This is a genomic window from Pseudomonas sp. AL10 (genome assembly GCF_029960685.1).
Lineage (GTDB): Bacteria > Pseudomonadota > Gammaproteobacteria > Pseudomonadales > Pseudomonadaceae > Aquipseudomonas > Aquipseudomonas lactis.
Window position 1 is genome coordinate 1 of sequence record NZ_JASBQZ010000007.1, and the last position, 114,933, is coordinate 114,933.

Annotated in this window: 105 protein-coding genes, 1 tRNA gene and 1 pseudogene; 59 read left to right on the forward strand and 48 right to left on the reverse strand. The window is 60.2% G+C overall.

What is annotated here, in order from left to right:
* Positions 1 to 155: 155 nt before the first annotated feature.
* A complete protein-coding gene (gene tyrS / locus QK296_RS09815; protein WP_003194666.1) occupies positions 156 to 1,355 on the reverse strand; it encodes a tyrosine--tRNA ligase in 1,200 nt (399 codons plus the stop codon).
* A 209-nt stretch (positions 1,356 to 1,564) separates the two neighbouring features.
* Between tyrS and QK296_RS09820 the strand changes: the two genes are divergently transcribed.
* Together QK296_RS09820 and QK296_RS09825 are read left to right on the forward strand one after the other, a co-directional pair.
* On the forward strand, positions 1,565 to 2,971 hold the full coding sequence (locus QK296_RS09820; protein ID WP_034133885.1) for a peptidoglycan DD-metalloendopeptidase family protein: 1,407 nt from the start codon (positions 1,565 to 1,567) through the stop codon (positions 2,969 to 2,971).
* Positions 2,972 to 2,974: 3 nt separating this feature from the next.
* Positions 2,975 to 4,066: an anhydro-N-acetylmuramic acid kinase gene (locus QK296_RS09825; RefSeq protein ID WP_282390866.1), complete on the forward strand. Its 1,092-nt coding sequence runs from the start codon at positions 2,975 to 2,977 to the stop codon at positions 4,064 to 4,066.
* 65 nt (positions 4,067 to 4,131) lie between these two features.
* On the opposite strand, the gene erpA is transcribed toward QK296_RS09825, so the two are convergent.
* Together erpA and argC are read right to left on the reverse strand one after the other, a co-directional pair.
* Positions 4,132 to 4,482, reverse strand: a complete 351-nt coding sequence (gene erpA, locus QK296_RS09830) for an iron-sulfur cluster insertion protein ErpA (protein WP_003176443.1) — start codon at positions 4,480 to 4,482, stop codon at positions 4,132 to 4,134.
* 165 nt (positions 4,483 to 4,647) lie between these two features.
* Positions 4,648 to 5,682, reverse strand: a complete 1,035-nt coding sequence (gene argC, locus QK296_RS09835) for an N-acetyl-gamma-glutamyl-phosphate reductase (RefSeq protein WP_003194672.1) — start codon at positions 5,680 to 5,682, stop codon at positions 4,648 to 4,650.
* A 134-nt stretch (positions 5,683 to 5,816) separates the two neighbouring features.
* Between argC and hemJ the strand changes: the two genes are divergently transcribed.
* The 6 genes from hemJ to coq7 all read left to right on the forward strand — a co-directional run bounded on the left by hemJ (position 5,817) and on the right by coq7 (position 10,223).
* Positions 5,817 to 6,245: a protoporphyrinogen oxidase HemJ gene (hemJ, locus tag QK296_RS09840; RefSeq protein WP_003194674.1), complete on the forward strand. Its 429-nt coding sequence runs from the start codon at positions 5,817 to 5,819 to the stop codon at positions 6,243 to 6,245.
* A 24-nt stretch (positions 6,246 to 6,269) separates the two neighbouring features.
* A complete protein-coding gene (locus QK296_RS09845; RefSeq protein WP_120247562.1) occupies positions 6,270 to 7,232 on the forward strand; it encodes a nitronate monooxygenase family protein in 963 nt (320 codons plus the stop codon).
* Positions 7,233 to 7,300: 68 nt separating this feature from the next.
* Complete coding sequence (locus tag QK296_RS09850) at positions 7,301 to 8,257, forward strand: DUF805 domain-containing protein (RefSeq protein WP_034133889.1); 957 nt, start codon at positions 7,301 to 7,303, stop codon at positions 8,255 to 8,257.
* 61 nt (positions 8,258 to 8,318) lie between these two features.
* A complete protein-coding gene (locus QK296_RS09855; RefSeq protein WP_003194680.1) occupies positions 8,319 to 9,107 on the forward strand; it encodes an SDR family oxidoreductase in 789 nt (262 codons plus the stop codon).
* 44 nt (positions 9,108 to 9,151) lie between these two features.
* Positions 9,152 to 9,490, forward strand: a complete 339-nt coding sequence (locus QK296_RS09860; RefSeq protein ID WP_003194682.1) for a histidine triad nucleotide-binding protein — start codon at positions 9,152 to 9,154, stop codon at positions 9,488 to 9,490.
* An 85-nt stretch (positions 9,491 to 9,575) separates the two neighbouring features.
* Complete coding sequence (gene coq7, locus QK296_RS09865; protein WP_003194684.1) at positions 9,576 to 10,223, forward strand: 2-polyprenyl-3-methyl-6-methoxy-1,4-benzoquinone monooxygenase; 648 nt, start codon at positions 9,576 to 9,578, stop codon at positions 10,221 to 10,223.
* Positions 10,224 to 10,270: 47 nt separating this feature from the next.
* On the opposite strand, the gene QK296_RS09870 is transcribed toward coq7, so the two are convergent.
* A complete protein-coding gene (locus QK296_RS09870; RefSeq protein ID WP_003194686.1) occupies positions 10,271 to 10,693 on the reverse strand; it encodes an OsmC family protein in 423 nt (140 codons plus the stop codon).
* A gap of 246 nt (positions 10,694 to 10,939) precedes the next feature.
* Here QK296_RS09870 and crp point away from each other — a divergent pair, with 246 nt between their 5' ends.
* The gene (gene crp / locus QK296_RS09875) at positions 10,940 to 11,584 is read left to right on the forward strand and encodes a cAMP-activated global transcriptional regulator CRP (RefSeq protein ID WP_003194688.1); all 645 of its coding nucleotides are present in this window, start codon (positions 10,940 to 10,942) and stop codon (positions 11,582 to 11,584) included.
* Here crp and QK296_RS09880 read toward each other — a convergent pair.
* The 4 genes from QK296_RS09880 to QK296_RS09895 all read right to left on the reverse strand — a co-directional run bounded on the left by QK296_RS09880 (position 11,581) and on the right by QK296_RS09895 (position 14,841).
* Positions 11,581 to 12,276, reverse strand: coding sequence for a lipoate--protein ligase family protein (locus QK296_RS09880; RefSeq protein WP_003194690.1), 696 nt, complete (start codon positions 12,274 to 12,276; stop codon positions 11,581 to 11,583). The two genes, crp and QK296_RS09880, sit on opposite strands and share 4 nt — an antisense overlap.
* Positions 12,277 to 12,355: 79 nt before the next feature.
* Positions 12,356 to 13,192, reverse strand: a complete 837-nt coding sequence (gene trpC, locus QK296_RS09885; RefSeq protein WP_094773859.1) for an indole-3-glycerol phosphate synthase TrpC — start codon at positions 13,190 to 13,192, stop codon at positions 12,356 to 12,358.
* A complete protein-coding gene (trpD, locus tag QK296_RS09890; RefSeq protein WP_003194694.1) occupies positions 13,189 to 14,238 on the reverse strand; it encodes an anthranilate phosphoribosyltransferase in 1,050 nt (349 codons plus the stop codon). Before trpD ends, trpC begins: the two co-directional genes overlap by 4 nt.
* Positions 14,239 to 14,247: 9 nt before the next feature.
* Positions 14,248 to 14,841 (reverse strand): aminodeoxychorismate/anthranilate synthase component II, encoded by a 594-nt coding sequence (locus tag QK296_RS09895; protein ID WP_003194696.1) that lies wholly within the window; start codon positions 14,839 to 14,841, stop codon positions 14,248 to 14,250.
* A gap of 412 nt (positions 14,842 to 15,253) precedes the next feature.
* On the opposite strand from QK296_RS09895, the gene estP reads away from it, so the two are divergent.
* Positions 15,254 to 17,176: an esterase EstP gene (gene estP, locus QK296_RS09900; RefSeq protein ID WP_094773860.1), complete on the forward strand. Its 1,923-nt coding sequence runs from the start codon at positions 15,254 to 15,256 to the stop codon at positions 17,174 to 17,176.
* Between the two features lie 122 nt (positions 17,177 to 17,298).
* Here the strand turns inward: estP and trpE are convergent, their stop codons facing one another.
* The 4 genes from trpE to QK296_RS09920 form a co-directional block, all read right to left on the reverse strand.
* Positions 17,299 to 18,780: an anthranilate synthase component I gene (trpE, locus tag QK296_RS09905; RefSeq protein ID WP_003194700.1), complete on the reverse strand. Its 1,482-nt coding sequence runs from the start codon at positions 18,778 to 18,780 to the stop codon at positions 17,299 to 17,301.
* A 69-nt stretch (positions 18,781 to 18,849) separates the two neighbouring features.
* Entirely contained in the window at positions 18,850 to 19,668 is an 819-nt protein-coding gene (locus QK296_RS09910) for a phosphoglycolate phosphatase (RefSeq protein WP_003194702.1), read from the reverse strand.
* Positions 19,665 to 20,339, reverse strand: a complete 675-nt coding sequence (gene rpe, locus QK296_RS09915; RefSeq protein WP_003194703.1) for a ribulose-phosphate 3-epimerase — start codon at positions 20,337 to 20,339, stop codon at positions 19,665 to 19,667. Before rpe ends, QK296_RS09910 begins: the two co-directional genes overlap by 4 nt.
* A gap of 84 nt (positions 20,340 to 20,423) precedes the next feature.
* Positions 20,424 to 21,572, reverse strand: coding sequence for an iron-containing alcohol dehydrogenase (locus QK296_RS09920; RefSeq protein WP_003194705.1), 1,149 nt, complete (start codon positions 21,570 to 21,572; stop codon positions 20,424 to 20,426).
* A 213-nt stretch (positions 21,573 to 21,785) separates the two neighbouring features.
* Here QK296_RS09920 and QK296_RS09925 point away from each other — a divergent pair, with 213 nt between their 5' ends.
* On the forward strand, positions 21,786 to 22,760 hold the full coding sequence (locus tag QK296_RS09925; RefSeq protein WP_003194707.1) for an alpha/beta hydrolase family protein: 975 nt from the start codon (positions 21,786 to 21,788) through the stop codon (positions 22,758 to 22,760).
* A gap of 68 nt (positions 22,761 to 22,828) precedes the next feature.
* Here the strand turns inward: QK296_RS09925 and QK296_RS09930 are convergent, their stop codons facing one another.
* The 3 genes from QK296_RS09930 to QK296_RS09940 are packed head-to-tail and all read right to left on the reverse strand — an operon-like array spanning position 22,829 to position 25,294.
* Positions 22,829 to 23,596 carry a TerB family tellurite resistance protein gene (locus QK296_RS09930; protein ID WP_282390867.1) on the reverse strand — a complete coding sequence of 256 codons (768 nt, stop codon included), beginning with the start codon at positions 23,594 to 23,596 and terminating at the stop codon, positions 22,829 to 22,831.
* Between the two features lies 1 nt (position 23,597).
* Positions 23,598 to 24,272, reverse strand: a complete 675-nt coding sequence (gene murU / locus QK296_RS09935; protein ID WP_192002857.1) for an N-acetylmuramate alpha-1-phosphate uridylyltransferase MurU — start codon at positions 24,270 to 24,272, stop codon at positions 23,598 to 23,600.
* Positions 24,269 to 25,294: a phosphotransferase gene (locus tag QK296_RS09940; protein WP_034133896.1), complete on the reverse strand. Its 1,026-nt coding sequence runs from the start codon at positions 25,292 to 25,294 to the stop codon at positions 24,269 to 24,271. Before QK296_RS09940 ends, murU begins: the two co-directional genes overlap by 4 nt.
* A 130-nt stretch (positions 25,295 to 25,424) precedes the next feature.
* Here QK296_RS09940 and QK296_RS09945 point away from each other — a divergent pair, with 130 nt between their 5' ends.
* The 12 genes and pseudogenes from QK296_RS09945 to QK296_RS10000 all read left to right on the forward strand — a co-directional run bounded on the left by QK296_RS09945 (position 25,425) and on the right by QK296_RS10000 (position 39,546).
* Entirely contained in the window at positions 25,425 to 28,202 is a 2,778-nt protein-coding gene (locus QK296_RS09945) for an LPS-assembly protein LptD (RefSeq protein ID WP_282390868.1), read from the forward strand.
* Positions 28,183 to 29,517 (forward strand): peptidylprolyl isomerase, encoded by a 1,335-nt coding sequence (locus tag QK296_RS09950; protein WP_137204231.1) that lies wholly within the window; start codon positions 28,183 to 28,185, stop codon positions 29,515 to 29,517. Before QK296_RS09945 ends, QK296_RS09950 begins: the two co-directional genes overlap by 20 nt.
* Positions 29,514 to 30,503, forward strand: coding sequence for a 4-hydroxythreonine-4-phosphate dehydrogenase PdxA (gene pdxA, locus QK296_RS09955; RefSeq protein WP_073844597.1), 990 nt, complete (start codon positions 29,514 to 29,516; stop codon positions 30,501 to 30,503). Before QK296_RS09950 ends, pdxA begins: the two co-directional genes overlap by 4 nt.
* On the forward strand, positions 30,500 to 31,312 hold the full coding sequence (gene rsmA, locus QK296_RS09960) for a 16S rRNA (adenine(1518)-N(6)/adenine(1519)-N(6))-dimethyltransferase RsmA (protein WP_003194724.1): 813 nt from the start codon (positions 30,500 to 30,502) through the stop codon (positions 31,310 to 31,312). The genes pdxA and rsmA overlap by 4 nt, the downstream gene beginning before the upstream one ends.
* Positions 31,313 to 31,330: 18 nt before the next feature.
* Positions 31,331 to 31,423: pseudogene (locus tag QK296_RS09965) on the forward strand (metal ABC transporter ATP-binding protein); the annotation flags it as partial.
* A 101-nt stretch (positions 31,424 to 31,524) separates the two neighbouring features.
* The gene (gene apaG / locus QK296_RS09970; RefSeq protein ID WP_003194726.1) at positions 31,525 to 31,905 is read left to right on the forward strand and encodes a Co2+/Mg2+ efflux protein ApaG; all 381 of its coding nucleotides are present in this window, start codon (positions 31,525 to 31,527) and stop codon (positions 31,903 to 31,905) included.
* On the forward strand, positions 31,905 to 32,756 hold the full coding sequence (locus QK296_RS09975; protein WP_003194727.1) for a symmetrical bis(5'-nucleosyl)-tetraphosphatase: 852 nt from the start codon (positions 31,905 to 31,907) through the stop codon (positions 32,754 to 32,756). Before apaG ends, QK296_RS09975 begins: the two co-directional genes overlap by 1 nt.
* Before the next feature lie 9 nt (positions 32,757 to 32,765).
* Positions 32,766 to 33,095 (forward strand): thiosulfate sulfurtransferase GlpE, encoded by a 330-nt coding sequence (glpE, locus tag QK296_RS09980; RefSeq protein ID WP_003194730.1) that lies wholly within the window; start codon positions 32,766 to 32,768, stop codon positions 33,093 to 33,095.
* A 285-nt stretch (positions 33,096 to 33,380) separates the two neighbouring features.
* Positions 33,381 to 35,303: a PrkA family serine protein kinase gene (locus QK296_RS09985; RefSeq protein ID WP_003194732.1), complete on the forward strand. Its 1,923-nt coding sequence runs from the start codon at positions 33,381 to 33,383 to the stop codon at positions 35,301 to 35,303.
* Positions 35,304 to 35,416: 113 nt separating this feature from the next.
* Entirely contained in the window at positions 35,417 to 36,688 is a 1,272-nt protein-coding gene (locus QK296_RS09990; protein WP_003194735.1) for a YeaH/YhbH family protein, read from the forward strand.
* On the forward strand, positions 36,685 to 38,250 hold the full coding sequence (locus tag QK296_RS09995) for a SpoVR family protein (RefSeq protein WP_282390869.1): 1,566 nt from the start codon (positions 36,685 to 36,687) through the stop codon (positions 38,248 to 38,250). The genes QK296_RS09990 and QK296_RS09995 overlap by 4 nt, the downstream gene beginning before the upstream one ends.
* Positions 38,251 to 38,313: 63 nt before the next feature.
* A complete protein-coding gene (locus QK296_RS10000) occupies positions 38,314 to 39,546 on the forward strand; it encodes a multifunctional CCA addition/repair protein (RefSeq protein ID WP_282390870.1) in 1,233 nt (410 codons plus the stop codon).
* 72 nt (positions 39,547 to 39,618) lie between these two features.
* Here QK296_RS10000 and folK read toward each other — a convergent pair whose 3' ends face one another.
* Together folK and folB are read right to left on the reverse strand one after the other, a co-directional pair.
* On the reverse strand, positions 39,619 to 40,137 hold the full coding sequence (folK, locus tag QK296_RS10005) for a 2-amino-4-hydroxy-6-hydroxymethyldihydropteridine diphosphokinase (RefSeq protein WP_282390871.1): 519 nt from the start codon (positions 40,135 to 40,137) through the stop codon (positions 39,619 to 39,621).
* Positions 40,128 to 40,481 carry a dihydroneopterin aldolase gene (gene folB, locus QK296_RS10010; protein ID WP_034133904.1) on the reverse strand — a complete coding sequence of 118 codons (354 nt, stop codon included), beginning with the start codon at positions 40,479 to 40,481 and terminating at the stop codon, positions 40,128 to 40,130. The genes folK and folB overlap by 10 nt, the downstream gene beginning before the upstream one ends.
* Before the next feature lie 74 nt (positions 40,482 to 40,555).
* Between folB and plsY the strand changes: the two genes are divergently transcribed.
* Complete coding sequence (plsY, locus tag QK296_RS10015; protein WP_003194746.1) at positions 40,556 to 41,125, forward strand: glycerol-3-phosphate 1-O-acyltransferase PlsY; 570 nt, start codon at positions 40,556 to 40,558, stop codon at positions 41,123 to 41,125.
* 31 nt (positions 41,126 to 41,156) lie between these two features.
* Here the strand turns inward: plsY and tsaD are convergent, their stop codons facing one another.
* A complete protein-coding gene (gene tsaD / locus QK296_RS10020; protein WP_034133905.1) occupies positions 41,157 to 42,182 on the reverse strand; it encodes a tRNA (adenosine(37)-N6)-threonylcarbamoyltransferase complex transferase subunit TsaD in 1,026 nt (341 codons plus the stop codon).
* 203 nt (positions 42,183 to 42,385) lie between these two features.
* Here tsaD and rpsU point away from each other — a divergent pair, with 203 nt between their 5' ends.
* From rpsU to QK296_RS10045, 5 genes are all read left to right on the forward strand, one after another.
* A complete protein-coding gene (rpsU, locus tag QK296_RS10025; RefSeq protein ID WP_002551877.1) occupies positions 42,386 to 42,601 on the forward strand; it encodes a 30S ribosomal protein S21 in 216 nt (71 codons plus the stop codon).
* A 442-nt stretch (positions 42,602 to 43,043) separates the two neighbouring features.
* Positions 43,044 to 45,014, forward strand: a complete 1,971-nt coding sequence (gene dnaG, locus QK296_RS10030) for a DNA primase (RefSeq protein ID WP_003194750.1) — start codon at positions 43,044 to 43,046, stop codon at positions 45,012 to 45,014.
* 67 nt (positions 45,015 to 45,081) lie between these two features.
* Entirely contained in the window at positions 45,082 to 46,929 is a 1,848-nt protein-coding gene (gene rpoD, locus QK296_RS10035; RefSeq protein ID WP_282390872.1) for an RNA polymerase sigma factor RpoD, read from the forward strand.
* A 135-nt stretch (positions 46,930 to 47,064) separates the two neighbouring features.
* Entirely contained in the window at positions 47,065 to 50,808 is a 3,744-nt protein-coding gene (locus QK296_RS10040) for a bifunctional diguanylate cyclase/phosphodiesterase (RefSeq protein WP_282390873.1), read from the forward strand.
* 15 nt (positions 50,809 to 50,823) lie between these two features.
* A tRNA-Ile gene (locus QK296_RS10045) sits at positions 50,824 to 50,900 on the forward strand.
* Positions 50,901 to 50,948: 48 nt separating this feature from the next.
* On the opposite strand, the gene QK296_RS10050 is transcribed toward QK296_RS10045, so the two are convergent.
* Positions 50,949 to 51,350, reverse strand: coding sequence for a type II toxin-antitoxin system HicB family antitoxin (locus QK296_RS10050; protein ID WP_034133907.1), 402 nt, complete (start codon positions 51,348 to 51,350; stop codon positions 50,949 to 50,951).
* Positions 51,351 to 51,401: 51 nt separating this feature from the next.
* Entirely contained in the window at positions 51,402 to 51,587 is a 186-nt protein-coding gene (locus QK296_RS10055) for a type II toxin-antitoxin system HicA family toxin (RefSeq protein WP_080765506.1), read from the reverse strand.
* Between the two features lie 276 nt (positions 51,588 to 51,863).
* Here QK296_RS10055 and QK296_RS10060 point away from each other — a divergent pair, with 276 nt between their 5' ends.
* The 9 genes from QK296_RS10060 to pqqE all read left to right on the forward strand — a co-directional run bounded on the left by QK296_RS10060 (position 51,864) and on the right by pqqE (position 60,759).
* Positions 51,864 to 52,310 (forward strand): Lrp/AsnC family transcriptional regulator, encoded by a 447-nt coding sequence (locus tag QK296_RS10060; RefSeq protein WP_034133908.1) that lies wholly within the window; start codon positions 51,864 to 51,866, stop codon positions 52,308 to 52,310.
* 147 nt (positions 52,311 to 52,457) lie between these two features.
* Positions 52,458 to 54,161 (forward strand): NAD(P)/FAD-dependent oxidoreductase, encoded by a 1,704-nt coding sequence (locus QK296_RS10065; RefSeq protein WP_003194758.1) that lies wholly within the window; start codon positions 52,458 to 52,460, stop codon positions 54,159 to 54,161.
* A 10-nt stretch (positions 54,162 to 54,171) separates the two neighbouring features.
* On the forward strand, positions 54,172 to 54,966 hold the full coding sequence (locus QK296_RS10070) for a carbon-nitrogen hydrolase family protein (RefSeq protein WP_003194759.1): 795 nt from the start codon (positions 54,172 to 54,174) through the stop codon (positions 54,964 to 54,966).
* 48 nt (positions 54,967 to 55,014) lie between these two features.
* On the forward strand, positions 55,015 to 57,384 hold the full coding sequence (pqqF, locus tag QK296_RS10075) for a pyrroloquinoline quinone biosynthesis protein PqqF (RefSeq protein ID WP_282390874.1): 2,370 nt from the start codon (positions 55,015 to 55,017) through the stop codon (positions 57,382 to 57,384).
* A 158-nt stretch (positions 57,385 to 57,542) separates the two neighbouring features.
* Positions 57,543 to 57,617 carry a pyrroloquinoline quinone precursor peptide PqqA gene (gene pqqA, locus QK296_RS10080; protein ID WP_003194766.1) on the forward strand — a complete coding sequence of 25 codons (75 nt, stop codon included), beginning with the start codon at positions 57,543 to 57,545 and terminating at the stop codon, positions 57,615 to 57,617.
* A gap of 71 nt (positions 57,618 to 57,688) precedes the next feature.
* Entirely contained in the window at positions 57,689 to 58,600 is a 912-nt protein-coding gene (gene pqqB / locus QK296_RS10085; RefSeq protein ID WP_198719941.1) for a pyrroloquinoline quinone biosynthesis protein PqqB, read from the forward strand.
* Between the two features lie 11 nt (positions 58,601 to 58,611).
* Positions 58,612 to 59,364, forward strand: coding sequence for a pyrroloquinoline-quinone synthase PqqC (gene pqqC / locus QK296_RS10090; RefSeq protein WP_003194770.1), 753 nt, complete (start codon positions 58,612 to 58,614; stop codon positions 59,362 to 59,364).
* Positions 59,361 to 59,636, forward strand: coding sequence for a pyrroloquinoline quinone biosynthesis peptide chaperone PqqD (pqqD, locus tag QK296_RS10095; protein WP_003194772.1), 276 nt, complete (start codon positions 59,361 to 59,363; stop codon positions 59,634 to 59,636). Before pqqC ends, pqqD begins: the two co-directional genes overlap by 4 nt.
* Positions 59,608 to 60,759 (forward strand): pyrroloquinoline quinone biosynthesis protein PqqE, encoded by a 1,152-nt coding sequence (gene pqqE, locus QK296_RS10100; RefSeq protein WP_014720196.1) that lies wholly within the window; start codon positions 59,608 to 59,610, stop codon positions 60,757 to 60,759. Before pqqD ends, pqqE begins: the two co-directional genes overlap by 29 nt.
* 5 nt (positions 60,760 to 60,764) lie before the next feature.
* On the opposite strand, the gene QK296_RS10105 is transcribed toward pqqE, so the two are convergent.
* Both QK296_RS10105 and QK296_RS10110 read right to left on the reverse strand, forming a co-directional pair.
* On the reverse strand, positions 60,765 to 60,923 hold the full coding sequence (locus QK296_RS10105) for a YqaE/Pmp3 family membrane protein (RefSeq protein WP_003194776.1): 159 nt from the start codon (positions 60,921 to 60,923) through the stop codon (positions 60,765 to 60,767).
* Between the two features lie 216 nt (positions 60,924 to 61,139).
* Positions 61,140 to 62,402 (reverse strand): aminotransferase class III-fold pyridoxal phosphate-dependent enzyme, encoded by a 1,263-nt coding sequence (locus QK296_RS10110; RefSeq protein WP_282390875.1) that lies wholly within the window; start codon positions 62,400 to 62,402, stop codon positions 61,140 to 61,142.
* Between the two features lie 209 nt (positions 62,403 to 62,611).
* Here QK296_RS10110 and QK296_RS10115 point away from each other — a divergent pair, with 209 nt between their 5' ends.
* Complete coding sequence (locus tag QK296_RS10115; RefSeq protein WP_003194779.1) at positions 62,612 to 63,511, forward strand: LysR family transcriptional regulator; 900 nt, start codon at positions 62,612 to 62,614, stop codon at positions 63,509 to 63,511.
* A gap of 226 nt (positions 63,512 to 63,737) precedes the next feature.
* On the opposite strand, the gene QK296_RS10120 is transcribed toward QK296_RS10115, so the two are convergent.
* The 10 genes from QK296_RS10120 to bioB all read right to left on the reverse strand — a co-directional run bounded on the left by QK296_RS10120 (position 63,738) and on the right by bioB (position 76,343).
* The gene (locus tag QK296_RS10120; RefSeq protein WP_282390876.1) at positions 63,738 to 65,516 is read right to left on the reverse strand and encodes an acyl-CoA dehydrogenase C-terminal domain-containing protein; all 1,779 of its coding nucleotides are present in this window, start codon (positions 65,514 to 65,516) and stop codon (positions 63,738 to 63,740) included.
* Between the two features lie 249 nt (positions 65,517 to 65,765).
* Complete coding sequence (locus QK296_RS10125; RefSeq protein WP_282390877.1) at positions 65,766 to 67,535, reverse strand: acyl-CoA dehydrogenase C-terminal domain-containing protein; 1,770 nt, start codon at positions 67,533 to 67,535, stop codon at positions 65,766 to 65,768.
* A gap of 90 nt (positions 67,536 to 67,625) precedes the next feature.
* On the reverse strand, positions 67,626 to 68,915 hold the full coding sequence (locus tag QK296_RS10130) for a GGDEF domain-containing protein (RefSeq protein WP_034133917.1): 1,290 nt from the start codon (positions 68,913 to 68,915) through the stop codon (positions 67,626 to 67,628).
* A gap of 318 nt (positions 68,916 to 69,233) precedes the next feature.
* Positions 69,234 to 71,039: a phenylacyl-CoA dehydrogenase gene (locus QK296_RS10135; protein WP_003194790.1), complete on the reverse strand. Its 1,806-nt coding sequence runs from the start codon at positions 71,037 to 71,039 to the stop codon at positions 69,234 to 69,236.
* Between the two features lie 325 nt (positions 71,040 to 71,364).
* Positions 71,365 to 71,646, reverse strand: a complete 282-nt coding sequence (locus QK296_RS10140; RefSeq protein WP_020302162.1) for a hypothetical protein — start codon at positions 71,644 to 71,646, stop codon at positions 71,365 to 71,367.
* 107 nt (positions 71,647 to 71,753) lie between these two features.
* Positions 71,754 to 72,434: a dethiobiotin synthase gene (gene bioD / locus QK296_RS10145; RefSeq protein WP_034133919.1), complete on the reverse strand. Its 681-nt coding sequence runs from the start codon at positions 72,432 to 72,434 to the stop codon at positions 71,754 to 71,756.
* Positions 72,431 to 73,243: a malonyl-ACP O-methyltransferase BioC gene (gene bioC / locus QK296_RS10150; RefSeq protein ID WP_034133920.1), complete on the reverse strand. Its 813-nt coding sequence runs from the start codon at positions 73,241 to 73,243 to the stop codon at positions 72,431 to 72,433. The genes bioD and bioC overlap by 4 nt, the downstream gene beginning before the upstream one ends.
* Positions 73,236 to 73,967: an alpha/beta fold hydrolase gene (locus QK296_RS10155; RefSeq protein WP_003194797.1), complete on the reverse strand. Its 732-nt coding sequence runs from the start codon at positions 73,965 to 73,967 to the stop codon at positions 73,236 to 73,238. The genes bioC and QK296_RS10155 overlap by 8 nt, the downstream gene beginning before the upstream one ends.
* Positions 73,960 to 75,141: an 8-amino-7-oxononanoate synthase gene (bioF, locus tag QK296_RS10160; RefSeq protein WP_120247547.1), complete on the reverse strand. Its 1,182-nt coding sequence runs from the start codon at positions 75,139 to 75,141 to the stop codon at positions 73,960 to 73,962. Before bioF ends, QK296_RS10155 begins: the two co-directional genes overlap by 8 nt.
* Before the next feature lie 146 nt (positions 75,142 to 75,287).
* The gene (gene bioB, locus QK296_RS10165) at positions 75,288 to 76,343 is read right to left on the reverse strand and encodes a biotin synthase BioB (RefSeq protein WP_014720209.1); all 1,056 of its coding nucleotides are present in this window, start codon (positions 76,341 to 76,343) and stop codon (positions 75,288 to 75,290) included.
* A 92-nt stretch (positions 76,344 to 76,435) separates the two neighbouring features.
* Between bioB and QK296_RS10170 the strand changes: the two genes are divergently transcribed.
* The 5 genes from QK296_RS10170 to rarD all read left to right on the forward strand — a co-directional run bounded on the left by QK296_RS10170 (position 76,436) and on the right by rarD (position 82,202).
* Entirely contained in the window at positions 76,436 to 77,173 is a 738-nt protein-coding gene (locus QK296_RS10170; protein ID WP_282390878.1) for a ComF family protein, read from the forward strand.
* A 58-nt stretch (positions 77,174 to 77,231) separates the two neighbouring features.
* Positions 77,232 to 77,996: a TOBE domain-containing protein gene (locus QK296_RS10175; protein ID WP_282390880.1), complete on the forward strand. Its 765-nt coding sequence runs from the start codon at positions 77,232 to 77,234 to the stop codon at positions 77,994 to 77,996.
* 79 nt (positions 77,997 to 78,075) lie between these two features.
* A complete protein-coding gene (locus tag QK296_RS10180; protein ID WP_057710288.1) occupies positions 78,076 to 79,974 on the forward strand; it encodes a PhoX family phosphatase in 1,899 nt (632 codons plus the stop codon).
* Between the two features lie 161 nt (positions 79,975 to 80,135).
* Positions 80,136 to 81,110, forward strand: a complete 975-nt coding sequence (locus QK296_RS10185; protein WP_282390881.1) for a serine/threonine protein kinase — start codon at positions 80,136 to 80,138, stop codon at positions 81,108 to 81,110.
* A 207-nt stretch (positions 81,111 to 81,317) separates the two neighbouring features.
* Entirely contained in the window at positions 81,318 to 82,202 is an 885-nt protein-coding gene (gene rarD / locus QK296_RS10190; RefSeq protein WP_282390882.1) for an EamA family transporter RarD, read from the forward strand.
* Between the two features lie 222 nt (positions 82,203 to 82,424).
* Here the strand turns inward: rarD and QK296_RS10195 are convergent, their stop codons facing one another.
* Positions 82,425 to 82,937 carry an ACT domain-containing protein gene (locus QK296_RS10195; protein ID WP_044271762.1) on the reverse strand — a complete coding sequence of 171 codons (513 nt, stop codon included), beginning with the start codon at positions 82,935 to 82,937 and terminating at the stop codon, positions 82,425 to 82,427.
* 320 nt (positions 82,938 to 83,257) lie between these two features.
* On the opposite strand from QK296_RS10195, the gene QK296_RS10200 reads away from it, so the two are divergent.
* Positions 83,258 to 85,435 (forward strand): malate synthase G, encoded by a 2,178-nt coding sequence (locus tag QK296_RS10200; protein ID WP_034133926.1) that lies wholly within the window; start codon positions 83,258 to 83,260, stop codon positions 85,433 to 85,435.
* Between the two features lie 157 nt (positions 85,436 to 85,592).
* On the opposite strand, the gene QK296_RS10205 is transcribed toward QK296_RS10200, so the two are convergent.
* Positions 85,593 to 86,039 carry a response regulator gene (locus tag QK296_RS10205; protein ID WP_019817416.1) on the reverse strand — a complete coding sequence of 149 codons (447 nt, stop codon included), beginning with the start codon at positions 86,037 to 86,039 and terminating at the stop codon, positions 85,593 to 85,595.
* A gap of 246 nt (positions 86,040 to 86,285) precedes the next feature.
* Here QK296_RS10205 and QK296_RS10210 point away from each other — a divergent pair, with 246 nt between their 5' ends.
* From QK296_RS10210 to QK296_RS10245, 8 genes are all read left to right on the forward strand, one after another.
* Complete coding sequence (locus QK296_RS10210) at positions 86,286 to 88,208, forward strand: putative nucleotidyltransferase substrate binding domain-containing protein (protein WP_169855754.1); 1,923 nt, start codon at positions 86,286 to 86,288, stop codon at positions 88,206 to 88,208.
* Positions 88,205 to 88,912: a 3'-5' exonuclease gene (locus tag QK296_RS10215; RefSeq protein ID WP_034133927.1), complete on the forward strand. Its 708-nt coding sequence runs from the start codon at positions 88,205 to 88,207 to the stop codon at positions 88,910 to 88,912. Before QK296_RS10210 ends, QK296_RS10215 begins: the two co-directional genes overlap by 4 nt.
* Before the next feature lie 154 nt (positions 88,913 to 89,066).
* Positions 89,067 to 89,585, forward strand: a complete 519-nt coding sequence (locus QK296_RS10220) for an RNA polymerase sigma factor (RefSeq protein WP_003194824.1) — start codon at positions 89,067 to 89,069, stop codon at positions 89,583 to 89,585.
* The gene (locus QK296_RS10225) at positions 89,582 to 90,550 is read left to right on the forward strand and encodes a FecR family protein (protein WP_282390883.1); all 969 of its coding nucleotides are present in this window, start codon (positions 89,582 to 89,584) and stop codon (positions 90,548 to 90,550) included. Before QK296_RS10220 ends, QK296_RS10225 begins: the two co-directional genes overlap by 4 nt.
* A 204-nt stretch (positions 90,551 to 90,754) precedes the next feature.
* Entirely contained in the window at positions 90,755 to 93,193 is a 2,439-nt protein-coding gene (locus QK296_RS10230; protein WP_282390884.1) for a TonB-dependent siderophore receptor, read from the forward strand.
* 63 nt (positions 93,194 to 93,256) lie between these two features.
* The gene (locus QK296_RS10235; protein WP_094773879.1) at positions 93,257 to 94,360 is read left to right on the forward strand and encodes a PepSY-associated TM helix domain-containing protein; all 1,104 of its coding nucleotides are present in this window, start codon (positions 93,257 to 93,259) and stop codon (positions 94,358 to 94,360) included.
* On the forward strand, positions 94,357 to 94,539 hold the full coding sequence (locus QK296_RS10240; protein WP_003194833.1) for a hypothetical protein: 183 nt from the start codon (positions 94,357 to 94,359) through the stop codon (positions 94,537 to 94,539). The genes QK296_RS10235 and QK296_RS10240 overlap by 4 nt, the downstream gene beginning before the upstream one ends.
* A 161-nt stretch (positions 94,540 to 94,700) precedes the next feature.
* Entirely contained in the window at positions 94,701 to 95,330 is a 630-nt protein-coding gene (locus tag QK296_RS10245; RefSeq protein ID WP_094773880.1) for a glutathione S-transferase family protein, read from the forward strand.
* On the opposite strand, the gene QK296_RS10250 is transcribed toward QK296_RS10245, so the two are convergent.
* From QK296_RS10250 to QK296_RS10270, 5 genes are read right to left on the reverse strand one after another with little or no spacing between them, the layout of a single operon-like run.
* Positions 95,315 to 95,497, reverse strand: coding sequence for a hypothetical protein (locus QK296_RS10250; protein WP_164692215.1), 183 nt, complete (start codon positions 95,495 to 95,497; stop codon positions 95,315 to 95,317). The genes QK296_RS10245 and QK296_RS10250 overlap by 16 nt on opposite strands.
* Positions 95,494 to 96,843, reverse strand: a complete 1,350-nt coding sequence (creD, locus tag QK296_RS10255) for a cell envelope integrity protein CreD (protein WP_094773882.1) — start codon at positions 96,841 to 96,843, stop codon at positions 95,494 to 95,496. The genes QK296_RS10250 and creD overlap by 4 nt, the downstream gene beginning before the upstream one ends.
* Before the next feature lie 51 nt (positions 96,844 to 96,894).
* Positions 96,895 to 98,334, reverse strand: coding sequence for a two-component system sensor histidine kinase CreC (gene creC / locus QK296_RS10260; protein ID WP_282390885.1), 1,440 nt, complete (start codon positions 98,332 to 98,334; stop codon positions 96,895 to 96,897).
* Positions 98,334 to 99,002 (reverse strand): two-component system response regulator CreB, encoded by a 669-nt coding sequence (creB, locus tag QK296_RS10265; protein ID WP_003194839.1) that lies wholly within the window; start codon positions 99,000 to 99,002, stop codon positions 98,334 to 98,336. Before creB ends, creC begins: the two co-directional genes overlap by 1 nt.
* A gap of 8 nt (positions 99,003 to 99,010) precedes the next feature.
* Positions 99,011 to 99,511, reverse strand: a complete 501-nt coding sequence (locus tag QK296_RS10270; protein ID WP_094773884.1) for an ATP-dependent zinc protease — start codon at positions 99,509 to 99,511, stop codon at positions 99,011 to 99,013.
* Positions 99,512 to 99,682: 171 nt separating this feature from the next.
* On the opposite strand from QK296_RS10270, the gene QK296_RS10275 reads away from it, so the two are divergent.
* Positions 99,683 to 100,567 carry an acyltransferase gene (locus QK296_RS10275; protein ID WP_282390886.1) on the forward strand — a complete coding sequence of 295 codons (885 nt, stop codon included), beginning with the start codon at positions 99,683 to 99,685 and terminating at the stop codon, positions 100,565 to 100,567.
* Here QK296_RS10275 and QK296_RS10280 read toward each other — a convergent pair.
* Positions 100,564 to 101,136 carry a DUF2780 domain-containing protein gene (locus QK296_RS10280; RefSeq protein ID WP_003194844.1) on the reverse strand — a complete coding sequence of 191 codons (573 nt, stop codon included), beginning with the start codon at positions 101,134 to 101,136 and terminating at the stop codon, positions 100,564 to 100,566. The two genes, QK296_RS10275 and QK296_RS10280, sit on opposite strands and share 4 nt — an antisense overlap.
* 135 nt (positions 101,137 to 101,271) lie before the next feature.
* Between QK296_RS10280 and QK296_RS10285 the strand changes: the two genes are divergently transcribed.
* Positions 101,272 to 101,730, forward strand: coding sequence for an anti-sigma factor (locus QK296_RS10285; RefSeq protein ID WP_003194846.1), 459 nt, complete (start codon positions 101,272 to 101,274; stop codon positions 101,728 to 101,730).
* Between the two features lie 221 nt (positions 101,731 to 101,951).
* Positions 101,952 to 102,455, forward strand: a complete 504-nt coding sequence (locus tag QK296_RS10290) for a hypothetical protein (RefSeq protein ID WP_144020179.1) — start codon at positions 101,952 to 101,954, stop codon at positions 102,453 to 102,455.
* A 137-nt stretch (positions 102,456 to 102,592) separates the two neighbouring features.
* Here QK296_RS10290 and fdhA read toward each other — a convergent pair whose 3' ends face one another.
* The 8 genes from fdhA to QK296_RS10330 all read right to left on the reverse strand — a co-directional run bounded on the left by fdhA (position 102,593) and on the right by QK296_RS10330 (position 112,549).
* Positions 102,593 to 103,792, reverse strand: a complete 1,200-nt coding sequence (gene fdhA / locus QK296_RS10295) for a formaldehyde dehydrogenase, glutathione-independent (protein WP_003194849.1) — start codon at positions 103,790 to 103,792, stop codon at positions 102,593 to 102,595.
* A 181-nt stretch (positions 103,793 to 103,973) separates the two neighbouring features.
* A complete protein-coding gene (purU, locus tag QK296_RS10300; RefSeq protein ID WP_057702207.1) occupies positions 103,974 to 104,831 on the reverse strand; it encodes a formyltetrahydrofolate deformylase in 858 nt (285 codons plus the stop codon).
* A gap of 125 nt (positions 104,832 to 104,956) precedes the next feature.
* Positions 104,957 to 105,589, reverse strand: a complete 633-nt coding sequence (gene soxG / locus QK296_RS10305) for a sarcosine oxidase subunit gamma family protein (RefSeq protein ID WP_014720232.1) — start codon at positions 105,587 to 105,589, stop codon at positions 104,957 to 104,959.
* Positions 105,590 to 105,725: 136 nt separating this feature from the next.
* Entirely contained in the window at positions 105,726 to 108,743 is a 3,018-nt protein-coding gene (locus QK296_RS10310) for a sarcosine oxidase subunit alpha (RefSeq protein WP_192002872.1), read from the reverse strand.
* On the reverse strand, positions 108,740 to 109,042 hold the full coding sequence (locus QK296_RS10315; RefSeq protein ID WP_003194855.1) for a sarcosine oxidase subunit delta: 303 nt from the start codon (positions 109,040 to 109,042) through the stop codon (positions 108,740 to 108,742). The genes QK296_RS10310 and QK296_RS10315 overlap by 4 nt, the downstream gene beginning before the upstream one ends.
* A gap of 15 nt (positions 109,043 to 109,057) precedes the next feature.
* The gene (locus QK296_RS10320) at positions 109,058 to 110,308 is read right to left on the reverse strand and encodes a sarcosine oxidase subunit beta (protein WP_282390887.1); all 1,251 of its coding nucleotides are present in this window, start codon (positions 110,306 to 110,308) and stop codon (positions 109,058 to 109,060) included.
* A gap of 22 nt (positions 110,309 to 110,330) precedes the next feature.
* Positions 110,331 to 111,584 (reverse strand): serine hydroxymethyltransferase, encoded by a 1,254-nt coding sequence (glyA, locus tag QK296_RS10325; protein ID WP_003194857.1) that lies wholly within the window; start codon positions 111,582 to 111,584, stop codon positions 110,331 to 110,333.
* A gap of 236 nt (positions 111,585 to 111,820) precedes the next feature.
* Positions 111,821 to 112,549: a TraX family protein gene (locus QK296_RS10330; protein WP_003194860.1), complete on the reverse strand. Its 729-nt coding sequence runs from the start codon at positions 112,547 to 112,549 to the stop codon at positions 111,821 to 111,823.
* A gap of 90 nt (positions 112,550 to 112,639) precedes the next feature.
* Here QK296_RS10330 and QK296_RS10335 point away from each other — a divergent pair, with 90 nt between their 5' ends.
* The 3 genes from QK296_RS10335 (at position 112,640) to QK296_RS10345 (ending at position 114,739) form a co-directional block, all read left to right on the forward strand.
* Positions 112,640 to 113,680 (forward strand): low specificity L-threonine aldolase, encoded by a 1,041-nt coding sequence (locus QK296_RS10335; RefSeq protein WP_003194862.1) that lies wholly within the window; start codon positions 112,640 to 112,642, stop codon positions 113,678 to 113,680.
* 193 nt (positions 113,681 to 113,873) lie between these two features.
* Positions 113,874 to 114,074, forward strand: coding sequence for a hypothetical protein (locus QK296_RS10340; RefSeq protein ID WP_003194864.1), 201 nt, complete (start codon positions 113,874 to 113,876; stop codon positions 114,072 to 114,074).
* Positions 114,075 to 114,205: 131 nt separating this feature from the next.
* A complete protein-coding gene (locus QK296_RS10345; RefSeq protein WP_003194866.1) occupies positions 114,206 to 114,739 on the forward strand; it encodes a hypothetical protein in 534 nt (177 codons plus the stop codon).
* The last annotated feature ends 194 nt before the right edge of the window (positions 114,740 to 114,933 follow it).

Sequence of the window (114,933 nt, forward strand, 5' to 3'; positions counted from 1 at the left end):
CTTTTTCAACTTCCTTTTGGCTTCGATGAACTGAAGCAACTTGCTGTCGAGAACTTCGTAACTCATTGTTTATCAAGGAGTTTTCCGTTTCGACTGCGCCGGAAGTGGGGCGAATTATAGACAGATATAATTCGCCGTCAACATCTATTTCAGACTTATTCGGATTTGAGCGTAATTCGCGCAAATGCCTTCTTGCCCGCCTGGCAAACGTGAGTGGCGCCCAGCTCGTATATAAAGGTGCGATCAACCACCTCACCATCTATACGCACACCGCCGGACCCCAAAAGATCACGCGCGACCGCTGAATTCTTCACCAGGCCAGCTTTATTAAGCACAGCGGCAATCGGCATCGCCTCGGCAGCAGTCAGCTCAATCTCGGGCAGATCGTCAGGCAGCTCGCCATCTTTCATGCGATTACCTGCCGCACGGTGAGCGCTGGCCGCAGCCTCCTCACCATGGAAGCGCGCAACGATTTCTTCAGCCAGCTTAATCTTCACATCCCGAGGATTAGCGCCCGCCTCGACATCCGCACGCAGCGCATTGATTTCGTCCATCGAGCGGAAGCTCAACAACTCGAAGTAGCGCCACATCAGTGCATCCGGAATAGACACCAGCTTGCCGTACATCACACCCGGCGCTTCCTGGATACCGACATAGTTACCCAGGGACTTGGACATCTTCTTGACGCCATCCAAGCCCTCCAGCAATGGCATGGTCAGAATGCACTGAGCCTCCTGACCATAGGCGCGCTGCAATTCACGCCCCATCAGCAGGTTGAACTTCTGATCGGTGCCACCCAGCTCGACATCCGCACGCAGCGCCACCGAGTCGTACCCCTGAACCAGCGGATAAAGGAACTCATGGATGGCGATTGGCTGATTGGTCGAGTAGCGCTTGTCGAAGTCGTCGCGCTCAAGCATGCGCGCCACGGTGTACTGGGAAGTCAGGCGAATGAAATCTGCCGGCCCCATTTTGTCCATCCAGGTGGAGTTGAACGCCACCTCGGTCTTGGCTGGATCAAGGATCTTGAATACCTGGGTCTTATAGGTCTCGGCATTATCGAGCACCTGTTCGCGAGTCAGCGGCGGGCGCGTAGCGCTCTTGCCGCTCGGATCACCGATCATCCCAGTGAAGTCACCTATAAGGAAGATGACCTGATGGCCCAGCTCCTGGAACTGACGCAGCTTATTAATAAGCACGGTATGACCCAGGTGCAGATCCGGCGCAGTCGGATCAAAGCCAGCCTTGATACGCAGGGGTTGGCCACGCTTGAGTTTTTCGATCAGCTCGGACTCGACCAACAGTTCTTCCGCACCACGTTTTATCAGCGCTAGCTGCTCTTCAACCGACTTCATAACAGACCCGCAAGGCTCAGATTCAAAAGGGAACCAACCATACAAGATCAGGGACTAATTACAAGTTTTGCCCTGCGCACGGACACCGTTCAGCAAGCCCAGCGTTCGCGAGCTTGCGCCACAGATGATTTGGTTATATTTTATACAGTTATTTCATCTTCATCATGTCATTCATCTTTTCCATTTCATCTTCAAAGTCAAAATTACTTATGACCACTGAACCGTCTAAAGCGCCGCCGCTTTACCCGAAGACCCACCTGCTCGCCGCAAGTGGTATCGCCGCCCTTCTCAGCCTGGCACTGCTGGTATTCCCTTCCAGTGACGTTGAAGCCAAACGAACATCCCTGAGCCTTGATCTGGAAAGCCCAGTTGAACAACTGACACAAGATCAAGACGCTTCCGACGCTCAACAAGCCACAAACACTGCAACTGAATCACCTTTCGCCCAGATCGAAAGCACACCCGAAGACACCCAGCAAGCCGCCCAGGAAGCACCTGCAGCAGCCAAGAGTCCCCAGCATCGCGAAGTCATCGTGGGCAAAGGCGACACACTCTCGACCCTGTTCGAAAAAGTTGGGTTGCCTGCCGCCGCTGTAAATGACGTGCTCGCCAGCGATAAGCAAGCCAAGCAATTCACTCAGCTCAAACGTGGTCAAAAGCTTGAATTTGAGCTGACGCCAGACGGCCAGTTGAACAACCTGCACACCAGCATCAGTGACCTGGAAAGCATCAGCCTGAGCAAAGGCGCCAAAGGCTTCGCATTCAACAGAATCACCACCAAACCCGTCATGCGTTCCGCCTACGTACATGGCGTGATCAACAGCTCCCTGTCGCAGTCGGCCGCGCGTGCGGGCCTGTCGCATAGCATGACCATGGACATGGCCAGCGTATTTGGCTACGACATCGACTTCGCCCAGGACATCCGTCAAGGCGACGAATTCGACGTGATCTACGAACAGAAAGTAGCCAACGGAAAAGTGGTCGGCACTGGCAACATTCTTTCTGCACGCTTCACAAACCGTGGCAAAACCTACACCGCCGTGCGCTACACCAACAAACAAGGCAACAGCAGCTACTACACGGCTGATGGCAACAGCATGCGCAAGGCCTTCATCCGTACACCCGTTGACTTTGCCCGTATTAGCTCGCGTTTCTCCATGGGCCGCAAGCATCCAATTCTGAACAAAATTCGCGCACACAAGGGCGTCGACTATGCCGCGCCGCGTGGCACGCCAATCAAGGCGGCGGGCGACGGCAAGGTCTTGTTGGCGGGGCGCCGTGGTGGTTACGGCAATACGGTGATCATTCAGCACGGCAACACTTACCGTACGCTGTATGGTCACATGCAAGGGTTCGCCAAGGGCGTCAAGACAGGCGGCAACGTGAAACAGGGCCAAGTGATCGGCTACATCGGTACCACCGGCCTCTCCACCGGCCCGCACTTGCACTACGAGTTCCAGGTCAACGGCGTACACGTCGACCCATTGGGCCAGAAGCTGCCGATGGCCGACCCGATTGCCAAGGCCGAACGCGCGCGCTTCATGCAACAGAGCCAGCCGCTGATGGCACGGATGGATCAAGAGCGCTCCACCTTGCTGGCTTCGGCGAAGCGTTAAGGTATGCCGCTCTATATCGGCGTGATGTCCGGGACCAGCCTCGACGGCCTGGATATCGCCCTAATCGAACAAGGCGCGGCGATCAATCTGATCGCCACCCGCTATATCCCAATGCCTGACGCCTTGCGCACAGAACTGCTGAGCCTATGCGCCAGTGGTCCGGATGAAATCGCCCGCTCGGCAATTGCCCAGCAGCAGTGGGTAACGCTTGCGGCTCAAGGCATCCACTCCTTGCTGGATCAACAGAACCTCAAGCCTCAGGACATTCGGGCGATTGGCAGCCATGGCCAGACGATTCGCCATGAACCCGCCCGAGGTTTTACTGTTCAAGTCGGCAACCCTGCCCTCCTCACCGAACTCACAGGCATCACCGTCGTCAGCGATTTCCGCAGCCGCGATGTCGCTGCCGGCGGCCAAGGCGCTCCTTTGGTTCCTGCCTTTCATGAAGCCTTGTTCGGCGAGCAGACGGGCAATCGCGCGGTATTGAATATCGGCGGGTTCAGCAACCTCAGCCTGATCGAGACGGGCAAGCCTGTCGCCGGTTTCGACTGCGGCCCAGGGAACGTGCTGCTCGATGCCTGGATTCACCTGCAGCGCGGCGAACACTTTGATCGGGACGGGCAATGGGCGGCCAGCGGAAAGGTACAGCCCCAGTTGCTCACCACGTTGCTCAGCGATCCGTTTTTCTTGACCAAGGGCCCGAAAAGCACGGGCCGAGAGGTGTTCAACCTGGCCTGGCTGCAGCAGCACCTTGGCCGCTTGCCCGCCTTTGAACCCCAAGACGTGCAGGCCACCCTGCTGGAGCTGACGGCCCTGACCATCGTCGAGTCCCTGCAAAGCGCCCAGACTGACACAACAACCTTGCTGATCTGTGGCGGCGGCGCCCATAACGGGGCACTGATGAGCCGGCTGACCGCGCTGCTGCCTTCCACCCATGTCAGCACTACAGCGGCCTACGGCGTAGATCCTGACTGGGTAGAGGCAATGGCCTTCGCCTGGCTGGCCCATTGCTGCCTTGAAGGCATTGCCGCCAATCGCCCCAGCGTCACTGGCGCACGTGGGCTTCGAGTGCTTGGCGCGATCTACCCCGCCTGAACCCCAGACAGCAAAACGCCGCTTGGCCCCTAAAAGCCAAGCGGCGTTTTTGTATCTGCTATCGATCAGATCGAGAACGAAGACCCGCAACCACACGTCGTGGTGGCATTAGGGTTCTTGATCACGAAGCGCGAGCCTTCCAGACCTTCCTGATAATCCACCTCGGCACCCGCCAGGTATTGGAAGCTCATCGGATCCACGACCAGGCTCACACCCTCGCGCTCAACGATAGTGTCGTCATCGGCCACATCTTCATCGAAGGTAAAACCGTACTGAAACCCTGAACAACCGCCGCCCGTAACGAATACGCGCAGCTTCAAGCGATCATTACCCTCTTCATCGACCAGGCTCTTCACCTTGTGCGCAGCACCGTGGGTGAATTGCAAAGCCGTGGGGGTGAAGGATTCAACGCTCATGCTGATAATCTCCCGGCGTAGCGCCGCCATATGCGTAATGGCCGGTATTATCCGCTTCTCCTAGAAAAGCGGTCAACTATTGTTACGGTATATCAATCTGCCCAGCGGCCATTAAAAATGCAAAAGGCCCGATCAACGGGCCTTTCGCGCAACGGTAAGCCCGCGTTAAGGCAACATCCCCGCGTGGGACAGGCCCAACTTCTCGTCCAGGCCGAACAGGATGTTCATGTTCTGCACCGCCTGGCCCGACGCGCCCTTGACCAAGTTGTCGATCACCGACAACACCACCACCAGGTCGCCATCCTGCGGACGATGCACCGCAATACGGCACACATTGGCGCCACGCACGCTGCGCGTTTCCGGATGGCTACCGGCCGGCATCACATCGACGAACGGCTCATTGGCATAACGCTTTTCAAACAGCGCCTGCAGGTCTACCGAGCGATCGGTGACGGTCGCATACAGTGTGGAGTGAATCCCGCGGATCATCGGCGTCAGGTGCGGCACGAAGGTCAGCCCCACATCCTGGCCGGCAGCGCGACGCAAGCCCTGGCGGATTTCCGGCAAGTGCCGATGACCTTTTACCGCATAGGCTTTCATGCTTTCCGACGTTTCGGAGTACAGAGAACCTACCGCCGCACCACGGCCCGCACCACTGACGCCCGACTTGCAGTCGGCGATCAGGCGCGACACATCCGCCAAGCCCGCTTCCAGCAATGGCAGGAAACCCAATTGCGTGGCTGTCGGATAGCAACCCGGCACCGCAATCAGGCGTGCTTGCTTGATTTGCTCGCGGTTGACCTCCGGCAAGCCGTAAACCGCCTCTTCCAACAGTTGCGGCGCACCATGGGGCTGGCCGTACCATTTGGCCCACTCATCGGCGTCTTGCAGACGGAAGTCTGCCGACAAGTCGATAACCTTCGTACCGGCCGCCAGCAACTCACCGGCCAGAGCATGGGCGACACCGTGAGGCGTGGCGAAGAACACCACGTCGCAGGCACCCAGGGTCTTAGTGTCCGGCACACTGAACGCCAGGCCGTCATAGTGGCCTCGCAAGTTGGGGTACATATCGGCCACGGCCAGCCCGGCTTCGGATCGGGAAGTGATAACCACCACCTCAGCTTGCGGATGCTGAGCCAACAGACGCAGCAATTCGACACCGGTGTAACCCGTGCCGCCGACGATACCGACCTTGACCATAAACCTGCCCTCAACGAACCCACTGGAAAGCCGTCGATAATAGGGGCCGTATCGTCCTGCGACAACCGTCAACGTGACGTACGGGCGCAGGAGCCACTACTATCTTCGCTACCGTGAACCTGGGAATAACTAAAATGCTCTATCTATGGGTCAAAGCCTTCCACATCGTCAGCATCGTTTGCTGGTTTGCCGGGCTGTTCTACCTGCCGCGCCTGTTCGTCTACCACGCCCAAAGCGAAGACACCGTCAGCAAGGAACGTTTCAGCATCATGGAGCGCAAGTTGTACCGGGGCATCATGGGCCCGGCGATGGTTGCCACACTGGTCTTCGGCATCTGGATGCTGGCCCTCAACCCCGGCATTTTCCAGTCGGGCGCCTGGATCCACGCCAAGCTGACCCTGGTCGTCCTGCTGATTGGCTACCATCACATGTGCGGCGCACAGGTAAAGCGCTTCGCCCGTGGCGAAAACACCCGCAGCCATGTCTTTTATCGCTGGTTCAATGAAGTCCCGGTTCTGATATTGCTGGCTATCGTAATTTTGGTCGTGGTCAAACCGTTCTAACTTCAATTACTCGGGGAACCTCCAATGTCGCTGCCCGCTCTGCTGGAACAACGTCTGCGCCTGCCCGTGGTGGCCGCGCCGATGTTTCTGATCTCCAATCCGCAACTGGTCCTGGCCTGCTGCCGCAACGGGGTAGTTGGCAGTTTCCCGGCGCTCAACCAACGCGAAAGCAGTGGCTTCAAGGCCTGGTTGGAAGAAATCGAAGCGGGCTTGGCGCAGCTGGACAACCCTGCGCCCTATGCCGTGAACCTGATCGTGCATAACAGCAATCCACGGCTGGAGGCCGACCTGGCGATTTGTGTCGAACACAAGGTGCCCATCGTCATCACCAGCCTCGGTGCGGTAAAGGAATTGGTAGATGCCGTTCACAGCTACGGCGGCCTGGTATTTCATGACGTCACCACCCGACGCCATGCCGAGAAAGCCGCTGAAGCGGGCGTCGACGGCCTCATTGCCGTAGCCGCTGGCGCAGGTGGCCACGCTGGCACCTGGAGCCCCTTTTCACTGATTGCCGAAATTCGCCAGTTCTTCGACAAAACCCTGCTGCTGGCGGGCTGCCTTAACCATGGGCACGAAATCCTCGCCGCCCAGGTGCTGGGGGCAGACCTCGCTTATTTCGGCACGCGCTTTATCGGCACCGCCGAAAGCCAGGCACCGGATGCCTATAAGGAGATGCTGCTCACATCGCGCGCCGCCGACATCGTGCACACTCCAGCAGTCTCCGGCGTACCTGCAAGCTTCATGCGCCAGAGCCTGGAAAATGCCGGTTTTGACCTTGCTGCGCTTCAAGGCAAAGGTGAAGTCAACTTCGGTTCCAAGCTCAAGCCATTGAGCGATGAAGCCAAAGCGTGGAAAACTGTATGGTCTGCTGGCCAAGGCGTCGGTGAGATCAATGATGTACCCACTGTGGATGAGCTCATAGCGCGCCTGGATGCCGAATACCGCAAAGCACGCGAGCACGCCGCGCAACTGCGCTGGCCACGCTGACACATTGCCGGGCCTGCCAACTGGACAGGCCTGCATACTCTCCCTGATTAAGTGACAAGGATGCCCGCATGAGCGACAGCCGTTTCAAGATTGTGTTTGACGGAGCCTTGCGCCCAGGTGTCGAAAGCACCACCGCTAAGCTGAACCTCGCCGAGTTATTCAAAAGCGATGTTGAAGCGATCGAAAAGCTCTTCACCGGCCGCCCCGTCGCGCTCAAGCGCGACCTGTCCCACCCCGACGCGCAAACTTACCTCACGGCACTGCACAACGCCGGGGTCGACGCTCGCATCGAGGCCGAACAACCTGTGGCATTCAGCCTGGCAGAAACCCACGAAACAAGCTCGTCAACCGCTGACCGCGCCGCCGCCTCACCTTATGCTCCCCCACGCGCTGCCGTTGGCGACGACCTGCCGGAGTTCGCAACCCTCAAGGTCTTCACCATCCACGGGCGCATCGGGCGCCTGCGCTACCTGGCCTGGACGCTGGCACTGACCGTCGCGATGTTGGTGGCAGCGGGCATCATCAGTACGGTGGGCTTCGCGGTGGCGACAGCCTCGCCAACCATCGCCATCATTATTGGCTCACTGCTGGGTTTCGCGCTGTTTGTGGCACTGGTAGTGGTGAGCGTGCAAATCGGCGTGCAGCGCCTGCATGACCTGGGCTGGTCTGGCTGGCTGTACCTGCTCAACCTGGTTCCGCTGGTGAACAGTGTGTTCCCTCTGCTGTTGCTGGTATTGCCGGGCAACACGGGCGCCAACCAATACGGCGCGCCACCACCGCGCAACTCTACTGCGGTGAAAATCCTGGCCTCGCTGTGGCTGGCGTTCATTCCTTTGATGCTCATCATCGTTGTTACCCTGGGCATGAACGGCTACCTGGACCAGCTTGAAGCCAACATGGACAGCAGCTACGAAAGCAGCTCCATCACCTCCGATGCAGACGCCGATCAAAGCGTTATCGTTGATGAAGCCGCAGCGCAAAGTGCTGACGATGCAGCCGAACCTGTAGACTCTCCAGAACAGTGAAGAAACGCCCGCCGCCTGTGACGCACTGTCATGGGCCGGCGGCGTTGCGATGGAGAAAGGCATGACCCGTTACGCTCTGATCACCGGCGCCTCCAGCGGCATCGGCCTGGCATTGGCCGAAGCCTTGGCACGGCGCGGCCGCAGCTTGATTCTGGTGGCCCGCCAGCGTGATCAGTTGGAAAGCATTGCATTGGAATTGACCCAACGCTTCGGCGTCGAGGTGCTGTTTCGTGCCTGTGACCTGGGCGAACCGCTGCGTTTGTCCGGCTTTTTGCTGGAACTCGAAGAGGGTGAGCGGCAGATCGACCTGCTGGTCAACTGCGCCGGCATCGGCACCAGCGGGCCGTTCCTGGCCCAGGACTGGATGACCGAGCAGGACCTCATCGAAGTCAACATCCTGGCCCTGACCCGCATGTGCCACGCACTCGGCAATGCCATGGCCCTGCATGGCGGTGGGCAAATCCTCAACGTTGCTTCCGTCGCCGCCTTCCAGCCCGGGCCGTGGATGAGCAGCTACTACGCCAGCAAAGCCTACGTGCTGCACTTCTCCGAAGGGTTGCGCGAAGAATTGAAGACCTGCGGCATCAAGGTGTCAGTGCTGTGCCCCGGCCCTACGCGCACCGCATTCTTCGGCACTGCACAGATGGATACGGCGAAACTCGACCGCAGCCAGCAACTGATGAGCCCGGAAGAAGTCGCGCTCTACACCGTACGCGCACTGGAAAAGAACAAAGCCATCATCATTCCCGGGCGCCGCAACCGTTGGCTGACGTTCAGCCCACGCCTGAGCCCGCGCTGGCTGACCCGCAAAATTGCCGGCGCCATCAACAAGGCCTATTGCCCACGCTGACGGCCTGGGTACACTCACCTAACTTTCACGATGGAGAAACGGCTGTGGATACTCTGTTCACCAAGATCATCAACAGAGAAATACCGGCGAAGATCATCTATGAAGATGACCAAGTCCTGGCTTTTCACGATATCGCCCCGCAGGCGCCAGTGCATTTCCTGGTTATCCCGAAAAAGCCCATTCGTACCCTCAACGACTTGACCGAAGACGATAAGGCGCTGGCCGGCCATATCCTGTTCACCGCCCAGCGCCTGGCCGTGGAACAAGGCTGCGAAAAAGGCTTTCGCGTGGTGATGAACTGCAATGAAGACGGCGGGCAAACCGTTTACCACATTCATATGCACGTGCTGGGTCAGCGCCAGATGAACTGGCCGCCGGGCTGAGTGCACAGGGGCAAATTGACTCAGCACAAACGCTGGACGCTCTCTTGCGGTAAACTGGCCGCCGAGATTCTTCCCGGAGGTCAGCATGACTACCCAACGTCACTACTCGCCGATTGACCGTCTGTTGCTGCAAGCCGACATGGCCATGCGCACCCTGCTGCCGTTCAGCGGCCAGCCCTACCGTCCATCGCCCGCCATCGTGCAGCCAGATGTACAGCTAAGCGAGACCGACACTCGACACGTCGCTGGCCTGATGCGCATCAACCATACCGGTGAAGTCTGTGCCCAGGCGTTGTACCAGGGCCAGGCGCTGACCGCCAAATTGCCGCAGGTACGCACGGCGATGGAGCATGCGGCCGAGGAAGAGATCGACCACCTGGCCTGGTGCGAACAACGCATCCGCCAGTTGGGCAGCCATCCCAGCGTGCTCAACCCACTGTTTTATGGCTTGTCGTTTGGTATCGGCGCGGCTGCCGGGCTGATCAGCGACAAAGTCAGCCTGGGGTTTGTGGCCGCGACAGAACATCAGGTGTGCAAGCACCTGGATGAACACCTGGAGCAACTACCGGCCGAAGACGAAAAGTCCCGGGCCATTCTTGAGCAGATGCGCATCGACGAAGAACACCATGCAGAAAGCGCGCTGGACGCGGGAGGCTTCCGCTTTCCAGCCCCGGTACGGTTCGGCATGAGCCTGTTGGCCAAGGTCATGACCAAAAGCACCTATCGAATCTGAACCGAAAAAAAGGGCGCCCAAAGCGCCCTTTCTTTTGCCTGCTGCAATCAACCCAGCTCGATGATTTCGTAGTCGTGGGTAATGACCACGCCCGCCGCCCCCAGCATGATCGATGCTGAGCAGTACTTCTCGGCCGACAGCTCGATGGCACGCTTGACCTGGGCTTCTTTCAGCGCCCGGCCCTTGACCACGAAATGCATATGGATCTTGGTAAAAACCTTGGGGTCTTCAGTGGCGCGTTCGGCTTCCAGGAAGGCTTCACAGCTTTCCACGGCCTGGCGCGACTTCTTCAAGATGCTGACCACGTCAAAATTGCTGCAACCGCCCACACCCAGCAGCAACATTTCCATCGGGCGTACACCCAGGTTACGCCCGCCGGCTTCCGGCGGACCGTCCATGACCACCACGTGGCCGCTGCCCGACTCACCGAGGAACATGGCTTCGCCCGCCCATTGGATGCGTGCCTTCATCGCCCAGACTCCACTGCTAAAAAAGGGTCGCCAGCTTAGCACAGGGCTTTGAAACAGCAGCGCCCTGCATAAATTCGATAAATGACAGCGTTTGCCCGGTAAATTGGCTAATCGTGACAGAAGGTGTCTGGTAAGCTGGCGCCAAATGAATGGCGCATTGCCATGACTTGTACAGCGTCTATCAATGAGATGCCGCTGGATAAAAACAACGCCCACTACACCGCGCAGTCTTTTCGGGATACAACCATGGTTGCTCTTACTCCCACACCCAAGATCAAGAACCTCGACAAGCTGCTGTTGCATTGCCAGCGCCGGCGTCATCCGGCCAAGCACAACATCATCTGCGCCGGCGAGCGTTCAGAAACCCTGTTCTTCATTATCAAGGGCTCGGTCACCATCCTGATCGAGGATGAAGATGGCCGTGAGATGATCATTGCCTACCTCAACACCGGGGATTTCTTCGGGGAGCTGGGCCTGTTTGAACAAGCAGGCAAAGAGCAGGAACGCAGCGCTTGGGTAAGGACCAAAGTTGAATGCGAAGTGGCCGAGATCAGCTATTCGAAATTTCGCGAACTGGCCCAGCATGATCCGGATATCTTGTATGCCCTGAGCGGACAGATCGCCCAGCGCCTGCGTGACACCACGCGCAAAGTCGGCGATCTGGCGTTCTTTGATGTCACCGGTCGCGTCGCTCGCTGCCTGCTGGAGCTATGCAAGCAACCCGATGCCATGACCCATCCCGACGGCATGCAGATCAAAGTCACGCGCCAAGAGATCGGACGTATTGTCGGGTGTTCGCGGGAAATGGTCGGCCGCGTGCTCAAGGACTTGGAAGAACGCAACCTGGTGCACGTCAAAGGCAAGACGATGGTGGTGTTCGGTACCCGTTAAACCGGCAGGAAGCCAGCCAGCATCTGCCGGTACAAGATGTCGAGCCGACTGATCGCATCCGGTGCGGGAAACGCTTCGTGCAGTGCGATATGGCTATCGGCGCGAACCCGCTGCTCCAAGCCGCAGGCTTGATTGAAGCGGTTGACCGCCGCAATCAATTCCTCACGATCATTTTCCAGCAACATCGCCCCATGCACCAACCCGACCGGGCGGCCACCGCTTTGCCGCCAACGCTGGGCAGTGCCCACCATTTTGCGGCCATTGAGGTTGACGTTGTAACGGCCGTCGCAAAAGGCACCGTCAATTTCGCCGACGGACGCATCGCCGCCCAACTCGATCAACAGATCACAGATCGGTTGGCACAAGCGCCGATAGCCGGTTTCGATACGCCCCTGGTCGCCTTCACTGCGCGGCGGGGCATAGACCAGGGCGATATTGACCGTGGCGCCGGACTGCGGCACCGGCTCACCGCCGGTTTCACGCAGCAATACCGGCCAACCCGCATCGGCCGAGACCTGGCTCGCCGCCTCGAATGCCGGCAACCGGCTCAAACGGCGCGGCATGACCAGCGCTTGGTCACTGGGCTGCCAGAACAGCAATCCGAACTCTTGCTCCCCCGCGCAAACGGCTGCCAATAGGTCTTGCTCGGCGGCAAGGCCTGCTTCGACAGTCATGATCACGGGCTGGAGCATCGAACACCTACCTGAATAAACACAAAACCTAATGTGGGAGCTGGCTTGCCTGCTCCCACAGTTTCGAGCGTATTTCAAATCAATCCAACGTCGAACCGCTGATCGTCGTACCGCGCTCCGGGAAGAACAAACGCTGCAACTCCGCCCCCGGGTTCTCGGCGCGCATAAAGGTCTCGCCTACCAGGAACGAGTACACGCCGCTGATTTCCATCAACTCCACATCGGCGCGGTTGACGATGCCACTTTCGGTAATCACCAGACGATCGCGAGGGATACGCGGCAGCAGGTCGAGGGTGGTTTCCAGACTGACGTCGAAGGTATGCAGGTTACGGTTGTTGACGCCCACCAGCGGAGTATCGAGGGTCTTCAATGCGCGCTCCAGCTCGTCGCCGTCGTGCACTTCAACCAACACATCCAGGCCGACGCTTTTGGCCACGGCCGCCAGCTCGGCCATCTTCACGTCATCCAGCGCGGAAACGATCAGCAGCACACAGTCAGCGCCCAGGGCACGCGCTTCAACGATCTGGTAAGGGTCAACCATGAAATCCTTGCGAATCACCGGCAACTTGCACGCAGCGCGCGCCTGTTGCAGGAACAGGTCGGAACCCTGGAAGTAGTCGATATCGGTCAGCACAGACAGGCAGGTCGCCCCACCCTTCTCATAACTGGCGGCGATTTCAGCAGGTACAAAGTGTTCGCGAATCACCCCTTTGCTCGGCGAAGCCTTTTTGACCTCGGCGATCACGGCCGGCTGCTTGAGCTTGGCCTGAGCGATCAAGGCATTGGCAAAGCCGCGTGGCGCCTCGGCGCTTTTAGCCTGCGCTTCCAACTCGGCCAGGCTCACACGGGCGCGGCGCTCGGCCACTTCTTCAGCCTTGCGGGCCAGGATCTTTTCCAGAACGGTTGGCACACTCATCCTTCATTCTCCATCTTGAATACGGCGGTGAATGCTCCCAGCTCTTCGAGCTTCTCACGAGCCAGGCCGGTGTGCAGCGCATCGTGGGCCAAGGCGACACCTTCCTTGAGACTATAGGCGTGGTCGGCGGCGTAAAGGGCTGCGCCAGCATTGAGCACAATCATTTCCGCAGCTTTCTGACCGTTTTCGGTCTTGCGACGCCCCAGGGCATCACGAATCAGCTCCAACGAAGCCGCCGGGCTTTCCACCGCCAGGCCGTGCAGGCTCTGGCTTTTCATACCCAGGTCTTCGGGCTCGACCCAATATTCGGTGACCTCGTCGTTCTTGAGCTCCGCCACAAAGGTCGGCGCCGCCAGGCTGAATTCGTCGAGGCCATCCTTGGAATGCACCACCAGCACATGCTTGCTGCCCAAGCGCTGCAAGACTTCGGCCAACGGCCGGCACAGCGCCTGGCTGAACACACCCACCACTTGGTGCTTCACACCGGCCGGATTCGTAAGCGGGCCGAGCATGTTGAACAGGGTACGCAGGCCAAGGTCCTTGCGCGGGCCGGCAGCGTGCTTCATCGCGCCGTGATGGGACTGGGCAAACATGAAGCCAATGCCAACGCTGTCAATGCAGCGCGCTACTTGCACCGGCGTGAGGTTCAGGTAAATACCGGCCGCTTCCAGCAAGTCGGCACTGCCGCTCTTGCCAGACACTGCCCGGTTACCGTGCTTGGCGACGGTGCAACCAGCGGCGGCCACCACGAAGGATGAGGCGGTCGACACGTTGAAAATATTCGCACCGTCACCACCAGTACCCACCACATCGACCACGCCGTCGAGGGTCTTGAGTTCGACCTTGTCCGCCAGCTCACGCATCACCGACACCGCACCGACGATTTCGTCGATGCTTTCGCTCTTCATGCGCATCGCCATCATAAAAGCGCCGATCTGAGCATCGGTGCATTGACCGGTCATGATCTCGCGCATCACATCGCTCATTTCCGCGGTGCTCAGGTCCAGATGGCCGACGATACGGCTCAGGGCAGTCTTGATATCCATGAAAAGTCCTTAGCGCGTGCCGCCGCTCTGCTTGAGAAAGTTGGCGAACAGCTCGTAGCCCTGCTCGGTCAGGATTGATTCAGGGTGAAATTGCACCCCTTCGATGTTCAGTGTCTTGTGGCGCAGGCCCATGATCTCGTCGACCGAGCCGTCTTCCAATTGGGTCCAGGCGGTCAGCTCCAGGCATTCGGGCAAGGTTTCACGCTTGACCACCAGTGAGTGGTAACGGGTCACGGTCACCGGCAGGTTCAGGCCATGGAACACACCCAGGTCGCGATGGAACACCGGGCTGGTCTTGCCGTGCATAACCTCGCGCGCGCGCACCACATCACCGCCAAACGCCTGGCCGATCGACTGGTGCCCCAGGCAGACGCCCAGGATCGGCAGTTTGCCGGCGAAGTACTGGATAGCTTCCAGAGAGATGCCCGCCTCGGTGGGCGTGCACGGGCCAGGTGAGACGACGATGCGCTCGGGGTTCAACGCGGCGATTTCGGCAACGCTGAGTTCATCGTTGCGCACCACCTTGACCTCGGCACCCAGCTCGCCCAGGTACTGCACAACGTTGTAGGTAAAGGAGTCGTAGTTATCAATCATCAGCAACATGTGGGTTCAAACCTCTTGAATTCACTGATTTCAAATGACCGCCTTCCAAGCGTGTGACCCGCTGCCAGACGCACGTTCCGGTTGCCAGGGTGAGTTGGCAAGGGGCGTCAGACAACGGGTGAAGAAGGCAAATCGGTACAGGTCCGGCCAGGCCGGCAGAGAAAAATGTCAGGCGCGCCAACGCCAACGGGCGTGTGCCTTGACTACTCGCATCAAGAGTTTGCTGATGATCAACACGGGGAGGGTCTCATTCATACGTTCAGGCACAGTAACGTAGGCTCGCCAGCGGTGCAATATGGAGCCGCAAATACGGGGATGCAACGTAGGCAGATTCCGGATTTCCCTACAGAAAATGCCAGAAATTTTGCTAGTGTTTCACTTCCGACATAAAAACAACCCAATGGAATCTTGCATGCTCAGACCAGCGTTTTTCGCGCCCCTTGCCGGCTGCCTCCTGTCATTGGCCTGCGCCCAGGCGTTCGCAGCCCCGTCACCTTATTCAACCATGGTGGTTTTCGGCGACAGCCTGGCGGATGCAGGCCAGTTCCCCGACGGTTCGGCCGGCGCCACATTGCGCTTTACCAACCGCACCGGGCCGACCTTCCAGGGTGAGTACGGCCTAGTCTCATCGACCCTGCTGGGCGCGAAACTGGGCGTCGCCCCCAACGACCTGAATGCCTCCACCTCACCGGTCCGCGCAGCCCAGGGTTTGCCAGACGGAAACAACTGGGCAGTGGGTGGCTACCGTACCGACAATATCCTCGACTCTATTACCTCAGTCTCTGATGCTGCGATTCCCCCAGGCAACCCCGGGGCCGGCACTGTGTTGCGCAGCCGGCAGGGCTATCTGCCGGCCAATGGTGGGAGAGCCGACCCGAACGCGCTCTACTTCCTTTCCGGTGGTGGCAATGACTTCCTGCAAGGCCGGGTCCTCAGCCCCGCTCAAGCGGTCGCCGCCGGTGGCAGGCTGGCGGACAGCGCCCAGGCTCTGCAACAAGCCGGCGCTCGTTACATCATGGTATGGATGCTACCCGACCTGGGGCTGACGCCGGCCATCAACGGCACCCCACAGCAAGCAGCGACCTCGGCCCTGAGCAGTATTTTCAACCAGTCCCTGGTACAGCGCCTGTCACAAGTGGATGCGCAGGTTATCCCGCTGAACATCCCGCTGTTGTTGAACGAGGCTTTCGTCGATCCGGCCCGCTTCGGCCTCGCCACCGGGCAGAACCTGACCGGCACCTGCTTCAGCGGTAACAGTTGCACCGCCAACCCAACCTATGGCATCGGCGGCACCAACCCGGACCCAACCAAGCTGATCTACAACGACTCGGTCCACCCTACCGTGGCCGGGCAACGCTTGATTGCCGACTACGCCTATTCGCTACTCGCCGCGCCGTGGGAACTGACCTTGCTGCCGGAAATGGCCCAAGGCACATTGCGGGCGCATCAAGACGAGTTGCGCAACCAATGGCAAGCAGACAACGGCAGTTGGCAAGCCGTCGGCCAATGGCGCGCCATAGTGGCCGGTGGCGGCCAACGCCTGGATTTCGATGATCAGAGCAGCTCGGCCAGTGGCGACGGCAGCGGCTACAACCTGAATATCGGTGGCAGCTACCGGCTCGATGAGAGCTGGCGCGTGGGTGTTGCCGCCGGCCTGTATCGGCAGACACTCGAAGCCGGTGCCAATGATTCGGACTACAAGCTCAACAGCTATATGGGCACGGCATTCGCTCAGTATCAGCAGAACCACTGGTGGGCCGATGCCGCATTGACCGGCGGCAAGCTGGACTTTGACAGCCTCAAACGCAAGTTTGCCCTGGGTGTCAGCGAAGGCTCGGAGAAAGGTGACACCGATGGCTGGCTCTGGGCCCTGAGCGGCCGCGTGGGGTATGACATCGCCGCACCGGGCAGCGACTGGCACCTGTCGCCATTCATCAGCGCCGATTACGCGCGGGTTGAAGTCAATGGCTACTCGGAAAAAAGCAGCCGCTCCACCGCTCTGACCTTTGATGATCAACAACGCGACTCCAAGCGCCTGGGCGTCGGCCTGCAAGGCAGTTACCGCATCACGCCGCAAACCCAGGTCTTTGGCGAAGTGGCCCACGAGCATGAGTTTGAAAATGACACCCAGAAGGTGAACATTTCGCTCAACAGCGTGCAGGGGATCGACTTCAAACTGGACGGGTATACGCCTCGCAGTAACTCTGACCGCTTGAGCCTGGGTGTCAGCCACAAGCTGACTCAGGACCTGGCGTTGCGGGCGGCGTATAACGTGAGGAGGGATGACAACTTGACCCAGCAAGGCATCAATGTCGGAGTCAGTCTGGATTTCTAAATACTGCGCAAAATAAATGTGGGAGCTGGCTTGCCTGCGATAGCGGTGGATCAGTCACTGAATAGCTCAAGTGACACACCGCCATCGCGGGCAAGCCCGCTCCCACATTTTTTATTCCAGCTTTAGTCTTGTGGGGTTTGCTCTGCCAACGCCACGGCACGGAACATCGCCCGGCGCTTGTTCAGGGTTTCTTCCCATTCAAGGGCCGGCACCGAGTCCGCCACAATCCCGCCACCGGCCTGCACATGCAGTTCGCCATCCTTGATCACCGCCGTGCGGATCGCAATGGCGGTGTCCATATTGCCGTTCCAGGCGAAATACCCGACGGCGCCACCATAGACACCACGCTTGACCGGCTCCAGCTCGTCGATGATTTCCATCGCACGGATCTTCGGCGCCCCCGACAAGGTGCCCGCCGGCAAAATCGCCCGCAGGGCGTCCATCGCCGTCAGCCCGGCTTTCAGTTCGCCGGTGACGTTGGACACGATATGCATCACATTGGAATACCGCTCGATGACCATCTTCTCAGTCAGTTTCACCGAGCCGATTTCCGAGACACGCCCGGTGTCGTTGCGCCCCAGGTCGATCAACATCAGGTGTTCGGCGATTTCCTTTTCGTCGCTGAGCAGGTCTTCTTCCAGCGCCACGTCGGCCTCTTCAGTCGCGCCACGGGGGCGCGTGCCGGCAATCGGGCGCACGGTGATCAGGTTGTCTTCAACCCGCACCAGCACTTCCGGCGAACTGCCCACGACGTGGAAGTCGCCAAAATTGAAGAAGTACATATACGGCGTCGGGTTGAAGCAACGCAGTGCGCGGTACAGGTCAATCGGCGCCGCCTTGAAGTCGATGGACATGCGTTGCGACGGCACCACTTGCATGCAGTCACCGGCGAGGATGTATTCCTTGATGGTATCGACGGCGCGCTCGTAGTCATCCTGGGTAAAGCTTGAGCGGAACACCGGGTCGGCCGCCGGGGGGCGGCTGAGGTCCAGGCCGCGACGCGGGGTGATCGGCTGGCGGAGTTTTTCCAGCAGCGCTTCCAGGTTGGCCTGGCCTTGTTCGAAGGCATCAGCCTGGGCAGGATCGGCGAGGACAATCGCATGCATCTTGCCGGCGAGGTTGTCGAACACCACTACCGCGTCGGACACCATCAGCAAAATATCCGGCACGCCCAGCGGGTCCGGGTTCGGGCATTTGCCCAGGCGCTTCTCTACATAGCGCACGCAGTCATAGCCGAAGTATCCCACCAGCCCGCCATTGAAACGCGGCAGGCCAGCAATGGTCGGCACGTTGTAGCGCGCCTTGAAGGCTTCGACAAACGCCAGCGGGTCTTCTACGTCATGGCTTTCGATCTCTACGCCGTCATGAGTGATGCTCACATGATGGTCGTGTACCCGCAGCACCGTGCGGCATGGCAGGCCAATGATCGAGTAACGGCCCCACTTCTCCCCGCCCTGTACCGACTCGAGCAGGTAAGAGTTGGGCTCGTCGGCCAGCTTCAGGTAGATCGACAGCGGCGTATCGAAGTCGGCCAGGGTTTCGCAAGCCATGGGGATACGGTTATAGCCGGCAGCGGCTAAACGCAGGAATTCTTCGCGGGTCATGAGGTGCCTCGTGGTGTGAGGGTCAAACAGTCAGGTAGGCAAACGTGCCGCACACGCGGCCAGGATCAGTCAGGCGCGCCAACGCCAGCGGGCCAGGGCCTTGATGACTTTCATCCAGAGTTTGCGAGTGACCACCACGATGGAATTTCCAGAAGGGGACGAATCAATATCGGGCAACGTTATCTCAGCGCCAGCGCCCAAGCAACCGGGGATTAGCAGTCGCAGGTCATCAATCACCAGCGCAGGGGACTCCTCCGCAATCGGCCGGCCATGGTTGTAACCATAACTCAAGGCCACGCACTGCACGCCCGCCGCTTTCGCCGCCAGCACATCACTGCGCGAATCGCCGACAAACAGCGATTGAGACGCCGGGATATTGGCCATTTTCATCACGAAAAACAGGGCCGCCGGGTCGGGCTTTTTCTGCGGCAAGGTATCGCCGCCGATGATCCAGCGGAAGTAGCGACCGATTTTCATCTGGTCCAACAACGGCGCAACGAAGCGCTCCGGCTTGTTGGTGATCAGGGCCATTTCCACGCCCTGCTTGCTCAACCACTTGAGGGTGTCGCGCACGCCGGGGTAAACCACGGTCAGCTCGTGGCTGCTTTCATAAGCGGCATTGAACAGTTCCAAGGCATGTTCTGCCTCGACCTCATCCACACCCGTGGCATCGATGTTGTTGGCCAAGGCCCGGCGCACCAACATCGGGGCGCCATTGCCAACCCATTCGCGCACCGACTCGATCCCCGCCGGCTTGCGCCCCAGCTTGAGCAGCATCTGGTCCACCGCGGCTGCCAGGTCGGGCACCGAGTCGATCAAGGTACCGTCCAGATCGAACATCACCAGCCGTGGCAATTTGCCGGGGAACAACTGCTCAAAACCGCTCATGGACGCGCCAGCGCCAGTTCGGCACGCATCTTGTCGATGACAGCCTGGTAGTCCGGGGCGTTGAAGATCGCCGAGCCGGCCACGAAAGTATCGGCACCCGCTGCGGCGATCTCACGGATATTGTTGACGTTGACCCCGCCGTCGATCTCCAGGCGGATGTCACGCCCCGACGCGTCGATCAGCGCACGTGCCTCACGCAGCTTGTTCAAGGTGCCAGGGATGAACTTCTGCCCGCCGAAACCTGGGTTGACGCTCATCAGCAAGACCATGTCGACCTTGTCCATCACGTACTCAAGCACGCTCAGCGGAGTAGCCGGGTTGAATACCAGGCCCGCCTTGCAGCCGCCTTCGCGGATCAGTTGCAAGGTACGGTCAACGTGCAACGTGGCTTCCGGGTGGAAGGTGATGTAAGTCGCACCCGCCTCGATGAAGTCACCGACGATACGGTCCACGGGGCTGACCATCAGGTGCGCATCAATCGGCGCGGTGATGCCGTACTTGCGCAATGCGGCGCACACCATCGGGCCGATGGTCAGGTTGGGTACGTAGTGGTTGTCCATGACATCGAAGTGCACGAAGTCGGCACCAGCGGCCAACACCTTGTCCACTTCCTCACCCAGGCGGGCGAAGTCGGCAGAGAGAATCGATGGAGCAATGACGAAGGGCTGCATGACGCACCTTTTTTGAGCTAAATCACGATGGCGCGCATTGTATACCTCATGCTTTGCTGCGCGCACCGTGACCTATCTCAACGGTTAGTAAGCTGCCCGGTAGATTTTTTCGATATCGGCGGCACTGAGCTTGCGCGGGTTGTTGCGCATCAAGCGCTCAATACCTGCGGCTTCACTGGCCATGGCCGGGATGGCGTCCTCGGGCACGCCGAAACTGCGCAGGCCGGACGGGATCTCCACCGCCGCACACAGCCGCGTCATCGCCGCTACAGCCTGGTCGGCAGCGTCATTCACACTCAGCCCGGCGATATTGACGCCCATGGCCTGGGCAATGTCCTGCATGCGCTCGACGCAGGCCAATTTGTTCCAGTGCATCACATACGGCAACAACAGCGCGTTGCTTACGCCATGGGCAATGTTGAAGCGCCCACCCAACGGGTACGCCAGAGCATGCACGGCACCGACGCCCGCGTTGCCAAAGGCCATGCCGGCCATCAGGCTGGCGGTGGCCATGTCGTCACGGGCCTGCAGGTTCGCCGGGTTGGCGTAAGCCTTGGGCAACGCGCTGGCAATCAATTTGATCGCACCGATAGCCAAGGCGTCGGTAATCGGCGAAGCATTCAGCGACAGGTAGGATTCGATGGCGTGCACCAAGGCGTCCACGCCACTGGCGGCCGTGACACCGCGTGGGCAGGTCAAGGTCATTTGCGGGCTGATCAGCGCGACATCCGGCAGCAGGTAATCGCTGACAATGCCTTTTTTCAGCTGTGCCGCCTTGTCGGACAGTATCGCCACATTGGTCACCTCCGAGCCGGTGCCCGCCGTGGTGGGGATGGCGATCAACGGCGGGCCTTTGCGCGGCACCTGATCAACGCCGAACAGGTCCGCCAGCGCGCCGTGATAACCGGCATAGGCCGCCACGCTCTTGGCGATGTCGATAGCACTGCCGCCGCCCACACCGATCAGGCCGTCATGCCCGCCTTCGCGGTACGCACGCATGCAGTCTTCGACGATGGCAATTTCCGGATCGGGCAGCACGCGGTCGAAAATTTCGTAGGCTCGATCACCCAGATGCTCCAAGGCCAGCGCTACGGTGCCGGACTGGACCAGCGCGGCGTCGGTGACGATCAGCGGGTTATCCACATCCAGGCGCGTGAGCTCGGCAGCCAGTTGTTCGATGGCACCTGCGCCGGTCAGCAGTTTGTGGGCGATCTTAAATGAGGATGTACTCATGTGCGCGGCCTCTTATGAAGGGTGGGCTGGCACAAGAATAGCTGCCCCTGGCGTGTTGTCTGCCATTCATTGGTTGAATGGTCGCGCCGCGCCCATCAAGGCAGCTAACAAACCGCCGATAGCCTGTTGGTAACGAGAACCGCCCCTCATCCCCCTGACAAATACCGACCAACCCATTAGGCTGCTGGAATCACTTCTGGCCGGGAATCAACGATGCTTTTTATTCACCGTTCGGCACTGCCAGCACTGTGCCTGTCACTCCTGTTTACCAGCGTCTTGCCTGTTCAGGCCGAGGATGCACCCTCGCCTGCCGTCGAAAAACCGGCTGAACGCCAGCCCTTGCCCGAGCGTAGCCAGCAAGAAGCCAGTGCGCTCGAACGGCAGGTGCCGCAGCAGGAGCAACAGCAATTGCAGGCGGGTAGCGATTCGTTCCTGGCGCTGTGGAAACCTGCCAACAGCGCCGAAGCCGAGGGTGTGGTGATCCTCATACCAGGTGCTGGGGAGAACGCGGACTGGCCGCAGGCCATCGCGCCTCTGCGGCGCAAGTTGCCTGACGCCGCCTGGGGCACCCTCAGCCTGTCATTGCCTGACGTCAATGTAGACACCCTGCCGCCACGGGTCATCGAACCGCCGACAGCGGCGGTCGATACCAGCAGCAAGGAAGGCAGCACCGCTGCCAAGCCGGTCGAACAGGCCGCCAGCGCCGAGGCCGAAGGCACTGACCCGGCGGTGGTGCCGGGGGCGGATGAGCAGGACAAGACCGACGCCAAGCGCATCTTCGACCGTATCGACGCCGCCGTCGCCTTCGCCCAGACCCAAAGCGCCCGCAGCGTGGTGTTGCTCGGCCATGGCACCGGCGCCTGGTGGGCAGCCCGCTACCTGAGCGAGAAACAACCTTCTCAAGTGCAGAGGTTGGTGATGGTAGCCGGCAAGACGCCTGCGGCTCGCCAACCGGACCTGCAACAACTGGCGCCGGCCTTGAAGGTGCCCACAGCGGATGTGTTCTATCAAGAGGGCGCTCAGGATCGCAAAAACGCTCAGGAACGACTTCAGACGGCCAAGCGCTCGAAGAATGACGGCTATAAGCAGGTGTCGCTCACAGCGTTGCCCGGTAATAGCGCCGCGCAGCAAGAGCAGTTGTACCGCAGGGTTCGCGGGTGGTTGAGCCCGCAGGGCGGCGCAGACTGACAGGGCAACATCGCTCCTACAGGGTATTAGGGCTTGCCCCTTCCACAGGGAGTTGAATGGCGATGGCCTCAGCGAAAATCCCGCCGCTCGCGAATCAACGCATAGGCGTTATGCAATTCACGGGTTCGTTCGGTCGCCTCCCGCACTTGCGCGGGGCTGGCACCCGTGCCGGCGATCTTGTCCGGATGGTGGCGGCTGAGCAGTCGACGGTAGGCGCGCTTGATCACCGAAGGCTCAGTGGTTGCCGTCACCCCCAGGATACGCAACGCCTCCTGATAGGCACCGCCACGATTGGCCAATGGCTTGCGCTCCGGCGCGTAATCGCTCGCCAATGCCTGTAGCTGTTGCGGCGTCCAGCCCAACCACTTGCCCCACTGGTCGATCAGGTCGCGCTCGGCAGCATCCGCTCGACCGTCCGCCCACGCCATGCGCCAACAGGCGCGCAGCACGCCTTCCGCCGCATGGGGCTGCGCCTTGAGCACCCGCAGGTAACTGCGTACCCGGTCGCTGCCGGACTTGCCACGGTTGAAGGCGCTGATCGCCCGGCGCTGGGCCGGCTCAGTCATGTCCAGTGCACGCATTTCCTGGCGCGCTTGCTGGATATGCCCATCGACTACCCGGCCGTTACTCTTGGCCAAGCGCCCCAGCAGCACAAACAACAGTTCATCGTTGCGCAAGGCCGGGCGCCCACCCAGGCGCTCACGCAACTGCGCCCAACTGTGCAGTTGCAGGCGCCGATCCAGCGCCTGCCCCAGCAATGCCCCCAACAAAGCCCCCGGAATACTGGCAATGGCAAAGCCAACCCCGGCGCCGATCAGCGTCCCTGGCCACAACATCCTACTGCCCCGCTGTCAGCAAGGTTTCGACCTGCGCCAGTCGCTCCAGCGTCCCCACATCCACCCAGCGTCCTGCCATGTGCTCCCCCGTTACCAAACCTTTGGCCATGGCCGCGCGCAACAGCGGGGCCAACTTGAAGGCACCGGCGCTGCAACCCGCGAACAATTTAGGGTCGAGCACTGAAATGCCACTGAAGGTCAGGTTATCGGCACCGGGCGCGGCATCATGAAGCACACCGTGATCCAGGTAGAAATCCCCGCCCGACGGGTGGTGTGCAGGGTTGTCGACCATCACCAAGTGCGCCAGGCCCCGGATCGGCTGCTTGAGCTGGGTGAACTCGTAGTCTGTCCAGATATCGCCATTGACCACCAGAAATGGTTCGTCGCCCAACAGCGGCAACGCCTGGAATATCCCACCCCCCGTTTCCAGCGGTTCACCCTCTGGGGAGTAGCGGATGCGCAGACCAAACTGGGCGCCGTCGCCCAAGTAGTTTTCAATCTGCTGGCCTAGCCATGCATGGTTGATCACGATCTCGGTAAAGCCGGCCTTAGCCAAGGCTTCAAGGTGATACTCGATCAGCCGCTTGCCGCCGGCTTGCACCAGCGGCTTGGGCGTATGCAGGGTGAGCGGACGCATGCGTTCGCCCTTCCCCGCCGCCAGGATCATCGCCTTCATACGCTGGCCTCGGCAGGTTCGCGCAGACTGGCGAGTAACTCGCCCAGGTCACTCAACTCAGGTCGGTCGGCCAGCACCGCTTCTATATAAGCAAAGAAACGCGGCACGTCGGCCAGGTAGCGTGGCTTGCCGTCGCGGTGGCAGATACGCGAAAAGATGCCGATGACTTTGAGGTGACGCTGCACGCCCATCAGGTCGCTGGCACGCAGGAACTCTTCAAAGTCGTCCTGCACGGGAATCCCCAACTGCCCGGCACGCTGCCAATAGCCACGCTGCCATTCGCGCACGCGGGCCTGGGGCCAGCTGAGGAAGGCGTCCTTGAACAGGCAGGTAATGTCGTAGGTCACCGGGCCGTAGACCGCGTCCTGGAAATCCAGCACGCCAGGGCTCGGCTCACTGATCATCAGGTTGCGCGGCATGTAGTCGCGGTGCACCAGCACCTTGGGCTGGGCCAGGGCGCTGTCGATCAACTGCTGGCTGGAGCGTTGCCAGAGGGCCTGTTGCTCAGCATCGAGGTCGATGCCCAGGTGACGGCGCACGTACCATTCCGGGAACAATTCCAGCTCGCGACGCAATAACGCCACGTCGTAGCTGGGCAATGGGGCATCCATCGGCAATTGCTGAAAAGCCAACAACGCGTCGATGGCATCGGCAAATAATTGGTCGGCGTTTTCACCGTCAATCACGTCCAGATAGGTTTTTGTGCCCAGGTCATTGAGCAAAAGAAAGCCTCGGGGCAAATCTTCTGCATAAATTTTTGGCACATTTATTCCCGATTTCGCGAGCAAATGCGCGATATCGACGAAAGGTTTGCAGTTTTCCTGGGGGGGTGGCGCGTCCATGACGACGAACGTATGGGCACCGCCCTCCCATCGGAAGTAACGCCTGAAACTCGCGTCGCTGCTGGCCGCGGTCAATGTGGCCGGGGGCACGGGGCCCCAGTCCTGAGCGTTGAAGAGGATCGGCAACTGCTCATCCAGCCAGACTTCCAGCTGTTGTAAACGTAGATCGTGCTCGGGCATTACAAGGGTCTCCGACGGCGCTAGCCGTCAAGCGGGGCATGCTTTATTATCACGCATCTTTTTCAGACCATCGAGAGGCGTGCGGCCCAAACCGCGGGCAGATGGCACGCAGGAAGCCCGGACTAATAAGATGGCATTGAAATCCCCCGCGTTTCGTAGAAAATTTCCGTTGCTGGTAACCGGCAGTCTGCTGGCCTTGCAACCTTTCGCCACCTCATTCGTGGTCGCCGCGGAACAGTATGACTGCTCAGTCTCTGCTTCGGGTGCCTGGGATTGCGCGCCGAAGACGGCCGCCGCCCCATTGCCACCGCGCCCGGTGCATGACGGCGCTGCCGTCAGCTCGGCCAACAGCACGCCGCAAGGCAAAGCTGGCGGCAGCGTCGACGCCGAGCCCAAGACCATGCTGGTCACCGAGTCCAAGGGCCGTGGCCTGCGTTCGCGCAGTGCCGACTACAGCCACCTGGACTGGGTACCTCGCGACAAGCTGACCGCAGCACAGTTGGCCGAAACCGGCCCTTACTGCGGCGGCGCCTACATCGAGCCGATTCGTCCTGGCATGAACGACAAGACGAACAAGAGCGATGCACCGACCTTCATCGGCGCCAAGGCTTCTCGGTACGAGCAGGAGCAGCAGGTCGCTACCCTGGCCGGTGACGTGGTCATGCGCCAAGGCAGCATGCAACTGGAAGCAGACGAAGCCAGCCTGTACCAGGCTGAGAACCGTGGCGAACTAAATGGCAAGGTGCGCCTGCGCGACAACGGCGCCCTGATCGTGGGCGACCATGCCCAGGTCCAGCTCGACACCGGCGCCGCCCAGATCGACAACGCCGAATACGTGATGCACAAGTCACGCATCCGCGGTAACGCGCTGTACGCCAAGCGTGCAGAGAACGCGATCATCCGTCTCAAGGACGGTACGTACACCACCTGCGAGCCGGACAGCAACGCCTGGCAGCTCAAGGGCAACAACATCACGTTGAACCCGGCCACTGGTTTCGGTACGGCGACCAACGCGACGTTGCGGGTCAAGAACATCCCGATCCTGTACACCCCGTATATCTACTTCCCGATCGACGACCGTCGCCAATCCGGCTTCCTGCCGCCGAGCTTCAGCACGGGTAGCGAGACTGGCTTTACGCTGGTAACGCCGTACTACTTCAACCTGGCACCGAACTACGATGCCACGTTGTACCCGCAATACATGACCAAGCGTGGCTTGTTGATGGAGGGCGAGTTCCGCTATCTGACCAAGTCGAGTGAAGGGCAGTTTGGTGGGGCTTACCTCAACGACGATAACGACGAGCGGAAGAACCAGACCGACTACGAAAAGACCCGCTATATGCTCAATTGGCAGCATAAGGGTGGGTTGGATTCGCGTCTGACGTCGCAGGTGGATTACACCCGGATCAGCGATCCTTATTACTTCCAGGATTTGAAGTCGTTTGAGGAAGGGGTTGAGAGCCAGGATGCTCTGAACCAGCAGGGATCTTTGACGTATCGGGGCGACTCTTATCAAGCCCGCTTGAATGTCCAGGCTTATCAGCTGGCGACAATCACTCAAATCACACCGTATGACCGGTTGCCGCAGCTCACGTTGAATGGCCAACTGCCATTTCATCCGGGCGGCCTGGACTTCAGTTATGAAACCGAAGCCGTACGCTTTGATCGAGACCTGGAGAACGGTAACTTTACCGACGAAAACGGCTTGGTTTCGCGTCGCCTCGATACCAACGTTACTGGCTTGACCCGTGCAAACGGCACTCGTCTGAACCTTGCGCCAGCTGTTTCTTATCCGATGAACTGGTCCTACGGCTTCTTGACGCCGAAGTTGAAGTACGTTTATACCAAGTACGATCTTGACCTTGATGGTACGGGCAAGAGCCAAATGGCTGCCGGAGGTCAAACCTTCGAAAGCTCACAGGACCGTGCAGTACCTATCGCCAGCATCGACAGCGGCCTGTACTTCGACCGTAAAACCAATTGGTTCGGTAAAGACTACAACCAGACCCTCGAACCTCGTGCGTTCTACCTCTACGTACCGAATAAAGACCAGACCGAGATTCCTGTCTTCGACACCAGCGAGAACTCGTTCAGCTACTCCTCGCTGTTCCGGGATAACCGCTTCAGCGGCTCCGACCGTATCGGCGACGAGAACAAGCTGTCCTTTGGTCTCACCAGCCGCTGGATTGAAGAGAACGGTTTCGAACGTCAACGCGCTTCCATCGGCCAAGCGGTGTACTTCAAGGATCGTGAAGTTCAATTGCCTGGCATCGACGCCAAGACACGTGATGACGCTCACTCGAACGTATCTCCTGTCGCACTGGAGTACGAGTTCCGCTTCAACCGCGACTGGCGCGCCACGGCCGACTACAACTGGGATACCGAAAGCCATAGCCCTCGCTCCGGCAGCGCAATGTTCCACTATCAGCCGGAAGACAACCCGAACAAGGTCGTCAACCTGGGCTACCGCTATCGCAACGACCAGGTTGTCTACAACCAGCTGACCGGCAAATGGCAGTTCGGCGGTGACTTTGGCAGCCCGGGCCAAGAGAACTACGTGAAGGATTACTACAAAATCCAACAACACGACTTCTCGATGATGTGGCCGATCATTCCCCAGTGGAACCTGATCACCCGCTGGCAGTATGACTATGCCCGCAACCGCACCCTGGAAGCCTTCGGCGGTTTCGAGTACGACAACTGCTGCTGGAAACTGCGCGTCATCAACCGTTACTGGGTTTCTAACGACGAATATACGCAGATCGCCCCTCAGAACGAAAAGGGTGACCACGGGCTCTTCTTCCAGATCGTCCTTAAAGGACTCGGCGGCCTGACCGGCGCCAAGGTAGAGAGCTTCCTCGACAAAGGCATTGAAGGTTATCGTGAACGTGAAGACAAAGCTTTCTGAGTGTTTGCGCCCGCTAGTGCTGGGCGCGCTGTTCCTAGGTACTGTGTCGGCACACGCCGCAGTTCAACAGTTGGATAAAGTAGCGGCCATCGTCGACAACGACGTGATCATGCAGAGCCAGCTGGACCAACGGGTCAAGGAAGTTCAGCAAACCATCGCCAAGCGTGGCGGTGGTGTACCACCGAGCAGCGTTCTGGAACCCCAGGTACTGGAGCGTCTGATCGTCGAAAACCTGCAATTGCAGATTGGCGACCGTTCCGGCATCCGTATTTCGGACGAAGAACTGAACCAGGCCGTTGGCACCATTGCTCAGCGTAACAACATGAGCATTGATCAGTTCCGCGCCGCCCTGGCTCGCGATGGTTTGTCCTATGAGGACGCCCGTGACCAGATCAAGCGCGAAATGATCATCAGCCGTGTGCGCCAGCGCCGTGTGGCCGAACGGGTTCAGGTGTCCGAGCAGGAAGTGAAGAACTTCCTGGCTTCGGACTTGGGCAAGATGCAGCTCTCCGAAGAGTTGCACTTGGCCAATATCCTGATCCCAACCCCGGACGGAGCCAACTCCGAGCAGCTCAATGCCGCCGCCGCTAAAACCCAGGCGATCTACGAGCGCCTGAAAGCGGGTGCAGACTTTGCCCAGATGGCTATTGCTCAGTCCGGCAGCGACAACGCCCTTGAAGGCGGTGACATGGGCTGGCGTAAAGCCGCTCAATTGCCACCTCCGTTTGATCGCGAATTGAGCGCCATGGAAGTCGGCGGCATTACCCAGCCAGCACGCACTCCGGGTGGTTTCATCATCCTGAAGTTGCTGGAACGCCGCGGCGGCGAAACCTCGTTGAAAGACGAAGTCCATGTTCGTCACATCCTGGTCAAACCGAGCGAAATCCGCACCGAGGCCCAAACCAAGGAACTGGCACAGAAGATCTATGACCGCATTGAAAGCGGTGAAGACTTCGCCACCCTGGCCAAAAGCTTCTCGGAAGACCCAGGTTCTGCCCTTAACGGCGGCGACCTGAACTGGATCGACCCGAAAGCCCTGGTGCCTGAGTTCCAGCAGGTTATGGCCGAGACGCCACAAGGCGTATTGTCCAAGCCCTTCAAGACTCAGTACGGCTGGCATGTGCTGGAAGTGCTTGGCCGTCGCGCCACGGACAACACCACCCAGGCCCGCGAGCAACAAGCCCTGACCGTGTTGCGTAACCGCAAATACGACGAAGAGCTGCAAACCTGGCTGCGTCAGATCCGTGACGAAGCGTATGTAGAGAACAAGCTGCCAGGCGCCGAGCAAACAGGCACCGACCAGGCACCCCAGTGAAACCCCAGCGTTTCGCGGTGACACCCGGCGAGCCGGCCGGCATTGGTCCAGACCTGTGCCTGCTGCTGGCCTCGCAACCCCAGCCACACCCCCTGATTGCCATTACCAGCCGCGACCTGCTCCTTGAGCGGGCCGCGCAACTGGGTGTGGCCGTCAACCTGCTGGACGTGGCGCCGGGCAAATGGCCCGACCTTCCCGCCCCCGCCGGCAGCCTGTATGTGTGGGACACCCCGCTGCAAGCCAAAGTGGTTGCCGGGCAGTTGAACACGGCCAACGCGGCATTTGTGCTGGAGACGTTGACCCGTGCGGGCCAGGGCTGTATCGACGGCGACTTTGCCGGCATGATCACCGCACCGGTGCACAAGGGCGTGATCAACGAATCCGGCATCGCCTTTTCCGGCCATACCGAATTCCTCGCCGAACTGACCCATACCGCTCAAGTGGTGATGATGCTCGCCACCCGTGGCCTGCGCGTGGCCCTGGTGACCACCCACTTGCCGCTGCGTGAAATTGCCGACGCCATCACTGCCGAACGTGTGGAGCGTGTCACGCGCATCCTGCACAGCGACCTGCAACACAAATTCGGCATTGCCCAACCGCGCATCCTGGTCTGTGGGCTCAACCCCCACGCCGGTGAAGGCGGCCACTTGGGCCATGAAGAAATCGACATCATTGAACCGACATTAGAGCGCCTGCGCCAAGAAGGCATGGACCTACGTGGCCCATTGCCTGCAGACACTCTGTTTACCCCCAAATATCTGGAGCACTGCGACGCAGTGCTGGCGATGTACCACGACCAGGGGCTGCCCGTGCTGAAATACAAAGGCTTCGGCGCCGCAGTCAACGTGACACTGGGCCTGCCGATCATCCGCACCTCCGTCGACCATGGCACCGCCCTGGACCTCGCAGGCAGCGGCAAGATCGATACCGGCAGCCTGCACGTGGCCCTGGAAACCGCCTATCAGATGGCCGAGACCCGTATATGACTGAGCATTACCAACACCGGGCGCGCAAGCGCTTCGGGCAAAACTTCCTGCACGACGCTGGCGTGATCGATCGCATCCTGCGCTCCATTCATGCCAAGCCTGAAGACCGCCTGCTGGAAATCGGTCCGGGCCAGGGCGCGCTGACCCAAGGCTTGCTGGCCAGCGGTGGGCAACTGGACGTGGTGGAACTGGACAAGGACTTGATCCCGATCCTCAACCAGCAGTTCGCTGGCAAAGCCAACTTCAACCTGCACCAGGGCGACGCGCTGAAGTTCGACTTCAATAGCCTTAACGCCGCGCCTAACAGCCTGCGGGTAGTCGGCAACCTGCCCTACAACATTTCCACGCCGCTGATTTTCCACCTGCTGAATAACGCAGGGATCATTCGCGACATGCACTTCATGCTGCAAAAGGAAGTGGTGGAGCGCCTGGCCGCGGGCCCTGGCGGTGGTGACTGGGGCCGCTTGTCGATCATGGTCCAGTATCACTGCCGCGTAGAGCACCTGTTCAACGTCGGCCCGGGCGCGTTCAACCCGCCGCCGAAGGTTGATTCGGCCATCGTGCGCCTGGTGCCGCATGCCGTGCTGCCGCACCCGGCCAAGGATCACAAACTGCTGGAGCGCGTTGTGCGTGAAGCCTTCAACCAGCGCCGCAAGACCTTGCGTAACACCCTCAAGGCCCTGCTGAGCAATGCCGAGATCGAAGCCGCCGGCGTCGACGGCGGCCTGCGCCCCGAGCAACTGGACCTGGCCGCGTTCGTGCGCCTGGCTGACCAGCTTGCCATCCAGCCAGCGCCAACAGCGGAATAAGGTTCAACACCCTCCAATGTGGGAGCGGGCTTGCTCGCGAATGCGGTGTGTCAGTCAACATTTTCGTCAACTGATACACCGCATTCGCGAGCAAGCCCGCTCCCACAGGTTTAACCGCGTTTCAAGAGCCCAGACAGCATGTCTGGCCTAGTGCCCTCCTCTTGGCCTAGACTGACCCGCATCTGCTGTCCTTCGCTTTTAAGGCCTCTTGCATGTCCGATCCTCGTTATCAGATCGACGTCAGCGTCGTCACCCGCTTCCTGGCGGACCAATCGCAACCCGAACATAACCGCTTCGCCTTTGCCTACACCATTACAGTGAAGAACAACGGGCTGGTGCCGGCCAAGCTGCTGTCGCGCCACTGGGTCATCACCGATGGCGACGGCCAGGTCGAGGAAGTGCGCGGGGCAGGCGTTGTCGGCCAGCAGCCGTTGATCGACAGCGGCGCCAGCCACACTTATAGCAGCGGCACGGTGATGACCTCCAAGGTCGGCACCATGCAAGGCTCGTATCAGATGAAGGCCACCGACGGCCAACTGTTCGATGCAATCATCAAGCCCTTCCGCCTGGCCGTGCCCGGAGCCCTGCACTGATGGCGACGTACGCGGTCGGCGATCTGCAAGGCTGCCTGGACCCTCTCAAGCGCCTTCTGGAGCGCGCAGCCTTCGACCCGGCAAATGATCGCTTGTGGTTGGTGGGCGACCTGGTCAACCGCGGCCCACAGTCCCTGGAAACCCTGCGCTACCTCTATAGCCTGCGTGATTCTTTGGTATGCGTGCTGGGCAACCATGACCTGCACTTGCTTGCGGCCGGCAACAACATCGAGCGCCTCAAAAAAGGCGACACCCTGCGGGAAATCCTCGACGCCCCGGACCGCGCTCAACTGCTCGACTGGCTGCGCCGGCAAAAACTCATGCACTATGACGAGGACCGCAACATGGCCTTGGTGCATGCCGGTATCCCGCCGCAGTGGACGCTGAAAAAAGCCCTCAAGTGCGCCGCCGAAGTTGAAAGTGCGTTGGCCGATGACAACCTGTACACCGCTTACCTCGACGGCATGTACGGCAACGATCCGGTGAAGTGGGACAACGACCTCACGGGCGTGGCCCGCCTGCGAGTCATCACCAACTACTTCACGCGGATGCGCTTCTGTACGGCCGAAGGCAAACTGGACCTCAAGAGCAAGGAAGGCGCCGACACCGCCCTCCCCGGCTACAAGCCCTGGTTCGCCCACAAGGAACGCAAGACCCGTGACACAAAGATCATCTTTGGCCACTGGGCCGCGCTGGAAGGCAAGTGCGATGAACCCGGCGTGTTCGCCCTCGACACCGGTTGCGTGTGGGGTGGCGCCATGACCCTGATGAACATCGACACGGGCGAGCGCCTCGACTGCCAGTGCCAATCCCCCCTTTCCATTACCCAGCCGGCCGCCACCAAGCCATAGGAGCCCGCCATGACCGAATTCAAACGTATCCCCCCCGAACAAGCCCAGGCCCTGCGCGAGCAAGGTGCTGTAGTCGTCGACATCCGCGACCAGCCTACTTATGCCGCCGCTCACATCACCGGCGCCCAGCACTTGGACAACGTCAACATCGCCGACTTCATCCGCGCAGCCGACCTCGATGCCCCGCTGATCGTGGCCTGCTACCACGGTAATTCCAGCCAGAGCGCAGCCGCGTATCTGGTCAGCCAGGGTTTCTGCGACGTCTACAGCCTGGACGGCGGGTTTGAGCTGTGGCGTACGACCTATCCCGCGGAAATTTCTTCAGGCGATTCGCAATAATTTTTTTCACACCCCGCTACCCCGCGTGACGCTTGGGCTTGCGCCGTTTCTGACGAACGGCGCAGCCAAACTAATTACGCATCGCGCCTTGACCTCCCGGATTCCGAACTATCCTTAAGCGCAGGCCATCCGAATCAGGGGAGAGCCGGTACACCGGCGTACGGGTCATCGGTAGCGTTTCAGGGTGTTCTGGGGGGAAAACAGCCATTGGCGTGCGTCAATGGCTGCCAGCATCGACTGATTGATCCGGCGTCGGCTCCACGTATCGAGCGAGGTGACGACGTCATGAGTATTTTTAGCCACTTCCAACAACGCTTCGCGTCCACACAGCAGGAAGAACTCACGCTTCAGGAGTATCTCGAGCTGTGCAAACAGGACCGCAGCACCTACGCTTCTGCCGCCGAACGCCTGCTACTGGCGATTGGCGAGCCAGAACTGGTGGAAACCGCCAATAATTCGCGCCTGTCGCGGATATTTTCCAACAAGGTGATCCGCCGCTATCCGGCCTTTGAAGACTTCCATGGGATGGAAGAATGCATCGACCAGATCGTGTCCTACTTCCGCCATGCCGCCCAAGGCCTGGAAGAGAAGAAGCAGATCCTCTATCTGCTCGGCCCGGTCGGCGGCGGCAAGTCGTCCCTGGCGGAAAAGCTCAAGCAATTGATCGAGAAGGTGCCCTTCTATGCGATCAAGGGCTCGCCCGTCTTCGAGTCGCCCCTGGGCCTGTTCAACGCCACGGAAGATGGCGCGATCCTGGAGGAAGACTTTGGCATACCGCGGCGCTACCTCAACACCATCATGTCGCCCTGGGCCACCAAGCGCCTGGCCGAGTTCGGTGGTGATATCAGCCAGTTCCGCGTGGTGAAACTCTACCCGTCGATCCTCAACCAGATCGGCGTAGCCAAGACCGAACCGGGCGATGAAAACAACCAGGACATTTCAGCGCTGGTGGGCAAGGTCGATATCCGCAAACTGGAAGAATTCCCACAAAACGATGCCGATGCCTACAGCTACTCGGGCGCATTGTGCCGGGCCAACCAGGGCTTGATGGAGTTCGTGGAGATGTTCAAGGCGCCGATCAAGGTGCTGCACCCACTGCTTACCGCCACCCAGGAAGGCAACTACAACAGTACCGAAGGCCTGGGAGCGATTCCGTTTACCGGGATCCTGCTGGCCCACTCCAACGAATCGGAATGGCATACCTTCCGTAACAACAAGAACAACGAAGCCTTCATCGACCGTATCTATATCGTCAAGGTGCCGTACTGCTTGCGGGTCAGCGACGAAATCAAGATTTACGACAAACTGCTGTTCAACAGCTCCCTGGCCAAGGCCCATTGCGCGCCCGACACCCTGAAGATGCTTGCCCAGTTCACCGTGCTGTCGCGCCTCAAGGAGCCGGAAAACTCGAACATCTATTCGAAGATGCGCGTCTACGACGGCGAAAACCTCAAGGACACCGACCCCAAGGCCAAGTCGATCCAGGAGTACCGTGACACAGCCGGTGTGGACGAGGGCATGAACGGCCTGTCGACCCGCTTTGCGTTCAAGATCCTGTCCAAGGTCTTCAACTTCGACCCCCACGAAATTGCCGCCAACCCGGTGCACTTGCTCTATGTGCTGGAGCAGCAGATTGAACAGGAGCAGTTCCAGGCCGAAACCCGTGAGCGCTACCTGCGCTTCCTCAAGGAATACCTGGCGCCGCGCTACATCGAGTTTATCGGCAAGGAAATCCAGACCGCTTACCTGGAGTCTTACAGCGAGTACGGCCAGAACATCTTCGACCGCTACGTGCTGTACGCCGATTTCTGGATTCAGGACCAGGAATACCGCGACCCGGAAACCGGCGAAATCCTCAACCGAGTTGCCCTCAACGAAGAATTGGAAAAGATCGAGAAACCCGCTGGCATCAGCAATCCGAAGGATTTCCGCAACGAAATCGTCAACTTCGTACTGCGGGCCCGTGCCAACAACAACGGCAAGAACCCCACCTGGCTCAGCTACGAGAAGCTGCGGGTGGTCATCGAGAAGAAAATGTTCTCCAACACCGAGGACCTGCTGCCCGTCATCAGCTTCAACGCCAAGGCCAGCAAGGAGGATCAACAAAAACACAACGACTTCGTCACACGCATGGTCGAGCGAGGCTACACCGACAAACAGGTACGGCTGCTCTCCGAGTGGTACCTGCGGGTTCGCAAATCACAGTAAGGCAGCGGCAAGCGCACACTGCCAGGCATCCGGCCTGGCAGTTGACCGCTTGTCTCTAAGCTTCCAGCTCGCGGCTTGAAGCTTGTAACGTGAAGCTGCCCGGAGGGCTCCCCATGAGCTATGTGATCGACCGACGCCTCAATGGCAAGAACAAAAGCACGGTAAACCGCCAGCGTTTCCTGCGGCGTTACCGTGACCACATCAAAAAGGCGGTAGAAGAGGCCGTCAGCCGCCGTTCCATCACCGACATGGAGCATGGCGAACAAATCAGTATTCCCGGCCGGGACATCGACGAACCGGTGCTTCACCATGGTCGCGGCGGCAAACAGACCGTCGTGCACCCCGGAAACAAGGAATTTACCACCGGCGAACATATCCAGCGCCCACAAGGCGGTGGCGGTGGCAAAGGCCCGGGCAAAGCCGGCAACTCTGGCGAAGGCATGGACGAATTCGTCTTCCAGATCACCCAGGAAGAATTCCTCGAATTCATGTTCGAAGACCTGGAACTGCCCAACCTGGTCAAGCGCAACCTCACCGGCACCGACACCTTCAAGACCGTACGCGCAGGGATCAGCAACGAGGGCAACCCTTCGCGCATCAACATCATCCGTACCCTGCGCTCAGCCCATGCACGGCGCATCGCCCTGTCGGGCAGCAGCCGCGCCAAACTCAAGCAGGCCAAGGAAGAGTTGGCACGTTTGAAGCGTGAAGAACCGGACAACTTCGGCGATATCCAGGAAATCGAGGCAGAAATCGAAAAACTCAGCGCGCGCATTCACCGCGTGCCGTTCCTCGATACCTTTGACTTGAAGTACAACCTGCTGGTCAAGCAACCCAACCCCAGCTCCAAGGCGGTGATGTTCTGCCTGATGGACGTTTCCGGCTCCATGACACAGGCCACCAAGGACATCGCCAAGCGTTTCTTTATCCTGCTGTACCTGTTCCTGAAACGGAACTACGACAAGATCGACGTAGTATTCATCCGCCATCACACCAGCGCCCGAGAAGTGGACGAAGAGGAGTTTTTCTACTCGCGGGAAACCGGCGGCACCATCGTTTCCAGTGCACTGAAGCTGATGCAGGAGATCATGGCTGAGCGCTACCCCGCCAACGAGTGGAACATCTACGCCGCCCAAGCTTCCGACGGCGATAACTGGAACGACGACTCGCCGATCTGCCGGGACATTTTGATCAACCAGATCATGCCGTTCGTGCAGTACTACACTTACGTCGAAATCACCCCCCGTGAGCACCAGGCCCTGTGGTTCGAATACGAGCGCATCGGCGAAGCCTTTGCCGACACGTTCGCCCAGCAGCAACTGGTCTCGGCCGGCGATATCTACCCGGTCTTCCGTGAACTCTTCCAGCGCAGGTTAGTGACATGACCGCCAAAAAAGAGAACAAGCGCCAACCCATTTCCACTGGCTCCGAGTGGACCTTCGAACTGATCCAGGCCTATGACCGGGAAATCAGCCGTATCGCGGCGGGTTATGCCCTGGACACCTACCCCAACCAGATAGAAGTCATCACCGCTGAACAGATGATGGATGCCTATGCCTCGGTGGGCATGCCGCTGGGCTATCACCATTGGTCCTACGGGAAACACTTCCTCAGTACCGAGAAGTCCTACACACGCGGCCAGATGGGCCTGGCCTACGAGATCGTGATCAACTCCGACCCGTGCATCGCGTACCTGATGGAAGAAAACACCATCTGCATGCAGGCGCTGGTAGTGGCCCATGCCTGCTATGGGCATAACAGTTTCTTCAAGGGCAACTACTTGTTTCGCACCTGGACCGATGCCAGTTCGATCATTGATTACCTGGTGTTCGCCAAGCAATACATCATGCAGTGCGAGGAGCGCCACGGTATCGATGCGGTGGAAGACCTGTTGGACTCCTGCCATACGCTGATGAATTACGGGGTCGATCGCTATAAGCGCCCCTATCCTATTTCCGCCGAAGAGGAGCGCCTGCGCCAGAAGGAACGCGAGGAGCACTTGCAGAAACAGATCAACGACCTGTGGCGCACCATCCCCAAGCGCGCCGACAAGAACAGCGACAAAGACAATGCACGCTTCCCCGCCGAACCGCAGGAAAACATCCTGTATTTCCTGGAAAAGCATGCCCCGCTGCTGGAACCCTGGCAGCGCGAAATCGTGCGCATCGTACGCAAGATCGCGCAATACTTTTATCCACAGCGCCAAACCCAGGTGATGAACGAAGGCTGGGCTACCTTCTGGCATTACACCCTGATGAACGACCTGTACGACGAAGGCCTGGTCACGGACGGCTTTATGATGGAGTTCCTCACGTCCCACACCAGCGTGGTCTTCCAACCAGGCTTCGACAGCCCGTATTACAACGGCATCAACCCCTATGCGCTGGGTTTTGCCATGTACCGCGATATTCGCCGTATGTGCGAGCACCCCACAGAGGAAGACCGCCGCTGGTTCCCGGAAATCGCCGGCAGCGACTGGCTATCGACCATCAAGTTCGCCATGAGCAGCTTCAAGGATGAGAGTTTTATCCTGCAGTACCTGTCGCCCCAGGTGATTCGCGACCTCAAGCTGTTCAGCATCCTGGACGACGACCTCAAGGATGACCTGGTGGTGCCTGCCATCCACGACGAACCCGGCTACCGCATCATTCGCGAAACCCTGGCCGCGCAATACAACCTGGGTAACCGCGAGCCTAACGTGCAGATCTACAGCATCGACGTGCGTGGAGACCGTTCGCTGACCTTGCGTCACCAGCAGCACGACCGCAAACCCTTGGGCGAATCCACTGAGGAAGTGCTCAAGCACCTGCATCGGCTCTGGGGTTTTGATATTCATCTGGAAACCCTGCAGGGCGACCAGGTGATGAAAACCCACCATGTGCCACCGCGCAGCGATCATAACGACAACGACTACGGCCGCCTGGACATGGCCGTCGTTCATCTCTGAAACAGCAAAGCCTCCATTGGCCAGGCTCAGGCGTTATCCTGTGCCGCTAATGGAGGCTTTTTCATGAAAATCTACAAAGTCGGCGGCGCCGTGCGTGATCGCCTTCTGGGCATCGAGGTCACTGATATAGACCGTGTCGTCGTTGGCGCGACGGCCGAAGAGATGCTCGCCAAGGGTTATAAACCGGTGGGCGCCGATTTCCCGGTATTTCTCGACCCGAAGAACGGTGACGAATACGCCCTCGCTCGCACCGAACGCAAGAATGGCCGGGGTTACGGTGGCTTCATATTCCATGCGAGCCCCGACGTTACACTGGAAGAAGACCTTATACGGCGTGACCTGACCATCAATGCCATGGCAGAGGACGACGAAGGTAATCTGACTGACCCTTACTATGGCCAACGCGACCTTGAAGCGCGTATTTTGCGGCATGTTTCTCCTGCGTTCGCCGAAGATCCACTCCGAGTGCTGCGTGTTGCACGCTTCGCCGCGCGCTATGCGCCTCTTGGCTTCACAGTCGCCCCCGAGACCTTGGAGTTAATGCGCCAACTCAGTGAGTCAGGCGAGTTGGAGGCCCTTACCCCCGAGCGCAGCTGGAAGGAAATCTCACGGGCGCTGATGGAAGCTCAACCCCAGGTATTTATCCAAGTACTGCGTGACTGCGACGCACTGAAAACCTTGATGCCGGAGGTGGACGTGCTGTTCGGCGTGCCGCAGCCCGCAGCTCACCACCCGGAAATAGACACCGGCTTGCATACCTTGAGCGTGCTGCAGCAAGCAGCCCTGCACAAGCAACCGCTGAGCGTGCGCTGGGCCTGCCTGCTGCACGACCTGGGCAAAGGCCTGACGCCTGTGGATAAGTTGCCGCAGCACATTGCCCACGAACATCGCGGCTTGAAGCTGATCAAAGCGGTGAACGAGCGTTTCAAGGTGCCGAGGGATTGCCAGGAGTTGGCCTTGCTGGTGGGGCAATATCATACTCACGGGCATCGCGCGCTTGAACTCAAGGCCTCGACATTGCTGGAGTTGCTGCAAAGCTTCGACGTGTACCGTCGGCCGCAACGCTTTGAAGAGTTCGTGGTGGCCTGCGAAATGGACGCTCGGGGCCGCAAGGGTTTTGAGCAACGCAGTTATCCACAGGCCGATTACTTGCGCGCAGCGGCAAAGGCTGCACGCGAAGTGCCGGTAGCGCCGTTGTTGGAGAAAGGTTTCAAAGGCCCCGAACTGGGCGAGGCGCTCAAGCGTGAACGACTCAAAGCGCTTAAAGCCTACAAGGAACAGCAAAAGCCCCTGTAGGAGCGAGCTTGCTCGCGAAGAACCTCAACGATGACGCAGCGCCCTCAGGTTCTTCGCGAGCAAGCTCGGCGCCTACAAAAGAGCTTGTGGCGTGAGTGGCCGCCCCTGCCACTCGAACGCCACAGGTGCCAGCACCTGATCAATCTGCGCGTCTCGCCACAACTGGGCCATCGTCTTGCCGGCCTCAGGGTGCATACGCTGCGGCGCCATCATCGACAGCGGCCACAACACAAAGGCGTTTTTCAGAATTTCGGCTCGCGGTAGGACCAAGCCATCAAAATCGCCCACCAGATCGCCATACAACAACACATCGATATCCAGCGGCAGGCCTTTGCGGTCTGGCGCGTAGCGGCCATTGTCAGCCTCGATGGATTTCAAACGACGATCCAACTCCATCAACGGCAGGTCGGTATAAGCCGACACCACCAGATTGAAAAACGGCCCACTTTTGATCCCCACCGGCTGGCTTTCGAACACCGCCGAACAGCGCATATCCGTCAAGAAACCCGCCAACGCATCCAAGCCGGCACATAGACGAGCCTCGCGGTCGATATTGCTGCCAAGCCCGAGGTAAACATGAGTCAACGACATCCGCGCTCGATCTCCACGCCCACGCCCTTGGCAGCCGGTACCGCGCCGGGCTTGGTCAACTTGAGGTGCAACCAGGGAATCTGGAATTCACTCATCAGCATTTCGGCCAGACGTTCGGCGAAGGTTTCCACCAATTGGTACTGGGACTGCTCGGCAAAAGCCTGGATACGCGCAGACACCCTGGCGTAATCCAGTGCCAGGGTCAGGTCGTCACCGGCCGCGGCTGGGCGATTATCCCAGGCGAAGCTCAGGTCCAGGCGCAGGCATTGCCGGATGCCGCGCTCCCAGTCGTAAGCCCCGATTACGGTGTCGACTTCCAGGCCTTCGATAAACACTCTGTCCAAGCACTTTTCTCCGCAGCACGACAAGGGCGCGATGCCCCGTTAGAATCAGGGCGTCCTCGCCCGGAATAGTTAGCATGTTTTGGTCACTGGCGATTCTCGCCTACCTGCTCGGCTCGCTGTCCTTCGCCATTTTGCTCAGCCGCTTGACGGGAAATCCCGATCCGCGAATGAGTGGCTCAGGCAATGCCGGGGCCACCAATATGTTGCGCCTGGCCGGCAAGAAACTTGCCGTCCTGACCTTGCTGGGCGACGTCTGCAAGGGCCTGCTGCCCGTGCTGATCGCCAGCCTCGTCGGCCTTAGCTTGCAACAGCAAGCCTGGGTGGGCCTGTGTGCCGTCCTGGGTCACCTGTTCCCGTTGTACTTCCGCTTTCGCGGCGGCAAGGGCGTCGCCACGGCTGCCGGCATGCTGCTGGGCATTTACCCCCCTGCGGCGTTACTGGCCATGCTCGCCTGGCTGCTGACGTTCTACCTCACCCGCACCAGCTCGCTGGCCGCGCTGATTGCCACGCCGCTGACCCTGCCGCTGCTGGCCTGGCAGGAACCAGAAGCGCTGCTACCGATGAGCGTGCTGACACTGCTGATCGTCTGGCGCCACCGCGGCAATCTACGCGACCTGTTTGCCGGGCGCGAACGGCATTTTTAAATACCCCGCCTGGGCCCGGCGCCCTTGAACCTTACAACGGCGGCAATTGCTCCATCGGCCAGCGCGCCTGCACGCTGATCGCCAGGCTTTCGTGCTGTCCGGCCTGCAGGCGCTGGCAACCGGCGTAGGCGATCATCGCGCCGTTGTCAGTGCAGAACTCAGGGCGTGCGTAGAACACATTGCCATTCATGTCGCCGAGCATTTTTTCCAGGGAGCTGCGCAACGCCTTGTTGGCGCTGACGCCGCCTGCGATCACCAGCCGCTTCATGCCCGCCTGTTTCAGGGCGCGCTTGCACTTGATGGTCAAAGTCTCCACCACAGCCTGCTGGAACGCCAGCGCGATGTCGCAACGGGCTTGTTGGCCGTCGTCCCCGGCGCTGACGCTGTGCTGCCAGGTGTTCAAGGCAGAGGTTTTCAAGCCGCTGAAACTGAACATCAAGCCGGGACGATCACACATCGGCCGCGGGAAGGTATAGCGACCGGCAACGCCGTTCTCGGCCAGGCGGGCGATTTCCGGACCGCCAGGATAATTAAGCCCCATCATCTTCGCGGTTTTGTCGAACGCTTCGCCGGCAGCATCGTCCAGCGACTCGCCCAACAGCGTGTATTGGCCGATCCCATCCACCTGAACCAGCTGCGTATGCCCCCCCGAAACCAACAAAGCGACGAACGGGAACTCTGGCGGTGTTTTTTCCAGCATGGGTGCCAATAAATGGCCTTCCATATGGTGCACGCCAAGGGCAGGAATACCCCAGGCAAAGGCCAGCGCCTGGGCGCAAGAGGCCCCAACCAGCAGGGCTCCGACCAATCCGGGCCCTGCCGTGTAGGCGATGGCATCGATCTCGGTTGCCACACAGCCGGCCTCATCCAGCACCTGGCGGATCAGCGGCAGCATGCGCTTGACGTGATCGCGGCTGGCAAGCTCCGGCACCACGCCGCCATAGGCGCGATGCAGGTCGATCTGACTGAACAGTGCATCGGCCAAAAGCCCGCGTTCACTGTCGTATAGTGCGACTCCGGTTTCGTCGCAGGAGGTTTCAAGTCCCAGTACTAGCATGGGTTTGCGCCTTGTAGAGGCTGAATTCGAAGGCGCGCATAATAGTCGCCACTCCCCCTCCCGACTAGCGGTTTTCGATCAGAGGCTTTGCATTCCGGGCAATGAGGGGTTAACATCCGCAACCCTTAAAAACCGACGACCTCAGCCGCGAATTTTTTGCGACGAGAACGTTGATTCCCGGTAATGAAAGAAGGTAGCTCTGGATGCCAGCCGTCAAAGTAAAAGAGAACGAACCCTTCGACGTAGCTCTGCGTCGTTTCAAGCGCTCCTGCGAAAAAGCCGGTGTTCTGGCTGAAGTTCGTAGCCGCGAATTTTATGAGAAGCCAACTTCTGAGCGTAAGCGCAAAGCAGCAGCCGCTGTTAAGCGTCACGCTAAGAAAGTTCAGCGCGAACAGCGCCGCGCCGTTCGTCTGTACTAATACACAGACGTTCGTAGCAAGCTTCTGCCAAGCCCGGCCCTCAGCCGGGCTGTTGGCATTTGCGGATATCGCTTGATGCTTCACCGTCGACGCCGCACACGCGACCGAGACACTGCTTCACACGTCAGGGCTGGCTCTTTTGCCAGCGGTGCACGTCTCTTCTGACGAGCCTAACAAGGCTACTGACGAGCACACCTATTCTTCAAACAGACGATCAACCGTGTCGGCTGTGCCCATCGATGCGTTTCCGAGGCCGCCATTGGCCAAGACCGGACGCCCGGGCAACATTTCCATGCCGAAGACTGATCAGAAACTACCCTCAGTGAATATTCGGCAGATACACTTCCTGATGACCCATGCAGACGATGATGATCGAGCACTCCATACGTGCGCTTGAACACGTCACGGGCCCTCATTTACACGCAGTGATGACGAGAACGCCATGGCCGGGCTGATTCCCCAGAGCTTTATTGACGACCTTCTGAACCGCACCGACATCGTCGATGTTGTCAGCTCACGCGTACAGCTGAAAAAAGCCGGCAAAAACTACACCGCCTGCTGCCCGTTCCATAAAGAAAAAACCCCATCGTTCAGCGTCAGCCCCGACAAACAGTTTTATTACTGCTTCGGTTGCGGCGCGGGCGGGAATGCCCTGGGCTTCCTGATGGACCACGACAACCTGGATTTCCCCCAAGCTGTCGAGGACCTGGCGAAAGCCGCCGGCATGGAAGTGCCCCGCGAAGAAAGTGGTCGCCCGCACAAACCCCGGCAACCCACCGATTCGCCGCTGTATCCGCTACTGACCGCCGCTGCCGACTTTTACCGCCAGGCACTCAAGAGCCATCCGCAGCGCAAGGCCGCTGTCGACTATCTCAAAGGGCGCGGCCTCACCGGCGAAATCGCTCGGGACTTCGGTCTCGGCTTCGCCCCGCCGGGCTGGGACAACCTGTATAAGCACCTGAGCAGCGACACCCTCCAGCAAAAGGCCATGATCGATGCCGGCCTGCTGGTGGAAAACGCCGAGACCGGCAAGCGCTATGACCGCTTCCGCGACCGCGTGATGTTCCCGATCCGCGACAGCCGTGGCCGTATCATCGCCTTTGGTGGCCGCGTGCTTGGAGACGACAAGCCCAAGTACCTGAACTCCCCGGAAACCCCGGTATTCCACAAGGGCCAGGAACTCTACGGCCTGTTCGAAGCGCGCAAGAACAACCGCAACCTCGACGAGATCATCGTGGTTGAAGGCTATATGGACGTGATCGCCCTGGCCCAACAAGGCCTGCGCAACGCGGTCGCCACCCTCGGCACCGCCACCAGCGAAGAACATTTGAAGCGCCTGTTTCGCGTCGTGCCCAGCGTGCTGTTTTGCTTCGACGGCGACCAGGCTGGCCGCAACGCCGCCTGGCGCGCGCTCGAAGCCACGCTGTCGAGCCTGCAGGATGGGCGCCGCGCTCGCTTCCTGTTCCTGCCCGAAGGCGAAGACCCAGACACCCTGGTGCGTTCGGAAGGTACCGACGCGTTCCGTGCACGCATCAATCAACATGCGCAGCCGCTTGCGGATTATTTTTTTCAGCAACTGACCGAAGAGGCCGACCCGCGCTCCCTCGAAGGCAAGGCCCACATGGCCACCCTCGCGGCGCCGCTGATCGACAAGGTCCCGGGCGCCAACTTGCGCACACTGATGCGTCAGCGTCTGCTGGAGATCACTGGCTTGAGCGGCGAAGCCGTGAGCCAGCTGGTGCACAGCGCACCACAGGATGCACCGCCAACCTACGACCCCGGCATGGATTACGACGCCATGCCGGACTACGCTGACTTTCACCAACCTCAGGAGGCCTTCGCGCCCCAGCAGGAATGGACGCCGAAGAAGCCCGGCGCCGGCGGCAAGAAGTGGGACAAAAAGCCCTGGAGCAAAAACGGCAAACGCGGTGATCGCGATGAAGCCTACGCGCCACGCACACCCGTAGCGGTGGAAGCCCCCACACTGATTGCACTGCGCACACTGATTCACCACCCGCAATTGGCCGGCAAGGTTGAAAGTGCCGACCACTTTGCCAACGAGAGCAACACCTACGCTCAGGTGCTTATCGCACTGATCGAAGCCGTGCAGAAAAACCCTAAGCTAAACTCAATTCAGTTGATGGCTCGCTGGCATGGCACGGAACAGGGCCGTTTATTGCGGGCACTGGCGGAAAAGGAGTGGCTAATTGACGGCGACAACCTTGAACAACAGTTTTTAGACACCATTAATAGGTTATCCGCGGGTCAACACACTCAGACCCTCGACGAACTTATCAAGAGAGCGAGGCAGCCGGGATTATCGGCTGAAGAGCAAATTCAGATAGCAAAACAGATGCGCGACCTCTTAAAACAGAATGTTTACGCATCAAACCCGACCTCAGCTGGCGTGTGAGGTCATAGCTCGGGTATAATCCTCGGCTTGTTTTTTGCCCGCCAAGACCTTCAGTGGATAGGGTGTTATGTCCGGAAAAGCGCAACAGCAGTCTCGTATCAAAGAGTTGATACTTCTTGGTCGTGAGCAGGGTTACCTGACTTACGCGGAGGTCAACGACCACCTGCCTGAGGATATTTCAGATCCTGAGCAGGTGGAAGACATCATCCGCATGATTAACGACATGGGGATCAACGTATTCGAAGTCGCGCCAGATAAGGATTCCCTTATGCTGGCCGACGCTGATACCGACGAGGCCGCCGCTGAGGAAGCTGCTGCCGCGCTGGCTGCAGTAGAGACCGATATCGGCCGCACGACAGACCCGGTGCGCATGTATATGCGCGAAATGGGTACCGTCGAGCTGCTGACACGCGAAGGCGAAATCGAAATCGCCAAGCGTATCGAAGAGGGCATCCGCGAAGTGATGGGCGCTATTGCGCACTTCCCTGGCACGGTTGACCACATTCTCTCCGAGTACACCCGCGTCACCACCGAAGGTGGCCGCCTGTCCGACGTCCTGAGCGGTTATATCGACCCGGACGACGGCATTGCGCCGCCTGCCGCCGAAGTACCGCCGCCTGTTGATACGAAAGCCGCAAAAGCGGACGACGACACCGACGACGACGAAGCTGAAAGCAGCGACGACGAAGAAGAAGCCGAAAGCGGTCCAGACCCGGTCATCGCTGCCCAGCGCTTCGGTGCGGTTTCCGATCAAATGGAAATCACCCGCAAGGCCCTGAAAAAGCACGGTCGTGGCAACAAGCAGGCGATTGCCGAGCTGGTGGCCCTGGCTGAGCTGTTCATGCCGATCAAGCTGGTGCCCAAGCAATTCGAAGGCCTGGTTGAGCGGGTTCGCAGTGCCCTTGAGCGTCTGCGTGCCCAAGAGCGTGCGATCATGCAGCTCTGTGTGCGTGATGCGCGCATGCCGCGTACCGATTTCCTGCGCCAGTTCCCGGGCAACGAAGTTGACGAAAGCTGGAGCGACGCACTGGCCAAGGGCAAGGCGAAATACGCCGAAGCCATCGGCCGCCTGCAGCCCGATATCATCCGTTGCCAGCAGAAGCTGACCGCGCTTGAAACCGAAACCGGCCTGACGATTGCAGAAATCAAAGACATCAACCGTCGCATGTCGATCGGCGAGGCCAAGGCCCGCCGCGCGAAGAAAGAGATGGTTGAAGCGAACTTGCGTCTGGTGATCTCCATCGCCAAGAAGTACACCAACCGTGGCCTGCAATTCCTTGATCTGATCCAGGAAGGCAACATCGGCTTGATGAAGGCGGTGGACAAGTTCGAATACCGTCGCGGCTACAAGTTCTCGACTTATGCCACCTGGTGGATCCGTCAGGCGATCACTCGCTCGATCGCCGACCAGGCCCGCACCATCCGTATTCCGGTGCACATGATCGAGACCATCAACAAGCTCAACCGTATTTCCCGGCAGATGTTGCAGGAAATGGGTCGCGAACCGACCCCGGAAGAGCTGGGCGAACGCATGGAAATGCCTGAGGATAAAATCCGCAAGGTATTGAAGATCGCTAAAGAGCCGATCTCCATGGAAACGCCGATTGGTGATGACGAAGACTCCCATCTGGGTGACTTCATCGAAGACTCGACCATGCAGTCGCCAATCGATGTCGCCACTGTTGAGAGCTTGAAAGAAGCGACTCGCGACGTACTGTCCGGCCTCACTGCCCGTGAAGCCAAGGTACTGCGCATGCGTTTCGGCATCGACATGAATACCGACCACACCCTTGAGGAAGTCGGTAAGCAGTTTGACGTGACCCGTGAGCGGATCCGTCAGATCGAAGCCAAGGCGCTGCGCAAGTTGCGCCACCCGACGCGAAGCGAGCATCTGCGCTCCTTCCTCGACGAGTGATACCAGAACCCCCGGCCCAGGCCGGGGGTTTTGCTTTCTACCGACCGCTTTCCACAGATTAACTGCCCCGCACCACCCCGCCCTCGCAATGCCCGTCTACACTCGAGACATTCCCCGTGCCATAACGAGACCGTTATGCCCAGATTGCCGACCGTGATACTGCTGTCGCTGCTGACCTGGACCGCAACGGCTGGCGCGTTGACTCTTACGGATGATGAGCGTAGCTGGTTGGCGGACCATCAGGAGCTGCGCCTCGGCGTGGACGCGTCCTGGCCACCGTTTGAATATCGCGATGAAAATGGCCGATATCAGGGCCTGGCTGCCGATTACGTACGCCTACTCCAGGACCGTCTGGGCGTTCGAATCAAACTGATCGAACCCGTTAACTGGACCGCGGTGCTTGAACAAGCCCGCAATAATCAGCTCGACCTGCTGCCTGGCATCATGTCCACCCCCGAACGCCAAAACTTCCTGGCCTTCACACGCCCCTATCTCGACTTTCCCATCGTCATCCTGGCCCATGAAGGCGGCGCGAAACCACGCAGCCTCAAGGATTTGTACGGCCTGAAAATTGCCGTGGTGGAAAACTACGCGCCCCATGAACTGCTGCGTACCCACCATCCGGACCTGAATTTGGTGGCGATGCCCAACGTCAGTTCGACGCTGCAAGCCCTGGCCACCGATGAAGTGGATGCCGTGGTCGGCGACCTCGCCTCCAGCGTCTGGAGCCTGCGCCAACTCAAGCTCGACGGCCTGTACGTCAGCGGCGAAACACCCTATCGCTACCAACTGGCGATGGGCGTACCGCGGGATGAGAAAATCCTGGTGGGCATCCTGGACAAAGTCCTCGCCGACCTCAGCTCAGCCGAAACGGATGCGATCCAGCAACACTGGGTCGGTAGTTTCACCGATCACCGCACCTTCTGGGCTGACCTGCTCACGTACGGCCTGCCAGCGGTGCTGCTATTGAGTACGGTGCTGGCAATCGTGATTCGGATCAATCGCCGGCTCAGCTCGGAAATTTCCCGCCGGGTCGCCCTTGAGCAAGAACTGCGAAGCAGCGAGTACCACTATCGCGGCTTGGTGGAGAGCTTGTCCGCCATCGCCTGGGAAGCAAGCATCAGCGATTTCACCTACAGCTACGTGTCGCCCCATGCCGAAGACCTGCTCGGCTATCCCCGCGCCCATTGGCTGATTCCAGGCTTCTGGCGCAACATCATCCACCCCGCCGACCTGACCCGCGCCGAGGCCTATTGCTATCGGGAAACTCGCGCTAACCGTGATCACAGCATTGATTACCGGGTCATCACCGCTGATGGCCGCTGTCTGTGGGTACGTGACATTGTCAGCCTGATCGAACACGGCCACGAGCCAGTGCTGCGCGGCCTGATGATCGACATCAGCGAAGCCAAGCGCACCGAGGAAGCCCTGCAACTGTCCGAGCAGAAATTTGCCTCGGTGTTTCAGCAGTGCCCAGACATCCTGGTGATTGCCCAGTTGTCTGATGGCTGCCTGCTGGAGGTCAACAAGGCATTCGAGGACCAGATTGGGCTGCGCGCCGACGAGGTGGTAGGCAAAACCGCCTCAGATCTGAATATATGGGGCATTCAGGGCGTCGGTCCGGATTTGCTGCAGCGGGTACAGACCACCAGTATCCGTAACCTGGAAATGTCCTTTCTGCGCAGCAATGGTCAGGCATTTACCGGGCTGATCTCAGCTGAGCCGTTCCAACTCGATACCACTGAAGCCCTGGTGGTGGTGGTGCGCGATATCACCGAGCTCAAGGAAACCCAACAGCAGCTGCAAACCTCCGAAGAGAAATTCGCCAAGGCATTCCATGCTTCCCCCGACGGTTTACTACTGAGTCGCCAAAGAGATGGCCTGCTGATTGAAGTGAACGAAGGTTTCAGCCACCTGACCGGTTTCACCAGCGCCTCCTCACTTGACCAATCAACCCTGGACCTAGGCATCTGGGTCGACCTCAACGAACGCAAACACATGCTGGAGTTGATGCAGCGCGACGGTTTTGTGCGCGATTTCATCTGTCATATCCGTCGTGCCGACGGCCAGATTCGCCTGTGCGAAGTGTCCAGCCGCCCACTGCCGATTGGCGACGAAGATTGCATGCTGACCATCGCCCGGGACATCACCGAACGCCAGTTGATGCAGGAAAAACTGCAGCAGGCCGCCACGGTGTTCGAAAGCACCGCCGAAGGCGTCTTGATCACCGACACACGGCAGAACATCAGCGCCGTCAACCGCGCCTTCACTGAGATAACCGGCTACAGCGAGGTTGAAGCCCTTGGTCATACCCCGCGCCTGCTCGCCTCCGGCCTGCATGACAGCGCGTTCTATGCGGCGATGTGGCACCAGTTGACGGCCCACGGTCATTGGCAAGGAGAGATCTCCAACCGCCGCAAGAACGGCGAGGTGTATCCGAGCTGGCTGACCATCAGCGCCGTGCGTAACCGCGAGCAATTGGTCACGCACTTCGTTGCCGTGTTCGCCGACATCTCCAGCCTCAAGCTGGCCCAGGCACGCCTGGATTATCAGGCCCACCACGACCCATTGACCGGCCTGCCCAACCGCACCCTGTTTGAAAACCGGTTGCAGGCCGCCCTCAACGGCCAGCAGGAAAGTGGTAAACAGGGCGCGGTGTTGTTTCTCGACCTTGATCGCTTCAAACACATCAACGACAGCCTCGGCCACCCGGTCGGCGACCTGCTGCTCAAAGACATCGCCGTACGCCTCAAGGAGCAGTTGCGGGACGTGGACACCGTTGCTCGCTTGGGCGGCGACGAATTCATTATCCTGTTGCCCGGCTTGCAACAGGCCAGCGACGCCCAGCACTTGGCGAACAAACTGCTCGACTGTTTTACCCCGCCATTCCAAGCCGGCGAGCATGAGTTTTTTATCAGCGCCAGTATCGGCACCAGCCTGTATCCGCAAGACGGTACCGACGTCGCCACCCTGGTCAAAAATGCCGACGCCGCAATGTATCGCTCCAAGGCCAAGGGGCGTAACCGGGTCGAGCGCTATACCCGCGACCTGACTGCCCAAGCCAATGAACGCGTAGCGCTGGAGCACGAACTGCGCCGCGCCATCGAGCGTGAAGAATTGAGCCTGTATTACCAACCCAAACGCAGCCTGGTCACCCAGCAACTGATCGGCGCCGAAGCCTTGATCCGCTGGCATCACCCGACTCTGGGCGAGGTCCCGCCCGAGCACTTTATTGCCCTGGCCGAAGAGAACGGCATGATCCTGCAAATCGGCGACTGGGTACTGGAACAGGCCTGCCGGCAACTGCACGCCTGGCAAGCGGCTTTCGAGGATTTCGGCCCCCTGTCGGTCAACCTCGCAGGCGCGCAACTGCGTCACCCCAACCTGCTGTCACGCATCGAACAACTGCTGCACGATTACCGCCTCGAACCCGGCTGCCTGCAACTGGAAATCACCGAAAACTTCATCATGAGCCAAGCCGAAGAAGCACTGGCGGTGTTGCACCAACTCAAGCGCCTGGGCGTCCAATTGGCGATCGATGATTTCGGCACCGGTTATTCATCCCTCAGCTACCTCAAACGCCTGCCTCTGGACTTCCTCAAGATCGACCAATCCTTCGTCCGCGGCTTGCCCGACGACCCTCACGATGCAGCCATCGTGCGCGCCATCATCGCCCTTGGCCACAGCATGCAATTCACCATCATCGCCGAAGGCGTGGAGACCCCGGCACAACAAGCATTCCTCGCAAGCGAGGGGTGTGAACAGATGCAAGGCTACATCGTCAGCCTGCCCCTGCCGCCGGAGCTTTTTGCCGCCAGCTTCCTTCGTACACGGCACAAGGATTTTTCGGATGGCACAGTGAACAAACCATCGCTATAATCCGCGACCTACTGAGGGCCTATAGCTCAGTTGGTTAGAGCAGGGGACTCATAATCCCTTGGTCGTAGGTTCGAGTCCTACTGGGCCCACCACACAAGAAAGCCGCGCACTGCGCGGCTTTTGCGTATCTGACGTTTGACTCAAACAGACAATTCGCGCAGCGCTGCCGTCGCCAAAAAACCTGAACGAGAGGCGTAGCGGTGATCTTTTTGCACACGCTCGTCAATTCGGTGCAAAAGCTGCTCAGGTAAAGAAGCATTGAACCGTACCGATTTTCCCAAATACGGCGTGAGATCGAAGTCGACGATCGCCCAAACACCACCGGTGAAGTCGGGATTATCGAGATGAGCATCAACCTCTTGGGCCTGGGGAAGTTTTTCCTCGTCGGCAACCAATCCTTCAAGATGCAGCGCCAGCGCCTCCCGAACATTATCTAACGCTTCGGAAAACGAAGAGCCCGCCGAGAAGCAGCCTGGTACATCAGGGACCGTTACGCTGTAGTCCGAATCAGCGTCTTTATGCACTACCACTGGAAATTTCATCGATCCTCCTCTGAACAAGCTCACAGAGCTCATTCAAACCATCAGTCAGGCTTAATATTTAAGCCCTGCCGATTTAAAAATACTGTGCAAGGTGCCCTTAGCAATCTCTGACTTGGGGTGAGGGACTGTTACTCGTCCTCGCTTCACTGGGTGTTTGAACTGGTGATGACTACCCTTTACCGCCACCTCAACCCATCCATCCGCAACCAGCAGTTCAATGACCTCTCTACTTCTCATCGCTTCACCTTGCAGTGTGTATACTACACACCGCCCACCGATAGCGCGCTTTTTTTGCACACACAAAACATACCAATGAAAAAACCGCTCAACCGCTCAGCGGCCCCCTGAGAAAACATGATGAAGATGAGGCCCACCGTATCGCCAGCAAACTTCTGTCAGTTTTTATGCACTCTCAGCATTTAGCTCCCCTGCGAACTAAGATTCACGTCTGCATCTCGCCCACGCTAGCCTGTAATATCCCTCGCGAATTACACCCAGCACTGGAGCTCCCCCTTGCCCGCCCTAGACGAAATCGACCGCCAACTGATCGCCGCCCTGCAGCTCAATGCCCGTGAAAGCGTGGCCATGCTCGCCCGGCAGTTGGGCATCGCGCGTACCACCGTCACGTCGCGTCTGGCCCGCCTGGAAAAAACCCAGGTCATCACGGGTTACGGCGTGCGCCTGAGCCAGCGCGTTGCGGATGGTGGGTTGCAGGCTTATGTGGGCATTACCGTGCAACCCCGTTCGGGCAAAGAGGTGTTGCGCAGGCTAAGCGCCATGGCCCAGGTGCAGCAGTTGTGCGCGGTAAGTGGGGAGTTTGATTACGTGGCTTGGCTGCGCACCGATTCGCCGGAGCAACTGGACCAATTGCTGGACCAGATCGGCAGTGTCGATGGCGTCGAGAAAACCACCACCTCGATCATCCTCAGTAACAAATTGGATCGCGGACAACCAATCTGATCACTATATTCGTCGTATTGACTAAAACCAGCGCAATACGACGACACATTGCGTCTTATTAACGAGCGCAACGCTCCCTAAACTGGCTGCCATCTTTTCCTATACTCAACGGGCCCTCCTCCCGCCGAGCCGTCAGTAAGGTCAGCCATGAGCATTCCGTCCAGCACCCTCAGCAAGCCTAATCGCCACCCGGGCGACGGCAAGAAACCCATCACTATCTTCGGCCCGGATTTCCCGTTTGCCTTTGATGACTGGATCGAACACCCCGCCGGGCTGGGCAGTATTCCTGCGGTTAATCATGGCGCCGAAGTGGCAATTGTGGGAGCCGGGATCGCGGGCCTGGTTGCGGCCTACGAGCTGATGAAGCTCGGGCTCAAGCCCGTTGTGTATGAAGCCTCGAAGATGGGTGGCCGCTTGCGCTCGCAGGCCTTTGAAGGCGCCGAAGGCATCATCGCCGAGCTGGGCGGCATGCGGTTCCCGGTGTCGTCCACCGCGTTCTACCATTACGTGGACAAACTTGGACTGGAGACCAAGCCCTTTCCCAACCCGCTGACACCGGCGTCCGGCAGCACCGTGATCGATCTGGAAGGCCAGACCCACTACGCGCAAAAACTCGCCGATTTACCTGCACTGTTCCAGGAAGTGGCCGATGCCTGGGCCGACGCCCTGGAAGCCGGTTCACAGTTCGGCGATATCCAGCAGGCAATCCGCGACCGCGACGTGCCACGGCTCAAGGAACTGTGGAACAAGCTCGTGCCGCTGTGGGATGACCGTACCTTCTACGACTTCGTCGCCACCTCCAAGGCCTTCGCCAAGTTGTCGTTCCACCACCGTGAGGTGTTTGGCCAGGTCGGTTTCGGCACCGGCGGCTGGGACTCGGACTTCCCCAACTCGATGCTGGAAATCTTCCGCGTGGTGATGACCAACTGCGATGATCATCAACACCTGATCGTCGGTGGCGTGGCCCAAGTGCCCATGGGCATCTGGCGCCATGTGCCGGAACGCTGCGCCCACTGGCCGGCCGGTACCAGCCTGAGCTCGCTGCATAGAGGTGCGCCACGGGCCGGCGTGAAGCGCATTGCCCACGCCGCCGATGGCCGTTTCGCCGTTACCGACAACTACGGCGACACCCGTGAATACGCGGCGGTGCTGACCACCTGCCAAAGCTGGTTGCTGACCACCCAGATCGAATGCGACGAAACCCTGTTCTCACAAAAAATGTGGATGGCCCTGGATCGCACTCGCTACATGCAGTCCTCGAAAACCTTCGTGATGGTTGACCGCCCATTCTGGAAAGACAAAGACCCGCAAACCGGTCGCGACCTGATGAGCATGACCCTCACCGACCGCCTGACCCGTGGCACCTACCTATTCGATAACGGCGACGACAAGCCGGGGGTGATCTGCCTGTCCTACTCGTGGATGAGCGATGCGCTGAAGATGCTGCCCCAGCCCATCGACAAGCGGGTGAAACTGGCCCTCGATGCACTGAAGAAGATCTACCCCAAGGTCGACATCAAGGCGCGCATCATCGGCGACCCGATCACCGTGTCCTGGGAAGCCGACCCGCATTTCCTCGGGGCTTTCAAAGGTGCCTTGCCCGGTCACTATCGCTATAACCAGCGGATGTATGCGCACTTCATGCAAAAGGATATGCCCGCCGAACAACGCGGGATCTTCATCGCGGGTGATGATGTATCGTGGACGCCCGCCTGGGTCGAAGGCGCGGTACAAACCTCGCTCAACGCGGTGTGGGGCATCATGAACCACTTCGGTGGCAGCACCCACCCGCAGAACCCAGGCCCGGGCGACGTGTTCGATGAAATTGGGCCCATCGCCCTGGCAGAATAAGGAGTTGAGCATGCGTGTCGCCTTGTACCAATGCCCGCCACTGCCGCTGGATGTGGCCGCTAACCTGCAGCGCCTGCACCGGTTGGCCCATGAGGCACACGGCGCCGATGTGCTGGTGCTGCCAGAGATGTTCCTCAGCGGCTATAACATTGGCGCCGAAGCCGTTGGCGCACTGGCCGAGGCACAGGACGGGCCTTCGGCGCAGGCGATTGCCGAACTGGCGCAAGGCGCCGGGCTGGCGATCCTGTATGGCTACCCGGAGCGGGCCGACGACGGCCAGATCTACAACGCCGTGCAGTTGATTGACGCCCACGGCAAGCGCCTGTGCAACTACCGTAAGACCCACCTGTTTGGCGACCTTGACCACTCGATGTTCAGCGCCGGCCCCGATGATTTCCCGGTGGTGGAGTTGAACGGGTGGAAGGTGGGCATGCTGATTTGCTACGACCTGGAATTTCCGGAAAACACCCGGCGCCTGGCCCTGGCCGGTGCCGAACTGATCCTGGTGCCCACCGCCAATATGGTGCCGTTCGACTTTGTTGCCGACGTCACCGTGCGGGCGCGAGCCTTTGAAAACCAGTGTTTTGTGGCCTATGCCAACTACTGCGGCCACGAAGACGAGATTCACTACTGCGGGCAAAGCAGCATTGCCGCGCCGGACGGCCAGCGAATTGCCCAGGCCGGCCTGGATGAAGCCTTGATCGTCGGCACCCTGGAGCGCCAATCGATCTTCGATGCCCGCGCCGCCAACCACTACCTACAAGACCGTCGCGCCGAACTCTACGGCGCGCTGCACAAGCCCTGACCCATTGGGTTTGCTAGCATAGGCACTTCCCACGCCTCGGAAGTGCCCATGCCTGCGCCGGTTCACCCTCATCCCGCTCACCTGACCCTCGCCAATGGCCTGCGGGTCTGCCTGCGCCATGCGCCACGCTTGAAGCGCTGCGCCGCCGTTTTACAGGTGGCTGCCGGCAGCCATGACGTGCCATTGGCTTGGCCTGGGCTGGCGCATTTTCTTGAGCACTTGCTGTTTCTCGGTACCGAGCGCTTTCCAGCCGGCGAAGGGCTGATGGCCTACGTGCAACGACACGGTGGGCAGGTCAATGCCAGCACCCGTGAGCGCACCACCGAGTTTTTCTTTGAACTGCCGGTGCCGGTTTTTACAGACGGGCTGATGCGGTTGGCGGATATGCTGACTCACCCACGCCTGGCCCTCGACGATCAACAGCGTGAGCGCGAAGTGCTCGACGCGGAGTTCATCGCCTGGTCCCAGGATGCCAAGGCCCAACAACAAGTGGCGCTGCTGCAAGGCTTGGCAGCAGATCATCCGTTGCGCGGTTTTCATGCCGGCAACCGCGACAGCCTGCCGGTGGAAAGCGAGGCCTTTCAGCAAGCCTTGCGCGGGTTCCACGCACACTTTTATCAAAGCGGGCAGATGACTTTGAGCCTTGCCGGCCCACAATCGCTGACCGACCTGCAGGCCATGGCCCAGCAGTTCAGTGACCAACTGACACCCGGGCCATTGCACCCGCAGGCCGCTCCACCGGCCTTGATGCAAGGCTCCGCACGCTGCTATCAACACGCCGCCGATCGCCACCTGCATCAGGTCATTACCTGTGACGCACCACGGGAAGCGTTGGCGTTTCTCTGCACCTGGCTCAACGCCTCGGCCCCCGGCGGGTTGCTCGCCGAACTGCAAGCTCGACGACTGGCCACCGCGCTGCAGGCGTCCGTGCTGTACCAGTTTGCGGATCAAGCCGTGCTGGATATCCACTTCACTCTCGGCAGCGAGCGCGAACCGGCCACGCAGATCGAAGAGTTACTGCACGACTGGCTGAGCTTCTTCGCACACAGCGACTGGACAGCGTTACGCGAAGAATTCGCCTTGCTCAATGCTCGCCAGCAACAGGTCCAAGGCGCCCTGGCCTTGGCGCGCAACGACGCCCACGATCTGTCGGAACAAGGCGCCGCTGCCCTCAAGGCCATGCTCGATTCACTGCACCTGCCCGCCTCCCGGCACCCTTGGCAACTGCCGCCTAACAATCCTTTGCTTCGTGCGCCCGCCAAGGAAGAACGCGCCGGCCTGATTCGCGGCCAAACCAGCGCCCATCGTGGCTTGCGTACCTTTGCCCAGGATCGCTCACGGGGCCGACGGGAGCTGTCGGCGCTGACCTTCAGCCAGGCGTTGGCGGATGACACGGGCGAAGGTGCGCTGTACCTGCACTGGCGGTTTGACTCGGCGGTACCCACCGGGCTGGAAAGCCTGTTGCGGCCGTTGTGCGAACAGGCACGGCAGGCGGGCGTCGAGTTGTCTTGCGAAACGATCGCCACTGACTGGCAGGTGAAGATGCACGGCCTCCACGAGCCCATGCCGGCGGTGCTCGAAGCGTTGGCGCGGTGCCTGAGTGGCTCGGATGAACCGTCGCCCGCTCCCGCGCCGATGATCGCCATCCGGGAACTGCTCAAGGCGTTGCCTACTTGCTGTGCTGGTGTTCAACCCGAGCCTCAGGGGACGACAGCGTCCTGGGCCACAGCACGCTGGCAGGGGCTGGTCACAGGCTTGCCCGCCAGCTGTGAAGCGGCGATCAAAGCCGCAGCGGCCCGGTTGCCTGGGCAACCGGCAACTCTGCCTTTCACACCTCAGGCCCTTGACGGACAAAAGCGCTGGCACGCAGTCAACACCGAATCCAGCGAGGCGGCGCTACTGCTATTTTGCCCAACGCCTGTGCAAACCCTCGCCGATGAAGCCAACTGGCGGTTACTCGGGCACGTGCTGCAAGGGCCGTTCTACCAGCGCTTGAGAGTCGAACTGCAAATCGGCTACGCCGTGTTCAGTGGCATCCGACAAATCAACGGCCAAACCGGCCTGCTGTTTGGGGTGCAATCGCCCAGCACTTCCCTGGACGGCATCGTCGAACAGTTGCAGGCCTTCCTCGAACAACTGCCGTCGTTGATCGAGCGCTGCCCCGACTTGGGTAACCAGGCCCTCGCGCAGCAGTTCGCGGCCCAGGCGCTACCCGTCAACCAGGCTGCCGAGTTGCTCTGGCATGCGCACTTGGCAGGTCATTCGTCGGGTTATCTGGATCAGCTTCAACAGTTGATTCAACAGCGCACACGCGAGGATGTGCAGCACGCCGCGCAGCAACTCAATGACGCCGCAGGCGGCTGGCAATGCGTGGCCAACGGGCGGTGTATCAACGACGACTGGCAAGCGGCGTCGTGATCATTGCCAACCCTGCAATAGGCTTTCTCCACCGAGACAGCGCTAACTTGAATAAAATTGCGTAACATTGCGCAGCAATATCTGAACATCTCCAATGGGAGGTGGACTATATGTATTACTTGGTAGTGAACGTCCCATCCCTTGATAGGAGTAAGAATATGACCTGGTCCAAACCTGCTTACACTGATCTGCGTATCGGTTTCGAAGTCACCATGTACTTCGCCAGCCGTTGATTGGCTGAGTAATACAACGCCTCGGTTCGCCCGGGGCGTTTTTGTTTTGAGCTGTGCTTGAGGGAGCGATCATGTTTGTCCAGATTCTAGGTTCCGCCGCCGGCGGTGGCTTCCCGCAGTGGAACTGCAACTGCGTGAACTGCGCAGGTTTTCGTAATGGCAGCCTGCGGGCCCACGCGCGTACCCAGTCGTCCATCGCGATCTCCGACGATGGCGTGAACTGGGTGCTCTGCAATGCATCGCCGGATATCCGCGCGCAGCTCCAGGGCTTTGCGCCCATGCAACCGGGCCGCGCCCTGCGCGATACCGGCATCAGCGCAATCATCCTGATGGACAGCCAGATCGACCACACCACTGGCCTGCTGAGCCTGCGCGAAGGCTGCCCACACCAGGTGTGGTGCACCGACATGGTCCATGAAGACCTGAGCACCGGCTTCCCATTGTTCACCATGCTGACCCACTGGAACGGTGGCCTGGCCTGGAACCGCATCGAGCTGGACGCCAGCTTCACCATCCCGGCCTGCCCCAACCTGCGCTTCACCCCGCTGCCGTTGCGTAGCGCCGCACCGCCCTATTCGCCACATCGTTTCGACCCGCACCCCGGTGACAACATTGGCCTGATCGTCGAAGACCTGCGCACCGGCGGCAAATTGTTCTACGCCCCGGGCCTGGGCAAGGTCGACGCACCGTTGCTGGAGATCATGGCCGGCAGCGACTGCCTGCTGGTCGACGGCACGATGTGGGACGACGATGAAATGCAGCGCCGTGGCGTCGGCACCCGCACCGGGCGTGAGATGGGCCACCTGGCACAGAACGGCCCCGGCGGCATGCTTGAAGTGCTGGAACAACTGCCCAAGCAGCGCAAAGTGCTTATCCACATCAACAACACCAACCCGATCCTCGATGAAGACTCCCCCGAGCGAGCGGAGCTGGTGCGTCGCAATGTCGAAGTGGCTTACGACGGCATGAGCATTGAATTGTAGGAGCATTCGAAATGACCGACACACCGTTGAGCAAGGCTGAGTTCGAAGCGGCCCTGCGCGCCAAGGGCGCCTTCTACCATATCCATCACCCCTACCATGTGGCGATGTACGAAGGCCGCGCCAGCCGTGAGCAGATCCAGGGCTGGGTCGCCAATCGCTTCTACTATCAGGTGAATATCCCGCTGAAAGACGCGGCGATCCTGGCCAACTGCCCTGACCGTGAAATCCGTCGCGAATGGATCCAGCGCCTGCTCGACCATGACGGCGCGCCCGGTGAAGACGGCGGTATCGAAGCCTGGCTGCGCCTGGGCCAGGCTGTGGGTCTGGACCCCGACCAATTGCGCTCCCAGGAGTTGGTGCTGCCCGGTGTACGCTTCGCCGTGGACGCCTATGTCAACTTCGCCCGCCGCGCCAGCTGGCAAGAAGCCGCCAGCAGCTCGTTGACCGAGCTGTTCGCGCCGCAAATCCACCAGTCGCGCCTCGACAGTTGGCCCCAGCATTACCCGTGGATCGACCCGGCCGGTTACGAGTACTTCCGCACACGCCTGGGCCAGGCCCGTCGCGATGTGGAACACGGCTTGGCGATCACCCTGCAGCACTACACCACCCGCGAGGGGCAGGAGCGCATGCTGGAAATTCTCCAGTTCAAACTGGACATCCTGTGGAGCATGCTGGACGCCATGAGCATGGCCTACGAACTCAAACGCCCGCCGTATCACAGCGTCACCGAACAGCGGGTATGGCATAAAGGGATCACCCTATGAGCTTTGATCGCAGTAAAAAACCGACCTGGCGCCAGGGCTATCGCTACCAGTACGAGCCTGCACAAAAAGGCCATGTTCTGCTCTACCCCGAAGGCATGATCAAGCTCAACGATAGCGCCGCATTGATCGGCGGCCTGATCGACGGCGAGCGCGACGTGGCGGCCATCATTGCCGAGCTGGACAAGCAGTTCCCCGGCGTACCGGAGCTGGGTGACGACATCGAGCAATTCATGGAGGTCGCCCGTGCTGAGCACTGGATCACCCTTGCCTGAGAAACCCGCCATCGGCCTGCCGCTGTGGCTGCTGGCCGAGCTGACCTATCGCTGCCCGCTGCAGTGCCCGTATTGTTCCAACCCGCTGGATTTCGCCGAGCAGGGCAAGGAGCTGAGCACCGAACAATGGATCAAGGTATTTCGCGAAGCCCGTGAAATGGGCGCGGCGCAGTTGGGGTTTTCCGGCGGTGAGCCGCTGGTGCGCCAGGACTTGGCCGAACTGATCGGCGAGGCGCGCAAGCTGGGTTTCTACACCAACCTGATCACCTCGGGCATCGGCCTCACCGAGCAAAAAATCAGCGACTTCAAGAAGGCCGGCCTGGACCATATCCAGATCAGCTTCCAGGCCAGTGACGAACAGGTGAACAACCTGCTGGCCGGCTCGAAAAAAGCCTTCGCGCAAAAACTGGAAATGGCCCGAGCGGTGAAAGCCCACGGCTACCCGATGGTGCTGAACTTCGTCACCCATCGGCACAATATCGACAAGATCGACCGCATCATCGAGCTGTGCATTGCGCTGGAAGCAGATTTCGTCGAGCTCGCCACCTGCCAGTTCTACGGTTGGGCGCAGCTCAATCGCGTGGGCTTGCTGCCCACCCGCGAGCAGTTGGTGCGCGCCGAACGCATCACCAATGAATACCGCGCCAAGCTGGAAGCCGAAGGCCACCCCTGCAAGCTGATCTTCGTGACACCGGATTATTACGAGGAGCGCCCCAAAGCCTGCATGAACGGCTGGGGCAGCATCTTCCTGACCGTCACGCCTGACGGCACCGCCCTGCCTTGTCACGGCGCAAGGCAGATGCCCGTGCAGTTTCCCAATGTGCGCGACCACAGCATGCAGCACATCTGGTACGACTCGTTTGGCTTCAATCGCTTTCGTGGCTACGACTGGATGCCCGAGCCGTGCCGTTCATGCGACGAAAAAGAAAAGGACTTTGGCGGCTGCCGTTGCCAGGCCTTCATGCTCACCGGTGACGCCAGCAATGCCGACCCGGTCTGCAGCAAATCCGAGCAGCACGGCATCATCCTTCAGGCGCGGGAAGAAGCCGAACAGGCCACCCAGACCATCGAGCAACTGGCCTTTCGCAATGAGCGCAACTCAAGGCTCATTGCAAAAGGCTGAGGGTCTCAACGCTTGGCGATGATGTACACCGCGTGGATGATGCCAGGGAAGTAACCGCACAGGGTCAGCAGGATATTCAGCCAGAAGGCACCGCCGAAACCTACTTGCAGGAACACACCCAATGGCGGCAGCAGAATGGCGATGATGATACGAATGATGTCCATGGGTCAGCTCCAGAAAATCGGCTCGTGTGAGCCGTGTAGCTAATCGACCTTGGCGGTTCGTGAGGGTTCAGTGGATTCTGGCATTGGGCCATCTCAGGCCAGAATCTCCAGCCATCCTTTTCACACCAGAAATTACCCAGACAAAAAAACGCCCCCAGCCAAAAGAATCAGGCTGGAGGCGTCGCGTATGCCGCGAGACGGTTCAGGAAACTGGGGTCAAACGGCGATGCCCTTGCGGCATTGCACTTGAGCGGTGCGCACCCGAGAAAAGGCGCGGGCAAGCCGCAGCAGCATTTCGTCGATGTGGGTTTTGCTGATGTTCAGCGCAGGGGTAAAGCGCAGGCAGTCAGGTTGTGAGGCGGTGAGAATCAGGCCTTCGTGCAGCGCGGCCTTGACCACTGCTGCGGCGCAATCGTCCGACAGTGTCAGGCCCCAAAGCAGCCCGTTGCCGCGCAAGGGCCCATGGCCGTAACGATAGGCCAGGCGGGCAAGGCCTTCTGCCAGGTACAAGCCGGATTCGCGCAGATGCTCGAGAAAGCCGTTCGCCAATACAGCGTCGAGTACCGCGATACCCGCAGATGCCATCAGCGCATTGCCATGATGCGTACCGTCCAACTCGCCCGGTTCGAAGCAACAGGCAGTACCACGCGCCAGCAGCGCCGCCAGGGGCACGCCACCGCCGAGGCCTTTGCCCAGGGCAATGATGTCGGCGCGCACGCCGTATTGTTGTTCGGCCAGCAAGCTGCCACAGCGGCCCACACCGGTTTGCACTTCGTCGAAGATCAGCAGAATCCCCAGCTCACGACACAGGCGTTCGACGCCCTTGAGGTAATGTTCGGTCGCGGGGATGACACCGCCGCCGCTTTGGATCGGCTCCAGCATGATAGCGACGGTTTGCGCATCCACCGCTGCATGCAGGGCCGGTAGATCGTTGAACGGCACCTGGCTGAAACCTGGCAACTGCGGTTCGAAACGGTTTTCGCAGGCCACATCCGACGCCGACATCGCCCCCAAGCTACGGCCATGACAGCCGTTGCTTAAGGTGATGATGTGGTAAGCGCCACCGCGATGCAGTTGGCCCCACTTGCGTGCCAACTTGATGGCCGCTTCACAGGCTTCGGCACCGCTGTTGAGCAAATAGGCCTGGTCGCTGCAGGTGTGATGGCAAAGACGATCGACGAGGTCCAGTTGCGCGCGGTTGTGCAAACCCAGGCCAGGGTTGATCACGCTGTGCATCTGTTCGGCAATGGCGTCGCGCACGGCCTGGGGACTGTGGCCCAGGCTATTGGCGCCGCCACCCTGACTGAAATCCAGATAGGCGCGGTCGTCTGCGTCCAAAAGCCAGGAACCCTGCCCCTGCACAAACACCTGGGGCGGGCGCGCCACAGTGGGCATCAGGCACTGGCTGGAAACCTCTGCACGCGGGGCATGCACAACCAGGTCATCCAGACTCGGCGCAGAGCGACGGAACAAGTTCACACTTCACCCCCGCTGGCAACCTGACCTTGGTCGATGCCACCTGCCAGTGAGGCGTTCAGATTTTTTGCCTTGCCTATGTAAACGCTATCAACAAAAACGCTGTTCATTGTCCGATCCGGCCCTGTAAGCCCTGCGAATAGGCGCTAGACTAGGCGTCTCGGGGGCCAGCGGCCATTTCGATTTTCCAGCTTTTTCGATAAGCAAACCTTATGGATTTCAAGCAACTGCGTTATTTCGTCGCGGTGTATGAGGAAGGCCACGTAGGCCGTGCCGCGGAGCGTCTGTCCATCTCCCAGCCAGCGCTGTCGCAACAGATTCGCCAACTGGAACAGAACCTCGACGTCAGCCTGTTCGAACGCAGCAGCAAGCGCCTGTTGCCGACCCTGGCGGCCCACACCTTATACAACCACGCATTGCCGCTGATTGATGGCATGCAGCAAGCCGTGGAGGCGCTGCGCAATTTCAAGGGCCAAGCCATGCGCACCCTGGCCATCGGCGTGCTGCAAACCGTGCACACCAGCCTGGTGCCACAGATGCTTGAGCGCGTGCGCAAAGCCCAGCCCCATCTAGTGGTGCAGATCTACGAGCTGACCGGGCTTGAGATTGAACGGCGGTTGCTCAATGGCTCCCTCGATATCGGCATCAGCTACCTGCCACCCCGTCAACCGGGCCTGCATGGCGTGCTGCTGTATGAAGACGAGTTGAAAGTGGTGATTCCCGAAGACCATCCGTTGCGCGAGTTCAAGAAAGTCTCGCTCAAACAAGCCGCCGAGTTACCGATGTTGCTGTTGGGGGAAGAGTTTCAGGTTCGGCAGATCTGGCAAGGCCAACTGTCCAACCTCGGGCGGCGTCCGCAAGTGCAGGCGGAGCTCAATACCATGGTGGGCATTCTCGACAGCCTGCCTCACACCCGGCTGGCGACGGTGCTGCCTGGGCGCTCCCAGGACGAGCACAACAGCAAGGCACTGCTGTGGAAACCCTTGAGCGAGCCCAGGGTACCGCTGAAAGTCGGGTTGGTATGCCGCGATGTGCAACGCCAGCAGGCGACGGTGGCGTTATTGCGCACCCTGCTGGAAGACGTAATGAATGCCCCGTCGGCAAGCGCCTGACTTTTTCGCGGGCAAAAGAAAACCCCGCCGAAGCGGGGCTTTGCAGACTGTTTCCCTGACATCCATTTCACTCCGCCATCCTGGCAGAATCCTACGTGTCCGTGTTGTTGCTTTGCGCTTCCTGCGCGACGTCCATGTGAAGTAGATTAGCCGTGGATCCAATGTGGCGATAGAGGACGATTAGCAGCACGTCATGTAAGAGAATGCTTACACGCCCTCCGCGCCCTTAAAACAGGGCTTCATCCATCAGGAACAGTGATTCGCTACCGGCTTTTACCGACGCACTCAACGAGTGGATACGCGGCAACAGACGGGCAAAGTAGAAACGCGCAGTCCCCAGTTTGCTGGCGTAGAAATCCTCTTCGCCCTCTTTACCCAACGCCGCCTTGGCCATGCGCGCCCACATATAGGCATAGGCCATGTAGCCGAACGCATGCAGATATTCCACCGAGGCCGCGCCGATTTCATTGGCGTCGCTCTTGGCGCGGTCCAGCACCCAGGCCGTCAACTCATCCAGGTTATCCACTGCCACACTTAGCGGCTTGGTGAATTCGGCCAACTCAGGGCCCGATGCGGCGATGAACTGGCGGATCTCATCGGCGAACAAGGTATAGAACGCACCGCCGCTGCCGACGATCTTGCGACCCATCAGGTCCAGGGCCTGAATGCCGTTGGTGCCTTCGTAGATCTGGGTGATGCGCACGTCACGCACCAATTGCTCCTGGCCCCACTCGCGGATGTAACCGTGGCCGCCAAACACCTGCTGGCCAAGCACGGTGGTTTCCAGGCCCAGGTCAGTAAGGAACGCCTTGGCCACCGGCGTCAGCAACGCCACCAGGTTATCGGCACGCTCGCGCGCCTGGGCATCGTCGCTGAACTTGGCGATGTCCAACTGCGTCGCCACGTAGGTGGAGAACGCCCGGCCGCCTTCGTTCGCCGCCTTCATGGTCAGCAACATGCGACGGACATCCGGATGCACGATGATCGGGTCTGCCGGCTTGTCCTTGGCCTGCGCGCCTAGCGGGGAACGGCTCTGCAGACGGTCGCGGGCATATTCAATCGCGTTCTGATAGGACCGCTCACCCGACGCCAGGCCCTGAATGCCAACACCCAGGCGCTCATAGTTCATCATGGTGAACATCGCCGCCAAGCCACGGTTGGGCTCACCGACCAGGTAACCCACGGCTTCGTCGAAGTTCATCACACAGGTAGCGGAGGCCTGGATGCCCATCTTGTGTTCAATGGAGCCGCAATTCACCGGGTTACGCACGCCCAGGCTGCCATCGGCATTTACCAGGAACTTCGGTACCAGGAACAGCGAGATGCCCTTGGGCCCGGCCGGTGCGTCCGGCAGTTTGGCCAGCACCAGGTGGATGATATTTTCGGTGAGGTCGTGCTCGCCACCGGTGATGAAGATCTTGGTGCCGCTGACCTTGTAGGAGCCGTCCGCCTGAGGCTCGGCCTTGGTGCGGATCATCCCCAGGTCGGTACCGGCATGGGCTTCCGTCAGGCACATGGAACCGGCCCACTCACCGGAATACATCTTCGGCAGGTAGGTGGCCTTGAGTTCATCACTGGCGTGAGTGTTGATGGAGACACAAGCGCCGGAGGTCAACATCGGGTACAGGCCGAAAGCCAGGCTCGATGAGTTGATCATTTCTTCAACCTGCGCCGACACGGCCTTGGGCATGCCCATGCCGCCGTAGGTCGGGTCGCCGCCCACCCCCACCCAGCCGCCTTCGGCGTAGGTGCTGTAGGCTTGAGGGAAACCGTCGGGCGTCGTGACGGCGCCGTCTGCCCACTGGCAGCCTTGCTCATCGCCGCCGCGGCTGAGTGGGGCAATGGATTTGGCGGTGACCTTGCCGGCCTCCTCCAGGATCGCCTCGACAGTTTCGGCGTCAACGCTGTCTGCCAATGCCGGTAACTGGGCCCAAGTATTAGCGACCTCAAAAACTTCGTTGAGGACGAAGCGCATATCACGCAACGGCGCTTTGTAATCAGCCATGGCAAACCTCGTGAGAACGTGAAAAATGATTCGATAGGATCGGTTTTACAGGCGTCGAGTGTACCCGAACAACTTTTAAGACACATAGGGTCCGTTCGTGACCATTAAGTATTTATAAGTCACATACAAACCATTGTGGGAGCGGGCTTGCTCGCGAATGCGGCGTGTCAGTCGCTACATCTTTGACTGTACCAGCGCATTCGCGGGCAAGCCCGCTCCCACATTTTGACCCCGAGCAATCAGTGACCTCTACAGTGCAAAGGCCTGCGCCGGTAAGCTCATCAGGCATTCGCTCCCCGCCTCCACCGCAGCACGGTGCATGGCCGTACGCGGCAACAGGCGCTTGAAATAAAAGTCGCAGGTCGCAAGCTTCGCCTGGGCAAACCCTGGGTCATCCTGGGCTTGCGCCGCGATCGCCATGCGCAACCACAAGTAGGCAAGGATGATGTAACCGCTGTACATCAGGTAATCCATGGCCGCAGCGCCCACTTCGTCAGGGTTTTTCATCGCCGCCGTGCCGACCTTCAGGGTCAGCTCGCCCCATTGCTGGTTCAGCTCATTGAGCTGCGTCACATGGGACTTGAGCTGCGCATGCTCGGCATTGGCCGCGCAGAACTTATGCACAATTTTGGTAAACCCACGCAGCAACTTGCCCTGGCTACCCAATACCTTGCGCCCGAGCAGGTCCAGAGCCTGGATGCTGTTGGTGCCTTCATAGATCGGGGCGATACGTGCGTCACGGGCCAGTTGCTCCATGCCCCACTCACGAATATAGCCATGGCCACCGAATACCTGCATGCCGTGGTTGGTCACCTCCAGGCCGGTTTCGGTCATGAAGGCTTTACAGATCGGCGTGAGGAAGGCTAACAGGTCCTCGGCTTCCTGGCGTTGGCCAGCGTCGCTGCCCAGGTGCGCGGTATCGAGCAGTTGCGCGGTGAAATAGGTCAACGCGCGGTTGCCCTCGTTGAAGGCTTTCATGGTCAGCAGCATGCGGCGTACATCGGCGTGCACGATGATCGGGTCGGCAGCTTTCTCCGGAGCCTTGGCGCCGGTGAGCGAACGCATTTGCAGGCGGTCGTTGGCATATTTGATCGCGCCCTGGAAGCTCGCCTCGCCGTTGCACAGGCCCTGCATGCCGGTGCCCAGGCGTGCGTGGTTCATCATGGTGAACATGCAGTTGAGGCCCTTGTTCGCCTCGCCAATCAAATAGCCTTTGGCGCCATCGAAATTCAACACGCAGGTGGCCGAGGCCTTGATGCCCATCTTGTGTTCGATGGAGCCGCAGTGCACCGCATTGCGCTCGCCGGAGTCGGCATGGAACTTGGGCACGATAAACAACGAAATGCCCTTGGTGCCCGCCGGCGCATCCGGCAGTTTGGCCAGCACCAGGTGGATGATATTGGCGCTCATGTCGTGCTCGCCGGCCGAGATGAAGATCTTGCTGCCGGTGACCGCGTAACTGCCGTCTGCCTGCGGTACGGCGCGGGTCTTGATCAAGCCCAGGTCGGTGCCGCAGTGGGCTTCGGTCAGGCACATGGTACCGGTCCATTCGCCGGCGGTGAGTTTGCTCAGGTAAGTGGCTTTCTGTTCGTCGGTGCCGTGGGCATGGATGGCCGACATCGCACCGTGGGTCAGGCCAGGGTACATGCCCCAGGAGGTGTTGCTGGAACCGATCATCTCGCTCAGCACCAGGCCCAGGGAATGGGGCAGGCCCTGGCCACCGTAGGCTGGGTCTGCCGCCACGCCGTGCCAGCCGCCTTCCACATACTGGGCAAAGGCTTGCTTGAAGCCTTTGGGCGTGGTCACCACGCCATTATCGAAATGGCAGCCCTCTTCATCGCCGCTGCGATTGAGCGGCGCGAGTACGTTTTCGCAGAATTTGGCGCCTTCTTCGAGGATCGCACTGACCATGTCCGGGCTGGCATCCGTGGCGCCCAGGGCCGCATAGTGGCCGTGGAAATCGAATACGGTGTCGATCAGAAAGCGCATGTCGCGCAGGGGAGCTTTGTACTCAGGCATGGCAATGTCTCCGGCAGCAGATAGGGTTAACCTACTGCCGGCCATGGCCGTGGACAATCACTGTAGCGCTGCTGAATACAGCGCCATTACTCAACTGGCAGCGCTTTGCATGCGCACCGCGCCACGGCGGGTTTGCCCGGCTGCGACTACACAATTACGCCCCGCCCCCTTGGCGGCGTACAGCGCCTGGTCGGCGGATTTGAGCACCTCGTCGGGGCTGCGCTGCTCGGCCTGGCGCTCGGCCACGCCGATGCTTACCGTCACCGACACACTGGATGCTCCGCTGCCCGCACGGCGTTGGCGGCCTTGATGGTCGTCCTGGGGGCGGTCCGGGTTGCGCAACTTGATGTCGTAGCTGGCGATGATCTCGCGGATCTCCTCCAGGTGCGGCATGCACTCATCCAAGGTCTTGCCGGCAAACACCACGGCAAACTCTTCACCGCCGTAACGGTAGGCCCGCCCACCACCGTTGACCTTGGACAGCTTGCTCGCCACCAGGCGCAGCACCTGGTCGCCGACGTCGTGGCCGTGGGTGTCATTGAAACGCTTGAAGTGATCGACGTCGCTCATCGCCAGCACATAGTTACGCCCCAGCCGCTGCATGCGCTCGTTGAGCGCACGTCGCCCCGGCAAGCCGGTGAGCTCATCACGGAACGCCATCTGATACGCCTCGTGCGCCACCCCCGCAGCGATCATCAACATCACCTGGCTGCACATGATGTTGAGGGTGAACGGCAGGATGAAGGTTTGCGGCAACATCCAGAACATGCCCAGCAACCCCACCAGTTGCGCGGCGTGCAGCGGGCGCGGCTGGTACCAGTATTGGGCGGCCAGGGTGAGAAAACCGATCAGGAACATCGGGTACGAGAGCTGGATCAGGCTCATCCACGCGCCGTGCAGCATCGGCCAGCGAATCTCCGCCAACCAGCCCAGCAAGGCCTGGGGAAAACTCTGCTCCAGGGCCAGCGCCACACTGCCCACCGCCAGCAGCACCGCGCAGCGGGCGACGAAGTCACGAAACAGATGGGTTTTTTCCTGCCACAGCGCATAAATGCTGAACAGCAAGGGCAACAGCAGGCAACACAGGTGGAACACCACCGCAGCGTCTTCACGCACGCGGCCATTGTCGCGGTAGAAGTCGGTCTGGGTGTCCAGCAGGAAATAGGCGACGTACACCGTGACCATCAGGAACAGTTCACGTTGGCGTCGATACACCGCGCAGTAAGCGCCACCGAGCAGCAGAACCAGGGTGGGCAGTACGTTGAACAGCGAGGTGAAGAAGACGCTGAGGTCCTTGACGTACGCAGCCGAGAGCCCGGCCAGCAACAGCAGCAGCGAAGGGAGAAAATGGCTGAAACGTACAGCGGACACGCGTGACAAGGGTAAAACTCCGACCCGCAAACAAATAATGGCACTGTGCCTCTAAGCGGTCAGTTAAGCACAACTGACCGGGCATGTATCACATTGCCATCACTGTAACGGCAGCTCATCGCAATCCCTGAGTGCGTTACTGCGGTTTTTTATGCGCGCCTTCTGTAGGAGCGAGCTTGCTCGCGAAGATCCCATAGGCACCGCGCTTATCCAGAATGCCCGCGTTATCGTTAACGACCTTCGCGAGCAAGCTCGCTCCTACACAAGGGCAAAAAAAACCGCCGCTTCCCGAAGGAGGCGGCGGTTTTTAGAAGAACCGGGTAAGGCTTAGTAAGCCAGGCCGAAGTCTTCTTCTTTCATGTCCATCAGGTTGTTGGCGCCCGACAGCATGGTTGCCACGTGGGTGCGGGTACGCGGCAGGATGCGTTGGAAGTAGAAGCGCGCAGTCTGCAATTTCGCGGTGTAGAACGCCTCTTCGCTGGTGCCGGCGGCCAGTTTCTCGGCAGCCAGGCGTGCCATGTCGGCCCAGAAATAAGCCAGGCACGCGTAGCCGGAGTACATCAGGTAGTCCACCGAAGCAGCACCGACTTCTTCACGGTCTTTCATCGCGGCCATACCGACCTTCATGGTCAACTCGCCCCACTCTTTGTTCAATGCCGCCAGCGGTGCCACGAACTCGTTAACCGCTTCGTTGCCTTCGTTGGCCTGGCAGAACTTGTGCACGATCTTGGTGAAGCCCTTGAGCGCTTCGCCTTGGGTCATCAGCACTTTACGGCCGAGCAGGTCCAGCGCCTGGATGCCGGTGGTGCCTTCGTACAGCATCGAAATGCGGCTGTCGCGCACGTTCTGCTCCATGCCCCACTCAGCGATAAAGCCGTGGCCACCGTAGATCTGCACGCCGTGGTTGGCCGATTCAAACCCGACTTCGGTCATGAACGCCTTGGCGATCGGGGTCATGAAGGCCAACAGGGCATCGGCCTGCTTCTTGGCTTCGTCGTCGGTGCCGTACTTGACGATGTCTACTTGCTTGGCGGTGAAGTACACCATTGCACGGTTACCTTCGGCGAAGGCTTTCATGGTCAGCAGCATGCGGCGTACGTCAGGGTGCACGATGATCGGGTCAGCGGCTTTATCCGGTGCTTTCGGGCCGGTCAGGGAGCGCATTTGCAGGCGGTCACGCGCATATTTCAAGCCGCCCTGGAAGCCGATCTCGGCGTGGGCCAGGCCTTGCAGCGCGGTGCCCAGGCGAGCGGTGTTCATAAAGGTGAACATGCAGTTCAGGCCTTTGTTCGCCGGGCCGATCAGGAAACCGGTGGCCGCGTCGAAGTTCATCACGCAGGTGGCGTTGCCGTGGATGCCCATCTTGTGTTCCAGGGAACCACAGGTGACCGCGTTGCGCTCGCCCACCGAACCATCGGCGTTGGGCAGGAACTTGGGCACGATAAACAGCGAGATACCTTTGGTGCCAGCCGGCGCGTCCGGCAGGCGGGCCAGTACGATGTGGACGATGTTGTCGGCCATGTCGTGTTCGCCGGCCGAGATGAAAATCTTGGTACCGGAGACTTTGTAGGAACCGTCAGCCTGAGGCTCGGCCTTGGTGCGCAGCATGCCCAGGTCGGTGCCGCAGTGTGGCTCGGTCAGGCACATGGTGCCGGTCCATTCGCCCGACACCAGCTTGGTCAGGTAAGCGTCTTGCTGCTCGGGGGTGCCGTGCTCGGAAATGGTGTTCATCGCGCCATGGGACAGGCCAGGGTACATGCCCCACGACCAGTTGGCTTCGCCGACCATTTCGCTCACGGCCAGGCCCAGGGATTCCGGCAGGCCTTGGCCACCGTGCTCCACGTCGTGGGCCAGGCTTGGCCAGCCGCCTTCGACGAATTGTTTGTAGGCTTCTTTGAAACCCGCAGGGGTTTTAACGCCTGACTCACTCCAGGTACACCCTTCGATGTCGCCCACGCGGTTCAACGGTGCCAGTACTTGCTCACAGAACTTGGCGCCTTCTTCGAGGATGGCGTCGACCATGTCCGGAGTAGCGTCCTGGCAAGCCGGCAGGCTCTGATAGTGCGCTTCATAACCGAGCAGTTCGTCACGAACGAAGCGAATATCACGCAAGGGGGCCTTGTAGTCAGGCATAGCGATAAACCTCTGCTGATGTATCTGGGATGAACAACCGCGTGGATTTGTTATGGCGGTCAAACAGGTGTTTGAAACATACGTTTACGACCCAGGGTTGTCAAGCGTCGGCCAGATGCCGTTTGTCTTGACGCGGGTCAGCGTCAGGCACGGCGAGGCCTGCGGCGGGATGCCTCATGGATTTAAGGACGAGCAGAATGTCGCAGAACGACTGTGGGAGCGGGCTTGCCTGCGATGCAGGCGCCAGGGTGTATCAGGCAGTAGCGTTGATGCTATCGCAGGCAAGCCAGCTCCCACAGAGAGGAGCGGGCGTGCGATAGATAAGTTAAGCGTAGGTATCGATCAAGGTACCGAGCATTTCATCCGAAGCCTTGGCGACTTTCGCCCCCAGTTCGACTTGAAACTTGCCCTGGGCCATTTCCACCATGTTGCTCGCCGAGTTGGACGCTTGGGCGCGGTCATTGGCTTGCAGACGGTCGCTTTGCGCGGCCGATGGCTGGGTGGTCGCGGCGCTGGCAATCTTGCCGGCCGCCTGGTCGACGCGGTTCTGCCCGGTCTGAATGGTGCTCAGCCCCGAATAAAACGCGCTGCTTCCGGAGATGTCCATGGCGTAAGCCTGCCTTTGAGAAAATCGTGAAGCCCGATTGAACCAGACATCCTGGCAAAAGGCCCGTCAAAAACACTAATGGCATATTGCCTTATCGATAGCCAAAATCAGTCAAGCAGGTCCAGCTCCAGGTACTCGGCCACGGCGGCGGCCCCGGCATGTTTGAGTTTCGGCACTCGCCCCAGGCAAGGCGCGGGCAGGCGCTCAGCCAGGGTGGCGAGGTTTTCTTCCAGACGAGAGGTCTTGGGGTCGATGATATTTGCCACCCAGCCCGCCAGCGGCAAGCCATCCCGTGCGATGGCTTCGGCGGTGAGCAACGCGTGGCTGATGCACCCCAGGCGCACGCCCACCACCAGGATCACCGGCAGCTTGAGCGCCATGGCCAGGTCCGACAGGTTGGCCTGGTCGGCCAAGGGCACGCGCCAACCGCCTGCCCCTTCGATCAAGGTGAAGTCCGCGCCCCGTGCCAGGACCTGCTGCATCGGTTTGAGCAGCGATTGCACCGTGAGCCCGACGCCCGCCTCGCGCGCCGCCAGATGCGGCGCGATAGCTGGCTCGAAGGCCACCGGGTTGACCTCGGCATAACTGAGCGGCACGGAACACTCGGCCAGCAACGCCAACGCATCGGCATTGCGCAGGCCCTGGGCCGTCAGTTGGCAGCCCGACGCCACCGGTTTTCCGGCAGCCGTGCTTTTGCCGGCGAGCCTGGCGGCATGCAACAGGCCAGCGGCGATGGTGGTTTTGCCAACATCGGTGTCTGTACCGGTGATGAAGTACGCGGCGCTCATAACGGTTTCTCCAGTACGGCATACACCACCTGGTACGTGGCGGGCAGGCCCTGGGCCTGGCGGAACTGCTCGTAGGCCTCTACCAACGCGACAATCCGCGCACGGCCCGTCAACCCTCCCGGGCGGCCTGGGTTGAGGTTGTGGGCGCCCAATGCCTTGAGCTCATGGGTCAGGCTACGCACATCCGGGTAATGCAACACATGGGGCTGTCGCTCCAGGCTGATCACGCGCAAACCACTGGCCGCACACAGTTGCTGATAAGCCTCGAAGGTGCGGAAGCGATTGACGTGGACCAGGCCATCCGCCGCCCGCCAACTCTCGCGCAGCTCATCCAGGGTGCCTACGCACAGGCTGGCAAAGGCCAGCACGCCACCTGGTCGCAGCACACGCCTGGCTTCACTGAGCACCGCATCAAAATGGGCACACCACTGCACCGCGAGACTGGAGAAGAACAGCTCGAAGCTGTCAGCTGCAAGCGGCAAGCGTTCTGCATCGCCGGCTATAAAGTGCGCAGCGCCACCCCGTGGACGCGCGTGGTTGAGCATGCCCTCGGCAATATCCAACGCCACACCCTGGCTACCGGGCAAACGCTCGCCCAATACGCGGCTGAAGTAACCCGTGCCACAGCCCATGTCCAGCCAACGCTGGGGCACCAGGCCGTGCGGCAAGCGGCTGAGCAGTTCATGCCCGACCGCACGCTGCAACTCGGCCACGCTGTCGTAACTGGCCGCCGCACGGGAGAACGAGGCCGCAACCTGGCGCTTGTCCGGCAAGCCCCCAGGCAAGGGCGGGTGGGATAGGTCAGTCATCAACACACTCATGCAAAAAAGCCTGGATAGCCCCGGCTACTCCGTGAGGGTCTTCCAGAAGAAACGCGTGACCGGCCTGTTCAATCAGGCCGATTTCTACATCGGGGAGCAAGGCCAGCAGGTCGCTGGCGGCTTCGGCAGGCACCAGCTCATCCAGGCCGGCAAACAGGTGCAACTGAGGGCCGCGAAAAGCCTGCAAGGCCGCCCGCGTATCCAGTTGGGCCAGCAGTTCCAGGCCGGGCATCAAGACGCTGGAGGAAGTATTCGGCGCACCGCTGACCAATAAGCGCGACAAGCCGCGTGGGTCTTCGGCCCCCTTGGCACACAACAGGCCAAAACGCTTGAGCGTGACTTGGGAATCGGCGTGGCAGCCGGCCAAAAATGCATCGAAGGTTTCGGCAGGCATCCCGTGAGGCCAGCCGTCATGGGCGACGAAACACGGGTTGCTCGCCAGGGTCAGCAAACCGCAGCACCGCTCGCCACGGCGTGCCGCCAACTCGGACGCGAGCATGCCGCCCAGCGACCAGCCCCCGAGCCAGGCATTGTCCGGCAGCGTCGCATCGAGTTCGTCGAGCCATTCACCGAGTTCGCTGGCCTCAAGCGCCGGCAAGGGTTCGATCTGTACCTGCAAGTGCTCGTTCAGGCCATGCAACGCAGCGGCCAACGGTTCCAGCGGTGACACACCCAGGCCCCAGCCCGGTAGCAGGATCAGTCGATTACGCATGGCCAGACTCCGAGTCGCCTAATAAGCGAAAACACGCTTGCAACCCTTCTAACAGTAGCTGCACCTGCGCTTCGCTGTGGGCTGCCGTCAATGTCACCCGCAGACGGGCACTGCCGGCGGGCACCGTCGGTGGGCGAATGGCGGTCACCATCAGGCCGCGCTCGCGCAGCATCTGCGACAGGCGCAGTGCCCGGGCGCTGTCACCCACCAGGATCGGCTGGATCGGCGTAAAACTGTCCATCAACGCCAGGCCTATCTGCTGCGCGCCATGACGAAACTGGCGGATCAACGCGTTGAGGTGCTCGCGTCGCCAATGTTCGCTGCGCAGCAGTTCCAGGCTTTTGAGGGTGGCGCAGGCCAGTGCCGGCGGTTGGCTGGTGGTGTAGATATACGGACGGGCGAATTGGATCAGGCTTTCGATCAAGTCTTCACTGCCGGCCACAAAAGCCCCCGCAGTGCCGAACGCTTTGCCCAAGGTGCCAACCAGCACGGGCACGTCGTCCTGGCTCAAGCCGAAATGCTCGACGATACCGCCGCCATTGGCGCCCAGCGGGCCGAAGCCATGGGCGTCATCCACCATCAGCCAGGCCCCTTTGGCCCGGGTTTCACGGGCCAGCGCGGGCAGGTCGGCAAGGTCGCCGTCCATGCTGAACACACCGTCGGTGACCACCAAGGTATTGCCGGTGGCTTTCTCCAGGCGCTTGGCCAGGCTACCCGCGTCGTTATGCAGGTAGCGGTTGAAACGCGCACCGGACAGTAAGCCGGCATCCAGCAAAGACGCGTGGTTAAGCCGGTCTTCCAGTACCGTATCGCCCTGCCCCACCAGCGCCGTGACCGCGCCGAGGTTGGCCATGTAGCCGGTGGTGAACAGCAAGGCACGCGGGCGACCGGTCAAGTCAGCCAGGGCTTCTTCCAGCTCATGGTGCGGTGTGGCGTGGCCCACCACTAAATGCGAAGCGCCACCGCCCACGCCCCAGCGGGACGCACCGGCGCGCCAGGCTTCGATCACTTGCGGGTGATTGGCAAGGCCCAGGTAATCGTTATTGCAGAACGCCAACAACGGTTGCCCGTCCACCACCACCTGCGGGCCTTGGGGGCTCTGCAGCAAGGGGCGCTGGCGGTAAAGATGGTCGGCACGGCGGGCAGCGAGGCGCGCGGCGAGATCGAATGACATGCTGGCCTCGATTCAACAGGTTCAACTGCGTCCAATGTGGGAGCTGGCTTGCCTGCGATAGCGGTCCTTCTGACACTTCTACGCTGAAAGTGCCGCCGTCATCGCAGGCAAGCCAGCTCCTACACTGGAATGCATTCCAAAGGTGGTTACACCACAGCGTTGTAGAACTGCTCGCTGCTCTTTTGCTCCACCAACGCCTGCTCGATCGCCGCCTGGTGCACTTCGTCGGCATGCTCTTCACGGGCTTCGGGCAGGATGCCCAGGCGTGCGAACAATTGCATGTCCTTGTCAGCCTGGGGGTTGGCGGTGGTCAGCAGTTTGTCGCCGTAGAAGATCGAGTTGGCGCCGGCAAAAAACGCCAGGGCCTGCATCTGCTCATTCATGGCTTCGCGGCCGGCCGACAGGCGCACGTGGGACTGCGGCATCAGGATGCGCGCCACCGCCAGCATGCGGATGAAATCGAAGGGGTCGATGTCATCGGCGTTTTCCAACGGCGTACCCGCTACCTTCACCAGCATGTTGATCGGCACCGATTCCGGATGCTCCGGCAGGTTAGCCAGTTGGATCAGCAAGTTGGCACGGTCATCGAGAGATTCGCCCATGCCGAGGATGCCGCCCGAGCAGATCTTCATCCCCGAATCACGCACGTACGCCAGGGTTTGCAGGCGCTCGCTGTAGGTGCGGGTGGTGATGATCGAGCCGTAAAACTCCGGCGACGTATCGAGGTTGTGGTTGTAGTAGTCCAGGCCGGCCTGGGCCAGGGCTTCGGTCTGGTCCTGGTCGAGGCGACCAAGGGTCATGCAGGTTTCCAGGCCCATGGCCTTCACGCCTTTGACCATTTCCAGCACATAGGGCATATCTTTGGCCGATGGATGCTTCCACGCCGCGCCCATGCAGAAACGCGTCGAACCGATGGCCTTGGCGCGCGCGGCCTCTTCGAGGACCTTCTGCACCTCCATCAACTTCTCTTTTTCCAGGCCAGTGTTGTAGTGGCCCGACTGCGGACAATATTTGCAATCTTCCGGGCAGGCGCCGGTCTTGATCGACAGCAGGGTCGAGACCTGCACGCGGTTGGCGTCGAAATGCGCGCGGTGCACGGTCTGCGCCTGGAACAACAGGTCGTTGAAGGGCTGCACGAACAAGGCTTTGACTTCAGCTAAAGACCAATCGTGACGCAGGGTGGCAGAGGTGCTGGCGCTCATGGGCGATTCCTTGATTATGCTTTGGCAAGCGCTGTGGGAAGGGCAATACCCACAGGCACGACACGGATGCTCGGCATATTTAAGGAAGATTCATGCACTGTCAACCTGAGTACAAACATCAAGTTTACATCTGGTTAAAAAGCATACAACTCTGCCTGATTTGCGATGAGAGCACTGAATCAGCCGAGGCCGTGTGCAGCGCCTGCGAAACAGAATTGCCATGGCTGATGGAACAATGCGAGCGTTGCGCACTGCCCTTGCCCATGGATGGGTTGATCTGCGGCCAGTGCCAAAAACAGCCTCCGGCCTTTCACCAAGTGATCGCGCCATGGACCTACAGCTTTCCAGTGGATACCCTGATCAGCCGCTTCAAGCATCAGGCGCGTTGGCCGCTGGGGCACCTGTTGACGCGCCTGCTGGGGCAGCACTTGCAACATCGCTTCGATAACGCCGAACTGGAGCGCCCCAACTGCCTGCTGCCGGTGCCCATGGCGCGTAAACGCCTGCGCGAACGCGGCTTTAATCAAGCGTTGATGCTGGCCCGCTGGCTCAGTCACGCCCTCGACATTCCCATTGATGAACACGCGCTGTTGCGCCCCCATGAAACCGTGGCGCAGCAAGACCTCGATGCCAAGACCCGCAAACGCAACCTGCTCAACGCCTTCGCACTGGCCCCCGGCATCCGGGTTGCCGGGCAACATGTGGCGCTGGTAGACGACGTCCTCACCACCGGCGCCACCGCCCACGGCTTGGCGCGCTTGTTGATAAATGCCGGCGCACGCCAGGTGGACGTGTATTGCCTGGCCCGTACGCCCAAGCCCGGCAGCTGACTTGACTCCCCTGCGCCAGCGCGGCAACGTCGGCGCATCTCACCCAAGCGTATCTGCCATGTCTGTGCCCAGCCCTCTCAACCAACACATCATCCGCCGCCCCCAGCGCATTGCCTTGCTGGGGCATATCGCTGAGCAAGGTTCCATCACCCGTGCGGCCAAGAGTGCCGGGTTGAGTTACAAGGCCGCCTGGGACGCCATTGATGAGCTGAACAACCTGGCGCAAAAACCGCTGGTGCAACGCAGCGTCGGTGGCAGGGGCGGTGGCGGCGCCAAACTGACTCAGGAAGGCGAACGGGTCCTGCGCCTCTATCAGCGCCTGCAACTGCTTCAGGCCGAAATCCTTGGCTCGGACGAAGCGGCCAGCGACTTCAACCTGCTGGGCCGCTTGATGCTGCGCACCAGCGCGCGCAACCAATTGCACGGCCAGGTCAGCGCCATAGAGAGCCATGGCCACAACGACATGATCCGCCTGCAACTGGCCGGAGGCCTGCACCTCGACGCGCAGATTACACACGACAGCACCCTGCGCCTGGAACTGCAGACCGGCGTGGAAGTGGTCGCGCTGATCAAGGCCGGATGGCTGGAATTACTGGCGGAGGGGCAAACCGAAACACTTGGACACAATTGCCTGGAAGGCAGTATCGAGACCATTCGCGCCGCCGAAGACGGCCCCAGCGAGGTACGTATCACCCTGCCCAACGGCCAAGTGTTGTGCGCGCTGGCGCAGCCCGTCGCACTCAAGGCCATCGACGCAGCGCAGGGCCAGCCGATCCGCGTGCAGTTTGCACCCAGCCATGTATTGCTCGGCACCCCGGTGTAACGGGCCCGCGTCTTCAAGCTGCAACAATTCGGTCACAAGCGCTGCTTAAGGTGTCTGCAAAAACCTTAAGGAGCCTGTGATGAGCCTATTAGAAGAAAACCAAGCCACCGACCTTGAACAGATGGTGGGCCTGACCCGCCGTCGCTTTATCGGCGCAGGCGCCCTCTGCGGCGCCGCGATGTTCCTTGGCGGCAACCTGTTGAGCCGTAGCGCGCTGGCGGTGAATGCCGCTTCCGCCAGCCCGCTGCTCGGGTTCACCAGCATTGCCGCTGCCACCAGCGATACCATCACCCTGCCACCGGGCTACAGCGCTTCGGTGCTGATCAGTTGGGGCCAGCCCCTGCACAAGCACGCCCCGGCTTTCGACCCGTCCGGCCATGGCACCGCCAAGGCCCAGGAACAACAGTTCGGCGACAACAACGACGGCATGAGCCTGTTTCCATTCTCCGGCGACGACAACCGCGCGCTGATGGCGATCAACAACGAATACACCAACTACCGCTACCTCTACGCCCACGGCGGCGCGCCGCAATCGGCCGAAGACGTGCGCAAAGCCCTGGCCAGCGAAGGCGTGTCGGTGATCGAAGTACGCCGCCAGGGTGACACCTGGCAGTTCGTCCAGGACTCGCGCTACAACCGGCGCATCCACGGCAATTCACCGCTCCGCTTGAGCGGCCCTGCTGCCGGCCATGATTGGCTGAAAACCAGCGCCGACAAGACCGGCAAAAAAGTCCTCGGCACGTTCCAGAACTGCGCTAACGGCAAGACGCCGTGGGGCACTTACCTGACCTGCGAAGAAAACTTCACCGATTGCTTTGGCAGCAGCAACCCGCAGCAAACCTTCGACGCCGGGCAGAAGCGCTACGGCGTGGTGGCCGCCAGCAAGGACATCAACTGGCATCAGCACGACCCGCGCTTTGACATGGCCAAGAACCCCAACGAACTCAATCGCCATGGCTGGGTGGTGGAAATCGACCCGTTCGATCCGCAATCCACCCCGGTCAAGCGCACGGCCCTGGGCCGCTTCAAGCACGAGAACGCAGCCCTCGCCGAAACCCGTGACGGCCGCGCCGTGGTGTACATGGGCGACGATGAGCGTGGTGAATTCATCTACAAGTTCGTCAGCCGCGACCAGATCAACCACAACAACCCCAAGGCCAACAAAGACCTGCTCGACCACGGCACCTTGTACGTGGCGATCTTCGACGCGGGCGACGGCAACGCCGACCACCCCAAGGGCAAAGGCCAGTGGGTTGAACTCACCCATGGCAAAAACGGCATCGACGCCAGCAGCGGGTTCGCCAACCAGGCCGAGGTGCTGATTCACGCGCGCCTGGCCGCCAGCGTGGTGAAAGCCACACGCATGGACCGCCCGGAATGGATCGTGGTCAGCCCCACCGACGGCCAGGTCTACTGCACCCTGACCAACAACGCCAAGCGCGGCGAAGAGGGCCAGCCCGTAGGCGGCCCCAACCCACGGGAGAAAAACGTCTACGGCCAGATCCTGCGCTGGAAAGCCGACGCCGATAACCACGGTGCCACGGACTTCACCTGGGACTTGTTCGTAGTGGCCGGCAACCCCGGCGTACATGCCGGCAACCCCAAGGGCGGCTCGTCCAACATCAACCCGCAAAACATGTTCAACAGCCCCGACGGCCTGGGCTTCGACAAAGCCGGGCGCCTGTGGATCCTCACCGATGGCGACTACAGCAACGCCGGCGACTTTGCGGGCATGGGCAATAACCAGATGCTGTGTGCCGACCCGAGCACCGGTGAAATCCGTCGTTTCATGGTGGGGCCGGTGGCGTGTGAAGTGACGGGGATCAGTTTTTCGCCGGACCAGAAGACGCTGTTCGTGGGCATTCAGCACCCAGGGGAAACCGGTGGTTCGACCTGGCCGGAACACCTGCCCAACGGCAAGCCGCGCTCCTCGGTGATGGCGATTCGACGGGATGACGGCGGGATCGTAGGCGCCTGATAGGCCGCTATCGCAGGCAAGCCAGCTCCCACATCTCGATGTGTAAATACATGCCAGTGTGGGAGCTGGCTTGCCTGCGAAGGCGTCCGCACAGCCACCGCCTATCTATGCTGTTACCATACCCGGCCGGACGCGGCGCCCTGCTGCGCGCAGGAGTTCGCATGGCCCACCCGTTTGAAACACTCACCCCAGACCTGGTGCTCGACGCCGTCGAAAGCATCGGTTTTCTCAGCGACGCGCGAGTTCTAGCGCTCAACAGCTACGAAAACCGTGTGTACCAAGTGGGCATCGAAGACGCCGAACCGCTGATCGCCAAGTTCTATCGCCCCCAGCGCTGGACCAACGAGGCGATCCTGGAAGAACACCGCTTCACCTTCGAACTGGCCGAGTGCGATGTACCGGTGGTCGCCCCGTTGGTCCACAACGGTCAGAGCCTGTTCGAACACGCAGGTTTCCGCTTCACCCTGTTTCCCCGCCGTGGCGGCCGCGCACCAGAGCCGGGCAACCTCGATCAGCTTTACCGACTTGGGCAACTGCTCGGGCGTTTGCACGCGGTGGGCTCCACCCGCCCGTTCGAACACCGCGAAGCCCTGGGGGTGAAGAACTTCGGTCACGACTCCCTCACCACCTTGCTTGAAGGCAACTTCATTCCCAAAAGCCTGTTGCCGGCCTACGAGTCCGTGGCCCGCGACCTGCTCAAGCGTGTGGAAGAGGTTTACAAGGCCACGCCGCACAAGAACATCCGCATGCACGGTGACTGCCACCCCGGCAACATGATGTGCCGCGACGAGATGTTCCATATCGTCGACCTGGATGACTGCCGCATGGGCCCGGCGGTGCAAGACCTGTGGATGATGCTGGCTGGCGACCGCCAGGAATGCCTCGGCCAGCTCTCGGAACTGATGGACGGCTACCAGGAATTCCACGACTTCGACCCCCGCGAACTGGCGCTGATCGAACCACTGCGCGCCCTGCGCCTGATGCACTACAGTGCCTGGCTGGCGCGACGCTGGGACGATCCCGCATTCCCCCATAGCTTTCCGTGGTTTGGCAGCGAACGGTATTGGGGCGACCAGGTGCTGGCGTTGCGCGAGCAACTGTCGGCGCTCAATGAAGAACCGCTGAAGCTCTTCTGACCTGGCCCTGCCTCCTGTGGGAGCTGGCTGTCCATGCTCGCCCCCACGCTCTGCGTGGGCGCGCATCCTGTGACGCTCCGCGTCACGATTTAAGAGCAGACGCAGAGCGTCCAAGGCGGCGTTACCACGCAGAGCGTGGGAACGAGCGTTGTCTGACAAATATCCTTACAATTGCGCTTTGTTAGCTGCCTAAGCAAGGATTCTGCAATGCAAGCCGCCAACCCTCGCAAGGGGTACATCCTGGGCCTGAGCGCCTATGTCATCTGGGGTCTGTTCCCGCTCTACTTCAAAGCCATCGCCAGCGTGCCCGCCGCCGAGATCATCGTGCACCGCGTGTTGTGGTCGGCGCTGTTCGGTGGGCTGTTGCTGATGGTGTGGAAACATCCCGGCTGGTTTCGCGAGCTGCGCGACAACCCCAAGCGTCTGGCGATCCTGGCCCTCAGTGGTTCGTTGATTGCCGCTAACTGGCTGACCTATGTGTGGTCGGTGAACACCGGGCGCATGCTTGAAGCCAGCCTGGGTTATTACATCAACCCGCTGGTGAATGTGCTGCTGGGCATGCTGATCCTCGGCGAGCGCCTGCGTCGTTTGCAGTGGGTGGCTGTCGGGTTGGCTGCGGCGGGTGTGGCGCAGCAGGTGTGGCAGGTCGGTAGCCTGCCGTGGGTGTCGTTGGCACTGGCGCTGACGTTTGGCTTCTACGGTTTGATCCGCAAGCAGGCACCGGTCAAGGCGCTGCCAGGGCTGGTGGTGGAAACCTGGATGCTGGTACCGATTGCCGTCGCCTGGTTGCTGTTCAACCGGACCGCCCACAGCGCGCAACTGGCGTTCTGGAGCACCTCCGAGGCCTGGTGGCTGGTGGCCGCAGGCCCGGTGACGCTGATTCCCCTGGTGTGCTTCAACGCCGCCGCACGGCATTTGCCCTACACCGCCCTGGGCTTTTTGCAGTATGTGGCGCCGACGCTGGTATTGCTCGAAGCCGTGCTGCTGTTCGGTGAACACTTGGCGCCGAGCACGTTGATCGCCTTCGCCTTTATCTGGGCCGGGTTGGTGGTGTACAGCCTGGATGCCTGGCTGACCGTGCGCAAACGCTGATCAAATAACGTACAACCCTCTGCAAGCCACAGCATTCGTGGCTTGCAGCGTTCCACCCCAAGGTTATCCACAACCTGATCCCCGCCATTTGTGCACAAGCCCTTGAAACTGCTCGTTTTTTGCTCAACTTGCGCAGATGCCCGGCGGGCGTGGCCTGGCATCGGGTCTCTACAGGTTATCCACAGGCCCATGCAAGATTTCGATGCATAACCCTGTGGATCGTTACTCCTCCTGACGTAACTCCACCATCAAGTCATCGGCCAAGGTTTCCAAAGCCTCTTGCAAGGTTTCCAACGACAGCGTGGCCGGCACTTGCAACAACGCCTCGGCGTTGAACAGCGGATCACCGCTCATGGGCGCCGGGCGCACATCGGTGCTCAGGCGTTCCAGGTTGACACCCTGCTGGCTCAACAGCGCGGTGATCTCGCGCACGATGCCCGAGCGATCATTGCCCACCAGGGTCATCAGGATCGGCTTGGACGCCGATGCCTGGCCGCTGCTGCCCTCACCCACCAACACGCGAATGCCGTGGGTGGATAAATCCTCCAACGATCCCACCAATGCCTGGCGCTGCTCGCTCGGCACACTGACCCGCAGAATCCCGGCAAACTGCCCGGCCATGTGCGCCATGCGGCTTTCCAGCCAGTTACCACCATGGCTGGCAATGTTCTGCGCGATGCGTTCAACCAGGCCGGGTTTGTCGGCGGCGATAATAGTGAGTACAAGATGGTCCATGGCGCAGTCCCTCGGTTGGTTGATCCTCGATTATAGACATGCCGCGTTTATCCAGAACGTATGCGTGATCGTCAACGGCCGTCGCAGGCAAGCCAGCTCCCACAGACAAATCGTGTACCATTTTTATATTTATCTGGAACAATCTCATAGTTTTTTGAGAACATCCGGTTCTCCGCTGTGACCGTACGACCAAAGTGGGTCGCTAAACGACGTATTTAGTCTAATTTTCACAACCGCAAGTCATCATGTAGTATGCCCAACCGTGCACTACATAATGAAAATCTGAAAAAGCGCATAAGCTCCGCAGAGTGAGGCAAGCAATGACTGAACACGTTCAAGTCGGTGGCCTGCAGGTCGCCAAAGTCCTGTTCGACTTCGTGAACAACGAAGCCATTCCCGGTACCGGCATCACTGCCGACCAGTTCTGGGCCGGTGCCGACAAGGTCATCCATGACCTGGCCCCGAAGAACAAAGCCCTACTCGCCAAACGCGACGACTTCCAGGCGCGGATCGATACCTGGCACCAGACCCACGCAGGCCAGGCCCATGACCCGGTGGCCTACAAAGCGTTCCTGCAAGACATCGGCTACCTGCTGCCAGAAGCCGCAGACTTCCAGGCCTCGACCCAAAACGTCGATGATGAGATCGCACGCATGGCCGGCCCACAGCTGGTCGTGCCGGTGATGAATGCCCGTTTCGCCCTGAATGCCTCGAATGCGCGCTGGGGCTCGCTGTACGACGCGCTGTATGGCACCGACGCCATCAGCGAAGCCAACGGCGCCGAGAAGGGCAAGGGCTATAACAAAGTGCGTGGCGACAAGGTGATTGCCTTCGCCCGCGCCTTCCTCGACGAAGCCGCACCGCTCAGCGCCGGCAGCCACGTCGATTCCACCGGCTACAAGATCGTCGATGGCAAGCTGATCGTCAGCCTCAAAGGCGGCAGCAACAGCGGCCTGCGTGACGATGCCCAGTTGATCGGTTTCCAGGGCCCTGCGGCCGAGCCGATTGCGATCCTGCTCAAGCACAATGGCCTGCACTTCGAGATCCAGATCGACGCCAGCACCCCAGTCGGCCAGACCGACGCTGCCGGCGTCAAAGACGTGCTGATGGAAGCCGCGCTGACCACCATCATGGACTGCGAAGACTCCGTCGCCGCCGTGGACGCCGATGACAAAGTGGTGATCTACCGCAACTGGCTCGGCCTGATGAAGGGCGACCTGGCCGAAGAAGTGGCCAAGGGCGGCCAGACCTTCACCCGCACCATGAACCCTGACCGCGTCTACACCGGCGTGGATGGCAGCGACGTGACCCTGCACGGCCGTTCGCTGTTGTTCGTGCGCAACGTTGGCCACTTGATGACCATCGACGCGATCCTGGATAAAGACGGCAACGAAGTGCCCGAAGGCATCCTCGACGGCCTGATCACCAGCCTGGCGGCGATCCACAGCCTCAACGGCAACAACACACGCAAGAACAGCCGCACCGGTTCGGTGTACATCGTGAAACCGAAGATGCACGGCCCGGAAGAAGCCGCGTTCACCAACGAACTGTTCGGTCGCATCGAAGAGGTGCTGAACCTGGCGCGCAACACCCTCAAAGTCGGGATCATGGACGAGGAGCGCCGCACCACGGTCAACCTCAAGGCCTGTATCAAGGCGGCCAGCGAGCGTGTGGTGTTTATCAACACCGGTTTCCTCGACCGCACTGGCGATGAAATCCACACCTCCATGGAAGCCGGCGCGATGGTGCGCAAGGCGGCCATGAAGGCGGAAAAATGGATCGGCGCCTATGAGAACTGGAACGTCGATATCGGCCTGAGCACCGGCCTGCAAGGTCGTGCACAGATCGGTAAAGGCATGTGGGCCATGCCCGACCTGATGGCGGCGATGCTCGAGCAGAAAATCGCTCACCCACTGGCCGGCGCCAACACCGCCTGGGTACCTTCGCCAACCGCCGCGGCCTTGCATGCTTTGCACTATCACAAGGTCGATGTGTTTGCCCGCCAGGCCGAACTGGCCAAGCGCGAGCGCGCCTCGGTGGACGATATCCTCACCATTCCTTTGGCCAGCAACACCGATTGGTCCGAAGAAGAGATCCGCAACGAACTGGACAACAACGCCCAGGGCATCCTCGGCTATGTAGTGCGCTGGATCGACCAGGGTGTGGGCTGCTCCAAGGTGCCGGACATCAATGATGTCGGGCTGATGGAAGACCGCGCCACCCTGCGTATTTCCAGCCAGCACATCGCCAACTGGCTGCGCCACGGCATCGTCAACGAAACTCAAGTGATGGAAAGCCTCAAGCGCATGGCGCCCGTGGTAGACCGCCAGAATGCCGGGGATGCGTTGTACCGCCCATTGGCTCCGGATTTCGACAGCAATATCGCGTTCCAGGCAGCGGTGGAGTTGGTGATTGAAGGGACCAAGCAGCCTAACGGCTATACCGAGCCTGTGTTGCACCGCAGGCGTCGGGAGTTCAAGGCCAAGAACGGCCTGTAAATGAAAAAAGCCCTGATCGAAAGATCAGGGCTTTTTTATCAGTGTCAGTTAGACCGCGTTGCCTGAATCGCAGTTCAAGCCAGCTCCCACAGGGGAATGCATTTCAAATGTGGGAGCCGGGCTTGCCCGCGAAGAGGCCAGGCCAGTCACCCCACACTCAGGGCACCATCCCCAACTCCCGCTTCACCAACTTCGCCAACTTCACGCTATCAATCGGCTTGAGCAAGAAATCCACCACGCTCAAATGCATCGCATCAATCACATCCGGCGCTTCCGCGTCTCCAGACATGATGATGATCGGCAACGCCGCACGGGTGGACTCACGCACCTGGCGGATCAATTCCAGGCCATTGCTGGGCGCCATGCGCAGGTCGGTGATCAGCAAACCGATGGAACTGCTCGTCTTCAACAAATCCCACGCAGCCTCGCCACTTTCGGCAGTCATGCAGCGAATACCGTCGAGCCCAAGGATTTCCGCCAACAGTTCACGCGCGTCCTTGTCGTCGTCCACGATCAATACGCGTTGGGGGGGTAAGTCGGGCTCCAGCATCACGGCGCTCAGCGCCTCGCGCTCGGCATCACTCAAAATATCGTGGTCGGACATACGTTTCTCAGCAGTTCTCATCAATCTCCCAGCACACTCGTCAGACATCTGCGGAAGGGCGAACAATGTGCACTTCGTCGGAAAGTTTGCCTAGTGGGCTTTCTACGGGTTTTGGACGATTGTCATGTAAGGTTTTTCCCTAGTTTTGCGCGGTATTCCTCGACCTAGACTTACGTCCAATGGGCACCCACCGCGCAGGAGTCGACCATGCAGCACGATAACGACAAAAACACTGCGGTCACTGTTATGAGTAAAGCTGATGCATTCGCACAGGCGGGTAAAACCGCGGTGTTGCAGAACATCCACGGCACCCTGCAATTCCTGCAACGCTTCCCGCCGTTCAATCAGATGGAGCAGGCGCACCTGGCCTTCCTGGTGGAACAGTGCCAGCTGCGTTTCTACGGCCCTGGCGACAGCATCCTCAAACCGTCGGGCGGCCCGGTCGAGCATTTTTATATCGTCAAACAGGGGCGGGTCGTGGGCGAGCGCCCAGACTCGGCGGACACCACCTTTGAAATCGCCACCGGCGAATGCTTCCCCCTCGCCGCCTTGCTGGGTGAACGCGCGACCCGCACAGAACACAAAGCCGCTGAAGACACCTTTTGCCTGCAACTGAACAAGCCGGCCTTTATCAAGCTGTTCGCGCTGTCCAGCCCGTTTCGTGATTTCGCCTTGCGCGGGGTCAGCAGCCTGCTCGACCAGGTCAACCAGCAGGTACAGCAAAAAGCCGTGGAAACCCTCGGCACCCAATACTCCTTGAATACCCGCCTGGGTGAATTGGCCATGCGCCACCCGGTCACCTGCAGCTCGCACACGCCGTTGCGCGAAGCAGTGACTTTGATGCACGAACAGCAGGTCGGCAGCATTGTGATCGTCAACGAACACAAGGCGCCCCTGGGCATCTTCACCCTGCGAGATCTGCGCCAGGTGGTCGCCGATGGCACCAGCGACTTCAGCCAGAGCATTGCCGGGCACATGACCCAGGCACCGTTTTACTTGAGCCCGGAACACAGCGCTTTCGATGCGGCCATCGCCATGACCGAGCGGCATATCGCCCACGTGTGCCTGGTGCAAGACCAGCGCCTGTGTGGCGTGGTCTCCGAGCGTGACTTGTTCTCCTTGCAGCGTGTGGACCTGGTGCACCTGGCCCGCACCATCCGCAATGCACCCCGGGTGGAAAACCTGGTGGCGATTCGCGGTGAAATCGGCCAGTTGGTGGAGCGCATGCTCGCCCATGGCGCCTCATCCACCCAGATCACCCACATCATTACGCTGCTCAACGACCACACCGTGTGCCGGGTGATCGAGCTGACCCTCGCGGAAAAAGGCGACCCCGGCGTGCCTTTCAGTTGGCTGTGTTTTGGCAGCGAAGGCCGCCGCGAACAAACGCTGTACACCGACCAGGACAACGGCATCCTGTTCGAGGCCAAGGACGCCGTCGAAGCCGCCGACTTTCGTGGCCGCTTGTTGCCCCTGGCGCAGCACATCAACCAAAGCCTGGCGCTGTGCGGCTTCAGCCTATGTAAGGGCAATATCATGGCCGGCAACCCCGAGCTGTGCTTGTCTCGCGTGGAGTGGGCGCGGCGCTTCGGCGCGTTCATTCGTGAGGCGACGCCAGAAAACCTGCTGGGCTCAAGCATCTATTTTGACTTGCGCGTGGTGTGGGGCGACGAGCGCGGTTGCGAGCAACTGCGCCAGGGCATTCTCGACCAGGTGGCGGATAACCGCTTGTTCCAGCGGATGCTGGCCGAAAATGCGCTGCTGCGACGCCCGCCGGTGGGGCGTTTCCGCGAGTTCGTGCTGACCCGCAAAAATGGCGAAAAAGCCACCCTCGACCTCAAGGTGCAGGGCCTCACGCCCTTTGTAGACGGCGCGCGCCTGTTGGCCCTGGCCAATGGCATCCACGCCAACAACACCCTGGAACGCCTGCGCCAATTGGTGGACAAGGCCGTGATCGAACCCCTGGATGGCGCCGCCTATGAAGAGGCCTACCACTTTATCCAGCAGACCCGCATGCAGCAGCATCAATTGCAGACCCGCGAGAACCTGCCCTATTCCAACCGCGTCGACCCCGACAGCCTCAACCACCTGGACAGGCGCATCCTGCGTGAGTCTCTGCGCCAGGCCCAACGCCTGCAAAGCAGCCTGAGCTTGCGGTATCAACTGTGAGTTTGTTTGGCTGGCTGCGCGCCAAAAAGCCTGGGCTCAGCACCGCGCAGCAGCAGCGCCTGGAGCAGTTACCCACGCCCGCCGAACTGGGCGATGGCCCATTGCGCAGCCAGCGCTGGGTGGTGGTCGACCTGGAAACCAGCGGCCTGAACCTGCACCGCGACCAGGTGCTGTCCATCGGCGCCGTGGTCATCGAGGACGGTGCGGTGGATTTCTCCCAACTGTTCGAACGCACCCTGCAGCGCACCGACACCAAGCTCAGCCCCAGTGTGCTGATCCATGGGCTGGGGCCCAGTGCAATCGCCGCCGGCAGCGACCCGGCCGAGGCGTTGCTGGATTTCATGGCGTTCGTGGGCGACAGTCCACTGCTGGCCTTTCATGCGCCGTTTGATCAACACATGCTGTGCCGGGCGCTCAAGGACAGCCTGGGGTATCGCCTGGCCCACCCATTCCTGGATGTGGCTGACCTGGCCCCGCTGTTGTGCCCCGAGGCGCACATTCGCGAGGCCGGGCTGGATGACTGGCTCAACCACTTCAGGCTACAGGCCGGCGAACGCCATCACGCCAGCGCCGATGCGCTGGCGACAGCGGAGCTGATGCTGATCCTGTTCAGCCGTGCGCGACAGCAACAGATCGACACGCCCCAGGCGCTGCAAGCGCGTTTGGCCCAATGGAAACGGCGCCAACAAGCGCCTTCCCTTTAACGCTTCGCGCCCGACGCGGAGCATCGCAGGATGCATTCCCACGCAGAGCGTGGGAACGATCTCCCGACAGACGCCAATTGCGCCCACTCCACGCCTCTGCGACAATCGCGAATAATTCTCGTTAGTTTAAACCTCTTGTTTATTCGGTGATGCCTTGTCGTCGGTCCAGACCCCACGCAGTGAGCTTGTTGGTGCGTTATATCGCGACCACCGTGGCTGGCTGTTGGCTTGGCTGCGACGTAACGTGGCGTGCCCGAGCCGTGCCGAAGACCTGAGCCAGGACACCTTCATGCGCCTGCTGGGCCGTGATGAGTTGCGCGAGCCCCGCGAACCGCGGGCGTTCCTGGTGGCGATCGCCAAGGGTTTGCTGTTCGACTACTTCCGTCGTGCAGCTTTGGAGCAGGCCTACCTCACCGAATTGATGCTGATCCCGGAAAGCGAACAGCCTTCGCCGGAAGCCCAGCAACTGATCCTCGAAGACCTCAAGGCCATCGACCGCCTGCTCGGCAAATTGTCTAGCAAGGCCCGCGCCGCGTTCCTCTATAACCGCCTCGACGGCCTGGGCCACGCCGAAATCGCCCAGCGCCTGGGCGTGTCAGTGCCCCGCGTGCGCCAATACCTGGCCCAGGGCATTCGCCAGTGCTACATCGCACTGTATGGCGAGCCGTCGTGACCGCCATCGGTTCCAAACCGGTGTCGTCGCGCGTGCTGGATGCCGCGATTGCCTGGCAACTGTCCCTCGACTCGGGCAACGGCAACGCGGTGGAACAGGAAGAGTTCAGCAAGTGGCTGGCCAGCGATGAGGAACATGCGCGCGCCTGGCGCCAGTTGGGCATGCTCGACCAGCGTTTCAGCGTGGCCTCGGGCCCGGCCCGGGCGGCGTTGCTGCAATCGCGCCACGGCATCCGCCAACGCGTGCGCAAACTGGGCCGGGGCCTGGCCAGTATAGTGCTGGTGTGGGGCCTGGCGCTGTTTGCCGGTGAGCGTTACGTACCTATCCACTATTGGCTGGCCGACCAACGCACCGCCACGGGTGAGCAACGCATGCTGAAACTGGAGGACGGCACGCGGGTCAACCTCAACACCCATAGCGCCATTGATGTGCGCTTCGACGAAACACGCCGCTTGATCGTGTTGCAGGCAGGCGAAATCCTCATCGAAACCGGCCACAACGATTCACGCCCGTTCTACGTGCAAACCCGCGACGGCAGCCTGCGGGCGCTGGGCACTCGGTTTATCGTCAAACGCGAAGACGACGCCACGCGCCTGAGTGTGTTGCAGTCAGCCGTGGCCGCCCAGCCCGAGGCGTTGCACCAGGAACAGGTGTTCAAGGCGGGCCAGCAGGTGCTGATGCGCAGCGACGGCCTTGGCCCGCTGCTGGCCGTCACCCCGGCCACCGATGCTTGGACCCGCGGCATGCTGGTGGTCGACAACGCCCGGCTGGGGGATGTGATCGCGGAGTTGGCGCGCTATCGCACCGGCTACCTGGGTGTGGATAAGAATGTGGCCGACCTGCGCATCACCGGCAGTTTCCCGCTGCACGACACCACCTTGGCATTGAATGCGCTGTTGCCGACTCTGCCGGTGCAGATCGAGCAGCACACGCCGTGGTGGGTGACCGTCAAGGGTAAGCCTTAGGTCCTGTGCCTGGGCGATTGCTATCGCAGGCAAGCCAGCTCCCACATTTTGAACTGCGAACACCATCAACTGTGGGAGCTGGCTTGCCTGCGATGAGGCCCTCAAGCGCACCTGCGAAAAATATTTTCACTCACCCCTATCACTTTTCGATTCTCGCTCGGCACCTAGGCAATTGAGAAATATTTCCATTCAGGAGCCGCCCTTATGTCCCGCACGCTAGACACCTTGTTGCGCCCCAGCCTGTTAGCCGTGGCGATCGCCCTCAGCGCCCCGCTCGCCAGCACCCCGCTGATCGCCGCCGAACAAGCCTCCAGCGTGCGCGCCTATAACCTGCCCGCTGCGCCCCTGGCCACCACCCTGAACCAGATCGCCAGCCAGGCCGGCCTGGCGCTGACCCTCAACCCCGCACTCGCCGCCGGCAAGACCTCGGCGCCGGTCAAAGGCCAGTTCGATGCGCAGGGCGCGTTGCGTGAGGCCTTGCGGGGGACGGGGTTGCAGTTGGAGCAAAGTACGGCGCGGACTTTTACCTTGGCCGCGATTCCGCAAGGGGTTGTGGCGTTGCCCGAGACCAACATTATTGCCCAGGGTAACTATGAAAGTGCTTGGGGGCCGGTGGATGGCTATGTCGCTACTCGCACAGCGGCGGGCACAAAGACTGATACTCCTATCGCCGAGCTGCCCCGTTCCGTCACGGTCATTACTCGCCAGCAAATGGAAGACCGCTCCGTTCTCAACCTTAATGACGCCCTGCGCTACACCGCTGGCGTGCAGAGCAGTGGCTATGGCTCCGATTCGCGCAGTGATTGGTTACTGGTTCGCGGTTTTGTCCCGACCCAATTCCTCGATGGTCTGCCTTTGCCCAAGGGTAACTACGCCACGCCGAAAATCGATACTTGGAATCTGGAACGCATCGCCGTGCTGCGAGGCCCCGCTTCGTCGGTCTACGGGCAAACGCCACCCGGCGGCTTGCTGGATATGGTTAGCCGTCGCCCCGACGCCGAAAGCTCAAACGAGATTGAAGTGCAGGCAGGCAGCAACAACCACAAGCAGATCAACTTCGATAGCACCGGCAAAATCGACGACGAAGGCCAGTTCCTCTACCGAATCAGTGGCGTCGTGCGCGACAGCAATACGGCGGTAGACCACATCCCGGACAAGCGATACAACGTTGCCCCCAGTCTCACATGGAATATTAACGACGACACCAAGCTGACCTTGCTCACCCAATTTACTCGCGACGATACCGGTATCACCGGTCAGTTCCTGCCGCTGCAAGGCACTAAATTAAGCTCGCCAGCCGGCAAGATTTCCCATCATAAGAACCTAGGCGATCCAGACTGGGAGTTCTATGACCGCACTTACTACGCACTGGGCTACGCGTTTGAAACGCGCTTGAACGACACTTGGCAGTTCCGCCAGAACCTGCGATATACCAAGAACGACTTGTCGTTCCAGGGCCTTACCGCCGGGGGTGCGTTTTTTCCGAATGGCCCGGAAGCTGCAGTTGATGCCGACGGCAACGTAAGTCGCTCCGCCGGCAAGGTCGATGAGGACATCGGACAGTTCGCAGTCGATAACAATTTTCAAGCTAACTTCCAGACCGGTCCTGTAAGTCATACCCTATTGCTTGGTCTCGACCACCAGCGCTCCGACAGCAATGCACGCTGGCTATGGGGTTCAGGCGGTGTGCCCACCATTAACTTCAATCGACCGGTGTACGGGCAGGACTTTTCCAAGGTCCAGTACTTCACCATGTACGACTACAACCAAAAAACCCAGCAGACCGGTCTATACGTTCAAGACCAAATGGCCCTCGATAACTGGCGCTTGACTCTCGGCGGACGCGAGGACTGGGTACACACAGGCACCACCTTCCACAACTTGAACGACGCCACCAATACCCAACGTGACAAGCATTTCAGCGGTAACGCCGCGCTGAGCTACGTCTTCGAAAACGGCATTACTCCATACTTGTCTTACGCCGAATCATTCCAAGCGGGTTCGGGCACTCAAGTAGCCAGCACTGGGGCTTTCAAACCAACTGAGGGCAAGCAATACGAAGTCGGTGTCAAATACCAGCCACCTGGCACCAAAGCCTTGTTTACCGCAGCGGTGTTCGACCTGACTCAGCAGAACACCTCGGTTACAGAGGGCAGCATCACGCGCCAAGTTGGCGAGGTTCGGGTTCGCGGCCTGGAACTTGAAGCAAGCGCAGACGTTACTGAAAGCCTAAAGCTGGTGGGCTCCTACACCTATAACGATAGCGAAATCACCCAAGGCGCAGCCGCTGAAAAAGGAAATCGTCTGAACCAGTTGCCTCGCAATCAAGCCACAGGATGGGCTGACTACACCTGGCGCAGCGGTCCGCTGGACGGTTTCGGTGTAGGTGCGGGCGTACGGTATGTCGGTGACACTTACGGCAACGCTGCCAACACCGAACTCGGCCACGTAGGGTCCTACACCGTCTACGACGCCTCGGTGCATTACGACCTTGGCCGTGTAAGCAATGCCATGAAGGGTGTAACGGTGGCCGTCGACGCCAAGAACATCTTCAACAAGGACTATCTGTCCACCTGCGATGGTTTCTACTGCTACTACGGCGACCAACGTAACGTAGTAGCCAGCGTGAACTACAAATTCTAAGACGGTGAAAAACCGCTGATAAAGGGCCGCCTGAACCGCGGCCCTTTTGCCTTTGGAGCCGTGATGAAAAGCAAAACCATCCGCCGCTGGTCCTTCATCCACACCTGGACCAGCCTGATCTGCACCGTATTCCTGCTGCTGCTCGCCCTCACCGGCCTGCCGTTGGTGTTTCACCACGAGATCGACCACCTGCTGGGCAATGAGCCCGAACTGGCGCAGATGCCCGCCGATACGCCCCGGCTCAACCTTGAGCAGCTTGTGGCTAAAGCCCAGGCCCATCGCCCCGGCGAGGCCATGCAGTACCTGGCCTGGGACGAAGACGACAACAACGGCGTGATCGCGATCATGGCGGCCACAGCAGGCACGGAGCCGAACTCGTCGTACACCTTCATGCTCGATGCCCGCACTGGCGAAACCGTCGAAATGCCGTCTGCCAATGGGGGCTTCACCCTGTTCCTGCTGCGCCTGCATGTGGATATGTTTGCCGGGCTGCCGGGCAAGTTATTGCTGGCGTTCATGGGCATTCTGTTTGTGCTGGCGATTATCTCGGGCACGGTGTTGTACCTGCCGTTCATGCGTCGCTTGAAGTTCGCCACGGTGCGCCAGGATAAGTCCACCCGCCTGCGCTGGCTCGACCTGCACAACCTGATCGGCGTGGTCACCCTGACCTGGGCGCTGGTGGTGGGTGTGACTGGCGTGATCAGCGCCTGCGCCGACCTGATCATCGCGGCGTGGCGCGAGGACAGCCTCAGCGCCATGATCGAACCCTACAAGAACGCCCCGCCGCTGACCCAGCGCGCACCCGCCACCGAGCTGTTGAGCATTGCCGCCAAGGCCGCACCGGGTATGGAGCCAGACTTTATCGCCTTCCCCGGCACACGCTTCTCCAGCGAACATCACTACGCTGTGTTCATGAAAGGCAGCACGCACCTGACCTCCCATTTGCTGACACCGGTCCTGATCGACGCCAGCACCCTGGCCGTCACTGCCATCGCCGAACGGCCGTGGTACATGGACGCCATGGGCATGTCCCAACCCCTGCATTTTGGTGATTACGGCGGCATGCCGATGAAAGTCCTGTGGGCGGTGCTGGATGTGTTGACCATCATCGTGCTGGTCAGCGGCATTTACTTATGGATTGTACGGCGCAAGGCGGCCAGGGTATGAAGCCGCGGCAGTCGAATTTCTGGAAGGTGTTTGCCATACCACTGGGGATTGGCCTGCTCAGTGCCGCCGGGTTATTTGCAGCGCTGCTGGGGGATGGGTGGTGGGATTCGTTGAGTTGGATCGGGCTCGGGATACCGGCAATGATGGGTGTATGGGGGTTGGTTAAGCGGCGCGGCTGAGGTCGCTATCGCAGGCAAGCCGGCTCCCACATTTTGACCTGGGAACGCCGTCCAATGTGGGAGCTGGCTTGCCTGCGATGAGGCCGCAAAAACAACGTGGCCCCCTCGCCAGGCACCGCACAACCCTCTAGGCTAGCCACAATTCACCTCGAGGAATGCCCATGTCCGCGCCCAGCATGACCTTGTTCCACAACCCAGCGTCACCCTTCGTGCGCAAAGTCCGTGTGCTGCTGATCGAGACCGGCCAACAAGACCGCGTGGCCCTGCACGCTTGCATGCCCACGCCCATCACCCCGGACGCCGATGTGGTGCAAGGCAACCCCACCGGCAAGATCCCGGCCCTGCGCCTGGCCGACGGTTCGGTATTGCACGACAGCCGGGTGATCCTCGATTACTTCGACCACCAGCATGTCGGCAACCCGCTGATCCCCCGCGACGGCTCGGCCCGCTGGCGGCGCCTGACCCTGGCCTCGATGGCTGACGGCATCATGGATGCCGCCGTGCTGGTGCGTTACGAGACCGCCATGCGCCCGCCAGAAAAACACTGGGCGCCCTGGCTGGAAGAACAGCGCAACAAGATCCGCCGCGCCCTCGCCGAGCTGGAGCGAGACGCCATTGCCGAACTGGCCAGCCACTTCGACATCGCCACCATCAGTGTGGCCTGTGCACTGGGTTATATCGACTTTCGTCATCCGGATATGCAGTGGCGCTCGGACAACCCCAAGCTTGCCGCCTGGTACGCCGAGGTCAGCCTGCGGCCTTCGATGCAGCAGACTCAGCCGCCCCTGTAGGAGCGAGCTTGCTCGCGAAAATCGTCAACGATAACGCGGGTAGTCTGGTTAAACGTGGTGTCTTGGCGTCCTTCGCGAGCAAGCTCGCTCCTACAGTGTGAGGCGGTGTGATTGAGGAAGTTGACCATCTTCGCCTTCATCTGCTGGTCTTCGCGCAGTCCGATCATTGCCCTTGCTCCACCTGGCGTTTACCCACGCCGTACCAATCCAGCTTGCGTGTCAGCACCATCACTGTGCCCAACAGGCCAAACAGCAACAGCGAGCCCATCAACAGCGCGTAATCCTCGGCACTGAGCAACCCGTACAGCAAGCCATACAACGCCGCCAGTCCGGCCGAAAACCCCAGGCCGTGGGCAACGCTGCGCAGCACATGGCACACGTAGAAGCCGATCAACACCACACAGGCGCTGGCGGATATCAGGTAGGCCAGGGCAAAGCCCAGATGCTCGGACAAGGACAACAGCAGCAGGTAGAAGAACGCCAGCGCGACGCCCACCAAAGCGTACTGGATCGGGTGCACCGCCAAACTCTTGAGCACCTCGAACAGGAAGAAGCCAGCAAAGGTCAGCGCGATAAACAACAGCGCATATTTAATCGCCCGGTCGCTCTTGAGGTACTGGTCTACCGGGTCGATGAAGTTCACGCCAAAGCTGCGGTTGCTGAAGTTTTCACAGCCTTGCCCGTCCAGGCAGTTCTGCAGGGCTTGTTCCAGATTGGTGGAGAAGAATGTCGTCTGCCAATTGGCGCTGAAACCCTGGTCGGTGACCTCACGTTGAGCCGGCAGGAAGTTGCCGATAAAGCTCGGGTGCGGCCAGTTGGACGCGAGTGACACCTGGCTGGTCTTGCCCACGGGCACCACTTGCAGTTGCTCGGTGCCTTGCAGGCGCAGGTCGAAGGCGAACTCCACCACGGCGGGTTTCTTGCTGTCTTGCTCGGGCAACGTCACATGCACACCCTCGCCCAGCCAATCGACTTGGGAACCCGGCGAGAACTCCAGCCGCTGCTCACCCAGTTCCAGCTTCAGCGCGTTTTCAATGCCGCGAATATCACTGATGCCCACCGCCAGAAACGCCGGCTCAAAACGGTAATCGGCAAAGTCTTCGGTGATCCCCAACTGCGCAGGCAGCTCGAAACGCCCGCTGATACGGTTGTCGGCATGGAACAACCGCGCCTGGTAGATCCCCCGCGAGCGCAGTTCGGTTTGCACCTTGCCGTCGAGTTCAAAACGGTCCGGCAGGAAATACAGACGTCCGCGTTCTTCACGGGTTTCTTCGTAGCGCTTGTTGAGCTTTTCATTGAGCTTCCACTCACGCACGGTCTTGCGATACGGCACCACCATCACCGGCCCGGTGAGGCGCTGGGCAAAGCTTGAGCTTCTGGCAATGTCCATCAATACGCCGTCGCGCAGTTGCTGACGGTCGCTGATGATGCCGTTGATCATCAACAATGGAATCAGCAACAGCAGGATCAGCAGCGCAATCGCGCCCAATTTGAAAAGCAGGTTGCGGTTCATGGGTCTCTCCCTGTTTTGATGGGGAGAGTCTGCCCAGCCGGTATGGGGAGTTTATGTGGGCAATGTGGAGACTGTGTGGAGATGCAGCACCGCTTGCACGCCGCCTGGCACATTGCCGATCTGCAGGGTGCCGCCGTGCAGCTTCATCACTTCTTCGACAAAGTTGAGCCCCAGGCCCGTACTTTTGCGCCCACTGGCCGGGCGCGGCAGCGAGTAGAAGCGCTCGCTCAGGCGCGGCAAGGCGTAATCGGGAATCGCCTCGGCCTGGTTGAACAGGCTGACCTGCACCTCGTGATGCCGCACCTGGGCGCTGAACCTCAGCGTGCCGCCGGGCGGGGTGAAATCCAGGGCATTGTCCAGCAGGTTACCCAAAGCCTGGCGCAGCAGGAAGGGTTCGCCAAACACCCGCAGATCGGCGGCGATGGTCTGCTCGACGTGCAAGCCGGCGCCTTCGATCCGCGCACATTGAGCCTTGAGCACATCCTCAACCAGCGCGGCCAAAGGAATGCTCGACTGCTCTTCCAGACCCTGGCGCTGCTCCACCTGGGCCAGGTTCAACAGGCGTTCGATCAGCTGCTGCAGGCGCGCGCTTTCGCTGTCGATATTGCCGACAAACCGCTGCTGCTGCTCGCGGCTCATATCGCCCTGCAACAACTCCGCCGCGCCGCGAATCGCCGCCAACGGGCTTTTCAATTCATGGGTCAGGGTATGCACGTAGCGCTCTACGTAAGCCTTGCCTTCCAGCTGCGTGCGCATGTGTTCCACGGCGGTGGATAACTGCTTGAGCTCGCCGCCGCGATAATGCGGCAACTCGGCGCGGCGGCCCTCGCTCACGGCTTCGGCATAGGCGGTAAGGCGTCTGAGGGCCACCGTCAGCCACCACGACAATAGCGCGCCCAGCAGCAGCCCCAGGGTGACCAGCCCGGCGCCGTACCACAGCAGGCGCCGCTCGGTGCGATCCACGTAGGGTTGCAACGAGCTGTTGGGCTTGGCCACGGTGACCACGCCGATGATCTGGCCGTTATCGCGAATCGGCGCCCCCACGTGCATCACTGATGAAGTCGGGTCGTCCACATCGCTGCGGGTGGAGCGCGCGCCGTATTCGCCACGCAGGGTCAGGTACACGTCGTTCCATTTCGAATAGTCCTGGCCCACCGCTTCACCGCTGGAGTCGAGCAATACCCTGCCCTTGGCGTCAGTCACGTAGATGCGATGGTTGACCTGGTTTTTCGGCAGCCCCCAGATCACCGCACCCGGTTGACGGTTGCCATAGGCCTTGAGCAGCGCTGGCCAATGACTCTGGCCAAGGGTGCCGTTCTTCACGTCCTCGCGCAGGATTTCGGCCAACAGGTTGGCGGTGTCCACCAAGGTTTCTTCGGTGGACTGGCGCACGCCGGGGCGGATTTCCTTCATCACGGTGTTGAGCACGAAGTAGCCGGTCAGGCCGATAAACAGCGCATACACCAGGAAAATCCGCAGCCCCAGGCGCATCAGCTGTGGCTCGGGCTGTAGCTATAGCCGAGGCCACGATGGGTCTGGATCGGCTCGGCGTCCGCCGCCACACTCCGAAGCTTGCTGCGCAGGCTTTTGATATGGCTGTCGATATTGCGCTCGTAACCGGCATCAAAGGGTACGCCCACCGCGTCCAGCAGTTGCTCGCGGCTGAACACACGCTCGGGTTGTTCCAGCAGGCTTTGCAGCAGGCGGAACTCATGGCGCGTGAGGCTCAAGGGTTGGCCGCGATAGAGAATCTGCATGCGCTCCAGATCCACTTGGAACAGGGTTGGCGCCACACCCGGGCCGACCCGCTTGAGAATCGCCCTGACCCGCGCCGCCACTTCCCGTGGGCTGAAAGGCTTGACCACATAATCGTCGGCGCCGATCTCCAGCCCCACCACCCGGTCTATCTCGGCATCCCGGGCACTGAGGAACATCACCGGCACTTCACTGAAGCGGCGCAATTGCTTGCAGGTTTCAAAGCCGGTGATGTCCGGCAGGCCGATGTCGAGGATGACCAGGTCGGCCGGGGTCTGGCGCTGATGTTCCAGCGCGGCCTGGCCGAGCGTCAGCCAGGTAGTGGTGAAGCCTTCGCCTTGCAGGGCAAAGATCAGCGTGTCGGCTATTGCCGCTTCGTCTTCGACAATCAGGATGTGCGGCATGGGTTCAATCAGCAGTCCGGTTTGTCGGCAGTGTAACGACGCGCCGGGTTCACCGCAGCACCAAACTCACGCAGGGCCTTGGCGCCGATCAACAGTGGGTAGTTGAAACTGCTGCGGTCAGTGAGGTTGACCTCGACGGTGCGCTTGACGTCGCCCAGGCACATTTCCAGGTCGATCACCGGGCGCTTGGCCACGCTGGCTTCGTCCTTGTCATCATCTTCGTCGGCGCGGCTCTTGATCTTGCTGATGCGCGACACCTTGTGCTCATACACCTTGTTACCGGCATCCTCACCGCCGAGGCGGAAGCGCACCCAGTCATCGCCGTCGCGCTTGAAGGTTTCGATGTCACGCGCCGACAGCGAGGCGGTCAGTGCGCCGGTGTCCATCTTGGCCTTGAACGTCTGGCCGATCTCCGGCAACTGGATGTATTCGTAGCGACCGTAAAGGGTCGGTTCGGCCGCCATGACAGGTACGGCAACCAGGGCGAACGCGGCAAGGAGTAATTTCACGGCAGGATTTCCTCGAAAGAAGTGGGCGGAGTCTAGACCGCAAACACAGCACTTAGTTGGATGACCGAGCATATCGCGCACAGTGTGAAACATTCGTCGGGCATTTTGCGATTTGGCCTCTAGACTCACCTTGCTTATCATGGCCCGCCCACAGATTTCCAAGAGTTGCTTATGCGCCGCCTGCTCACCGGCTGTCTGGTTACACTGCTGCTGTTACTCAACACGCTGATCCTGATCGGCCCCTTGATGGTCTTCGCCCTGCTCAAGCTGGTGGCGCCAGGGCGCTCGCGTGACTATGCCTCATGGGCGGTGATGTGGATCGCCGAGACCTGGGCCGAGATCGACAAGCTGATCTTCGCCGCGTGCATCCCCACCCAATGGGATATTCGCGGTGGCGAGGACCTGCGCGGCGATACCTCTTACCTGGTGATCAGCAACCACCAATCCTGGGTCGACATTCCCGCACTGATCCAGGCATTGAACCGGCGCACACCGTTCTTCAAGTTCTTCCTGAAAAAAGAACTGATCTGGGTGCCCTTCCTCGGCCTGGCCTGGTGGGCGCTGGATTACCCCTTCATGAAGCGCTACACCAAGGCGTTCCTGGCCAAGCACCCGGAGCTGGCGGGGCAGGATTTGAAGATCACCAAGCAAGCGTGCGAGCTGTTCAAACGCCAGCCGGTCACCGTGGTCAATTACCTGGAGGGCACGCGGTTCAACGAGGCCAAGCGCACGCAACAGGCTTCACCGTATAACCGGTTGCTCAAGCCCAAGGCGGGCGGTGTGGCCTTTGTGCTGGCGGCGATGGGCGAACAGTTGGACGCGATCCTCGACGTGACCGTGGTGTACCCGCAACAAAAGATTCCGGGGTTCTGGGACTTGATCAGCGGCGCGGTGCCGAAGGTGATCGTGGATATCCGCACCCGCGAACTGGACCCGGCGTTGTGGCAAGGGGATTACGAGAACGATCCGGCGTTTCGCCAGACCGTCCAGAACTGGGTCAACCAGCTCTGGATGGAAAAGGATGCGCGCATCGAACAACTGCGCGAAGAGCCTTAGCTGCCGGTGCCCCAAGCCTGAGCCAATTTACCCAGTACGGAGCTGCTGGCGCCCTCGCCGCCGAGGTATTTCAGGATCACCGGGGCAAACTGACCGACCATGCCGCTGTCCATGCCCAAGGCGCTGAAGGCGGTGTTCAAGTCATTGGTGCTTTTCACGTTGCCCAACAGGCCGTCCAGGCCGCTGGTCTTGCTGCCGCCGGTTTGGCCGAGCATCCCGCTCAAGGCACCGAGGCTGCCCAATGCGTTATTACCCGACAGCTTGTCGAGGCCCGGCACACTGTTACTCAGCTGCGAGAAGTCATTGCCGCTCAATTTGTTCTTGGCCAGGCCCAGCATAGCGCCCGTGCCGCCCACCGCTTGCTCGGGGGTGATGTTCAGTTGCGAGGTCAAGGCCGTCAGCAGGTCGGCCGTCTGCGACGTGGGCGCGGCGGCAGCGGCCTTGTTGTTGCCACCCTGCATGCCGGAAATGGCGTTGGCTGCATCGCCAAGGCTGAAACCTGCGGCGAATACCGGGCCGGCGGCCACGGTCAACAGGCAGGACAGGGCAAAACCGCGTGAAATCTTCATCGAAACAACCTCTGGATATAGGGGTAAAGCAGGCGTTGGACTGGGTATCCCGTCGGTTGTTCCAAAGCCCCTCAGGAACCCATCGAGGATAAGCGGGTCCATGAACTGACTATAGAATTTGTCGAGAAGAGACTTATGACTGCGATCCAACCCCCAGTGATTGAGCACAAGCCTGCGTTCTGGAGCCGCCCTCGCCTGTTCATCGGCGCCTGCGTGGTGGTGGTTGCCGGTATCGGCGGCGCGCTCTACACCCAGGACAGCGTCAAATCCGCGGCGACATTGGTGACCACGACCCAGCAGCCAGCCGCACAGATCATGGCCCACAAGGATTACCTGGAAGTAGAACCGATTGCCTCCACGGCGCCAGCACCGGACCAAAGCCTTGAACTCTGGGCGATCCCTAAAGATGGCGCACCGGTGTCACTTGGCCTGTTACCGGAGGATGGCAAAGGCATCATTGGCCTGAACCCCCGCCAGCAGGAGACGATCAAACAACCGGTGGAGTTGATGGTAAGTTCTGAAACCAAAGGTGGTTCAGTGAGTAAGCAGCCAACCGGGCCTACGGTGTATCAAGGGGCACTGGCCACTCGCTAATCATCGGCTGCGCAAACTCGGTTCAAACTGTCGGAGCGGGCTTGCCCGCTCCAACGTCACCTGTAAATCGCCCATTACACGATCAGACATTTTGAATACTTATTCAATTTGATTATAGACCGTATAAAAAATGAATCTAAAAACCTGTCAACATTCACAGTAGCTCATATCAAATTAAATATTGATGATGGAGACTCCTTCAAGCACTGGAGCAAACAAGGATGAACCCCTCAACATTCAAAAAACAGCCTTCTCTGAGCATGTTCTGCCTGTCAGGTTTTATATCGCTGGCTGCGTTATTTGGAGCCACTTACGCGTCGGCGGAAAGCTGTCCAGATCTCAGTCAGGTCACTGGTTCCTTGGACAACGGAACCTACAAATACCAGTTTGGTAATTGGAAAGGCTCCAATCAGCCCGGCGCACCCGACGCTGAGAAGTCTTACCTGAATGCAGGGCTACACTTTGACAGGGTCACACTGGCGCAACGGGTAATTTCAAGTACAGAGGGATCGGAGGATCCCAATGAAACAGAAAGTCCGGGCACAACTGTCGCCTACATCAGATGCGATTATGTTGGCGCGGGAGATGACGCTCGAATCCGACTGGTCAAACGCGTCGGCGAGCTACCTAAACCGGATGCTGGCACTTGGGAAAATGAAACCACCACTAATACAGCCGGCACGATCAACAAGTACTGCACCCATACAAGTTGCTCTTTTAAATAAATACGACTACCAGACCTCTCAGCGTGGGTTGTCGCGTGGAGAATTCAAAGCCGCTAAACGCGCGTTACCTCACTATGAAAGTCCTAGCTTTCAAATAATGCAGCAGGGCGGCCGTTGGCCGCCCTTTTATCTTGAACTCAAGCTGCACTAAACAAACTATGCGGATCAATCACAAACTTCTTCGGCACGCCCGCATCGAACTCGCCATACCCGCGTGGCGCGTCATCCAGGCTGATCACCTGCACGCCGACGATCTCGGCAATGTTGATACGGTCCCACATGATCGCCTGCATCAGTTGGCGGTTGTATTTCATCACTGGCGTCTGCCCGGTGTGGAAGCTGTGGGATTTGGCCCAACCCAAGCCGAAGCGGATGCTCAGGCTGCCCATTTTCGCGGCGGCATCGACCGCACCTGGATCTTCAGTCACGTACAGACCTGGGATACCGATCTTGCCCGCCACGCGCACCACGCCCATCAGCGAGTTGAGCACCGTGGCAGGGGCTTCGGCCTTGACGCCGTCGTGGCCGTGGCCGCGTGCTTCAAAGCCCACGCAGTCCACGGCGCAGTCCACCTCCGGCTCGCCGAGCAACGCGGCGATCTGTTCGTGCAGCGGGGTGTCAGTGGACAGGTCGACCACTTCAAAACCCTGGGCCTTGGCGTGGGCCAGACGGATCGAGTTGACGTCGCCGATGATCACCACCGCTGCACCCAGCAAGCGAGCGGAGGCGGCGGCCGCCAGACCCACCGGGCCGGCACCGGCGATATAGACAGTGCTGCCTGGGCCGACGCCGGCAGTAACAGCGCCGTGGTAGCCGGTGGGCAGGATGTCGGAGAGGCAGGTCAGGTCACGGATTTTCTCCATGGCCTTGTCGCGATCCGGCAGTTTCAGCAGGTTGAAGTCGGCGTACGGCACCAGCACGTACTCGGCCTGGCCACCGGTCCAGTCGCCCATGTCGACGTAGCCATAGGCACCACCGGCACGGGCCGGGTTGACGGTCAGGCACACGCCGGTGTGTTGTTCCTTGCACGAGCGGCAGCGCCCGCAAGCAACGTTGAACGGCACGGAGACCAGGTCACCGATTTTCAGGTTCTCGACGTCGCTGCCTTTCTCGATCACTTCGCCGGTGATTTCATGCCCCAACACCAGGCCGGTCTGGGCCGTGGTGCGCCCGCGCACCATGTGTTGGTCGGAGCCGCAGATGTTGGTGGAGACCACGCGCAGGATGACGCCGTGCTCAATCTTCCTGCCACGGGGGTCCTGCATTTTGGGATAGTCGATTTTCTGTACTTCGACCTTGCCGTTGCCGAGATACACGACACCACGATTACCAGACATGCTTTCACCTCGCTGTTGTTTTTATGGAACTGCGTTGCCCTTGGGGCAGCGCGTTAAGTGCTCGGGTACAGATGCTGTTTCTTGTGTTGCTTGTAAGGGCCTCATCGCAGGCAAGCCAGCTCCCACAGTGGATCGGGTTCACACATCCAGGAATGGGAGCTGGCTTGCCTGCGATAGTGATCTAAAGAACGACGGTGCGATTGGCGTTCAAGAACACCCGCCGCTCGATGTGATACCCCACCGCCCGCGCCAATGTGAGCCCTTCGATATCCCGCCCCTTGGCAATCAAATCCTCGGGATAGTGGCTGTGATCCACCACCTCCACGCCTTGGGCGATGATCGGCCCTTCATCCAGATCGTTGTTGATGTAATGCGCCGTGGCGCCCACCAGTTTCACGCCCTTGTTGTACGCCTGGTGATAAGGCTTGGCGCCCTTGAAGCCCGGCAGCAATGAGTGGTGAATGTTGATGGCCTTGCCGTCCAGCTTGCGGCACAGCTCTGGTGACAGCACTTGCATGTAGCGCGCAAGAATCACCAGTTCGGCGCCGGTGTCTTCCACCACTTGCCACACCTGGCGCTCCTGGGACGGTTTGTCGTTGGGGTCGAGGGGGAAATGGTAGTAGGGAATCTGGTGCCAGTCGGCCAACGGTTTGAGATCAGGGTGGTTGGACACCACCGCGACCACGTCCATCGACAATTGGCCGATGCGCTGGCGATACAGCAGGTCGTTCAGGCAGTGATCGGCCTTGGAGACCATGATCACCACTTTGGGCCGGTAGTTCGGGGCCGTCAGTTCGAAGATCATGCCAAAAGCTTCACCACGGCTCGCCAAGCCGTCGCGGAACGCCTGCTCGTCAAAGCCGTCAGGCTGACGGAACTCAACACGAATGAAAAACCGACCCGAGAGGCGGTCGTCAAACGAATGGTGCTCGGTGACGTAGCAGCCTTGCTCAAACAGGTAGCGGGTGACCGCGTCCACCGTGCCGAGCACGCTGGGGCAATCGGCGGTCAAAATCCATGTATCGGGTGCGCGGCTCATGGGTCACTCCTCAGGCTGATCGTTCCCACGCTTTGCGTGGGAATGCCGCCATGGACGCTCTGCGTCCGCTTTTGGGACGCGGGGCGTGCCGGTATGCATTCCCACGCGGAGCGTGGGAATGATCATCATGCGACAACGCTCAGGCCGAACTCAGCCGAGGCATCCTGCAACCACAACCACCAGTAATCCGAGAAGCTGCGACGGATAAGCAGTTCCCAGGTGTCTTCAGCCGTATGACGGATCACCAATTGCGACTTGGCGAACACCGTACCCACGGCTTTGCCGACCGGGAAGTTGTTGGGGTGTACGTCGTAGCTGGTGGACTTCATCAGCACATCGCGCACATTCGGGCCGCTCAGTTCAAGAATCTGCTGGCCGCCGCTGACGTTGACGATCTGGATATGCAGGTCGCCCAGGGCGGCACGCAGGTTCTGTTCGGCGGCGAATTCTTCACCGCTCGGCACGATCAACAGCCACTCGTCCGGGCCAAGCCACTGAAGGCTGGTTTCACCTTTGAAGACCACACTCAGCGGGCCGGGCAGTTCAATGCCGACGGCCTTGTGTACGCCAGCGGCGAAGGCGGCGTCGTGGCCATCGCCACGGATAGTCAGGTGGCCGAGGAGTTTCTTTTCACGCACGGTCACGCCGGCATTCTTGCGGCCCTTGCCGACCAGGCTGGCAAGGTCGGCATGGTGCAGCGACGACTCGGCCTTGGCGCCGGTGGTGGGGCGTTGTTGGTAAACATTGGCTGCTGTCATAAAGCACCTGTTCTGAATTCTGTTGATCGTTGCCACGCTCCGCGTGGGAATGCCGCCATGGACGCTCTGCGTCCGCCCTTGGGGCGCAGAGCGCCCCGGAATGCATTCCCACGCAGAGCGTGGGAACGATCAGGTGTCAGACGTTCTGCCGATCACCTTTGGGGTCAAAGAACACCGAAGACACAATCTCGGCCTCGATCACGCTGCCATCCGCTTGCGGCGAGAACACCCGCTCGCCGATGCGCTTCAAGCCGCCCTTCACCACACCCATGGCAAACGAATAGCCCAGGGAGTTATGCGCATAACTTGAGGTAACGTGACCCACCATCTTCATCGGAATCGTCTGCTTCGGATCGAACACCAACTGCGCGCCTTCCGGCAGCCACACGTTCGGGTCAATCGGCTTGAGCCCCACCAACTGCTTGCGTTCTTCACGCACGCAGTCTTCACGGTTCATCCCGCGCCAGCCGATCCACGAGAACGGCTTGGTACGGCCGACGCACCAGCCCATGTTCAGGTCGTCCGGGGTCATCGAACCGTCGGTGTCTTGCCCGACGATGATGAAGCCCTTCTCGGCGCGCAGGACGTGCATGGTCTCGGTGCCGTACGGGGTCAGGTTGTACTTTTTGCCGGCCTCGACGATTTTTTCCAGCACGCCCATGGCGTAGTCGGCCTGCACGTTGACTTCGTACGACAGCTCACCGGTAAACGAGATACGGAACACCCGCGCCGGCACGCCGCCCACCAGGCCTTCCTTCCAGGTCATGAACGGGAAGCCGTCCTTGTCCAGGTCGATGTCGGTGACTTCCGCCAGCAGCTTGCGGCTGTTGGGGCCCGACAAGGTCATGGTTGCCCAATGGTCGGTGACCGAGGTGAAGTACACCTTGAGGTCCGGCCATTCGGTCTGTTGGTAGATTTCCAGCCACTGCAACACGCGGGCGGCGCCGCCAGTGGTGGTGGTCATCAGGAAGTGGTTGTCGGCCAGACAGGCAGTCACGCCGTCGTCGAAGACCATGCCATCTTCCTTGCACATCAGGCCGTAGCGCGCCTTGCCCACGTCGAGCTTGGTCCAGGCGTTGCTGTAGATACGGTTGAGGAACTCGCGGGCATCCGGGCCTTGAATGTCGATCTTGCCGAGGGTGGAGGCGTCCAGCAGGCCGACGCTGTCACGCACCGCCAGGCATTCGCGCTTCACCGCGGCGTGCAGGTCTTCACCGTTGCGCGGGAAATACCATGGGCGTTTCCACTGGCCGACGTCTTCAAACTCGGCGCCGTTCTTCACGTGCCAGGCTTGCAGCGCGGTGTAGCGTACCGGTTCGAAAATGTGCCCACAGTGACGGCCCGCTACGGCGCCGAACGTGACCGGCGTGTAGTTGGGACGGAACATGGTGGTGCCCATCTGCGGGATGGTCACGTTCAGCGAACGGGCCGCGATGGCCAGGCCGTTGACGTTACCCAGCTTGCCCTGGTCGGTGCCAAAGCCCAGCGCGGTGTAGCGTTTGACGTGCTCCACCGACTCGAAACCTTCGCGGGTGGCCAGTTCGATGGCGGCGGCGGTCACGTCGTTTTGCAGGTCGACAAATTGCTTGGGCGCCCGTGCAGTGGCTTTTTCGTGGGGCACCTGGAACAGTGCCAGGGTTGGCTCTTCAAGACGGCTCAAGGCTTTTGGCAGCGTGCCTTCAACCGGGGCAAAACCGGCTTCGCTGGCCGCACGCACACCACCTTCAAAGCCATCGGCGAGGGAATCGCCAAGGCCGTAGACGCCGTTGATGCCACCGACGCACACGCGCTTTTGCGGTGCTTCGCCCGGTACAAACCCGAGGATATCTTCACGCCAGGTCGGCTTGCCGCCCAGGTGCGAGGCCAGGTGCACCACCGGGCTGTAACCGCCGGAGCTGGCGACCAGGTCGCAGTCCAGCCACTCGCCGGGGCTGGTGACTTTATGCGCTTTAACATCAATGGCCGCTACGCGGGCGCCAGTGACGTGCTTACTGCCACGGGCTTCGATCACGGCGCTGCCGGTGAGGATGCGAATACCTTTGGCACGAGCTTCTTCCACCAGTGCACCGCGTGGGTTGTGGCGCGCATCGGCCACCGCGACAACGGTGAGGCCCGCATCGAACCAATCCAGCGCTACGCGATAGGCATGGTCATTGTTGGTCGACAGCAGCAGTTTTTTACCCGGTGCCACGCCATAACGACGCACGTAGGTAGACACCGCACCTGCGAGCATATTGCCCGGCACATCGTTGTTGCCGTACACCAGCGGACGCTCGCACGCACCGGTGGCCAGCACCACACGCTTGGCACGTACGCGGTGGATACGCTGACGCACCACGCCAATCGGCGCACGGTCACCCAGGTGGTCGGTCAGGCGTTCGTGAATGGTCAGGAAGTTATGGTCGTGGTAGCCGTTGACGGTGGCGCGGGGCAGCAGCACCACGTCCGGCAGGGCTTTCAATTCGGCAATGACGCTGGCGACCCATTCAGTGGCCGGCTTGCCGTCGAGGCTTTCACGGGAGTCGAGCAGCGAGCCACCGAACTCTTCCTGCTCGTCGGCGATGATCACCCGAGCACCGCTGCGCGCAGCGGCCAGCGCAGCCGCGAGGCCCGCAGGGCCTGCGCCCACCACCAGCACGTCGCAATGACGGTTGAAGTTGTCATAGGTGTCCGGGTCGTTCTCGGTGGGCGAGCGACCAAGGCCCGCCGCCTTGCGGATGTACTTCTCGTAGGTCATCCAGAACGATTGCGGGTACATGAAGGTTTTGTAGTAGAAACCCGGCGGCATCAGCTTGCCGCCGACCTTGCCGAGAATCCCCATCATGTCGTTGTTCACGCTCGGCCAGCCGTTGGTGCTGGTAGCAACCAAGCCCTGGTACAGCGCCTGTTGGGTGGCGCGCACGTTGGGGATCTGCGTGGCTTCGGTGGCGCCGATCTGCAGCACCGCGTTCGGCTCTTCGGCGCCCGCGGCAAAGATGCCCCGTGGGCGCGAATATTTGAAGCTGCGGCCAATGATGTCGACACCGTTGGCCAGCAGGGCTGCGGCCAGGGTGTCGCCTTCAAAGCCCTTGTAGCTCTGACCGTTGAACGTAAACGTCAGGACTTTATTACGGTCGATGCGGCCACCGTTGGACAGGCGATTGATCTGGCTCATACCTTCTCTCCAGAGGCCTTGGCGGTGAACTGAGGCTTCTCACCGATCTTGTAGGTTTCAAGAATTTCGTAGGTCACAGTGTCGCGGGTGGCGTTGAAATACTGGCGGCAACCGGCGGCATGGATCCACAGTTCGTGGTGCAGGCCGCGCGGGTTATCGCGAAAGAACATGTAGTCGCCCCACTGCTCGTCGGTGCAGGCATTCGGGTCTAGCGGGCGCGGGATGTGCGCTTGGCCGGACGCGTGGAATTCCTCTTCGGAGCGCAGTTCGCCACAGTGAGGACAGAAGATATGCAACATAGGGAATTTCTCCTGTTAGTGGGCGACGGCCGCAGCGCCGTGTTCGTCGATCAACGCACCGTTGTGGAAACGGTCGATGGAAAAAGGTGCGGCCAGTGGGTGCATTTCACCCTTGGCCAGGCTGGCGGCAAACACGTTGCCTGAGCCTGGGGTGGCCTTGAAGCCGCCCGTACCCCAACCGCAGTTGAAGAGCATGTTCGGTACCGGGGTCTTGGAGATGATCGGGCAGGCATCCGGCGTGGTGTCGACGATGCCGCCCCACTGGCGGTTCATGCGCACCCGTGACAGCACCGGGAACATCTCGACGATGGCCTGGATGGTGTGCTCGATCACCGGGTACGAACCGCGCTGGCCGTAACCGTTGTAGCCGTCGATACCGGCGCCGATCACCAGGTCGCCCTTGTCGGACTGGCTGATATAACCGTGCACGGCGTTGGACATGATCACGCTGTCGATAATCGGCTTGATCGGCTCCGACACCAGGGCTTGCAGCGGGTGGGATTCGATCGGCAGGCGGAAGCCCGCCAGCGAAGCCATGTGCCCGGAATTACCGGCAGTCACCACACCGACACGCTTGGCGCCGATAAAGCCCTTGTTGGTTTCCACGCCGATGCACACGCCGTTTTCCTTGCGGAACCCGATCACTTCGGTCTGCTGGATCAGGTCCACGCCCAAGGCATCGGCAGCACGGGCAAAGCCCCAGGCCACGGCATCGTGACGGGCCACGCCGCCGCGACGTTGCACGGTGGCGCCGAGCACCGGGTAGCGGGTGTTCTTCGAGCAATCCAGGTACGGAATCTCGTCGGCCACTTGCTGGGCATTCAGCAGCTCGCCGTCCACACCGTTGAGGCGGTTGGCGCTCACGCGGCGTTCGGAATCACGGATGTCCTGCAGGGTGTGGCACAGGTTGTACACGCCACGCTGGGAGAACATCACGTTGTAGTTCAGGTCCTGGGACAAACCTTCCCAGAGTTTCATAGCGTGTTCATACAGGTGCGCCGACTCGTCCCACAGGTAGTTGGAACGCACGATGGTGGTGTTGCGCGCGGTGTTACCGCCGCCCAGCCAGCCTTTCTCGACCACCGCCACGTTGGTGATGCCGTGTTCCTTGGCCAGGTAGTAGGCGGTCGCCAGACCATGCCCGCCGCCGCCGACGATCACTACGTCGTAGACCTTTTTCGGGGTCGGCGTGCGCCACATCTTCTGCCAGTTTTCGTGATGGCTGAGGGAGTGCTTGAAGAGGCCGAAGCCTGAGTAGCGTTGCATAGTCATTACTCCAAAACCGCGCTCAGCGATAAACCGGGAAATCAGCGCACAGGGCAGACACGTGCTTGGCCACGTTGGCCTCGACATCGGCGTCGCCGAGGTTGTCGAGGATGTCGCAGATCCAGCCGGCCAGCTCAACGCACTGCGGCACTTTGAAGCCACGGGTGGTCACCGCCGGGGTACCGATGCGCAGGCCCGAGGTCACGAACGGCGACTGCGGGTCATTCGGCACCGCGTTCTTGTTGACGGTGATGTGGGCGCGCCCCAGGGCGGCGTCCGCCTCTTTGCCGGTGAGGCCCTGGCGGATCAGGCTGACCAGGAACAGGTGGTTGTCGGTGCCGCCGGAGACCACGTCGTAGCCACGCTTGATGAACACTTCGGCCATGGCCTGGGCGTTATCGATCACTTGCTGCTGGTACGCCTTGAAGCCGGGCTCCAGCGCTTCCTTGAAGCACACGGCCTTGCCGGCGATCACGTGCATCAGCGGGCCGCCCTGGGCGCCGGGGAATACCGCAGCGTTGAGTTTCTTTTCGATTTCTTCGTTGGCCTTGGCCAGAATCAGGCCGCCCCGTGGACCGCGCAGGGTCTTGTGGGTGGTGGTGGTGACCACGTCGGCATAAGGCAGCGGGTTGGGGTACAGGCCGGCGGCGACCAGGCCGGCAACGTGGGCCATGTCGACGAACAACAGCGCGCCTACTTTGTCGGCGATCTGACGAAAGCGTGGGAAATCCAGGGTTTTGGAGTAGGCCGAGAAACCCGCCACCACCATCTTCGGCTTATGCTCGACCGCCAGGCGCTCGACTTCGTCGTAGTCGATCAAGCCGGTGTCGGTGTTGATGCCGTATTGCACCGCGTTGTACAGCTTGCCCGAGGACGACACTTTAGCGCCGTGGGTCAGGTGACCGCCGTGGGCCAGGCTCATGCCCAGAATGGTGTCGCCGGCATTGATCAGCGCCAGGTACACGGCGCTGTTGGCCGAGGAACCGGAGTGCGGCTGCACGTTGGCGTAATCGGCGCCGAACAGCTGCTTGGCGCGTTCGATGGCCAGGGCTTCGACCTTGTCCACATGCTCGCAGCCACCATAGTAGCGCTTGCCCGGGTAGCCTTCGGCGTATTTGTTGGTGAGGCCGCTGCCTTGCGCTTCCATCACGCGCTTGCTGGTGTAGTTCTCCGACGCGATCAGCTCGATATGATCTTCCTGGCGCTGCTCCTCGGCATTCATCGCCGCCAGCAGTGCGTCGTCATATCCCTGAATCTGGTCTTGTTTGCTGAACATCGCGTCTCTCCCAGCCTTTCGTATTGTTGAGGCCCTCGCAGGGCCCTTTGATGCGATGGTAGGGCTGGCGCGTGCGGGCCAAATGCCTGCGCACGCCACGCAAAGGTGCGTTTACGACATGGGCTGAAGAATGTGCAAAAGCTTGTGTGGGAGCTGGCTTGCCTGCGATCGCATCGCTGCGGTGCAACGGGCAGACCGAGGTGTCTGCATCGCAGGCAAGCCAGCTCCCACAGGGGTTAGGCGATGAGTTTGCGAACGAGTAGCAACAGAAGAAAATGCATGGGATACAGGGCATAGGCCCAGCGTCGCATGGCCGGGGGTTTGGCGTTTTTGCCGTGTCGCAATAAGACCAACCCAGCCAGCGGCGCACTCAGACATGTAGCCAACCCCAACAGCGCCACAAGCGTGCCGCTATTGAGCAGAATCTGCCACTGATTGGCGGCGACGCAGACCAAACCCGGCAGCACGCTGAAATACCAGGGCCGTCGAAACACCAGCAATAACGCCAGTGGCAGCAATACACCAAAGAAACCGAACATCAAATGCTGTGAAAACACGGCTGCCATTGTAGCGGCGATCAGCGCCAATCCTCGATCAACCAACGCCTTTTGCTGCCAACCTCGGGCAACCAGCAGGCCCAGCGCCAGGGTCGGCAACACGTTCAAGGTATCAGCATCTTCGATAAACATCCGATAAGGCACTTCGCTGATCACGCTGAACAGCAGCAACCAACCCAAGTAGCGCCAATGGCCGGTCACCGGGGCGTAACGGACGCGATGCAAATTGGCCGCAATCGCCAGGCAGAACCATGGAAACGCCAGGCGCCCCGGCACGTATAGCCCATCCAGGCTCAGCCCCACATAGCGCAGGTGATCAAGCACCATACTCAGCAGCGCCAGCCACTTGAGCAGATCCAAAGCGCCATCTCGGACAGGTCCGACAGGCAGGGTGTGAGTACCGTGCATAATTCCCCAACGACTTTGCATTTACAGTGCGTGCGCGCCCCCGGCAATCTTGGGTAAAGTGCGCACCAACATCGACCACAGGAACGGGCCATGACCGACAAGAGCCAACAATTCGCCAGTGACAACTATTCCGGCATCTGCCCGGAAGCCTGGGCCGCCATGGAACAAGCCAACCAGGGCCATCAGCGCGCCTACGGCGATGATGAATGGACCCACCGCGCCGCCGACGGTTTCCGCAATCTGTTCGAGACCGACTGCGAGGTGTTCTTCGCTTTCAACGGTACGGCCGCCAACTCCCTGGCGCTGTCCTCGTTGTGCCAGAGCTACCATAGCGTGATTTGCTCGGAAACCGCCCACGTCGAGACCGACGAATGCGGCGCGCCGGAGTTTTTCTCCAACGGCTCCAAACTGCTGGTTGCCCGCACCGAAAACGGCAAGCTGACCCCGGAATCGATCCGCGAGATCGCCCTCAAGCGCCAGGACATCCACTACCCCAAACCCCGCGTAGTCACCCTGACCCAGGCCACCGAAGTCGGCAGCGTGTACACCCCGGAAGAAATCCGCGCCATCAGCGCTACCTGTAAAGAGCTGGGCCTGAACCTGCACATGGACGGCGCACGCTTCGCCAATGCCTGTGCATTCCTGGGTTGCTCACCGGCCGACCTGACCTGGAAAGCCGGCGTGGACGTGCTGTGCTTTGGCGGCACCAAAAACGGCATGGCCGTGGGTGAAGCCATCCTGTTCTTCAATCACAAACTGGCTGAAGACTTTGACTACCGCTGCAAACAGGCCGGCCAGTTGGCCTCGAAAATGCGCTTCCTCTCGGCCCCGTGGGTGGGCCTGCTGGAAAACGACGCCTGGCTCAAACATGCACGCCATGCCAACCACTGTGCACAACTGCTCAGCAGCCTAGTGGCAGATATTCCCGGCGTGGAATTGATGTTCCCGGTACAGGCCAACGGCGTATTCCTGCAACTCTCGGAGCCCGCGATTGCAGCGCTGACCGCCAAGGGCTGGCGCTTCTACACCTTCATCGGCAAAGGCGGTGCGCGTTTCATGTGTGCGTGGGATACCGAGGAAGAGCGTGTAAGGGAATTGGCTGCCGATATTCGGGAAGTAATGAACGCTTAACGTACGAATTCGGCCAGTTGGTACTGGCCGATTGCCGAGACTGTTTTTTGATATTTCTGACCGCTACGTAGCTCGCTTTCATTGTCTAGCCTCTTGTTACCCGCAAGGAAAACGCAGCGATAACTGCCACCTTTCGGGTTTCACCGCCAGCCGAATAATCGGCCGCAAAGGCACATCAATGGAGAGGTTTCTCATGGAATATCAAAGCAATGGCAACACACTGCAAAGCGGCGGCAGCACTAGCACCACGGTCATAGACTGGGACGAGTTCAGGAAACACGCCAAAATCGGGGACACCATTCAAGAGCCATCACGGACGTTGACCATCTACGACAAAGCCTACGAATTGACAAACTCAGGCCAGCACTTCGTTGTCCATATCTACGCCCAATAACTGTTAACGCCTAAGCGCCGCGTCGCAGATTCATGGCCTGCGACGCGACGCTGAATCATGATCGCTCCTGCGCTCCGCGTGGGAATGCCTCCTCGGACGCTCCGCGCCCACCCGAAATCAAGGATGAACACGTGGGCAGAAGCCGCTATGTCATCACCGAACCCGAAAAACCCCACTTCCTCACCTGCACTGTCATGGAATGGCTCCCCCTCTTCACCCGCAACTACCTGGTGGACCATCTTCTGGATTGCTGGCGATATCAACAAAGCAACCACGCTTTAAACTTGTTTGGTTACGTCATCTTGGAAAATCACTTGCACTTTATTGCTCAAGCGCCCGATCTGGGAAAGTGCGTCAGCCAATTCAAATCCTTCACCGCCCGCACCATCATTGACGACCTGCAAAGCAAAGGCGCGGAGCGGGTATTGCAGCGCCTGCGTTTCTGCAAGCGTGCACACAAGACAGATCGTGTTTATCAACTGTGGCAGGAAGGTTCACATGCGGAATTGGTTTACAGCGAGGCAGTCATGCGCCAGAAGCTTGATTACATCCATCACAACCCCATAAAGCGAGGCTATGTGGACCTGGCTGAACACTGGCGTTACTCCAGCGCCCGCAACTATGCAGGTATGCCAGGCCTGATCGACATCCAACCTTGGCTCTGAAGATCCGCGTCACCCTTCATTTGCGACGGGACGCGGAGCGTCCTGGAAGGTGTTACCACGCAGAGCGTGGGAACGAGCATGTAGCCTTCTGCCGGGAAGATCGTTCCCGCGCTCCGCGTGGGAATGCAGCCCGTGACGCTCCGCGTCACCCTTCATTTGCGACGGGACGCGGAGCGTCCTGGAAGGTGTTACCA

Excerpts from the sequence above, each read along its gene's own strand:
- tyrS (WP_003194666.1), bottom strand. The coding sequence starts at position 1,355 with ATGAAGTCGGTTGAAGAGCAGCTAGCGCTGATAAAACGTGGTGCGGAA.
- QK296_RS09820 (WP_034133885.1), top strand. The coding sequence starts at position 1,565 with ATGACCACTGAACCGTCTAAAGCGCCGCCGCTTTACCCGAAGACCCAC.
- QK296_RS09825 (WP_282390866.1), top strand. The coding sequence starts at position 2,975 with ATGCCGCTCTATATCGGCGTGATGTCCGGGACCAGCCTCGACGGCCTG.
- erpA (WP_003176443.1), bottom strand. The coding sequence starts at position 4,482 with ATGAGCGTTGAATCCTTCACCCCCACGGCTTTGCAATTCACCCACGGT.
- argC (WP_003194672.1), bottom strand. The coding sequence starts at position 5,682 with ATGGTCAAGGTCGGTATCGTCGGCGGCACGGGTTACACCGGTGTCGAA.
- hemJ (WP_003194674.1), top strand. The coding sequence starts at position 5,817 with ATGCTCTATCTATGGGTCAAAGCCTTCCACATCGTCAGCATCGTTTGC.
- QK296_RS09845 (WP_120247562.1), top strand. The coding sequence starts at position 6,270 with ATGTCGCTGCCCGCTCTGCTGGAACAACGTCTGCGCCTGCCCGTGGTG.
- QK296_RS09850 (WP_034133889.1), top strand. The coding sequence starts at position 7,301 with ATGAGCGACAGCCGTTTCAAGATTGTGTTTGACGGAGCCTTGCGCCCA.
- QK296_RS09855 (WP_003194680.1), top strand. The coding sequence starts at position 8,319 with ATGACCCGTTACGCTCTGATCACCGGCGCCTCCAGCGGCATCGGCCTG.
- coq7 (WP_003194684.1), top strand. The coding sequence starts at position 9,576 with ATGACTACCCAACGTCACTACTCGCCGATTGACCGTCTGTTGCTGCAA.
- QK296_RS09870 (WP_003194686.1), bottom strand. The coding sequence starts at position 10,693 with ATGAAGGCACGCATCCAATGGGCGGGCGAAGCCATGTTCCTCGGTGAG.
- crp (WP_003194688.1), top strand. The coding sequence starts at position 10,940 with ATGGTTGCTCTTACTCCCACACCCAAGATCAAGAACCTCGACAAGCTG.
- QK296_RS09880 (WP_003194690.1), bottom strand. The coding sequence starts at position 12,276 with ATGCTCCAGCCCGTGATCATGACTGTCGAAGCAGGCCTTGCCGCCGAG.
- trpC (WP_094773859.1), bottom strand. The coding sequence starts at position 13,192 with ATGAGTGTGCCAACCGTTCTGGAAAAGATCCTGGCCCGCAAGGCTGAA.
- trpD (WP_003194694.1), bottom strand. The coding sequence starts at position 14,238 with ATGGATATCAAGACTGCCCTGAGCCGTATCGTCGGCCATCTGGACCTG.
- QK296_RS09895 (WP_003194696.1), bottom strand. The coding sequence starts at position 14,841 with ATGTTGCTGATGATTGATAACTACGACTCCTTTACCTACAACGTTGTG.
- estP (WP_094773860.1), top strand. The coding sequence starts at position 15,254 with ATGCTCAGACCAGCGTTTTTCGCGCCCCTTGCCGGCTGCCTCCTGTCA.
- trpE (WP_003194700.1), bottom strand. The coding sequence starts at position 18,780 with ATGACCCGCGAAGAATTCCTGCGTTTAGCCGCTGCCGGCTATAACCGT.
- QK296_RS09910 (WP_003194702.1), bottom strand. The coding sequence starts at position 19,668 with ATGAGCGGTTTTGAGCAGTTGTTCCCCGGCAAATTGCCACGGCTGGTG.
- rpe (WP_003194703.1), bottom strand. The coding sequence starts at position 20,339 with ATGCAGCCCTTCGTCATTGCTCCATCGATTCTCTCTGCCGACTTCGCC.
- QK296_RS09920 (WP_003194705.1), bottom strand. The coding sequence starts at position 21,572 with ATGAGTACATCCTCATTTAAGATCGCCCACAAACTGCTGACCGGCGCA.
- QK296_RS09925 (WP_003194707.1), top strand. The coding sequence starts at position 21,786 with ATGCTTTTTATTCACCGTTCGGCACTGCCAGCACTGTGCCTGTCACTC.
- QK296_RS09930 (WP_282390867.1), bottom strand. The coding sequence starts at position 23,596 with ATGTTGTGGCCAGGGACGCTGATCGGCGCCGGGGTTGGCTTTGCCATT.
- murU (WP_192002857.1), bottom strand. The coding sequence starts at position 24,272 with ATGAAGGCGATGATCCTGGCGGCGGGGAAGGGCGAACGCATGCGTCCG.
- QK296_RS09940 (WP_034133896.1), bottom strand. The coding sequence starts at position 25,294 with ATGCCCGAGCACGATCTACGTTTACAACAGCTGGAAGTCTGGCTGGAT.
- QK296_RS09945 (WP_282390868.1), top strand. The coding sequence starts at position 25,425 with ATGGCATTGAAATCCCCCGCGTTTCGTAGAAAATTTCCGTTGCTGGTA.
- rsmA (WP_003194724.1), top strand. The coding sequence starts at position 30,500 with ATGACTGAGCATTACCAACACCGGGCGCGCAAGCGCTTCGGGCAAAAC.
- apaG (WP_003194726.1), top strand. The coding sequence starts at position 31,525 with ATGTCCGATCCTCGTTATCAGATCGACGTCAGCGTCGTCACCCGCTTC.
- QK296_RS09975 (WP_003194727.1), top strand. The coding sequence starts at position 31,905 with ATGGCGACGTACGCGGTCGGCGATCTGCAAGGCTGCCTGGACCCTCTC.
- glpE (WP_003194730.1), top strand. The coding sequence starts at position 32,766 with ATGACCGAATTCAAACGTATCCCCCCCGAACAAGCCCAGGCCCTGCGC.
- QK296_RS09985 (WP_003194732.1), top strand. The coding sequence starts at position 33,381 with ATGAGTATTTTTAGCCACTTCCAACAACGCTTCGCGTCCACACAGCAG.
- QK296_RS09990 (WP_003194735.1), top strand. The coding sequence starts at position 35,417 with ATGAGCTATGTGATCGACCGACGCCTCAATGGCAAGAACAAAAGCACG.
- QK296_RS09995 (WP_282390869.1), top strand. The coding sequence starts at position 36,685 with ATGACCGCCAAAAAAGAGAACAAGCGCCAACCCATTTCCACTGGCTCC.
- QK296_RS10000 (WP_282390870.1), top strand. The coding sequence starts at position 38,314 with ATGAAAATCTACAAAGTCGGCGGCGCCGTGCGTGATCGCCTTCTGGGC.
- folK (WP_282390871.1), bottom strand. The coding sequence starts at position 40,137 with ATGTCGTTGACTCATGTTTACCTCGGGCTTGGCAGCAATATCGACCGC.
- plsY (WP_003194746.1), top strand. The coding sequence starts at position 40,556 with ATGTTTTGGTCACTGGCGATTCTCGCCTACCTGCTCGGCTCGCTGTCC.
- tsaD (WP_034133905.1), bottom strand. The coding sequence starts at position 42,182 with ATGCTAGTACTGGGACTTGAAACCTCCTGCGACGAAACCGGAGTCGCA.
- rpsU (WP_002551877.1), top strand. The coding sequence starts at position 42,386 with ATGCCAGCCGTCAAAGTAAAAGAGAACGAACCCTTCGACGTAGCTCTG.
- dnaG (WP_003194750.1), top strand. The coding sequence starts at position 43,044 with ATGGCCGGGCTGATTCCCCAGAGCTTTATTGACGACCTTCTGAACCGC.
- rpoD (WP_282390872.1), top strand. The coding sequence starts at position 45,082 with ATGTCCGGAAAAGCGCAACAGCAGTCTCGTATCAAAGAGTTGATACTT.
- QK296_RS10040 (WP_282390873.1), top strand. The coding sequence starts at position 47,065 with ATGCCCAGATTGCCGACCGTGATACTGCTGTCGCTGCTGACCTGGACC.
- QK296_RS10050 (WP_034133907.1), bottom strand. The coding sequence starts at position 51,350 with ATGAAATTTCCAGTGGTAGTGCATAAAGACGCTGATTCGGACTACAGC.
- QK296_RS10055 (WP_080765506.1), bottom strand. The coding sequence starts at position 51,587 with ATGAGAAGTAGAGAGGTCATTGAACTGCTGGTTGCGGATGGATGGGTT.
- QK296_RS10065 (WP_003194758.1), top strand. The coding sequence starts at position 52,458 with ATGAGCATTCCGTCCAGCACCCTCAGCAAGCCTAATCGCCACCCGGGC.
- QK296_RS10070 (WP_003194759.1), top strand. The coding sequence starts at position 54,172 with ATGCGTGTCGCCTTGTACCAATGCCCGCCACTGCCGCTGGATGTGGCC.
- pqqF (WP_282390874.1), top strand. The coding sequence starts at position 55,015 with ATGCCTGCGCCGGTTCACCCTCATCCCGCTCACCTGACCCTCGCCAAT.
- pqqB (WP_198719941.1), top strand. The coding sequence starts at position 57,689 with ATGTTTGTCCAGATTCTAGGTTCCGCCGCCGGCGGTGGCTTCCCGCAG.
- pqqC (WP_003194770.1), top strand. The coding sequence starts at position 58,612 with ATGACCGACACACCGTTGAGCAAGGCTGAGTTCGAAGCGGCCCTGCGC.
- pqqD (WP_003194772.1), top strand. The coding sequence starts at position 59,361 with ATGAGCTTTGATCGCAGTAAAAAACCGACCTGGCGCCAGGGCTATCGC.
- QK296_RS10105 (WP_003194776.1), bottom strand. The coding sequence starts at position 60,923 with ATGGACATCATTCGTATCATCATCGCCATTCTGCTGCCGCCATTGGGT.
- QK296_RS10115 (WP_003194779.1), top strand. The coding sequence starts at position 62,612 with ATGGATTTCAAGCAACTGCGTTATTTCGTCGCGGTGTATGAGGAAGGC.
- QK296_RS10120 (WP_282390876.1), bottom strand. The coding sequence starts at position 65,516 with ATGGCTGATTACAAAGCGCCGTTGCGTGATATGCGCTTCGTCCTCAAC.
- QK296_RS10125 (WP_282390877.1), bottom strand. The coding sequence starts at position 67,535 with ATGCCTGAGTACAAAGCTCCCCTGCGCGACATGCGCTTTCTGATCGAC.
- QK296_RS10135 (WP_003194790.1), bottom strand. The coding sequence starts at position 71,039 with ATGCCTGACTACAAGGCCCCCTTGCGTGATATTCGCTTCGTTCGTGAC.
- QK296_RS10140 (WP_020302162.1), bottom strand. The coding sequence starts at position 71,646 with ATGGACATCTCCGGAAGCAGCGCGTTTTATTCGGGGCTGAGCACCATT.
- bioD (WP_034133919.1), bottom strand. The coding sequence starts at position 72,434 with ATGAGCGCCGCGTACTTCATCACCGGTACAGACACCGATGTTGGCAAA.
- bioC (WP_034133920.1), bottom strand. The coding sequence starts at position 73,243 with ATGACTGACCTATCCCACCCGCCCTTGCCTGGGGGCTTGCCGGACAAG.
- QK296_RS10155 (WP_003194797.1), bottom strand. The coding sequence starts at position 73,967 with ATGCGTAATCGACTGATCCTGCTACCGGGCTGGGGCCTGGGTGTGTCA.
- bioF (WP_120247547.1), bottom strand. The coding sequence starts at position 75,141 with ATGTCATTCGATCTCGCCGCGCGCCTCGCTGCCCGCCGTGCCGACCAT.
- bioB (WP_014720209.1), bottom strand. The coding sequence starts at position 76,343 with ATGAGCGCCAGCACCTCTGCCACCCTGCGTCACGATTGGTCTTTAGCT.
- QK296_RS10170 (WP_282390878.1), top strand. The coding sequence starts at position 76,436 with ATGCACTGTCAACCTGAGTACAAACATCAAGTTTACATCTGGTTAAAA.
- QK296_RS10175 (WP_282390880.1), top strand. The coding sequence starts at position 77,232 with ATGTCTGTGCCCAGCCCTCTCAACCAACACATCATCCGCCGCCCCCAG.
- QK296_RS10180 (WP_057710288.1), top strand. The coding sequence starts at position 78,076 with ATGAGCCTATTAGAAGAAAACCAAGCCACCGACCTTGAACAGATGGTG.
- QK296_RS10185 (WP_282390881.1), top strand. The coding sequence starts at position 80,136 with ATGGCCCACCCGTTTGAAACACTCACCCCAGACCTGGTGCTCGACGCC.
- rarD (WP_282390882.1), top strand. The coding sequence starts at position 81,318 with ATGCAAGCCGCCAACCCTCGCAAGGGGTACATCCTGGGCCTGAGCGCC.
- QK296_RS10195 (WP_044271762.1), bottom strand. The coding sequence starts at position 82,937 with ATGGACCATCTTGTACTCACTATTATCGCCGCCGACAAACCCGGCCTG.
- QK296_RS10200 (WP_034133926.1), top strand. The coding sequence starts at position 83,258 with ATGACTGAACACGTTCAAGTCGGTGGCCTGCAGGTCGCCAAAGTCCTG.
- QK296_RS10205 (WP_019817416.1), bottom strand. The coding sequence starts at position 86,039 with ATGTCCGACCACGATATTTTGAGTGATGCCGAGCGCGAGGCGCTGAGC.
- QK296_RS10210 (WP_169855754.1), top strand. The coding sequence starts at position 86,286 with ATGAGTAAAGCTGATGCATTCGCACAGGCGGGTAAAACCGCGGTGTTG.
- QK296_RS10230 (WP_282390884.1), top strand. The coding sequence starts at position 90,755 with ATGTCCCGCACGCTAGACACCTTGTTGCGCCCCAGCCTGTTAGCCGTG.
- QK296_RS10235 (WP_094773879.1), top strand. The coding sequence starts at position 93,257 with ATGAAAAGCAAAACCATCCGCCGCTGGTCCTTCATCCACACCTGGACC.
- QK296_RS10240 (WP_003194833.1), top strand. The coding sequence starts at position 94,357 with ATGAAGCCGCGGCAGTCGAATTTCTGGAAGGTGTTTGCCATACCACTG.
- QK296_RS10245 (WP_094773880.1), top strand. The coding sequence starts at position 94,701 with ATGTCCGCGCCCAGCATGACCTTGTTCCACAACCCAGCGTCACCCTTC.
- QK296_RS10250 (WP_164692215.1), bottom strand. The coding sequence starts at position 95,497 with ATGATCGGACTGCGCGAAGACCAGCAGATGAAGGCGAAGATGGTCAAC.
- creD (WP_094773882.1), bottom strand. The coding sequence starts at position 96,843 with ATGAACCGCAACCTGCTTTTCAAATTGGGCGCGATTGCGCTGCTGATC.
- creC (WP_282390885.1), bottom strand. The coding sequence starts at position 98,334 with ATGCGCCTGGGGCTGCGGATTTTCCTGGTGTATGCGCTGTTTATCGGC.
- creB (WP_003194839.1), bottom strand. The coding sequence starts at position 99,002 with ATGCCGCACATCCTGATTGTCGAAGACGAAGCGGCAATAGCCGACACG.
- QK296_RS10275 (WP_282390886.1), top strand. The coding sequence starts at position 99,683 with ATGCGCCGCCTGCTCACCGGCTGTCTGGTTACACTGCTGCTGTTACTC.
- QK296_RS10280 (WP_003194844.1), bottom strand. The coding sequence starts at position 101,136 with ATGAAGATTTCACGCGGTTTTGCCCTGTCCTGCCTGTTGACCGTGGCC.
- QK296_RS10285 (WP_003194846.1), top strand. The coding sequence starts at position 101,272 with ATGACTGCGATCCAACCCCCAGTGATTGAGCACAAGCCTGCGTTCTGG.
- QK296_RS10290 (WP_144020179.1), top strand. The coding sequence starts at position 101,952 with ATGAACCCCTCAACATTCAAAAAACAGCCTTCTCTGAGCATGTTCTGC.
- fdhA (WP_003194849.1), bottom strand. The coding sequence starts at position 103,792 with ATGTCTGGTAATCGTGGTGTCGTGTATCTCGGCAACGGCAAGGTCGAA.
- purU (WP_057702207.1), bottom strand. The coding sequence starts at position 104,831 with ATGAGCCGCGCACCCGATACATGGATTTTGACCGCCGATTGCCCCAGC.
- soxG (WP_014720232.1), bottom strand. The coding sequence starts at position 105,589 with ATGACAGCAGCCAATGTTTACCAACAACGCCCCACCACCGGCGCCAAG.
- QK296_RS10310 (WP_192002872.1), bottom strand. The coding sequence starts at position 108,743 with ATGAGCCAGATCAATCGCCTGTCCAACGGTGGCCGCATCGACCGTAAT.
- QK296_RS10315 (WP_003194855.1), bottom strand. The coding sequence starts at position 109,042 with ATGTTGCATATCTTCTGTCCTCACTGTGGCGAACTGCGCTCCGAAGAG.
- QK296_RS10320 (WP_282390887.1), bottom strand. The coding sequence starts at position 110,308 with ATGCAACGCTACTCAGGCTTCGGCCTCTTCAAGCACTCCCTCAGCCAT.
- glyA (WP_003194857.1), bottom strand. The coding sequence starts at position 111,584 with ATGTTCAGCAAACAAGACCAGATTCAGGGATATGACGACGCACTGCTG.
- QK296_RS10330 (WP_003194860.1), bottom strand. The coding sequence starts at position 112,549 with ATGCACGGTACTCACACCCTGCCTGTCGGACCTGTCCGAGATGGCGCT.
- QK296_RS10335 (WP_003194862.1), top strand. The coding sequence starts at position 112,640 with ATGACCGACAAGAGCCAACAATTCGCCAGTGACAACTATTCCGGCATC.
- QK296_RS10340 (WP_003194864.1), top strand. The coding sequence starts at position 113,874 with ATGGAATATCAAAGCAATGGCAACACACTGCAAAGCGGCGGCAGCACT.